This is a genomic window from Streptomyces sp. NPDC107550, assembly GCF_055639095.1.
On record NZ_JBVKBC010000002.1, the window covers coordinates 1 to 100,102 of the forward strand.

Here is a 100,102-nt window from a genome sequence, read left to right on the forward strand (position 1 = left end):
ATGCGGCCGGGGCCCGAAAAGGGGGCTCCGCTCGCGGGCCCTCGGACGGTCCCGGGGCGGGCTGACCAGCAAGATCCACCTGGCCGTCGACGGCCAGGGCCGCCCTTTGGCCTTCACCCTGACCGGCGGAAACACGAACGACTGCACCCAGTTCACCGCAATCCTGGACGCGATCCACGTGCCCCGCCCGGCCGGCGGCCGGCCCCGCGGGCGCCCGGATAGGGTCGTCGCCGACAAGGCCTACAGTTCGCGGGCCATCCGGCACTGGCTGCGCCGGCACCACGTCGCCTGCACCATTCCCGAACGCGTTGACCAGCAAGCCGGCCGGCGCCGCCGGGGCAGCGACGGCGGCCGGCCTCCTCGCTTCGATACCGGGCTGTATGCCCGACGCAATGTCGTGGAGCGCTGCTTCAACCAGCTCAAACAATGGCGCGGCCTGGCCACCCGATACGACAAGACCGCCGAGTCATACGCCGCCGCCCTCACCCTGGCCTCACTCCTCATGTGGACGTGACACTTTGACGACAGGCCCTAGGGGCGCGGGGAACTGCGCACGACGGTCACTGCAAGGGGCCCGCGCTGGAGAACCCCCGGCGGGGAGAGCCACTCGAATGGGGGGTTGCGTGAGGTGCGGGGCGCCCGCCTGACGGACGGTGGACGCATGACTCGTAAAGACCTCGGCCTCCTCACCCTCCGCCTGGGCACAGGCACCGTCCTGGCCGCCCACGGCGCACAAAAACTCCTCGGCTGGTTCGGCGGCGGCGGCCTCACCGGCACGACGGCCGCCATGGACTCCATGGGCTACACCCCGGCCAGGGCCAGCGCCCTCGCCGCCGGCCTCGGCGAAGCAGGCGGCGGCACCCTCCTCGCCCTGGGCCTCGCCACCCCCGTCGCAGGCGCCGCGGCCGCCGGCACGATGGCGGGCGCCGCCGCCGTCCACGCCCCGAACGGCTTCTTCGCCATGGGCGGCGGCTACGAGTACCCCGCGTTCCTCGGCTTCGTCGCCGCCGGCCTCGCCCTCACCGGCGCCGGCCGCTACTCCCTCGACCACGCGCTGGGCCACGCCCTGGACCGGCACTGGATGGTCCCCGCCGCCCTGGTCGGCTCCGGCGCCGCCGCACTCGCGGTCATCGCCACCCGTACCAAGCGCGTACAGGAGTCCGACACCCCCGCGTGATGCGCCTACGCTCGTCGCCGTGACGAAGACGAACGACGACACCGCCACCGACGACACGGCCACTGACGACACGGCCGCTCACGACACCCCCGCCGACGACACCGCCCTCTGGGAGACCATCGACGGCCTGCGGGCCCGCCTCGACGCCGCGCACACCTCGCCGCCCCGCGAGTCCCTGCTGCTGCGGATGCTGAAGCTGTCGGAGGAGGTCGGCGAGGTCGCCGAGGCGGTCATCGGGGCCACCGGGCACAACCCGCGCAAGGGCTTCAGCCACTCCTGGCAGGACGTCGAGGCGGAGCTGTGCGATGTCGTCGTCACGGCGCTCCTCGCGCTCGGCACGCTCACCCCGGACCCCCGAGGCGCCCTGCACGCACATGTACGGAAGGTCGCCGCACGCCCGCTGACCTCCACCGCCCCGGGCGCCACGGACACCCCGGCCGCCCCGGACGACGCCCCGCCCCCGCTCAGCCCGCGCTGAGCAGACCCGCCGTACGGAGCAGGGGCAGGACCTGGCCCCGGACGGCGGGGGCGAGTTCGAGGGCGGGGTCGTGGCCGTCGGTCCAGCGCAGCGCGGCCAGTTCGGCGGCCGGCGCGGGCGTGCCGTCGAGGGTCGCCGTGAAGACCGTCATCCGCATGGGCACACCCTCCAGCGCGGCGACGTCCTCGACGACGCCGAGGGGTTCGAGGCCGGCGGGCCGGACGCCGAGTTCCTCGTCCAGCTCGCGCAGCAGGGTCTCGCGCTCGCTCTCCCCCGGCTCCGGCTTCCCGCCGGGCAGGTAGAAGACCTCGGGCGCGGCGCGCTTGCTGACGACGAGCAGCCGCCCGTCCGTGACGACGGCCGCGGCGACGACCCGCATGACTTCCTGGTGCATACACACGATTGTCCCCCGGGCTACGCTGCCCACGGACAAGGGGTCCGACCGGAGGGGGTCACGCACGATGAGCACGGACGCGTACGCCGGAGGCGTCGTCACCGCCGTCAGCAGCAACGGCACGTACAGCTTCACCAAGCCGAACCGGGACAGCGTGACGCTGGTCGCGGGCCTCGGCGTCGAGGGCGATGTGCACGCCGGGGTCACCGTCAAGCACCGCTCGCGCGTCCGGCAGGACCCGACGCAGCCGAACCTGCGCCAAGTGCACCTGATGCACGAGGAGTTGTTCGACGAGGTCGGCGCGCTCGGCTTCACCGTACGGCCCGGCGAGCTGGGCGAGAACATCACGACGCGCGGCCTGGACCTGCTGGCGCTGCCGACCGGCACCCTGCTCGGCTTCGGCTCGGGCGGCGCCGTCGTCGAGGTCACCGGCCTGCGCAATCCGTGCGCCCAGATCGACGGCTTCCAGGACGGCCTGCTCAAGCAGGTGGTGGGCCGGGACCCCGACACGGGCGAGATCGTGCGCAAGGCCGGGATCATGAGCGTGGTCCGCGAGGGCGGTGCCGTACGCCCCGGCGACACGATCCACGTCCAGCTCCCGGCGGCCCCGCACCGCCCGCTGGTCAAGGTCTGACCGCGCGTCCAGGAGGACCCGCCATGCCCGAAACCCCGTCCGACGACCGGGCCCGCCCCCATGTCGTCCCGCACGACCCGGCCTGGGCAGCGGCGGGCGCCCGCCTGACCGCCGAGCTGGCCCGCGCGCTCGGCCCGACCGCGCTGCACGTGGACCACATCGGTTCCACGGCGGTGCCGGGCATGGCCGCGAAGGAGATCTACGACGTCCAGGTCAGCGTCGCCGAACTCAGCGCGGCCGAGCGGGAGTTCGCGGAGCCGCTGGCCGCGCTGGGGTTCGTGGCCGTGCCGCATCTGCGGGACCACGTACCGGCGGGGCGGGAGGAGAGCGAGGACCCCGGGGACTGGGCGAAGCTGTTCTGGTCGCGCCGGACGGCGGACGCCCCGCGCGTCAACCTCCATGTGCGCAGGGCGGGTTCACCGAACGAGCGGCTGGCGCTGCTGTTCCGGGACTGGCTGCGGGCGACCCCCGAGGCCGTGCCCGCCTACGCCCGCTTCAAGTACGTCCTGGCCGAGGCGGTCGCCGACACCGGCACGTACGCCGACGTCAAGGACCCGGTCGTCGATCTGATCGCGGTCGTCGCGGAGCGCTGGGCAGCCGGAACCGGCTGGGAGCCGCACGCCTGACCCGCCCTCCCCCCGGAACTCCGCAGCCCTCCCGGCCAGGAAGGCTGCGGAGCACTGGAGTTGACGCATGGTCAGCTCGCCTGGCGGCGACGGACGGCGTAGACCACGGCGTTCACGGACCGCCCCTCCGCCGCACCCTGACCCGACGGCCCTCACGGAGGTCTACGGCCACCCGGTGGAGGTCCTGCCGCACCCGGGGACGGGGGCGCGGCTGGTGGTTCCCGTACGGGGGTGAGGAGTTGCGGGGACGATGAATCGGCGGGGGAAGGTGGTTCGCCGTGGGGCGGACCAGTCTTTGACGGCTTCTTCATCGGTTCTTCATGGTCCCCGCCCTACCGTCGTCGCGCCCGGCCCTGAAGCGGGCCGGCGGGACCGGGTGGGAGGAGCGGCGGGATGAGCGCACGGGGGTTCGGGGGCCGGCTGTGGCTGGCGGGGGCGGTGTCGGCACTGGCGTTCGCCGTGGCCGGGTGCGGGGGCGGCGGCGGTGACGGGGGTGAGGTCGCCTCCGCCGGCCACGGCAAGGGCGGCACGGCGACCGCCTCGCGGGGGACTTCGAGCGAGGTGACCGACTATGTGGAGGCCCAGCGCAAGTGGGTGCGGTGCCTGCGCGGCGCCGGGCTCGACGCGCCCGACCCGGACGCCGAGGGCAAGGTCGATCTCGGCGATCAGGCCAAGTGGAAGCGGGACCCCAAGGCGCTGCGGGCGCAGGAGAAGTGCGCCGATCTGAGCGTGCCGGTGCCGGACAGCGTGGAGAAGGCGCAGCAGCCCGAGCTGTCCAAGGCCGAGATCGCCAAGAACAAGCGGTACGCGACGTGCATGCAGGACAACGGGCGGCCGACTTCCCCGACACCGACGCCACCGGCCACTTCCAGGACGTCCCCTGGGACTCGACGTCCGCCGCCGCCAAGCGCGCGACCCGCAAGTGCGCGCCCATCGTGGGGATTCCGGGCGACGCCCCCACTCCCAAGGGCTGAGGGCCGGGCGGCGTGGACGTCATGAGGGAGCCGGGAAAGCGGACGGCGGAGGAGGAGGCGGCCGGCGGTGAGGTCGCGTACGGCGGGCCCGCGCGGCGGCGCCGTCGGGGGCCTCTGCTGATCGTCGCCGGGTTCGCGCTGGTCGCCGTGGTGAGCACGGTGGGCGCGCTGGGGCTCGGCGGCGGTTCCGGCGAGGACGGCGGGGAGCCCGCGCGCAGCGGTCAGACGGTACGGGTGACGCGGCAGACGCTGACGGACCAGACCGAGGTCGACGGGCGGCTCGGCCACGGCGTCGAAGTCCCCTTCCCCGTGAAGGCGCAGGGCACGATCACCTGGCTGCCCGCGCAGGGGACGACGGTGCGGCGCGGCGGGACCGTGCTGCGCGTCGACGACCGGCCGGTGGTGCTGATGTACGGGAGCCTGCCCATGTACCGGCGTCTCGGGCTGCGCCCGGCGGCGGCTTCCGGCACGGCCACCCCACCAGGCACCGGCGACACGTCCACCGCACGCGGCACGTCTGACACACACGGCGCGTCTGACACCCCCGGCGCTCCCAGTACCCACGGCAAATCCGACGCCTCCAGCACCACCGGCACCTCCGGCACCTCCGGCCCGACCGGCACCCGGGGCACGTCCAGCACCCCAGGCACCCCCGACACCCCCCGCACCGAGGACCCCGCCGCCTCCCGCCCCCTGCACGGCATGGACGTCAAGCAGTTCGAGACCAACCTCGCCGCCCTCGGCTACTCCGGCTTCACCGTCGACGAGTCGTACACCGCGTCCACGGCGGCCGCGGTCAGGCGGTGGCAGCGGCACCTCGGCCTGCCCGCGACCGGCGCGGTCGGCATCGGTGACGTGCTCTACGCGCCCGGAGCCGTCCGGATCGCGGGCACGAACGCCCAGGTCGGCGCCGCCGCGAGCGGCACTCCTGTCACGTACACCACCACGGACCGGATGGTCACCGTCGACGCCGCCGCCGACGAGGTGGGGTGGGCGGTGCGCGGCAGCACCGTACGCGTGGACCTCCCCGACGGCCGTTCGGTGAAGGGGACGGTGGCCCGCGTCGGACGGGACGCCTCCCCCGGCGGGACGGGCGGCGCCGGGAGCGGCGAGGGCGCCTCGGACGGCGGCACGGACGGGGGCACGGACGGGGGCACGGGCGGCGGCGGAGGAGGCGGGGGCGGCGACGGCAAGGCGGCCACCGTCGCCGTCGTGATCACCTTCGCCGACCAGCGCGCGCTGGGCAGATTGCAGAGCGGTCCGGCGACCGTGCGGTACGTGGCCAAGCAGCGCAGGAACGTTCTGGCGGTGCCGGTCGCGGCACTGGTGGCGCTCGCCGAGGGCGGTTACGGCATCGAGCCCGCGAGCACCGCGAGCAGCGGCGGCGAGCGGTCCGGCCGCTTCGTCCCCGTGCGGACCGGGCTGTTCGCGGACGGCAAGGTCGAGATCAGCGGCGATCAGGTGCGCGCGGGCATGGCCGTGAGGATCCCCCGGTGAGCGCGGCGCGCACCGCGCCCCCGGCTCCGGCGCCGCTCGTCGATTTCGCCGCGGTGTCGAAGACGTACCCGGGGAACGTCACGGCGGTCAGCTCAGTCGATCTCACCATCTCCCCGGGCGAGTTCGTCTGTGTCGTGGGTCCTTCGGGTTCGGGCAAGTCGACCGTGCTGCATCTCATGGGCACCCTCGACCGGCCCTCCGCCGGGCGGGTCACGATCGGGGGGTACGACATCGCGCGGCTGTCCGACCGCGAGGTCTCGGCGCTGCGCGCGCAGCGCGTCGGGTTCGTCTTCCAGCAGTTCCATCTGGCGGTCGGCGTACCGGTGTTGGACACGGTCGCGGACGGTCTGCTGTACGCGGGCGTGCCCTTGCGGGAGCGGCGGCGGCGCGCGGCGCGGGCCCTGGCCCGCGTGGGGCTCAGCCACCGGCTCGGCCATCTGCCGCACCAGTTGTCGGGCGGCGAGCGTCAACGTGCCGCTGTGGCACGGGCGGTGGTCGGCGAGCCCGCGCTGCTGCTTGCCGACGAGCCCACCGGCAACCTCGACTCGGCGTCCGGTGCCGCCGTCCTTCAACTGCTGCGCGATCTGCATGCCGCCGGCACCACCGTCGTCGTGATCACGCACGACCGGGAGATGGCGGAGACCTTCGAGCGGAAGGTGGAGATGCGGGACGGCCGCGTCGTCGCCGACAGCGCGGCGAACCCAACCCCCGTACAACACGACAGAATTGACGGTCCGTGAGCAGACAGTCCGCGTCCGCGCTGCGGCCCGCCCGGTTGCGGCCCGCCGACTTCGTCCGCCTGGGCGGCACCGGGCTGCGTACCCGGCCGCTGCGCGTGTTCCTGTCGGCCCTCGGGATCGCCATCGGGGTGGCGGCGATGGTGGCCGTGGTCGGGATCTCCAGTTCCGGGCGCGCCGAGGTCGACCGCGAGCTGGACCGGCTCGGCACCAACATGCTGCGGGTCGCACCCGGCCGGGCCCCGGACGGTACGACGACCCGGCTGCCGCGCGAGGCGACGGCGATGATCCGGCGGATCGGGCCGGTGCGCCAGGTGGCGGCGACCGGCGAGGTCAGGGGCGCCGCCGTCTACCGTAACGAGCACATCCCCGCGGGCCGCACGAGCAGCGTCGAGGTGGCCGCCGCCGACACCGGGCTGCTGCCCGCCGTGGGCGCCGAGATGCGCGTCGGCCGCTGGCTCGGCGAGGCCACCGAGGAGTACCCGGCGGTCGTCCTCGGCGCGCGGGCCGCCCGCCGCCTCGACGTATACACACCGGGCACCCGCCTGTGGCTCGGCGGTACGTGGTTCTCGCTGGTCGGCGTGTTGCGGCCGGCGCCGCTCGCGCCGGAGATCGACGGCTCGGCGCTCGTCGGCCGGCAGGCCGCCCGTACCTATTTGGGCTTCGACGGACACCCCTCCACCGTGTACGTGCGGGCCCGCGACGACCGGGTCGCCGCCGTGCGTGCCGTACTGGCCGCGACCGCCAACCCCGAGAAGCCGAGCGGGGTCCTGGTCTCCCGGCCGTCCGACGCGCTGGCCGCCCGCGAGGCCACCGAGTCGGCGCTGACCGGGCTGCTGCTCGGGCTCGGCGGTGTCGCGCTCCTCGTGGGCGGTGTCGGCGTCGGCAACACCATGGTGATCTCGGTGCTCGAACGCCGCCCGGAGATCGGGCTGCGCCGCGCGCTCGGCGCGACCAGCGGGCAGATCCGCGGCCAGTTCGTGGCGGAGTCCCTGCTGCTGTCGGCGCTGGGCGGGCTCGGCGGCACGGTCCTCGGCACGGCGATCACCGGCGGGTACGCGTACGTACGGGGCTGGCCGGTGACAGTGCCGGTGTGGGCGGCGGGCGCGGGGGTCGCCGTCACGCTGGTGATCGGGGCGCTCGCGGGCCTGTATCCGGCGGTACGGGCGGGCAGGCTGGCGCCGACGCAGGCGCTCGCGGGGAGCTGACGGCCGCCGGGGCTCGCGGGGAGCCGGTGTTCCGTCGCGGACGGCCGTCGCCTCGCGGGAAGTTGAGGTTCCGTCACGGCCGGGCGGCGGGCAGCGTCAGGGTGAACGTCGTGCCCGCGCCGACCTCGCTGGTGACCGTGATCGTGCCCTGGTGGTCGAGGACGATCTGCCGGGCGATGGCGAGGCCGAGGCCGCTGCCTCCGGTGGCGCGGCCGCGGGCGGGGTCCGCGCGCCAGAAGCGGTCGAAGAGGTGGGGCAGGTGCGCGGCCGGTATCCCCGTACCGGTGTCGTGGATCTCGACGACGGCCTGGGCGCCGCTCAGGCGGGCGGTGAGGGTGACGGTGCCGCCGGGCGGGGTGGCGCGTACGGCGTTGCCGACGACGTTGCCGGCTACCTGCCGCAGCCGGTCGGGGTCCCCCTCCACCGGCACCGGCTCCGACGCCGCCAACTCCAGGCGAACGCCCGCCTGTTGGGCTTGCGCATAGTGGGCGGTGCGGGTCTGGTCGAGGAGGTCGCGCAGGTCCACGAGGGTGCGGTGGTAGGTCAGGGCTCCGGCCTCGGCGAGCGCGATGTCCTGGAGGTCGTCGACGATGCGCTGCTGGAGCAGGGTCTCCTCGTGCAGGGAGGCGAGCAGTTCGGGGGTGGGGGCGACGATCCCGTCCTGGAGGGCTTCCAGGTAGCCGCGCAGGTTGGCGAGCGGGGTGCGCAGTTCGTGGGCGATGTCGCCGGTCATGCGGCGCTGGCGTTCCTCGGCGGCCTGGAGGGAGTCGGCCATCTTGTTGAAGGTGCGGCCCAGTTCGGCGATCTCGTCGCGGCCCGAGGCGGGCACCCGGCGCTCCAGGTCGCCCGCGCCGAGGCCCCGGGCGGCGTCGGTCAGGGCGCGCACGGGGCGCAGTACGGCACGGCTGAGCAGCAGCGCGGCGAGGACGGCGGCGAGGGCGACCGCCGTGGCGACGGCGGCGGTGGGGGCGACGGGCAGTCCGGCCGGCTGCTCGTCGCGGGCGCCGAGGGTGACTTGGAGGCGGGGCGGGGCGACGCCGGCGGTGCGTTCGTCGAAGACGCGTTGCAGGCAGGCGGCGACGCGGGGGGCCGGCTCGCAGCGGGCGGCGGCGGTGGCGTCCCGGGCGCGGGCCGCGTCGTCCGCGTCGGCGCTCCGCCGGGTGCAGGCGGCGACCGGGTGCGGGGTGCTGACGCGGGGCACGCCCACGGGGTCGGCGCGGGCGGTGACGGGGGCGCCGGCGCGGGTCAGGCAGGCGGCGTACGCGGCGGCGGCCCGGTAGTCGGCGATGGCCGGCACGGTCCGCTTCACGGAGGCCCGGGGCACTTTCTTCGCGGGGAGGCGCAGCCGGGGGCGGGGGTCGGCCAGGACGGGCGGCTGGCCGCTGGCCTCGCGCGGTGTCCGGCCGGCGAGGGCGTCGGAGTCGGCGAGCAGGACGTCGGCCTCCGTGGTGACGCGGATGCGCTGCCCGGTGTCGGCGGCCAGGGCGCGTACAACGGGTTTCACGCCGTCCCAGGTGCCGTGCGTGAACCCGTACGCGGCGAGCCGGTCGGTGATCCGGGAGACGTCCCGGCGGTCCGCTTTGGCGGATTCCTCGACCTGGCTGTTGGCTTGACGCAGCGTCAGCCAGGCGGTCGCCGCCGTGGCGGCCAGGGCGACGAGCATCAGCAGGGCCAGGACGCGGACCCGGAAGCTCACCGGGCGGCCCGGCCGTCGGGCACGAGCCGGTAGCCGCGCCCGTAGACGGTCTCGACGTAGGCGGCGCCCCGGCCCTCGCCGCCGACCGCCTCCAACTTCCTTCGCAGCTTCATGACATGGGCGTCCACCGTGCGTTCCAGGATGTTCTGGTCGAAGCCGAAGACGCGGTCGATGATCTGCGCCCGGGTGAACACCCGGCCGGGCGCCCCCGCGAGTACGCGCAGGATCTCGAACTCCTTGCTGGTCAGCACCACGGGCCGGCCCGCGACCCGGACCTCGAACCGGGCGGCGTCGACCTCCAGGTCCCCCACGGCCACGACGGCGGGCCCCTCCTCGCCCGCCGTCGCCTTCGCGCGGCGCAGCAGGGCGCGGGCGCGGGCGGTCAACTCCCGTGGGCTGTACGGCTTCGTCATGTAGTCGTCGGCGCCGAGGTCGAGGCCGAGGAGCATGTCGTCCTCGGTGGCGCGGGCGGTCAGCAGCAGGATCGGCACCTGTGACTCGGCCCGCAGGACGCGGCACACGTCGAGGCCGTCGACGTTCGGCATCATCACGTCGAGGACGATCAGGTCGGGGCGGGTGGCGCGGGCCCGGTCGATCGCGGAACGCCCGTCGAAGACGGTCTGTACGTCGTTCCCCTCGCGCTCCAGATAGATCTTGATGAGCCGCGCCTGTTTCTCGTCATCCTCCGCGACCAATATACGTGCGCTCAACTCGCCCCCCGCTCCTCCGGTTTCCCGGTCCACCTTATGAACCGGGGTCCGAAAACTCCAGAGCACCCCGGCATGCGGAACAGAACCATCCGTGGAAGAGGTAATTCCAGCGGCGCACTGGATCACGCTTCCGCAGGTCACAGCTCCGGCCATGCTGTCGTAAAACGCCCTGGAGGTTCACCGCCACTGGCCCGATTCCGTCCGCGCTCTTTCTGGCCCGGATCGGAGCACAATTGGCCATCCCGGGGCGGAGCCCTTTCTTCACCCCGCACTCCTCGAAATCGTACGTGGACCGCTCGCGCCGCATTCCGTGCGGGCGGCCACCGCTCACCGACGAGTTACCCGGGCGGTGTTCCGACAGGACGACAACACGAGGGGTTTCCATGAAACGCCGTATCGCAGTTGTACTGCCGACGCTCGCGGCCGTGGCCGCCAGCATCCCGCTCGTCCTCTCCACCACGCCGGCGTCGGCCTCCGCCGCCTGCGGCAAGACGGCCGCCGACAAGGACAGCAGCTCCTGGAACGCGACGGCCGACGGCGCGAATGAGCGCAGCGGTTCGAGCACGGGCTGTGCCATCACCGGCATCGCGTACGCCGGCCACCGCCTCGACTACCACTGCTACACGGTGGCCGGGAACTACACGTGGACGTACCTCAGAAACGACTCCACGGGCACGTACGGCTGGGTCCGCGACGACCTGCTGAGCGACTACGGCAGCGGCGTCCCCTGCGGCTTCTGACAACGGGCCGACCGCTGACCGAGGGCCGGCGCCTGCCACCGCCCACCCATCACCCGGGGTGACCCCCACCGGGGGCGGCCCACCCGGCCGCCCCCGGCTCCGCCCCGGGCCAGGCCGCCGGGCCCGCCTGGGTCTCGCCGTTGAACAGGCAGACCTGCTCCGGGGCGCCGTCACCCGTGTCGAAGAGGCAGCACACCGCTCCGCCGGCGGCGGTGAGGTCGGTGAACGCCTTCCTGATGGCCGCCGACCGGGCGAACAGGCGGCTCATCTCGGAGGTCGCCGCCCAGCACTCGACCGCCGCGTAACCGGGGTGCGGGAGGGACGCGAACCGGACCGTCGCGTAGACGTACCCGATCCGCACACGTCCGTCGGCCTCGATCTCCAGGCCGTTCGTCCGCGCGTAGGCGCGCACCGCGTCGTCGGCGCCGAACATGAGGGACATGTCAAGCCCGAACGTCCGCGCCGTGGAGGCGTCCACCGGCTCGCTCCGGAAACCGGAAGTGAACGGGAGGGTGAGGCTTTCGCCGCCGGGAAGACTGACCCGGAGCGGCGGCACGTCCCGGTCCGGGGCCGCCAGAGCGGCCAGCCCGGCCAGCACACGGCCCACGTCCCGGGGACGCGCATAGATGTCGTACCCATAACTCAGCCCCACACGTCCCCCTACCCCGGAAGGCCCCCCGGAAGGCGAGCGGCAGACGAGTCGGGCTGTACGCCGGGTTCTGTGCCCCGGGACCTCGCGGTCGTCGGGGTCTGCCGTCCGTGATGCGGTTTGGGCCCTTGACCTGGTTCCTTGCACTTCCTGTTGCTTCTCTCGACTTCCCGTGACTTTAGTTTCTCGCTCTCCCCAGGCGCTCCCCACGTCCCCGTCGCTCCCCAGTTTCTCCCCGGGTGGGACGCAGGCTGGCTGCTGTTGTCGCTGGTTGGGGACGTGTCGTCTCATGGGGGGCCTGGGTTGTACGGGGTGCCGTGAGCGCGGGCGGCGCGCTCCTTCTCCGCTTCGAGTTCGAGGACGCAGTGCTCGCAGGCGCGGATTTCTTCTTCGCCGCCGGCGCTGGGGTGGAGGGTCTTGATGTGGGCGGTGGGCTGTTTGCCTTTGGCGGGGTGGCGGAAGCAGATGCCCGGCGCCCAGGTGTAGAGGTCGAGGATCTGCTTGGGGTTCATGGTGTTCTCCTGTGGGTCCTGTGGGTTCGTGTAGCGCAGGTTCCCGGTTGGGGGTGTGGGATGCCCTGGTCAGGGGGCGGTTCACTCTTTCGAGCGAACGTGTGTTCGAGTGGTTGAAACTACCTTGAGCCCTGCGGCATATGCCAGTTAGCCGCAGGGCTGCGTAGTGTGCGCACCCCTCCTTCCATGATCACAGAATGCCTGGTTTACCAGGCTGACTTATGATCATGCAGGTCAGAGCGTTTATCGGGTGTCCGCCCCCACCGATGATGACGACTGGCTGCTTGCCGAGCGGCGCGCTATCGGCGACCGTATTCGGGCGGTACGTCTAGACCGCAACCTGACCCAGGAGCAGGTGCTCCTCGCGGTCCCGTTGAGCCGGAGCGTCTATCAGGAGATCGAATCCGGCCAGGGCAACCCGACGATCAGCACACTGCTGCGGATCGCCCGCGTGCTTAAGGTCCACGTCACAGACTTCCTCCGTTAGCACGGCCGAGCCGCGGCGCCGTGGCGGGGCGGCTGAAAGCTGAGACTAGTTCACCACTGAACGGCCTGGGCGGGAAGCGCGCATCGGGCACGAGCTTCCGTGCGCGGTTCACACCCCGTGCGTTCGCCGCGCCGGCGGGGGTTCGGGGTAGAAGCCTGAGGGGGCACTGTCCTGTCGGGCCGGGCAAGGGTGGTGGACAGGGTGTGCGGGCTCGGGGCCTGACTGCCTGAACAGCTGCCGTACCACGGTCTCATCCGCCGGCATGGGGTTGCCGCACCGATTGCAGCGGGCGACGTCGGCACTCACGGGTGGATGCCGGGGGTGGTGCAGTCCGCCGGTGCGAGGGCTTCGTCGGCGTACACCGCGAGGGCGTGGAGGGTGCGGGCGAGGCTGGCGAGGGTGAGGCAGGCGGCGAGGGGGCTGGGGCTGAGTCCTTCGGCGAGTGCGTGGCGCGCTTCGTGGAGGGCTGTGTCGCGCATGTACCAGGCGCGGGTGCTGCGGCTGAGTGTGTTGGCTTGGGCTGTGACGGCGGGGGTGAGGCGGCGGAGTTCGGCGCGTAGCTGGTGGTCGAGTTGGGTGCGCTGGTTTTGGTCGGGGCTTGTGCGGGGTGCGGCGATGGCTTGGTCGATGAGTTCGTCGAGGGCGGGTTTGGTGGGGTTCGGGTTCGGGGTGGGGTGGTTACCCTCGTGCATGTCGACTCCATCCGGTCGGCCATGCCCCCGGGCCGGTTGGACGGTCGCGGGGGTCTTTGTGTCTGGGATGGTACGCCGACTTGGTACGTGTTAGGTCGTGTTGGGTCGTCCTCGGTCGGCCTATCAGGATCTATGCCCGCTTGGCATGTCCTTTTACGGTCCTAGCATGATCGAGTTGGATCGGGATGGGATGACGCCGTTGTACGTGCAGCTGGCGGATGTGCTGCGGGAGCGGATCAGTGCTGGTGTGGTTCCGGTCGGGCGGCGGCTTCCGTCGCAGTCGGAGCTGGAGGAGGAGACGGGTGGCACGGTGTCGCGTCGGACGATCAAGGCGGCGCTGGAGGTGCTGGCTGCGGAGGGGCTGGTGCAGGGCGTTCGGGGGAAGGGTGTGTTTGTGATCGCGCACCCGGACGGCCGGGCGCCGGGCGCTTGAGCGCATATGCCGTCTTCGGTTGGGTGTGGCTCGTTGTCAGTGGCTGTCCGTAGACTCGTGGCCATGATCCCGATTCGGCCTGCGTGTGGTTCCGTGCGCTCTGCTGAGGAGTTGAACGAGGAGATCCGTTGCCTGATGGCGCGGACTGGTGGGCGGCTGTCCGCGTCGCAGCGTGCCGAGTATGAGGTGCTGGTCGTGGAGTGGGCGGCGGCGGTACGCGGGGAGATCGTGGAGGCGGCGTAGCATCCGCTTTGTGAGTGATGAGCCGACCTCGAACATGATTGACCTGCGGCGTGCTGCGGATGAGGCGCATGCCCGTGTCCGTGAGGTGCAGGAACGATTCGGTCCGCCGACTGTCGAGGGCGGCTGGAGCGCAGAGCAGCACACGGAGTGGCAGGCCGCCTGGGACGCATGGACGGCGGCTGCGATGGCCGCGCAGGTGGCGATCCCGCCAGCGCTGGAGATGACAGTGAAGAAGATCGTGCGGCACCTAGAAACGGAAGCCGAGGCGGCTTGATCACGTTGCGGGTAGCCGCTGAGTGACCCTCTGACCTGCGGCTACGGCCGCCACTCCTCGCGGTAGCCAGGCCGGGCTTCGTACACGGACGCGAAACTCTTCAGCACCGGCTCCAGCACCGCTAGGGCCACCCGCGCCGGGCCACGCAGGAGGTAGTCGGAAGACGCTGCCTCCTCGATGCGCTCGCGCGCCATCGTGAGCACCTGCCGCTTGGCGTCGATCTCGCGCAGCACCCGCGCCGGATCATGCGCGGCAATGTACACGTGCGGCGCATGCGCCTCCTCAACAACGTCCGCGCCCGTGTCGCTGCGCACGGACTCCATGGCCGGGTCGACCGCCCAAGCAGTCCCGTACTGTTCAGCCGCCGCCCGCGCGATCCGCTCGTCCTCGTCGAGCTGGGCGCCAAGCCATTGCACGAGATCGTCCATAGGCCCCTCCAGGTGTGTGCCCTGCTCCCCCGTCGCTGTACAGGGGAGCAGGGCTGAGTGCAGCAAGCACTGACAGGGGTCAGGGTATCGGTGGGGGCTGACAGTCAGGGTTGTTGCGGCCACTCCTGCAAGGTTTCACCGGTCTCGGTGTCGGTGAGGGTGATGTGGGCGTCGGGCTTGCCGTAGTCGCCGATCCAGGTGCGGTATTTGCGGTCTGCGGTTGCGTGCAGGTGCCACCAGCCGGTCATGACGGTGTGGTCGGCGATGGTGAGGGTGAGTTGGTAGCGGCCTGCCCCGGTGGGTGTGTTCACACCCACCATCCTAGAATCGAACTTGTGAACGATCTGCCGCGCGACCTGCCACGCCTCCTCACCCTGAGGACATGGCACGCCATGTGGCTCGACCGCATCGACCAAGCCATCGCCGCCGCCCGGAAACGGGAAGCCGAACAGAAGCAGGCCACCGCCACCCGGCCGCCCGAACCGGACTGGCTGATCGAGCGCGGACTCCAGGGCCGCCACGCCGTGTACGTGCACGTTGGCGGCTGCCACATGGCAGGCAAACGCTCCCGCCCCGCCACCGCCGGCCAGGCGCGGCAGGCGCTCGTCGGCGGGGTCGACGCGTGCACGCACTGCCGCCCCGACACCCCGCTCGGATTGCTGGAGTAGGGTCACGTGGCGAAGCCCCGGCCACTTCACTTGGTCGGGGCTCCGCGCACCTAGCGGCGGATTGCTTCGAGGCAGCCCTGGCACCAGCGCTCGTCCGGCTTGTTGAGGGTCAGTGGAACCTCCTGCTTCGGCGGCGGGAAGACGATGCCCTCAGTGTCGGAGCAGGCGATCGCCTGGAACTCCTCGATCACACGACCGACGGGCTTGTGCCAGACGAGCGATTCCTCGAAGACGGTGGCGCCGTGTACGCGCTCGGGCGTGGCCAGCATGGTCGGTGTCCTCACTTCTCGGCGGTGGCGTAGGAACGGAATCCGATCCGCTCCGCCTCAGCGGCCAGCGTCTCGCGCCATCCGTCCGGCGGCGGGTGCTCCTCGTCCTCACCGTTCCTCGTGTAGAACAGCCACGGCTCCGAGTCGGGGCCGACGGCGATGAACTCGATACCGAGCCGCTCGGCGTCAGCCATCAGGGTGTCCAGGGCGACAGACAGACCACTGCGGATCTTCGCGTCACGTACCGGGTAGCGGGTGTAGAGAGTCCCCTCCGTTGACACTCGTCCGATGTCGGGGTCGTTGTCGGTGAACCCGTCGTCGCGGTAGTCGAGCTTGGCGTGCCAGCCACCGTAGGGCACGCCGTTGATGCGCTCCGCGAATGGTGCCCAGGTGACGGTGATGCCAGTGGACCAGTAGCGGCCCGTCTTGCTGATCATGAGTCTGCCTTCTTGTCGTGGTACTTGCGGATGTGGTTGCGGACGCTTGCCGGGGCCCCGGCGTACTCGCAGTGGGGGCAGATCTTCCAGCTGCCACTGTCCACGGCGGCGTCGAGCACAGACCGGTCGGGGCCGTACCCGTGGTGGTGCAGGAGGCGGGCCACGGAGCTGCCGTAGCGGACGGCAAGGAGCGCGGCTTCGGCGGACTTGTCGTGGCCCCGCGCGAAGAACCTGCCGATCCCCGCAGTGGCCCCGCACCCACACCAGCAGGTGCCGGTCGGGAGGAGGCGTTCGGGTGTCTCTTCTGTCATGCCTTCAAGATAGGCGTTCAAGAACGCCGTTCAAGAAGAACTAGAAAAGATACGCACGCAGCAGCAGGCGGATCAGCGCCGCCCCGGACCGGGCCAGCGTGCGCCGCCGACCGCAATCCCGCAGGCTAGCCGTATGACCAGTGCACCCATAGTCGTGCACCCGCCGCTCGGGACGGGCGGCCGGCGGGTCACCGCGCGCGGGCAGATCCTCGGCCTCGCCCACAGCGACGCGGACGTGATCGAGTTCCTGCGCCGGGCCGGGCTTGAGGACGCGGAGGCGCTGCTGGACGACCCGGCCTGGGTGAAATGGCGGGGCGGGCGCGCACACCACTACGAGGCGGCGTGAGCCGGCCGCGACCACAGGAGCGCGCGGTTACGGTGCCCCGGTCTCAGCGGCGCCACACGTTGACCTTCTCCGTGGCCAACAGCGGGGCACCATCTGGCCCCTTCACATAGGCGGGGATCCACTGCCGCCGCCGAAGCGTGCGGCCCGGACCGTGGGCCTGATCCCGCCAGTGACCGGACACGACCCATCGGTGCCGGTAGTGGCGGCCGTCTCCGCCGGCATCCGGGTCGCGGTCCTGTGGGGCGTACTGGCGGCGCAGGGAGACCAGGGTGACGCCGGAGTCCGGCATGTCGCCGCGGCGGAGCGCGCGGGCCTCGGCCCGGTCTGGCTGCTGGTGGGTGCGGTCGACGAGCTGTGGCTGCTGCATGAGGTGCCAGGCCGCGGCGAGCGCGCCGACGATGGTGCGGGAGGGCTTCATCCCCTCCCGGGTGGGGATGCCGTCGAGCGGGACCGGTTCGGCTGTGACGGGGAGGCGCGCCTCGCGGACTGCGAGGAGGCGGGGCACGCGGGCCGGGTCTGCCCCGGGGACGGCGGCGAATAGTTCCGCGCCGTCCAGGAGGTGCCACACGATGAGCGTGCCGTCCGGTCCGGGCCCCCAGGCGAGCGCCTGCACGGGCGCGGTGAGACCGGGGCCGACGTCGACTTGGCCGAGCCCGCCCTCGAACGTGATGAGCCCGATCGGGGAGGGGCGGTCGGCGGTGGCCCAGCGGGCGGCTGCGAGGCTGCCGCCGGCGTGGGTGGCCAGGGCGGTCATGTCGGCGCTGGCCCAGTACAGGTCGGCGGCCCGCAGGTGGCTGGTGTACAGGTCTGCGACATCGTCGTCGCTGGGCAGCGTGAAGGGGCTGTGGCGGACGTCGAGCGCGTCGAGGCGGCGGAGTGTCTGCGCGCGCAGCTTGGGCAGCGCCCTGGCGTGGAAGGTCACCGGCGGCCGTCGCGGATCTGGTAGATGCGCTCCCTGGACATGCTGGCGGCCTCGGCGATGGCGGTCACGGGCGCCTTCTTGCTGGCGACCGCCGCCCGGATCGTCGCGTTGAACGTCTCGTCGGCCTCCGTCTTGATCCGGTCGCGTTCGGCTCGTGCGTCCCGGATCTCGTCGAGCATGTTCTGGCCGCTGGTGGAGGAGGGCTCGTCGGGGGTCTCGTTGTTGAGCTGGTCGGCGAGAATCTCCCACTGGTCGTCCAGCGGGTAGTTGTCGTCGTCGGTGTCGACGCTGGAGGCGAGGGCGCCGAGGTCGTCCTTCGTGATGGGCGTGAAGTGGTCGCCGCGGTCGATGGTGGCGTTGGGGTTGGGGTCGTCCCAGAGGGCGCGGATCTGGTCGATGGTGACGGTCGCCATGGCGGTGCCTCTCACTCGGCACTACGTGTGTAGCGCGCTTGACACTCACTATGAGCGCCGTGCGCCCGAGCGTCAAGCGCGCTACACATTCGCCGTTGAGCGGCCTCCGGCTCATCCCCGCGACGGAACCCGCGCGGCGAGGTTCGCCAGCAGGTACCTCGCCGTCTCCCGGTCCGGTGCGCGCCCGTCGCGCACGTCGGCGAGCAGCGCCATCAGCTCGTGCGCGTCGTCGAGCGTGAGCGTGGGGAGCAGCGCCGCCGGAGGGTCCGTGGCGGTGGTGTCGTCGTCGAGGTCCATGGCCCGGGTAACGCGGTCAGGGGCGCGCGGGATACGCCCGGCCTACCTGTGGACCCAACAGCTGGTGTGGTTGGTAGCAGGCCCGCCGCCTGAGCGTCTGGTCGTGTCTACGCTGCGGGCATGGCTGTGGATGATCTGGATGATGCTGAGGTGTGGCCGATCCCGCCCGCGTGGCTGGCAGGGTGCGCGACGTGCGTGGCCCTATACGAGCGGATGATCGGTGTTCGGGACGCGGTTGCGGAAGCATCGCTGACCACGAGCGGACTGGATGTCGACCCGTTCGACTCCGTGCTGGTCACGCAGATGCAGCTCGCGCAGCACATGGCCGGCGCGCACGCCGAGCGACTGCCCGCCCTCGATACTGGCTGCCCGAAGTGCGCGGAGCACGAACGGGCCCTCGGGCGGCCGTCGACGTCGGAGGGGGCGCGGGTGCATGGGGCGCGGGCGGCGGCCGAGCATCAGGCCCGCCACCTGATCGTGCCCCGCGCGATGACAGACACCCTGTAGCCGTACTGGGGCACTGGCTAGGCGCTGCGCGTCTTCCCGCTGGTCTTCTTCGCGGGCTTCTTGCTCGCGGTCGTCTTCTTCGAGGCGGGCTTCTTCGCCGTGGTCTTCTTGGCGGCGGTCTTCTTCGCGGTCTTCGGCTTCAGCTCGTGGACGTCCGCGTCGCCGCCGTCACCGCGGGATGCCTTGGCTTTCTGCACGGACTGTTCCAGGGCGGCCATCAGGTCGACGACCGTCCCCGTCGGCGCTTCCTCCGTGTCCGCCTGTGGGGGTTTCTCTCCGGCGGCTTTGGCGTGGATGACGTCTTCGAGGGCGGTCGTGTACCGGTCGGTGGCCCAGTCTGCGTCGGTGATGGGGGCGTCGTGGGTCATGGAGTCGATGAGGGTGATCGCCTCGTCGATCTCCTTGTCGGTGATGTCGACGGGCTTGGGTGCCAGGGTTTCGGGGGGGCGGATCTCGTCGGGCCATTTCATGGCGTGGAGGGCGATCACGTCATCGACGACGCGAAGCAGGCCCAAACGTTCACGGCCGTGCCACGCAAACTTGGCGATGGCCGCCTTGCTGTTCCGCTCCAGGGCCTTCCTGAGCAGGGCATATGGCTTGTTGGCGACCTGACCATCCGCTTCGAGGTAGTAGCCTTCGCCGATGCGGATGGGGTCGATGCTCTCGTAGGGGACGAATGCGACGATCTCGACAGCCTTGGCGGTGGGCAGGGGCATGTCGCGCAGCTCGTCATCCGTCACAGCAACGAGCTGGTCCTTGCTGACTTCGTAGCCCTTGCCGATCTCAGCGTTGCTGACCTCGCGGTCTTCGATCTCGCACACCTTGCGGGTGCGGACACGGCCCATGTCCTCCAGGTGGTACTGGTGGAACCGGATCGAGTGATCCTCTGTGGCAGTCGTGACCTTGATCGGGATCGTGACCAGGCCAAACGAGATAGCACCGGACCAGACAGGACGGGGCATCGCGCGCACCTTCCATCGACAGCCCCGAGAAGGCCAGCCTATGGGCGGCAGCAGTGCTGCGCATGACGGCGGGCTGGAGAGCGCCAGCGATACCCCCAGCGGGCCGCTACTACATCGCCGCCGATCCGAACCGCTGGCAATCTGCCAGCGCTCTGTGCGAGAAGCGGCCGCAGTCGCGCTGTCGGTGCGAAACAGGCGCACGCTAGAGATGGAGATACGAGCCACTGGGAGGCTGCCATGAGTGCGGAAGTTCCCTGGACAGCGGTCATGACCGTGGCCATCGGATCAGCTTCTCTTGCCGCCACTCTGGTCTCGTTCGCTTGGCAGACCGCGATCTGGAAGTGGAGCGGCTCGAAGCCGAGGGTGTCAGCCAGTTCGGGTGCGATCGTCGGGCCCTTCTCAGGGACCCGCTTGGTGGTCCTGCTTGAGGCCCGCAACTCAGGGCGCGGGCCATGCCAGATCACACAAGTCTTCTTCGCAACTTCGAACGAGATGAAGATCGTCGGCCTGCGCCTGGTTGATGGCAGCGACGCCCTGCCAATGACGCTAGAGGGGCAGCATGCTGCCCGATGGATCTTTGATGCCGGTCAGGTTCGAACCACAGCTCAGCAGTTGGGAGCTACCAAGATCTGCCCCGTGGTGGTGAAGGGCTCAGGAAAGCTATGCCGCGGGAAGTGGAGCAGTCTGGACAAGTTGGCACGCTCGAGCGAGTGATCTCACAACCCGATGTCCTCGCTTGCTGCGTCGGTCCACTTGTCGGCTTCGCGAATGTAGCCCCAGAAGGCGGGGCTGTTGTCCGCATGTCCGGACTGGGCACGGATCTTCTCTTCGCGCTTCCCGGCTCGTCGGCTGGTGGTGATGAAGCCGGCTCGCATGCTGTGGCCGGTGAGTCGGACGGCGATGCCTGCGCGTTCGGCGTTGCGGGCGATGATCTCGCGGACGGCTTCCGGGGAGAGTGCGCGGTTGCCGAGGTGCCCCCAGACGTCGATGGGCAGGAAGGCTGGCCCAGCGGAGATGCCTGCCGTGGCGCGCCAGGTGAGCCAGGCGCGGACGGGGCAGGTGTCGGCGTTCTTGCCGTAGTGGACGACGACGTCGCGGGGCGGTCGGCCCTTGACAGCGGGGACGTGGACTTCGAGGCCCTGGCTGACGTGGGCGATGGACTCTGCGCGGAGTTCGGCGACTTCGGCGGAACGCCCGGCGATAGCGAAGGCCATGAGCCACAGTGCGCGATCGCGGAGCCCGGCGAGTCCGTCGGCGACGGCTGCGTTCATCTGCCGTAGCTGATCAGGGGTGACGGCGGCGGCCTTCCCCCGGCCGCGCGCCATGCGTTCGGGGTCGTTCTTCATCGGCTTGAGCGCCTGCCGGGCGGCGACCGTCGCCGCCTTCGGTACCTCGACGCCGAGCCCGCGCGCCGTGACGGTGACCCCGGTGATCCGCCGGTCGATACTTGTCGGCGCGGCAAGCTTGATCGTGTCGAGCCAGACGACGAACCCGACGAGGGTGCCCTTGGTGACGTCGGTCAGCGCGAGCCGGTGGCCGGTCTGTTGGGCGAGCCAGTCGTGGAACTCGGTCCAGAGGTTCCAGTCGTTGGCGTAGCCGCGTTTCGTGTTGTTGGGGCGGATGGCGTCGAGGTGTTGTTCGGCGGCCTGCTCCATCGCGGCGAGGACGGCGAGCGTCGCGGCGTCACGGACGGCGGGGGCGGCCCCCGACCGCTCCGGCGAGAGTGCTGTCATGCGGCCTGCCCTGTCCAGGGCAACGCAAGCCCGTCACCCTCACGCCTCGGCACGATGTGTACGTGCAGATGGAAAACGGTCTGCGTCGCCACCTTGCCGCGCGAGGTGATGACGTTGCACCACTGGGTGGCGGACAGTTGGGCGGCGCGCTTCATCACGGCGGCACTGACGTAAGGATCGTGCCCGAAGTCAGCGACGTGCATCTTCGGCATGACGAGCAGGTGCCCCGCGGTGACGGGGTTCAGTGGGACGATGGCGAGGGCGTCATCCCACTCATGGAAGATCTCGGCGGGGGCGCGCCCGGCGATGATGTCGCAGAAGGCGCACGGCGCGAGCGAGAGGGGCGGCAGCGGCTGTCCGAACTCAGTTTCAGGCATAGCTAATTGTACCGTTCTGTCGCCCGCGATATTGCATGTTATCGAGAGTGCTTCATGGTCAACTCGCGGCGCTTGAGTGACCGTTGTGCGCTACCACTTTGTTCGGATCGGTTAGCCAGCCCCCGCTCGAACAACTTCGGGGCTAGCCTCTCGCCATGGCAGAGCGAGCACCTTTCCACCCCGGCGACGGCCGGCAGCGATACGTCGGCCCCGCGACCGTTGCCCTTCCGGACGGACGGGAGGCTGCGGTCACCGCGTCTCTGGTGCTCCGCTACGACCCGACTCGGACGGACAACCGGGAGTCCGACAAGGACAGCACGTGGGCTGGCAGCATCACGCTCTCCGATCCGTCCAGTGATGTCGACCTGTTCGATGCTGCACCTGGAGTGCTCCGCATGCCGAACGGTCGAGAGAGCGAGTTCATGGCGACCAGCGGCAGCGTTGAAGTCGGCCTCGCAGGCCTGGGACCCGCACCCTTCGTCGAGTCGTGAGCGGAGGGCCGGTGCCCGTCGGCTCCGGCCCTCCTGTCCACTAGCCGCCCTCACGCTCCAGACGGTGGACGCGTCCGACGCGTGGGCTTTACAGGCCGAGCGGCTGCAGTCCAGGGTATCCGCCGCTCCCCTATATACGATCCTGCCGCGGCCTGGTAACGAGCCTGTGACGGTAGTTCACGTTTCCACCACATGCGTCGTACCGTGTTCCGGTAGTTCAATCCTGGGGGGATTCATGCGCGTTCGCGCTACGGCGGCTACGGCTGCCCTGCTACTGGCCGCACTCACCGCATGCGGTGGCGGTGGCGACAACAAGACCGAAGCGAAGCCGGCCGCGAAGGCGTCGGCAGGCAAGGCGTCAGAGAAGAAGGTCGACTGCAACGACGAGAGTCTGTCGCAGGGCGAGTGGATGGAGTCGTGCTCCGACGAGGCAGGCGGCGCCTCCGCCGGCCCCGAGGATGGCTCGGGTACGGGTGGGGACGGGAAGTCGAGCGGGTTCAAGTTCGGCGACACGTTCACCTGGCCCGACGGGGTGAAGGTCACGGTGGTCGAGGCCAAGGTGTTCAAGGACTGGTCGCAGGAGGATCTCGAGACGCCCAATCCGTCGCTGACGGAGTTCCGGCTGAAGCTCAAGTTCACGAACGGCAGCGGCCAGTCGGTGAAGCTGGACGACTTCTCGACGATCGTGGAGGGCGCGGTGAACGGAGGTCAGGCTGCGATAACGGAGTTCTCCCGTGGTGCGGAGCCGTTGGAGGGCCGGCTGGGCGCGGGCGTGTCCGTGACGAAGACGGATGACAACGCGCTCGGCAAGAAGTATGGCCGCAAGATCGTGGTCACCGTGCAGCGTTCCAGCGACAGCTCAGACGAGAATGCGTTCCCTGAGTTCGAGGGCGAGGTCGTCGACTGACGGGCCTGCGTCAGCGTTCCATGATGGTGAGGTAGATGGAGCGTTCGTCGGTGAGGCCGTTGCTGGTGGTGATCTGGCAGGTCATGCGGAGGTTATCGCCTGCTTCGCCGCCCGTGACATGTTGCGTGACGGTGGTGTCGGTGACGAGTGGTTGGCCGATGGCGGTAAGTCCGGGGGCTAGGTGGATGGTGGCGTTGGTGATGGTGTCTCCGGCGAGCCAGGGGGTCCAGTCCCAGGTGTAGTCGAGGAGCGCGCTGGGGTCTTTGGTGAAGGTCACGGCTACCTCACTGTGTGCGTGCGCGGTTCGGCGGGCACGGTGATGCGGCGGATGTCGACACCGATCCGCGCGGTCCGTTCGGGGTTGGGTTTGTGCGTGACGGGTCGGGCGAGCGGGCGGGCCGTGCAGGCGGCTATGGCGGGTGTCAGGACTGTGGTCTTGATGCCCGCCATCGGCCGAGCGGTACCCATGGCTGTGACGGTCGGCAAGGTGCTGGCGGTAGTGAGCGCCTGCACCATCTCGGTGCTGCCGGCCGCGGCGATGACGCCCGCCTTCGCCCCAAGGAGCGCTGTGGCGGTGGCGGTGTCGGCGGCCACCTGGAGGAGCGTCGTCTTCGTCCCGATGACGGACGTCCCCGCCTCGTTGCTGTACGCGGGCGACGGTGTGGCGGTCTTGGCGCCGGCGGCTGCTTGGGCTGTGTCCGTTTCCGTGGCGGCGGCGACCACCGCGGTCTTCTCGCCAGTGGCTTGCTTCCCGGCGGACGACTCCCCCGCCACGGTGATCGGCGTGGTCTTCGCGCCGCCGAGCGTGCGGGATGTCGTTGTGGCGAGGGCGGGGGTGAGGGGTATGACGGTTGCTGTGGTGGCGTCTCCGGCCGCGAAGTCGTCGATGCGGATGCCGTTGACGGCCATGACGCGGAGTCCGACGTTGACGCCTGTGGTGACGCTGGTGTCGGTGATGGTGACGCGTTCGATGCCGTTGACGTAGCCCTTGATGGTCGAGCCGACGGCTTGGATTTTGGCGGTGTCTCCGGGGGTGAGGGGTGCCGGGTAGGTGCCGATGCTGGTGAAGCTGCCGCCGACGACTGCGAAGAGATCCCACGACGAGCCGTTGGTGCGCCAGAGGTAGCCGCTGGTGAGGGTGGTGTTTCCTCGGCACCAGACGCCTTGGCTCGCTGCGATGCTGGTGACGATGGTGGCCTGGGCGTAGTTGTCGTTGCTGTCCATGGCGGTGGCGGCGCGGAGGATGGTGTTGCCGCTGGACGTGTCGGGGGCGAGTTGATGGTTGGTGATGGTCCAGTCGCCGGAGACTTCGACCCAGCCGGGTCCGAGGTCGGTGGTGTCGGGCCGGTTGAAGTCGTCGGTGAAGGTGGCCACGTCAGGCGGCAGAGGTGATGCGGGCGATGTCGGCGACGGTGAGGGTGAACGTGGTTCCGTCGGGTGTCATCGTCACGTCGTGCTTGGTGAGCGGGATGATCGCTGTGTCTGCTGAGCTGGTGTCGGGTTTGTAGCAGATGATGATGGCGCCGATGGCGGGGCCGCTGGTGGTGGGCCAGGTGATGTCGTCGCTGTCGATGGCGACACGGTCGTTGGTGTTGTCGACGGTGACGGTGACGTTGGTGAGGGTTTTGCGGCCGAGGGCCGTCTGTTCGGTCGCTCCGGCCTTCACTGCTGCGAGGGTGGTGTAGTCGCGCATCGTGGCGTCGGTGGGGAGTCCGGCGGCGGCGAGGGGGACGGCGATGAGGGAGTCGGCTGCGGCGGGGAGGTCGCCGTACTGGGCGAGGCGTCCGAGCGCGATGTTGAAGACGATGGCGGCCATGGTTCACTCCGGTTCTTGCTGGTCGTGGACGTGGGCAGCGGTGCCGTGCGGCGTGGGGGTGTCAGGTGTTGCTGTGCTGGTCTCGCTGTGCGCGCAGCAGGAGCCGCGTGCGTTGGATCATGATCGTGGCGATGGCGAGGACGGTGAGGGTGCGGATGCCGCGGAGGACGATGGCGAAGCAGCCGTCAGGGAACAGGCTGACGAGGACGGTGTAGGCGCCGAGGAGTCCGACGGCGGCGGCGAACGCCATGAGGTTGCGGCCGATGTCGGATCGCCACCAGGGGGCCTTCGCGTGGTAGGTGGCCATGAATGTGAGGCAGGCGATAACGGCGAACGTCGACGCTGCCATGTTGATCCACTGGTCGACGCTGATGTCTCTCATGACGGTGCTCCTCGAAATGCCTGCTCTATGCGTTCACGCAGGTGGTTCTCTTGGCGGGCTCGCCGGAGGGGGGCGACGGCCGCGTCGACGCTGGGCTGGCGGGCTTCTGCTGCTCGGCGACCGGTCCGAGACCGTTCGAGGGCGGCCTCGGAGACTCGCAGGTCGGGCTTGTCATGGCCGGTTAGGAGACGCCGGATCCAGGCGATCACCGGGGTTCACCTCCTCCCGGGCTGCTGACGGCGGTGGGGGGAGCGCCGTGAGGAGGTTGCCGCCGAGCTTGGCCATCTCAAGAAGTTCGCCGGTCTGCTCGTGCTCGACCTTGCGGGCGGCCTCGGATTCGAGGAATGCGGCCCGCCAGTTGTCGCGGTCGGCTATCAGATCCTCGTGAGTGCGTCTCGGGATGAGGCGGCCGGTGAGGATGAACAGGACGACGAGGGTAAGGAGTGCGACGGCTCCAGCGTCGGTGGGGTTGACGCCGAATATTTCGCTCACCGGAGCCTCCGCTCGGGGGTGTCAGGCCGCGGTCTTCAGGGGGCTGGACTGTTCGAGCGGCGTCGTCGCCAGTGGCGGGGTGACGATGAACCGTTCGACGACGGCGAGGAGGGCGGCGATGGAGCTCATCCAGAGGGCCTGGCGGTCGGCGGTCCAGTCGAGGCCGAGACCGACGAACAGTGCCATGACGGCCTGGGCGGTCTGGAGGATGGCGGCGGCCCAGGCGCCGTTGTGGGCCATGACAGCGAGGATGAGGCCGACGATCGCGGCGGCGATGGTGTTGATGGCGGTCTGTACGCCGGCAGTGACGTTGAACTCGTAGCCGAGGAGCTTCACGGCGGCGGCGACGAGTCCGAGGATGAGTGCCGGTTCACGGCCGAGGATCTTCACGGGATTCTCCTGTTCAGTGTGCGCGGGCGGGGGCGCTGGCCGGGCGTGTGGTCAGGCGTTCTTCTTCAGTTCGGCGACTGCCTTGGTGAGGGCGTCGACCTGGGCGGAGAGCTTGGAGAGCCTGTCGACGATCTCGGGCAGGTAGCTGGAGGCCTTCCATGTGGGGTTCGTCTTGTGCGTGCTTACCGTCGTCGGGGACGGGATCGCGTCGCGGTTCCACACGGCGTCGTGTACGGCCTTGGCGTCCATGTCGAGTCCTCCGGTCGAGGGGGCGGGCTTCGAGGGCGGCGGGGTGCTGGCGGTTCCGGGGCCGGCGGCGAGGGTCTTCTTCACGTCGGCGCGCACGTCGGGCATGGCCATGATTCGGCCGGGGGCGTATCCGGGGTCCCACTTGTCGCTCGACCATTCGCCGTGTCCGATGACGGACTTCTCGGTCCAGCCGTGGAAGTCGCAGATGGCGGCGGAGAGGGCGAGGCCGGCCTTGTATTGGGCGTCGGTCATCTTGTGGCTGCCGCTGTACTGGATCTCGACGCCGTAGAAGTGGGCGTTGCCGTCGATGCCGTTGCTGTTGCCGCGGGTCGGGTGGAGTTGGCCGGTGTAGTCCTCGTTGATGACGTGCTGGAGGACGGTGGGGTCGCCGCCGCCTGCGTGGTTGGCGCGGCCCCAGCCGACGAGGTAGACGGTGCCGTCGGTGCCGACGCTGAAGTGGCAGAGCGGGCCGGGGAGCGTGGGCAGGCCCTTGTAGAGGGTGCTGACGGCGTAGGTTTTGGCGTCCTTCACGTCGGCGCCGGTGTGGTGCCAGATGAAGCCGTTCATGCCGCCCCAGGGACCACGGCTGTTGCGGTTGTTGGTGGTCCAGCCGGGGATCTCGACGTACTTGATGCGCCACTTCTTGAGCTGCGCGACTGCCTGCGCGGCGGCCATCGGTGTGGCCATGGGCTGCCTCCCGAGGGGGGGACTGGTGCGGCAGTTTCCTTTCCCTGCACAGCACTTGACTTTCGAATCATAGGCCAATACCCGCAACAAGCCTACGATTCATAGGTGCTGGCGTATGCTGCGAGGTGTGGAGGCGGACCGGTCCTACGTCTCCCCTTTGCGGCGGGCCCGGTCGTGCGGGCCCGGCCCGCCGCCCTTCCCCGCACAGCAGCCCGCACCTCGACCGCACCCGGAGGCCCCGCATGCACGATCCGCTGACTGTCGCGTTCGAACTGCGTCGCCCTTGGCCCGAGCGCTCCACCCTCCCCGCCGCAGGTGACCGGTCCGTGCGCTGGCGGATACGCCTCCACCACGACTGCGGGTCCTGGTGTGCCGACGACCCCGCCCACGACGAGGCCGCGTTCCCCTGGTGGAAGCCGGGGAGCTACAGCGCGTTCTGGCGCCTCAACGGGCGGGACTACTACTTCCCATCGCTCGTCACTGTGTGGCACCGCGAGCCTGAGGAGCGGGACAGCCTGACCGTCTGCCAGAAGCGCACCCAGCGCCGAGACGGGACCTGGCGCTACTCAGGGACGTGGCGTTGGCACATCCACCACTGGCGCATCCAGTTCCGCACGTACCAGCGACTGCGGCGCCGCTTCCTCACCCGGTGCGCTTGGTGCGGTGGTCGCGACCGCAAGGGCGACCACGTCAACGTCTCCCACTCGTGGGACAGATCCCGTGCGCCCTGGTGGCAGGGGGAGCCTGGCCTGTTCCACAGGGACTGCTCTTCGATCGAGAACGCTCACTCCACCTGCGCCTGCGCCTGCGAGGAGCCAACCCTGAACAGGCGAGCCTACGGGCAGTGCTCGACCTGTGGCCGGTTCCGTCCCTACGGCTTCACCGACGCCAATCGGGAGCGGGTGAGCAGGTTGCAGAACATCCCGCATGGCGGACGGACTTCCACAAGCCGGGAGGTCACCGATGCTTGATCCGTTCGGTCAGGAGGCGGCGGTCGCCCGCAATGTGAAGGCGGCCAGGAAGTATCACGGGGTCTCGCAGAAGCAGTTGTCGGTGCGCATGGCGGAGGTGGGTTGCCCGATGAGTGAGGCGACGCTCTACCAGTTGGAGAACGGGAAGCGGCGTATCGCAGTCGATGAACTCGCTGCGCTCGCCCATGCCTTCGACATACCGCTGCCGGTGATGCTGGTGGAGCCGTTCATGCCGCGCCCCGCCGAGGTGGCGCGCACTCTCATCGTGGGCCTGGCCGACGAGACGGTTAAGAACGTGCAGGCAACAACCGTGGACACGCGGGACGGCTGGCTGTGGCTGCGGCAGGGGCCCCGCACGGTGTTCGGTGCGCCGCAGGCCGCGGTGAAGTTTGTGGAGGGCGTCGATGAGTGAGGGCCAGAAGGTAGGTCAGCTTCTCGACGCGCTCGGCGTGACGGTCGACCTGGATGACGGCGATATGCCGGTCGATGCGCACGTCCTCATCAAGGTCGTGAAGGCCGACGGCAGTGTCAGTCTCGTGAAGGGGCGCAGCGAATCCCTGGATTGGATCAGCAGTCTCGGCATGCTCACCGCCGCACTCCACATCGAGAACAACGGCTACGTCGACGCCAGCGAAGAGGACGACTGAGACCTTACGGGGAGGGTGACCGTGGACGGCGGTATCGGGGTCGGTGACCTGGTGTGGGTGGAATACGGCGAGGGCGGTGAGAGGCGCCGGTTCACCGCCACCGTCTCCAGGATCACCGAGGACGGGTTCGTCGTCAGCGACCCGACACCCGGCTGGGACAGGCTTCACGGCGAGCCAGCCCCTGCCAACTGGATGCTGAGGCTGATGAATCTGGCCTCGGAGCACGGCGCCGTGAAGCCCAGCTAGGCGCGCACCGCCACGCCCAACTGGGCCCCGTAGGCGACCCGATATTGGTCGGGTGTCCATGAGCGGCCCGCCGCCAGGAAGACGGGGTCGAGGCGTGCGCCGCCCGCCTCGCTGCGGTCGGCGATCAGCACCCAGCCCACCACCACTCCCCCGCCCGGCACATCACCGACCTCACACCCGGCCGGGGCCGTGATCTCCGCGCGCAGCCGCTCGTAGGCGGGCAGCACGCCGCGGATGCTGCCCACCATGGGGGTGGGGGTTTGGATGGGCATCAGCTTGTGAGGAGGGGCAGGATGACGTTGGCCATGGCGGTGAAGCCTGCGTCGGAGAGGTGGACGCTGTCGGTGCCCGCCGCGCCTGTGCCTGCCGATGTGCCCCAGTAGCCGAGGCTGTTCCAGTACTGCCAGGAGTTGCGGCCGATGGCCCACCAGTCGACGAACGCGCACCCGAACGCCTCCGCGAGCGCTCGGCCACGGATCGCGTAGTCCTGGTACTTGTAGTTGGTGACGTCGTGGGTGCCGAGGTGTGGAAGCGCGAGGATGATGTCGCAGTCCCCGACCGCGCTGCCGGTGTCCTTGACGGCCTTCAGCCACTTCGTGACGTTGACGGCCCAGTCGTCACCGGTCGTGTTCGCCGCGGCATCGTTGGGGCCCGCCGTGTAGATCACGAGATCGCCCGGAAAGCTGACACCGCCGTTCCATACGGCGTTGAGGCTGGCCGGCGTCGGGTCCCCGAACGTGGAGGACTTGGCGCCGGCGAGGGCACAGTTGTGGACGACGACGCCGGTCGCGTTCTCGCCGGACACACCGCACACGGACAGGTACTGGCCGGTCGTCGCGGTGCCGACCTTGACGACGACGGTGTGGGTGGTGTTGGACAAGCCGGTGATGGTGGTCGTCTGGATGGCGGCCGTGCCGGACGGCTGTGCGACGGACACGTCGGCGCCACCGTCGATGGAGTACAGCATCGCCGGCCGGGTCCCCGACCCGGTCACTGTGAAGATCTTGACGGTGGTGCCGCGGGCTTTGAACGTGAGTGTGTTGCCGGTGACGTCGCTGTAGAGGTAGTTGGCGCCGGGCCCGTATTTGGAGCCGCCCTGTAGCCAGGTGCCGGTTTGGGTGACGATGGCGCCCGCGGTGGTCCAGGCGGCGAGTGCGGGTGCGTCGCCGGAGGAGAGGATCGCGGACGATAGGGACGTCTGCTGGAGGCCGCTGCCGCCGTCGCCGTACAGGCCCTGGAGGGCGGTGGCGAGTTGGCCGGGCCAGGACTTGGTGCGGGGGTTGGAGGCGTAGAAGCCTTGGGTGGCGCTGCCGCCGAGGGTGACGATGCGGGCGGGGCTTGTGCTTGCTGCGTCGCGCTTCGCTCGCCAGAAGGATCCCCAGCCTGAGGGGACGTAGATGCCGAGGTCGCTGCGGCCGACCTTGAGGTTGTCGCGGGCCATCCTCACGTTCGATACGTCGGACAAATTGCTCGTCTTCTGCATGGCGCCGACGGGCGAGTACAGGGCGTCGGCGGCGGGCTTAGTCAGGAGGGAGCCGCCGCCCGCGACAGTGAGGGCACCGCCCACGGACACGTCACCGGTGACGTTGAGCGGGCCGGTGATGGTGCCGCCGGAGGTGTCGAGCTTGTTGTCGAGGCTGGCGCCGATGTCGGTGGCGGTCATGGCGTAGCGGCGCCCGTACCCGAAATCGACGTACAGCGACGTGGCGCCGTCTGGGCCTATGAAGGCGACGGCGCCGTCTGAGTCAGCGGTGATCTGGGTGATGGGGCTGCCGGTGGTGTCGGTGAGATCGGTGATCTGGGTGCCGCCGGTGGGGGCGGTCCAGACGGTGCCGACCGCGCCGGGGCGGACCAGGAGTTGGTTGCCGACGCGTTCCATGGCGTAGTCGGCGGGGCTGGAGCCGAAGGGGTGTCTCACGGGGCCACCTTTCTGATGAGGCTCAGGCGAGCCAGTAGGAGCCGTCGATGGTGAGGATGTCTCCGGCGCGGAGGTCGAACGGCTTGTTGGTGAGGAGGTTGTACGAGTTGGGTCGGCCGTTGACGTTGTTGCCGTCGGAGGTGGCGTAGCGGAGGCGGCTGATCTTCCCGGTGCCGGAGTCGCTGGTCGGGAACGTCATGGCGTGCCCGACCGCGGAGCCTTCGTCGTTCGCCGAGGTGAAGTTCCACGTGAACAGGGAGCGGTGGGTGATGGTGCAGGGCAGGCCGGGCGGGAGGGTGACCTGGATGGGGTCGACGTAGGCGGGCGGGTTGCCTGCGATCTGCAGTTGGATGGTGAGGTCGACGCGGCGGCCGACGGCCTGGTAGCGGCCGAAGTTGATGGAGCCGCTGCCCCAGTTGATGGTGGTTGTGCCTGCCGTCCACACGGGCGTGTAGGTGGAGTCGTCGACGCCTTGCGTGCCGAGCCACCGCCAGCCCGCACCGTCTCCGACGTACAGCTTGCCTGCCTCGACCAGGAGCTGGCCCTTGGTGGAGGGCGGGCGCGCGTTGGGGCCGGCGGAGGGGATCGCACCGCGGTCGGTGAACCAGCGCTTGTCGATGATGTTGGCGGCGGTGACGACGGATGATCCGGCGGCGACGGTGCACTGAGCGAGGGGGATTTCCCAGGTGCCGTCTTCAACCTGCGTCAGTGACGGGGCCGCTGTACCGCCGGTCTTGTACACGGCCGTGACTTTCTTGGCGGTGGGGTCGGCGCGGAGTATGACGAGGTCAACGCGCGCCGTGCCGCCGGCATTCGCCGGGACCGACAGGTTCTTCGTGGCGTCGTTGAAGTAGTAGTAGCCGGCGACGAACGCCCGGCCGGGGGCGACGGCGACGGTGGTGGTGCCGGAGCCGGTGACGGCGAGGGTGGTGGCGGTGGGGTCGGTGGTGTGGACGCCGTCGAGTCCCCAGCGGCGGGCCATGGCGGACCACTGGGCTTGGGTGGTGATGGGCGCGTTGTCGAACGGCGCGCTGAACTCGGCCATCAGGCGGCCTTCCTTGTCTTGAGGCGCCCGACGTCTTTCTTGACTTGGGCGATGTACGAGTAGATGCGGGCGACGGCTCCGGTGGCGCTGCTGTTGCCGACGGTGGCCTTGGTCGTGGACTCGCTGGCGCTGGAGGTGAGGGTGACTTCCTGGACGACGTCCGTGTACCAGGTCCCGCCGCGAAGCTGTGCGGCGACGGTGTCGCCGACGTTGTAGTCACGGCCGTAGCGGAGCAGCGGCAGGTCGATCGGCGCGATCGACAGTGAGCCCTGCCCTGCGCCGTTGGTGAGGGCTTCGGCTCCGGCTTGGTCCATCTGTGCGGTGAGGTCGACGGATGCGGTGTCGACGGAGGTCTGGTCGACGAACTGCTCGAGGACGAGTCCGGGGAACAGGGGGTCGGTGCGGTCGTAGGTCTTGCAGACGCGCGGGCTGGGTGAGCCTCCGGCGACGACGATCGCCCGGGTGCAGGTGGGCGGCGTCGTCGTGTAGGAGGCGTCGGTGAGGTTGCCGAGGCCAAAGGAGAAGCGGGCGGTGCCGGAGCGGTCGACGGGCTGGAACACCTGGAACTGGAGCGCGGAGCCGACTTGGATGACGCGGAAGCCGAGGCCTGCTGCGGCGGCGATGTCCTGCAGCACGGTGAGGAGGTTGTCGAACTGGTTGACCTCACGGGTCACGGCGGCGCCGCGGACGCCGTTGGTGGCGAGGGTGAGGAGCGGGTGTTTGCGGCTCGCTTGGGCGCCGGGTCCGGCGTTGAGGTTGACGAGGTCGCGCATGCCGGTTTCGGCAGCAGCCGTGTTGATCTTGTAGACGGAGGATCCTTGGGAGCCGATGGCGGCCGTGGGGATGGGCCAGCACGTGTACCGGGCGAGGATCTCGTCGTCGGAGACGGCGCCGATGGTGAGTTTCCCGGTGCCGCCGTCGCTGGCGGAGCGCTGCCAGTCGGGTGTGCGGATCGGCCCGGACAGCACCGTGTCCCCCACCGGGGTTTTGACGATCAGCCCGTTACCTTCGACGAGGAGGGGAGCTGAGGGCGAGTCGGCGGAGATCGTCATCGTCAGGGCGCCGATGGCGTTGTAGCGGGGTACGACGGTGAGGTCGGTGTAGTCGGCGACTTGGCCGAGCCGTTTGAGGTTGGCGTCGCGGACGTAGACGCGGAGCGCGTTGGATGCCATGCGGGTCTCCCTCAGGCGGCCAGGTAGCGGGGCTGGTAGGTCATGGACACCTGCGTGGCCGTGGTCGCTCCGGTGACGGCGAGGTTGAGGGCGTTGTTGCCTTCGACGAGGGGCCAGAGCTCGGAGGCGGTCGACAGGTCTGGCCACAGGTTGGTGATGCCGTTGAGGAGGGCGGTCTGCTGGCGCTGCCGGGTGTCGATGACGACGGTGTCCGACGCGGTCAGTGTGCGTGTGAGAGCGAAGGCTTGGCCGGTCGTGCTGTTGGTCAGGGTGATGGTGGTGGCCGGGCCCTTGATCGTCCAGAGGAGGTAGGCGTCGTCGTCGCCGTCGTTGGTGACGGTGACCTGTCCGAGCACCTGGGAGTCGCCGACGATGAGCGGCAGCACCGGGAAGAACGTGGCGGTGTTTCCCGTCTTCCAGGACAGGGTGACTGGGTCGCCGATCCAGTACGGGGACGGGCAGGCGAACGTGATCGCGTTGATGCACCACCGCTCCCCTGCCGCGTCCAGCGACTCGTCGCCCTCCATCCCGGACGCGTAGTAGGCGCCGATGCTCCGCTGGTCGCCGTCCGGCTGCGTCAGCGTGAGCGTGCCCAAGCCGCGCTTGGGGTTGAGGGAGTGGATGAACGCGCGCCGGCGCTTCAGGTACGCGGCACGCGAGTCGTTGGCCCAGAACGCCAACGGCAGGACGATCTCCTTGCCTTGGGCACGGATGTCGCGGACTGCGTAGCCGTCGATGCCGGGACTCTCGTCCTGCTGGAAGGCGTAGCCGGGCATGTCGAGGCCCTTGGCGCCGGGCTGGAGGAGCCAGCCGTTCTCCCAGTCGGAGAGTGGGGTGGTGATGCCGCGCGCGTCGGTGAACGCGAGCTGCGGCATTTGGTTGATGAGGGCGGGCCACGGTACGCCTACCCAGGGCGGCTGCTCGGGGTCGACGACTCCGGTCGGAGGTACGAGGAGCGGCATGTCAGGTCACCACCGTCCGGTTGAGCATGTCGTCGATTGCGAGGGCGTCGAGGATCGCCTGTCGGGAGGCGACCTCGCGTGTGGTGGCGTAGTGGTTGAGGACGCGCTGGCCGCCTTGGCGGATGTTGGTCTGCTGCTGTACGCGGGTTGTTGTGGTGGCGGCGGTGGCGCGGACGGTGCGGGCCATGGCGAGGACGGCGGCGGATGCCTGTGGGGTGGCTTCGGTGACGCCCTGCGCGAAGCCCTGCGCGGTGAAGGCGCCGATCTCGGCGAACACCCGGCTCGGGCTCTTGATCTTCAGGGCTTTCTTGATGGCCTTCTGGATGGCCTTCGCCAAGGCGCTCATCTTGTCCTCGATCGTCTTCTGCTGGGCCGTGAGGCCCGTGAGGAAGCCCGTGCCTGCCATAGCACCGGAGTCGTACATGGCGTCGGCGGCGTCCTGGCCGAACGACTTCGTCATGGAGGCGATGGATGCCTGGGCCGCGTTGATGTCCTTGAATTCCGTGGGTGTGGCGTCGACGAGGGCCTTGGCGTATGCGGCGCCCTGCTCGGGTCCCATGCTGATGATCTGTTGCAGGAGTTGTTTGTTGAGGCCGCGTGTGGCGAGGGCTTTGAGGTTGGTGCCGAACGTCTTGAGCTGCGCGATCCGTGTCTGCAGTCCTGTGAGGATGCCTGCCGCGCCAAACTGGTTGCCGCCGTTGGGCAGGGAGGCGAGGGAGGTGAACTGGACGGCCTGGGCGGTGGTTTCGGTGGCGAGTTGTTTCGCGGCGCTGATCTTCGCGGCGATCGCGTCGCGCTGCTTGGCGAGGGCCTGGAGCGCCTTGTTCTGGGTGGTGACCTGCTTGAGGAGTTTGTCGTCGAGGGTCGTCTTGACGCCCTTGAACGCGTTCTTGATCGCGGTAGCGACCTTCGTCATCGCAGCATCGATCGCTGCCGCTGTGCCGGTGAGCTGCTTGAGGAAGTCACCGCCGATGCTCGCGGCGATCGGACCGGTGTCGATCTTCTTGCCGCCGACCTTGATGACGCCACCCTTGGCGTATCCGCCCGGCAGACCACGGTGAACCCGCAGCCCGCCGCCCACGATGCCGCCAAGGGCATAGCCGCCCGGACGGTTGTACGCCCGCGACAGCGACCCGTACCTGCTGAGCGCGTACCGCATGGAGGCGTAGATGTTCGCCATGGGGTCGACGGAGACGCCGTACAGGAACGGGCCGGTGCGCTTGTACTTCCCGGCGTATGCCTGGAACGTGCCGCGGATCACCTGCATCAGCCCGACCGACGGGTGGCCGAGCGCCCAGTTGATGTCGTTGGTGTTGACCGCCCTGGGGTTGCCGCCGGACTCCTGGTTCATGCGGCGCAGCGTCAGCGTCACGTTGGACAGGGATTGGTGGACCTCCCCCAGCGCCTGGACGACAACGCCACGCCACCGGCTAACACCCTTGCCGCCGACGTCCGGCGAGTGCAGGTACGGCATCGGGTCGACCGGAGTGCCCTTCTTGCGGGCCTCCAGGTGGAGGTGCGGGCCGGTCACATTGCCGGTCGCGCCGACGGCTCCGACCTTGTCGCCGCGGTTGATGACGTCGCCGGCTTTGGCGACCATGCGGGACATGTGGGCGTAGAGGGAGGCGAGGCCGGCGCCGTGGTTGATGAGGACGTGGTTGCCGTAGGGGCCGCCGCTGGTGGCGGAGGTGACGGTGCCGTTGTCGACGGCGACGACGCGGGTGCCTGTGGCGGCGGGGAAGTCGAGTCCGGTGTGTCGTCCGGATGCCCACATGGGGCCTCTGGTGCCGAAGCGGGTACCGAACGCGGCGTTGACGGGCTTCATCCACCGGCCGGTGCCGCCTGCCTCCGCCTCCTTGCCGCGGATGAAGCCGATGGCCTTGTCGATGAGCGTGTTGGGCAGGCCTGCGACGAGGCCGGGCCACGTCTTCTGATCACTGCCGAGGGCCTTCTTGATGCCGGTCTTGACGGGCTTGAATGCGGTTTCGGCGAGGTCGGCGAGGCCGCCGCGTACTGCGTCGGCGCCGCCTGAGAACGCGGATTTGATGCCGCTGGTGATGTCGCCGACGATGCCGCCTTCGGCGAACCCACGGAATGGGGCGAGGCTGCGGCCTTGCATGGCGGCTTGGTTGACAGCGTGGAGACGGGCGCGTTCGTAGGGGTCCTGCATGGCTTCGGAGACGTAGACGCCTTCGCCGCGGCGCATGGGGACGAGCTGGTCGTCGCCGTCGCGCCATGTGGACCAGCCGGGGAGGATGCCGCCGCGGGCGAAGCCCTTGGGCATGGCCATGGGCTTGAGGTCGGGTACGCCGGGGAGGTGGCCTGCGGTTTTGTTCCAGACGGAGACGATGCCTCGGTTGTAGACGGTGGCGATCCAGAACTTGATGGGTGAGGCGACCTTTTGTTTGATGCCGTCCCAGATGTCGCCGATGCGGTCGCGCATGTCGCGGAAGGCGTCTTTGAGGCCGTTTTTGAAGCGGTCGAAGCCGTCGCGGACTTTGCCCCAGGCGTCGGTGGCGGTGGAGCGGATGCGGCCCCAGAAGCGGTCCCAGATGCGGGAGGCGGCTTCTTTCAGGTTGGTGAAGATGGTGACTGTGCGGTGCCACATGTCGGTGAACCAGCGGGTGGCGCCGCGCACGATGTCGGGGATCGTGGAGTGTCCGAGGAGCTTGTCGTACAGCCAGGAGAAGAACCCGCTGATCTTCTCGACGACCCACTTGACGGCGTCGACGGCGGGCTGGAGTTTCTGCCTCAGGCGGGTCATGAAGTCGACGAGGGCGGTCAGAGCGGGGATCACGACTGCTGTGATCACTGCGGTGGCGAACCGCATGAACAGCAGCTGCAGCTTGAGGATCGGCCCGAGCAGCGGCAGGACGGCGGGGAGAAGCTGCGTGATCAACTGGGTCGACAGCGTCAAGATCTGCGGCAGGAGCGGGGTGAGGGCGACGAGGATTTGAGCGATGGAGTCCGCGAGCTGCACGATCACGGGGATGAGCTGCGGGACGACCGGCATGAGCTGCCGGATCATGTCCATGAACGCGCGGCCCATCTGCGCGCCGACCTCCACCAGCACGCCGACCAGGGCGTCGAGAACAGGCTTGAGGGCGACACCGAGAGTCGTCGCCATCAAGGTGATGAGCGGCGACAGTTCAACGATGCTCGCCACCCACTGATCGAACAGCGGCTGCAACAACGGCAGCGCCTGCGCCACCAGATCACCGATGATCGTCAACAGTGGTGCGAACGCCGTAACCAGCTTCCCGATAGCGATCGCCGCCGTCGTCAACAGCGGGCCCAGAGCTTTAGCGATGGGGGTGAGTGCTGTCCCGAGGGTGTGGAGCAGGTCGTTGATGACGGGGCCGAGGATCTGCGTCAGCCGGATCACGATGGGCGCGAGTGCGGCGAGGACGGGCATGACCGCACGGATCGCCGCGCCGAGCGTACCTGCGAGGAGCCCCGCGACAGCAGAGATCGCCTTGAAGATCTGCGTGAGCGCCTTCTGCACTTCGGGCATGTCGATGACCCGGTGCAGTTCGGCGAGGGCTGAGCCGATGACGCCGAAGAAGTCGCCGCCGCCTGCTGCTGCCGCGCGGAAGATGCCGGTGATGATGCCGCCGAGGTCGGCGAGTGTGTGCCCGAACTTGACGGCGACGTCGAGGGCCGTGTTGATGCTGTCGGTCAAGGTTCCGGTCTGCAGGCTCTTGGCGAGCTTGGCCATGATGCGGTCCATGGCGGAGGCGGCGCCGCTGGTCATGCGGTCGAACGCGGGCTGCGCGGCGATGGAGAGCTGGGCGAGGCCGGTGACGATCTGGGCGGGGATCCGGGCAAGGGTGGTGAGGCTGCCGCGGATGACGTCGAAGACGGTGCCGAGTTGCCCGGTGTGTTCTAGCGCTGCTACGGCCGCGAGCGCGTTCTTGGCCATGAGGTTGAGGGCGCCGGCTGTGCCCACCAGGCCGGCGCGGACGGTCGGCAGTATCTGCGCGCCGACAGTTTGGAGGCGGGCTCCGAGTCCCGCGAACAGCCGGTCCTGCACGTCCAGCCGCATGGCGCGCCAGGCTGGCGCCATCGTTTGAAGTGTGGCTACGAAGACGCGGGCGTTTGGGGAGAGTTTGGCGAGGGCGTTGTCGAGCTTGCTGGTTTGGGTGGTGGCGGTCTGCTGTGCTGCGGCGACGTTGCGGGCGGCGTCAGCGACGGCTTCCTGGGCGTCGCGAACCTGCCGCGCACCTTCGACCTGTGCCTGCACGACACCGCGTTGTGCTTCGGCGAGGGCGCGCTGTCGGTCGGCGACCTGCTGGTCCGCCTGCGACACCTGCTTCTTCGCGTCGAGGACGGTCTTGGAGCCTTCGACGCCCGCTTTGTTGGCGGCGGCGGTGTCCTTGGCCAGCCGCCCCAGCTCGGTGCGCTGCTCGGACAGGGACTGGACGGCGCGGTCGCGGGCGAGTTCGGCCTGCTGGATCTGCAGCTGGGTGGCGGCCGGGTCGTTGCGGGTGCGGGCGAGGTCTTCCTCCGCCTGCTGTACGGCGAGGGTGGCCTCCCGTTCCCCGAGGCGGCCGTCGATGAGCCGGTTGTTCATGTCCTGCAGCTCACGCACGGCCTCGCGGCGGGCCGCTGTCAGGTCCTGTTGTGCTTGGCGTGCGTCGCGCTGGGCGGCGGTGAGGTCGCGTTCGGCGGTGCCGACGGCGCGCTGCGCCTGCCGTACACGGTCCGCGGCCTGCACCTGTGCTTCCTGGAGCGACCGCTGCGCCCGCGCCAGGGACCGCTGTGCGCTCTCCACGCCCTTGGTCGCGGTTGCCGCGGCCTTGGCCTCTCCGGCGGCAGGCTTGAAGGCCTCCTTGATGGCGGCGCCGATACCGATGGTGCCGATCTTGATGGCGGCGAACGCGCCGACCAGCGTGAGGACAGCGGGTGCGGCCGTCGCGGCGAGGGGGCCCAGTTGTGCGAGGGCGCTGCCGAGTGAGCCGATGGCGGGGAGGACGCCGATGATGGCGGAGCCGATGAGGACGATTCGGTTCGAGAAGATGCCGAGTCCGCCGCTGGCGCCGCTGCTGCTCCCGCCGATGCTGCCGAGGGAGCCGGTGAGGGCTGTGAGGCCGCTCGCGCGGACGCGGACGGTGGTGGTGCGGTCTCGGGTCAGGTAGGTGAGGGCCGTGTTCGCGGCCGTGGTGTCGGCGCGCGCCTGCACCGTCATCTGGCGGCGGCGGGTGAGGTTCGCTAGGGAGTCGGCGGCGACACGGGTGTCGACGTCGATGCCGATGCGGACGGTGCGCCGCTGGGTGAGGTTGCGGATCTCGTTCGCGCCGACCCTGGTGTCGACGTTGGCGCGGATCTGTACGACGCGGTCCTTGCACAGCTTGTCGAGCTGCCGTTCAGCGGTCCTGTATGCGCCCTGTTGGATCTTGGGGAGGATGTCGACGGTGCGCTGGCCGAGGAGCTTGCCGAGTTTGGTCTTGGCGCTTGTTTCGTTGACGTCGACTTTGACCTTGACGGTGCGGTCGCGGCTGACGCGGTCTATTGCCTGACCGGCTCTGGAGGTGTCGGCGTCGGCGCGGACCTTTACCTTGCGGTCGCGTGTGAGTTGGTCGAGTTTCTGCTTGGTGTTGGCCCCGTCGACGTCGACTCGGACTTTGATCTTGCGGTCGCGGGTGAGTCGGGTGATGGCGCGGGTTGCTGTTGTGTCGTCGAGCTGGGCTGTGATCTTGACTTTGCGGTCGCGGGTGAGTTTCGTCAGGCCCGCCGTGGCGGCCTTCGCGTCCAGGTCAGCGGTGACCTTCACCCGGCGGGGCGCGGTGAGCTTGTCGAGCCTCGTCTTGGCGCTGGCGACGTCAAGGTCGATCTTGACCTTGACGGTCGGCTTCATCGAGTTGAGGCGGCGTTGGATGGTGTCGCCGATGGTGTCGGCGGCCTTCACGGCGCCGGGGCGTACAGCCTTGGGGAGTTCGGCGAGCATGGTCGGGCCGAAGCGGGACGTGTCCGGGATGAGTGAGACCCGGGTGCGTCCGACCGTGGTGGCTTCGGCCATGCCGCCTCCCCTCCTAGCTGCCTTGTGTTTCGAGCTCTTGGATCCGCTGCTCCCACTCGGCGATCTCGTCCGGATCGGCGGCGGGCTGCTGTGGGCTGTACTGGTTGAGGACGTGCTCGCTGATCGCGGCAGCCGCCTCGTCCTCGGTCGCGTCCGCGGCGAGCGAGGGTGGGCTGATCGCCTTCACGTCCGGGGGCTGCCCCTTGAGGTGCGCGGTCCAGAGGATCCGCACCAGGACGAGCAGGGCGTTGTAGGTGGCGGCTTGCAGGAACGTCTGGCTGTTCCAGCGTTGTTCTTCCTGTTCGCCGCCTGCCGTGGCCGCCTTCGTCGCGGAGTCCTCGGGGAGCGCCATGACCAGGTCGCGGAGCTCGGCCCAGTTCATGGAGCCCTCCCCCCAGGACATGGCCCAGAACTCTTCTAGGCGGCGGCCGGGGTAGTAGCGCTGGATGTCGGCGCGGACGGCCCCTGCATGCTCTTCGAGGAGCTGGAGGAGCCACGCTCTTCCCCCTCGCTGGTGCCGGCCTCATCGGACAACTGCTCGACCAGGTCCTTGAGTTCGCCGACGGTGAGCTGGGCGACGGTCACGAGTTCCTTGAACGCCTCGGGCGGGCTGGCGACGCGCTCCAGGAGTTCGAACTGGTCGGACTCGTTGGAGTCCTGGACGGCGCGGACGAGTTCGACGGGCCAGTAGTCCTGCACGAGGAAGGAGCACGTCTTCTCGACGACGGTGCCGGGGGCCTCGCCGGGGGCTTCGTAGACGACGTCGACCCACTTGATGCCTGCGGCTTGGGCCTGCTGGGCGCGCATCTGCTGGAGGCGGATGATCTTGCGGTTGGGCTTGGACATGGCTGGGGTTCCTTCTGGGCGGGGGTCGGGGGCGGGGGCTTGCAGGTGGTCTGTCGTGCCGCCCCCGCCCGGGGATGTGAGCGCGACAGACCACCAGTCGGGGGTTAGGGGGTGGGGAGTTCGACGTCCGTGATCATGTGCTGGACGGACTGGGCGCCGCCCGGGGCGGCGAGCGCGGTGAAGGTCAAGCCGAAGTTGGAGGAGTCTTCGCTGTTGTGCTTGATGGCTTCGCGGTCGGTGACACCGGCGCGGGCGATCATGATGCGGTGGCGCTTGCCCGACATGATCACGTCGAGGCCGAGGGCGACCTCGACCGTGTCCGACAGCGAGCCACTACCGAAGCTGAGGAACTGCTTCTTCGCAACCGGCGTGGTGACTGCGGCCGTGGACGTCATGGTGGCGACCGCTACCTGGTAGTACAGGGACAGCAGCGGAGCCGACGTCTCGCGGAACGTCAGCTTGAACGTCTGCGTGCGCTTCTTGGCGAGGTCGATGACGGGGGCGTCCTCGCCCCACGCGTCGAGCTGCGTCCGATCCTCCGCCAGCGCCTCTTCGAGGCCGTCGGGGGTCACGAACCCCATGTCGGTGAACGCCGACCCCCAGACCTCTTCGGGGCCGGTGGGAAACGTGGAGCCGACGGGTGCGGTGTACGCCTTGCCACGAATACCAACAATGATCTTGGATGCGTCGCCCACGATGGGCCTCCTAGCTGGTCATCTGGGGTGGGCTGACGCTCATCCCCAAGGTCATGCCGACGCGGGCGACACCCGTGTTCGGTTCTTCGGGTCGGTCTTGCGGGCCGGTCTCCTGACTGATCCCGGAGACGAGCCCCTCGGCGGTGGCCTGACCGGGCAGCAGCTCCCACTCAGCACACACCCGGCGCGCAAGCTGAAGCGCCTCGTGGTCCGAGGGCGCGTAGCAGTCGACGGAGAACCGCGGGTTGTCCCTCACCGCCGGGCCGGCCCAGCCGCGCACGTCCGCGACCCCGCCGATGCGCAGCACCCGCACCACCGGCAGCGCCGCCGTGAAGGCTGCGCCCTCGGGCAGGCGGCCGGTGACGAGGACTTCGGGCATGGCGGCAGCGAGCAGCTGGATGGCGATCTGCTTGCCGTCGGGGAGGACAACCGGTGTGGTCATGGCTAGGCCGTCGCGCCTGCGGTCGTCTTCGCCACGTAGTCCTGCAGCTCCGGCTTGGTCGCCTTGTCGGCCTTCGTCTTGTCCATGCCGAGCTGGATCGCGTGGGCCCGCCAGTCGGCGGTCGGCGCGGACTGGGCCGGTGTTCCGTCTGGGCCCGGCCGGTCAGCGGGGTCCGTGTCCTCGACGGGTACGGCGAAGCCTTCCCAGCGGCGGACCTCGTCGGCCGGGACGTCAACGATGTCGCCGGGGACCTTGCCGTCGCGCCAGAACGTGAGTCGCATCTTCACGGTGTCGCCGTCAGCCATGGCGTCTCCTTGGTTAGTGGTCGCCGCTGGCGGCGTCGAGGGCGGTTGAGAGGGTGTAGCGGGGTGGGTGGATGGAGCGGCCGTGGCGGTCGGTCTGCCGGGTGCCGTGCTCCACGTAGATCGCGTAGTGGGTGTTCGCCTCGACGTGCACGGCGCCGTCGGGGTCGGTGTCGGTGATGCGGGAGATCCGGGACCGGTACAGGCCCGTGTCCACCGGGGCGATGGCCTTGGCGAGGTCGACGACGCGCTCCATGCGCACCTTCAGATCCGCCTGGACGTCGTCCGTGTGCGGCAGCTCGAACTGGATTGCCTCGTCGTCGACTTCGACGTCGATGTGCACGCGCGACGGCATCAGCCAGCCACCTCCCGCAGATCCACGACCTGACCCGACAGGGGCCCCGCCTGCTCGGGGTCGGCAGGCACGCCGTCGACTTCCCAGGTACGGCCCTGCCAGACGACGCGCATCCACTCCGTCACCCGTGGGGCGCGCGGGGGCAGGAACAGGCGGGCCAGGGTGACGGTCTGGTCGCCTGCGTTCTGCGTCTCCGTCGCCCCCGTGATGTCGACAGTGCAGCGGCCCACCATGGTGGGTACGGCATGTGCCCAGTCGCGGGTCTGCTCGTTGTACGGGCCAGCTACGAGGGGTGCTTCGAGGACGGTGACGGTCTGGCGTCCGATGTGGCCCGGCATCAGTCCTCCACCCACACGAACGCCTTGAACAGTCCACTGACCTTCAAGACGTCCGCAGCAGAGGAAGCGAGGCGCAGTGTGGCGCCGGCGCCCTGGCCGACCGTGCGGCGCGTGAACGACCGCTGACCCGTCGACATCGACTGGAGATCGTCCTGGGCGCCGGTCTCGTCGTCGCGGTCGATCAGCCACTGCACCTGCTGCACGCACGCGTTCCGCAGCGTCTCGACGACGTCGGGGTCGTCGGGGTCGTATGCGAGTCCGTACAGGGCCCTGTCGATCGCCGTGGACGCCCGCGTGAGGAGGCGCACAGCGTGCACAGGCGCGGGCTCGGGGGCGAGCCACGCCTCGAGGTCGCTGACGGTCGCATACGGCATCGGCTACTCCCCCACGCCCTGCGAACCCTCGGCGACCTCAACCCACTCCTGCAGGTCGGCCTTCGTCGACGCCTGCGCCTCGTCCTCGGGCATGCCAAGGGAGACGGCGTAGGCGCGCCAGTCGTCGACCCGCGAGTTGGCGTTCGGCCGCTTCACCTCATCCCCGTCGGGTGACCCGGCCGGGTCACCGGCCAGCGGCTCGATGGCACCGTGGTCGGCGGGCTCCTGGGTGTCGTCGACGGACTTGTTCTCGGGGGTGTCGTCCGGGACGGGTACGAGGTGGCCCTTGCTGATCTGCTCGGCGATCTGCGGGGAGTACGGCTCGTCGAGGTGGAGGCGCAGGCCGCCCGCGCCCTGGAACTCGCGGCTCATCAGAGGCCCGCCTTCGGCAGCTTGAGGACGGTGATGGTGCCGGTGAACCCGGACTCGAAGTCGACGTACATCGACGAGCCGCGCTGCTGGAAGCGGGCGCTGGTGAACGGGCCGAGGAACTCGTTGCCCGTGTTCGCGCCGACGGACTGGACGTAGTCGCCGGCCCCGGCGAGCCAGGACTGGCGGCCCGCCCCGGCCTTCACCGTGACGTTCTTCGCTCCGGCCGCCGAGTTGGTGACGCGGAGGACGGTGCGCTCGGGGTCGACACCGTTGATGACGACGCCGTTCGTGACGAGCGTCGCGTCGATCGTGGTCCCGGCCGGGCTGGTGAGATGCCCGTTGGCGACGAGCGGGCTGTACGCAACAGCGGTACGAGGCATGGAAGCTCCCAGGTCAGATAGGGCGAGGGTGACGGATCACGGGGTGACGAAGGCGACCGCGATACCGGTCGGGCGCAGGAGCTTCGCGCCGTACACGTGCAGGCCACGGATGGCGTCGGCGATCGTGTTCTGCAGGCGCAGGGCCTCGGTCTCGAGGATCTGCTCGGCGTAGGTGATCGCACCCGGGTAGCCGGCCTGGATGACCTGCACGCTGCCGGTCGGGTTGGGGGTGTTGTTCGACTCGAGGATGTCGAAGCCGGCGGCGCGGCCGACGATGCCGTTGCGGAGGCCCTGGTCGCTGCCGGAGGCGTCGACGCGGACGAACCGGTCGTCCTTCAGGAGCTGCCCGGTGAACTCGGGGCTGCCGACGATGTAGCGGCCCTGCGTGGGCACGTTGCTGCGGTTGAGCTTGGTGCGCAGCGGCACGAGGACCTTGTCGTAGGCGTCGGCCGCGGTGGTCAGGGACTGTGGGGCGCCGGTGGAGCCGACGGTGTTGCTGGCGGCGACGCCGGTGTACAGGTTGGCGACGAAGCTGTCGGCCTTGTCGCGGAGCCCGTAGGCGGCGTTCTGGGCCATCTTCATCATGGGGTTGAGGAGGGCCTGTGCCTTGTCGACGTCGTCGAGGCGGAACGCGAACGCCTTGGCCTGGTCGATGATCAGGTCGGTTCCGGCGGTCTCGACTTCCTCGTAGTTGAGGGACGACGTCTTGTCGTAGTCGAAGATCGTCGGGTCGCCGATGGTCGTGATGTGGACCGACTGGCCCTGAGTGGAGATCTCGCCCTCGTAGTCGCGGTTGACCAGCGCGGGCTGGGCGTAGACGAGCGAGTTCTCCAGGGCGTCGAGAAGCTGGGCGGACCAGATCTCGGGCTTGAAGTTGTTGATCGACAACGGAGGCTCCTAAAGGGGCGTCAGCCGCTGCCGAGGTAGGCGTTGAGCCTGCCCTCCTGAACGGCCTTGGTGATCTCTGCGGGGGTCATGCGCGCCACGTCCGCCGCGCCCAGTTGCCGCTTGCCTCCCGAAGTCCCGCCCATGTCCGCGCCACCTGCCGGCGCCGTCGGCTTCTCCGGCTCGGGCTTGCGGGCCGCGAGCTTCGAGTTGCCTTCGACCGCCGCCTTCACGGCCTTGCCGACGGCCTCGTCGAAGTCGCCCGCGGTCGGGTCGAGCTTGGAGATGGCGTTGGCGAAGCTGCGTGAGTCGAGGAGTGCGTCGGGGTCACCGCCGTGCCTGGATGCCGTCTTGTAGACGGCGAGTTCGACCTGTGTCTGGCGGGCCTGCGCGCGGGACTCCTTGGTCTCTCCGCGGGCCTCTTCCAGCTGCTTGGCCAACTCTTCGGGGGTGGGCGGCTTCGCTTCGTCGGTCTCCAGCCCGAACGCCGTGGCGACCCGCTTCATGAGGTCGTTCTGGTCGTCCTTGGCCTTCTGTTCCAGGGCTTCGCGCTTGGCCTTCTCGGCTGCGACGTCACCGCGGAGGTTCTCGACGAGGCGCTCGAACTTCGCCGGGTCGAACTCGCCCTCGAACTTCGGGGTCTTCCCCTTGTGTTCGTCGGCCTTCGGCTCGGTCGGTTCGGTGGGCTTGGGGGTTTCGGGTGCGGCCGGCTCTGGCGGAGTCGGTGTGGGTGCCGTCGTGTCGGTCGGGTTGGCCGGCTGGGTGCCGGGGTCCGGGGCCGGGTTGTCGGCGGGGGCGGGGGTCGTCATCGGGAGCCTCCTTGGGCGGCCTGCGCGGGGTGGCGATGCCTTGATCGCTTCGCGTTGGCGTTGATGTTAACCCTGAACCCACTTCAATACTGCACAATCAAAGGCAACAAGGCAAGATTACCTTGGATTCGAAACCGAGAGGGGGGTGTGTGGACAGCAGCCGAATAGCCGACAAGGCACAGCAGCAGCCCGACCGGCTCCGAACCCTCGAACACCGGGCCATCGCCGACGCCACCCGGCCCCTCGCCGCAGCACTCGCCAACGCCCAGACCGCAGCCCTCACCCGGTGGACCCGCGAAACCAGCCGCCAACAGCTCCCCCACCAGCTCGACGCGTTCGTGGACTGGGCGCGATCCCTGATCCGGGACGCGTTCGAGGGCAAGGGCAGGCAGGCGCGCTCTGCTGCCGAGCGGGCCGCCCTGACGGCCGCACAGCAGGGCATCCAGCACGCCTCCCAACTCGCCGCCGCCGCACGCCGACAGCCCGCCCCCGACGTGAAGCCGGAACCCGGCACACAAGCGGATACCGCCGCCGAAGCGATCCCAGGCGCCGTCGACGAAGACCAGGCGCATGCGCTCGCGCTCCTCACTACGGCGACACTCACCGCCACCGGGCTCGCCGGGCTCAACTCCGTGTTCAAACGGGCTCGCCGTGCCGTCGGCCGGATTGCGCGCGGCCTGGCCGTCGCTGTCACTGCGGCTGCCGCGAACGGTGCCCGCCTCGTCGCCCGCGCATTGGGCACGGATGTCCGCCTGCTGTGGGTGGCCGAGGCTGGCGCGTGCCCTGCCTGCCGCGCCTACGCCGGACTCACGGTGAAACCCGGCCGCCTGTTCCCCGCCAGCCTCTCCGTCGACCCTCGAGGCACTGTGTTCCCGACGCCGATCCCGGGCCCGCCTCGCCACCCGCACTGCCGGTGCGCGGTCATCCCCTGGTCGGCGTCATGGCCGGTCGACGGCACCCCGCTCCCAGCCCTGCTGCGCGCCCGCGCCCGCACCCACCGGAGGCCGTAATGGTCGACACCCCCCGCACGAACCGCCACGAACTCATGGGCGAAGCCCGCTGGGACGAACTCCGGCGACTCCACGCCGAAGGCAAGGGCCGCAACCAGATCGCCCGCGAAATGGGCATACAAGGCAGCTGCGTCTCCCGCACCGCCGCCCACCTCGGGCTGACGTTCGACCGCAGCCGGATCGAAGCCGCCACCCGGGCGCGCCTCGCCGACCTCGCCGAGCGCCGCAGCCTCCTCGCCGAAGCACTCCAAAGCGACGCAGAGAAACTCCGCCAGCAGATGTGGGAACCCACCCTCGTCTACGCCTTCGGCGGCAAAGAGAACACCTTCGCCTCCGAACTCCTCAACGAAGCACCCGCAGCCGAGAAGCGCGCCCTCATGGGCACCGCCGGCATGGCCATCGACCGTTCACTCAAGCTCGCCCCCGTCGAAGCCAGCAGCGGCGCAGACGACGCCAAGTCGATGCTCGGCAAGCTCGCCGAAGGCATCGCTGCCATCGTCAACGCGGATGATGCGGCCACCACGTCAGTCCCGCTGGACGAGTGACGCATGCTGAGTGGCGCCGAGTTGGGGATGTCCCGGAAGCAGTTGGACTTCGTTGCGAACAGCACGGCGCGAATCAACATCGCTTCGGGATCGATCCGGGCGGGGAAGACGATCAGCACCCTGCTGCGGTGGCTTATGTATGTGGCCACCGCCCCGATGGGTGGCGAGCTGGCCGTCGTGGCGAAGACGACGAACACGGCTGCCTCGAACGTGTTCATCCCGCTGCAGGACCCCAACTTGTTTGGCCCGCTCGCGCAGCACGTCCACTACACCCGCGGCGCCCCCACGGCCACGATCCTCGGCCGCCCGGTCCGCGTCATCGGCGCCAACGACAGTCGAGCCGAGGAACGCCTGCGTGGCATGACCTGCGCGGGCGCCCTCGTCGATGAGGCGACGCTCGTGCCCCAGGAGTTCTGGACCCAGCTCCTCGGCCGCATGAGCGTTCCTGACGCCAAGCTCTTCGCCTCGACAAACCCCGGCTCGCCGGCGCACTGGTTGAAGCGGGACTTCATCGACCGGCGGGACGAGCTCGGGATCCGCTACTGGCACTACGTCCTCGACGACAATCCGTCCCTCGGAGACGATTACAAGAACGCGATCAAGGCCGAGTTCATTGGTCTCTGGTTCCGTCGCTTCGTGCTCGGTGAGTGGATCGCCGCCGAGGGATCCATCTTCGACATGTGGGACGAGGAGCGTCATGTCGTCGACACGCTCCCCGACATCGCCCGATGGATCGGCGTCGGCGTCGACTACGGGCAGACGAACCCGTTCCACGCCACGCTCCTCGGCCTGGGCCGTGACCGACGCCTCTACCTCGCGTCGGAATGGCGGTACGACGGCCGGCAGCAGCGAAGGCAGCTCACGGACCTGGAGTACTCCGAGCGGATGCGCGCCTGGCTCTCGGACGTGCCGGGGCTGGGTGCGGTCCGTCCGTCGTTCGTGACCGTCGACCCCTCCGCTGCGAGCTTCATCGCCCAGTTGAAGCGGGACAAGCTGACGCCGACGCCGGCGAACAACGCGGTGCTCGACGGTGTGCGCACCATGTCGAGCCTTCTCTCGGCGGGGAAGCTGCGCGTGCATTCCTCGTGCAAGTCGCTGATCGCCGAGATGCCGGGTTACGCGTGGGATGACAAGGCGGCGGAGAAGGGCGAGGACAAGCCCATCAAGGTCGCAGACCACGGCATCGACTCCGCCCGCTATGCCCTGTACACGACTCGTCCCTTGTGGCAGCGCCAGCTCGCCATGGCCGCTTAATCGAGAGAGGACACCCCTCATGCCGCTGCCGACCGTGAACACGCCGTGGCCGCCGCTGGAGTTGGCGATCCCGCATGCCGATATGGACATGTGGCGGGCCTGGTATTCCGGCAACACGGATCATCTGGCGGCGGTGTATGGCGGGGTGGCGAACTACCGCAACAACGGCATCGCGCGCCGCTTCTTCGAGGTCGACCAGCGGCGTGCTGCGAGCGGGGAGCTGCGCACGTTCTGGGGCCAGCAGCCCACCCCCGGCCAGCAGTCCGCGAAGCTGCATGTTCCGATCGCCGCGGACATTGCGGAGATGTCAGCGAACCTGCTGTGGGCGGACGTCCCGCAGGTGACCGTCGACGGCAACTCCACGAACCTGGTGGAGACGACGCAGGCGCAGATCGGCCGCTACCTCGATGACCGCGGGCACGCGAAACTCCGTGAGGCGGCGGAGCTGACGGCCGGCCTGTCCAACTCCTATCTGCGTGTCGTGTGGGACACACGCCTGCGCCCGCGGCCGTGGACGGATGTGCTGGCGGCGGAGGCGGTGGTGCCGACGTGGCGGTGGGGTGCTCTGGCGGAGGCCATCGTGTGGCGGGAGCTGACGCCGTTGGACGACGAGGGCAAGGTGTGGAGGCTGCTGGAGCATCACACGCCGGGCGTCATCGAGTACGGCCTGTACGAGGGAGGTGTCGGCAATCTGGGGATGCGTGCCGACAGTCTCGCCACCCACCCGGACACCGAGTATCTGGCTGCGCGCACCGATGATCAGGGTCGCCAGGATACGGGCATCCCCCGCCTGTTGATCACGCATGTGCCGAACGTGTTGCCGAACCGGGTGTGGGATGGGATTCCGAACACGGCGCCGCTCGGCCGTAGCGACCTATCCGGTGTGGAGCCGTTCATGGACGCCCTCGACGAAACCTGGACGTCTTGGATGCGGGACCTGCGCCTCGGTAAGGCGCGGATCCTGTTGCCCCAGTCGATGCTCGACACCGACGGGCCGGGAACGGGCGGATCCTTCAACCTGGAGAAGGAAGTCAGCGTCGCCCTGAACATGCTCGACGAGGGCGGCAAGGACTCCATCAGCGAGGTGCAGTTCGCTATCCGGGTCGACGAGCACGAGCGGACGACGAAGGCGCTCCGCAAGCAGATCCTGAGCAGCGCCGGCTACAGCGCTCAGTCGTTCGGCGAGGAGGGCACCGTGGCGGTGACGGCGACGGAGGTCGCGGCTCGCAAGGAGGAGTCCCTCGCCACTCGCGGTACGAAGATCCTGTATCAGCGGCCCGCGCTCCTCGACCACCTGACGACGATGATGATGGTCGACGTCGCGCACTGTGGGGCGAAGGGTGTCGACCCTGCCGCCGAGCTGACCGCGTCCTGGCCGCAGGCCGTACAGCCCGACCCAGAGGCGACCGCGCGCACACTCCAACTCCTCGACTCGGCGGGCGCCATCAGCGACTTCATGAAGGTCAAGTGGCGGTCGCCCGAGCTCGACGACGAAGAGGTTGCGGCGGAGGTGCGGCGTATCCGCGACGACCAGCGGGCCGACAGCATCCCGGCCGGCGACCCGTACAACACGGGCGGGGGCATCGACCCGAATGTTGACCAGGCGGCTGGTGACCCGGCGGCGGAGGCTGGCGCGGACGAGGGCCTCGACCAGACAGGTGAGGAAGTGGGCGGGGGCTCGCGCGGTCTGGCGGTCGCCTAGCGGCGGCGGACGCCCTTACGCGCGGGGAGGGTTCGGTAGTCGGTCTTCTTGCCGTAGGTCCGCTTGCGGGCTCGGGCCCAACGGTGGGAGAAGCGCTGCTTGGTGGCGAACATCCACCTCCCATTCGACGCCGGACACGACGCCTGTCTGTGCGCTTGCTGCGAGCGTGGGCGCCCACCCGGCATTCACGAACCGCAGAGCCGACTCGTAGGACGGCCTGTCGTCGCTGCTCTTCACCGCGCCCCAGGCGTAGGCCGGAGAGGCCATCCAGTCGGCGAGTGCTTCTGGGGAGTCGAAGACCGGGCTGATCGGTGATCCCTCCGACACGGTCTCCCACAACTGCCAGCCCTCACCCTTCGGCGGGTCGGTGGGCTCCCATGCTTCGGCCTCGGCCCGCTGCCCTTCGTACTTTTCGGTGCTGCCGTGGCCTTGGCAGGTGGTGCAGGTGTCGGAGACTCCCTCTCGCGCGCACCGGGCCTGGATGACGACGTGGGCGTTGATCGAGTCGTGGCCGAAGCCGCGCAGCGACCACTCGTTGACCTCGACGGCAAAAGGCGTGACCGACGGCTCCTTCGGCTGCCAGCCGTGCTCGCGGCTCCAGGTGTGCGTGAAGTCGTACAGCCGCCCTCCGGCAACGAGCGCGTCGACGTCTTCCTGCGACAGGTGGTGGGACCAGCCCTGGTTGAACAGCTCGGCCAGCCTCCGCGCCTCTCGAACGGTGGCCGCTTCGCCGGTGCCGTAGTACTCGGGCGCGTTGCTGATGTTGCGTTCGGCGAAGGCGCGCACGGCCGGGCTGTCGTGCCGCCAGGGTGTTGATCCGGTGCTGGCGGGGTCGAACGGAACGTGGCCGTACCAGAGGTCGTAGAGGTTCTCGGCGTGTGCCGAGTAGCCCTTCTTGCAGTCCGGGCACGGCTCTTCGTCGAACCGGTCGGGGCTGAGGAAGCCCGCCCACACCTTGTTCAGCGGCCAGTCGAAGTCGACGGGTACACGGCGTACTTCACGTCCCATGGTCAGTTCTCCTTGTTCTGGTCAGCGTGTGCGCGCCGGATCCACGATGCGATGACGGCGACGGTCGACCAGCTCCAGTTGGCGAGCCAGGCGGCGATGCGTTCGTCGTAGTCGCCGAGTTCGACACCGGCTGCGTGGAGGGTGTCGTGAAGGATGGCGAGCTGCTCGTCATCGGGCACGAACCCGCGGGGCGGGGTGCTGATCGGGCCGTCGGGGATACCGAACGGGGTGGTGGTCACGAGTCCTCGCCTCGGTTGATCTTCGGGTTGTGTTCGGAGCAGCGCACGCCAGCGTTCGGAAGCAGTCGCGCGAGACGCGGCCAGCGGGTGAAACGCGTGGCGCACCGGCAGCAGGTGAACACCCAGAAGGAGCGGGCGGGCAACGGCGAGTCCACGACGATGCCGTGGCAAGCCGGGCAGCGGTGAGGCTTGTCAAAGTTCCACCGGACAACCTTCATGGTCAGTCCTCGTCTCGGTTGTTGCACCAGGTGTCCCGGATGGCGATGACTTCGAGCTTCTTGTCGCTGGGGAGTTGATCGAAGAAGCGGGCGTCACCGTAGGCGGCCTTCTTGGCTTCGATGGCGTCTGCCTCGCTGGCGGCGGTGAAGGCGACCCACGCGGCGGTGCACCACGGCTGATCGTTCTTGGGGAATCGGTGCATGGTGCCGTGGTCGAAGCACCAGGCGAAGGTCAGGGCGGTCACGTGGTCTCCTTGCCGGTAGCCCGCCGCTGCCATGTTCCGAGTGCGGCGACGGCGGCTTTCTCGCGGGTAGGTTCGGGCCGGCCGGCCCATGAGGCGTTGTCGGTGAGCCGCCACCGCCAGCCGTTGCGGGCGCCTCCCCGGTAGGCGGGTTCGATGACGGCGAGCAGTGTGCCGCCGGAGATGACATACCAGCGGTGGGTGTCGCGGTGGTCGGGGGCTTTCTCCAGGACGGCGGCGTCGAGGATGGCGCGGGCCCGGGCGGCCGACAGGGGGCGGCGGGTCACGTCTCGTCCCCGATCCTGATCGCCTTGCGGTGGATGGCCTCGTTGAAGGCAGTGAAGGTCACGCCGATGACCAACGCCACGATGATCGTTGTGCGGCTTGCCGGGTCCGAGTCGCCGCCCTGCCAGGTGAGGCAGGCGATGGCGAAGCAGGTCAGGATTCCGGCGGCGAGTATCCCGTCGGTGATGGCGGCGGCGTTTGCCCAGCCCGGCCGGGCTTCGAAGTGAACCTGTCCGTCGATGGCTTCGCGGACGGAGTCGGTCATTGTCTGCTTGTGGACGAGCCGGTAGGTGGCGACGGACAGCAGGGCTGTGACGAGGAAGATGAGCAGCAGGTACGGCTTGTCGATGGAGGCGGCTGCGACGAACGCGAGTCCTCCGATCGCGGCAATACCGTGCAGGGGTCGGCAGAGGCGGTGCGGGCAGGCGCGGGTGGGCTCGTGCGTGGTCATGAGTCCTCGTCCCGGTTCATGGCGGCGTGCTCGATGCCGAGTCGTGCGGCGGTTTCGGCGGGGAAGCCGTAGACAAACTCGCCCGCCTTGACCGTGATGCCGCCCGGTGCTGCGGACGTGATTTCGTACAGGCGGGTGCGGTTCGCAGGGAGCGTGGCGCGCGGGAACTGGACAGAGTCCCCCGCATCGAAACACGTGCCGTCGATCTCCATCACAGGTCAGTCCTCGTCTCGGTCGAAGTAGGCGCGGTCTATCCGCCCGCTCTCGCGGGGGTCGTCTTCCCACCAGCCATACGGCCGGCCAGGCTCAACCAGCTCGGCGGTGGGCGGGGGCGGGGTGCTCATCACGGGCGGCCAGTGCGGGTGTGCTGGCCGGGGGTGGGTTCCTGCGGTTCGGCGTCGGTAGGGACTCGGACGGTGCAGGGGCAGGGCGGCTGGCACACCTCGTTATGGGGCTTCCACTCGTCTCGTGTGCCCGGCAGGATCATGAACGCGACCGTGATCGGCAGCGCGTAGGGGGCGTCGTGGGCGACGGGCCCGAACCACAGGTCGTCTTCATCGACTGAGCAGTCACACCATTCCTCGGTGCAGTCGTCGTCGGGGTTGTGCTCGGCGAGCCTGAGCCACAGGTGCTGCAGCGAGCCCGGCATCACTTCGAGTGGACAGTCTGGAGTCCAGCCGGCGACCGTCTTGTTGAACGTTTCGGCGTGGACATGTCCGGGGTGCATGGCGAGGTCGCTGTCCGCGCAGTACGCCCGAATCGGCTGCTCAGCGAACGCCTCGCCGAGGGCCAGGTAGGTCATGGTGATCTCCAGCGGTGTAGTGGGGTTCAGGGTGGTGGGCGCCTGACGGCGACCGTGTTGAACGCCGCCGCTATCCCCTCTCGTAGCGTTCGGGCATGTTGGTCCAGTCGCGCACGAGGCGCGGGTTGCGGGCGGCGAGCCGCTTGTTGACGGCGGCGATCTGCTGGGCGAGCAGCCAGCGGGCCTCGACGTACTGCCCGCCGGCCAGGTTGTCGCTCGTGTAGCGGCGGCAGGCGTCCCCGGCCATGGTCACGTCAGCGCGCTGCTGGTCGGTCCACTGGCGGGCGGAGAACGAGGCGACCGCGTCAGGGATCGGGACGCTGGTGCGCGGGGCAGAGATCACGACGGGTCCTCGGCGATGCGCTCGGCGTTGGCCATGTCCGTATCGGTCTGCGGGGTACCGCCTCCGTTGACGAGCAGGTAAATCGCGGCCTCTTCCTGCACTGTCGCCACGCGGGCGGTCGCGACAGTCAGGTGGGCGCGGTTCGCGAAGTGCCGCTGCCTGATCAAGGTCAGGCCGCCCCATCGGACGTAAGGCCCGTCGTCGGTGTCTTCGGTGAGGAGCACGTCGGCCGGGTCGAACCAGGAAGCAGGGACTGCCAGGTCGCCGTTGAACCAGGCTCGCGCGGCGCTGATGCGCTGCTGGCCGTCGATGCACGCGTAGATCGGCTCGGCACACTCGGGGGTGGAGCGGTCGTTGAAGATGACGACGCCGGTGGGCGTGCCGGTAAGCCACGATCGGATCAGCGCGATCTGTTGGTCCAGGGTCCAGACCTGGCCGCGCTGGTAGGGCGGGTTGAGGTCGAGACCGAACGACTCGCTGAACGACCGCACGATCTCTCGGGCCTGACGGTCGGCCGTGTTGAGACTGAGGTGTTCCAGCGGGGCGGAAGTCTGGCGAGTCATGAGCTGCTCCTTGCGGCGGGCGGGCGGTTGGCTGTGCGGTGGTTCGACGGGCCCGACTGAGGAGGCCGGGCCTGGGCGGATCAGGCGTCGAGGCGGGCGGCGAGGGCGCGCAGGTCGCCCAGCGTGAGGCCGGTACGGATGCCGTCGCCGTAGATGCCGTTGGTGGCCTCCAGGACCATGCGGTCGTCGGGGGTGTCGGCGTACACCTTCAGCACGTGCGCGAGCGCATCCACGGGAGTGGTGGGCGCGGCGCCGTACTGCTCCATCGCCTCACGGCGGATGCGATCCATGCTTCGAGACATTGCGGTTCTCCTTATGCGGCGAGGGCGAGTTTGGCGGCGGCGAGCTTGTAGGCGGGCTTCCGGGGCCGGTACAGGGCGGCGATGCGGGCGACGGCGGCGCGGGTGTAGCGGACGCAGGCGCGCAGTGCACCCTTTCGGAACGTGCAGCCGGCGATCCCGGTGATTCCGGCCTTGGCGGCGTTCTTGCGGAGGCTGGCGGCGACGGTGCGCGCTTCACGCGGGGCGAGGCCGGCGGCGAGCGCGTGCGTGGCGAGGGTGGCGGGGCCGCGCCGGATGCGGGCCTGCGCGGCGGACTGGATACGGCGGGCCTTCACGGCGGCGCGGCGGATGCGGTTCGAGCTGATCATGCGGGTCCCCCTGGGTGCGAATGTGCTGGAGCGGTGGGCCCGGCCTCCCCCGGTCGGGCCCTGGAATGGGTCAGATGAGGGCGGGGTCGATGTCCTGGTCGTGGGCGTAGGCGGTGGCCTTGGCGACCATGTCGGCGACGCTGCTGTGGTCGTCGGTGTGCCAGCCGGCGAGCGGGGTCCACACGAGGGGCGCGTTGCCGTCGGCGTGGGCGGGGTCGGTGGTGTCGGGGGTGGGGATGCGGAACGTTTCGACGTAGTAGCGGGCCCACCGGTCGTTGGGGTTGTCGGTGGCGACGATGAACAGGTCGCGGACTCGGCGGACGTCGATGAGGCGGGTGCCGGTCGGGATGCCGCCGACCGTGGAGGCGAGGGCCGTGCGGGCGATCGACTCACGGAGCTGGGCGATACGGGCGATGCGGTTCATGACGGTCCCCTCATCAACATGGATAGCAACTGACTAGCGATCACTAGTAGCGCTGGCAACACCTCAGACAGTACCCATGAGGCATCGTGACCGCAACCCGCTTGCGCTACATTGATGTCATGACGTCGACCCCGCCCTCCCTCGAAGACATCACCGCAGCCGGCAACCGCCGACTCCGCGACGCCGACCGCCTGAAGAAGTCCAGCGACGAACTCAAGGAACTGGTCCTCGCCGCACTACGCGACGGAGCCCACCGCCCCACCGAGGTCGCCAAGGCCAGCGGCTGGACAGGCGCCCACGTCCGGAAGATGGCCCGCGACGCCGGCATCGAGCCCGATGAGCGCTACCGCGAGCGCGCCGAGCGCCTCAAGAAGGCGCAGGAGCCGTCTGATGGATGACCTCATGCGGTGGCTGCGCGCCCAGCTCGACGAGGAGCAGGCATGAAGAGCATCGACGAGGTCGACGCGCTCGCGGCCGAAGCCCACGCCGGTCAGGTCGACAAGGTCGGCGTGCCCTACATCGAGCACGTTCGTGCGGTCGCTGCCGGGCTCGCGCCGTTCGGCGACGAACTGGTGATGGCCGGCCTGCTCCACGACATCATCGAAGACACCGACTGGACCGCCGAGCAGTTGCGCGCGGAGGGCGTCGCCGACAGCGTGGTCGCACTCGTAGAGGCAGTCACGAATCAGCGGGGCGTGCCCTACGAGGAGAAAGTGGCCCGTATCACCGGGCAGGGACGCGACGCGGTGCTGCTCAAAATCTCCGACAACGCCCACAACTCCCGCCCTGACCGGGCCGCTCAGCTTCCCGAGGAGAAGCGGACCCGGCTCGCCGCGAAGTATCGGGCTGCCCGCGACATCCTGTGGCCCGCCGTCATCGACCAGGACATCGAAGCGATCATCACGATCGTCAACCCGTCGCTCCTCGACGAGCTTCGAGAGCGGCAAGCCGCGCCCTAGCCAATCCCCCGGTTCCCGCCCCGCTCCCCCATGCGGGGCGTCACACTCGGGTTATGGATGAGGTGGTGTTCATGGTGCGGGCGGCGACGGAGTCGGTGTGCCGGGAGCAGCTCACGCTGATGTGCGAGCGGCTGCGGTTGCAGCCCGCCACGCTGCCCATGGATGCGGCAGGCCGGTGGGTCGCCCGCGCTGTACCCGTGCGCGAACCGGCAGACAGGGAGCGCCCGTGACCCTGCCGCCCACGGCCCGCGGATGCGGACACTAGACACACGATGAAGGCCCCGGCCATGCGGCCGGGGCCTTCTCGTATGGCTGACGGTTGCCGTTGGTTGCGGCGGTCGGCAGACGGGGCGGCTAGTCAGTGTTGGTGGTGCTTCGGCCGCCCCACTTGTTGACGGTCTCGACACGGACCTGCTTCATCTCGACGGGGCCCTGGTAGTGGTGGTGGACTTCCGGCGGGGCGACAGCAGTGACGCGTCTGACGAGGTAGCCGAGTGCTGCGATCAACGCGGTCAGACTCCCGATGCCGCCCGCACACCAGGCGATGACATCAGGGTTGGCGTGCTCCGTGGCGACCATGAACACGGCACCGGCAAGGATCGGCATGCTCACCCCGGCGCCGATGTAGATGGCGACTTTGCCGACCTGTGTCTCGCCTGCGCTCATGGCCGGGGTGCCGGGTTGCTCAACGGGCGGTGGCGGGGTCCGTGGCGCGGGCGGTTGCGTGAGAGGGACGGGCTTGGGGATCGCCTCTTCGACGGCGGCAATGAGCTGGTCGGCGATCTCCTGCGCGGTGGGTTCGCGCCGCCCGTCCGTGATGGTCGGGCGCGGCTCGGGCGCGGGCATGCGGTCTCCTAGGCGGTGTAGATCCAGCGGTCGCCATGGCGGCGGATCGTGAAGTCCGGGCCGGCCAGCTTGAAGGGGCCTTGCGTGCGCACGATTCCGACGCCGAGGGCCTCGATCTTGTTGAGCAGGTCGTTGATCTGTGCGCCGCACTCCTTCGCTTGCGCCATGGCCTTGCGGTACTCCGCGGGGGTTCCGGTGAACATCACTGGCCCTCCGATCCGTTGAAGTCGGCGGCGAGGGCGTCAACGGTGCGCTTGTCGTTGATGCGCTCCACGACCGGGGTGAGGTCGAGTCGGAGGGTCAGGCTGATGGGCGTCTCGCGCTCGCGCTGCATCAGGCTCTGGGAGCCGGGCGCGAGGCTGGCCATGTGAGCGCTGATCATGTCCTTGGCTGCGTCCAGGAACTCGTGGGCCTCGCGGACCGTGGTCGCGGACCACTCGTAGTTCGGGGGGTTGAACTGCACGGCAATTCCTCCGGTATCTGATGGTTTGCGCCAACTGACAGGCAGATTGGTGTCAGGCGGGGGTGTCAGATCGCGCGCGCACGCGCATTGACCTAAGGCGGGGCAGGGTGTCAGCGGTTCTGACACCCCCGCTGACACCCCGATCGAGTGTCAGAGGATGTCAGTGCAGGTCAAGAGGGTGTCAGGAGGCGTTCGTCATCGCCGGGTACAGGAGCTTGTACGTCCCCGGCTCCTCCAACTCCTGCAGGTGCACCCCCTCGTCAGCAAGGTCGGTGAGCTTCGCCGACAGCCAGCTACGAGCGCGCCCATAGCGTCCCGACCTCCCGTGAGGCTGGAAGTGACGAGGACCGACCTCGGTCAGCCCCTGCTGCCGGAACTCATCCAGCATGATGAGCAGTTCAGCCTCGGCTTCAGCCTGGCTCTTCTCCTGGGGCTGCTCCGGCTTGGCGAACCGCCAGACCTGGCCCTGCGGAACAGGAGCGATCTCCAGGTCGGGGTCGACGTCAGGCTCATCACCGTCCGCACCGCCGGGCACGTACTCGTCAACGTCGCGCAGCACCTGTCGGTCGAGGATGGCCTCCTCCTCTCGCTGCTCGTGTTCCTTACTCATCACGGTCTCCTTGGAGTCGATGCTGGTCAGGGCCTGACCGGGCATGTAGATCTTGCGGTTTGCGTATGCCTCGCCAGCGGCGTTCGTGGTGGTGGGACCAGCGGCCGTGGGCACGTAGTGCTGCTCAAGGACGGCCCGAATCTCGTCGTCGGGGATTGGCGACCAGGTACGCGCCTTCATCGCGTAGCGCTCTTCGTCGATGCCGGGAGCGACGAGGTAGTTGTAGCCAGGCTTGCGGTTCTCCCAGGCTTCCGGGCGCGCGCCGGCGTCGCGGACGTCATCGGGGAGTGCCATGTCGGCGGTGGTGGAGCCCTTGACGCCGAATACGAAGGCGCCGCCGAGCTGTTCGCGCACGTCTGTGGGCATGGAGGTGGCGGAGGGGCGCTGCTGGGAGACGATGATGCTGCCGCCTGCGGAGCGCAGTGCCTCGACAACGGCCTCCATCTCGGCGCCGTCACGGAAGAAGCTGGCGGATTCCTCGACCCAGACGATCAGGTACGGCATGCCCAGCTTGTCGAACGCTTCAGGCGTCCAGTTCTTGAACCCGTGACGGCCGAGTTCGTCGGCGCGCGCCTTGATGACCTGCGGCAGTGCATCGATCATCGCGTGGCCGCCCGGCCGGTTCATCTCGGCCCAGTCCAGGTAGGGCAGGAGCGGGCCGAGGGTCTGCATGCCCTTCACTGCGTCGATCGCCCACACGATGCAGTCGCGCCTGGTCAGTGCTTCGATGATGGCCCAGGTCATGCCCGTGGACTTGGCGGAGCCGTTCATGCCGGCGACCAAGAAGTGGGTGGCGTTACGGCGCTGCTTCTCCGAGGCGGGGAACCAGAACTGTTCGATGTCGCCGTCCTCGTAGATGCCAACCTGGACCGGTTCGATGATCGATGCTCCGGGGGCGGACGGGCCGGGGTAGGGGGCGCCGTCGACGAGCATGTCCTTGGGGACGAACACGAACTCGCCTGCGGAGGCGTCCTCCGGGTCGGGCACGATCCGGATGCTGTTGGGGGAAATCCCCAGCTCACTGGCAATGTTGTTGATCCGGTTGCCCAGGTCAGCGTTGGTGAGTTCACCACCTGCCAGCTTGTAGGGGGCGGTGACCTTGTTCGGCTCGACCTTCGGTTCGCCGCGCAGGGCGGCCTTGGCCTTGCCGAGCGACTTCACCAGCAGCCCCGTTTCAGCGGCCCCCTGCTCGCCAGTCTTGGCATCGGGGTTGACGCGCAGGGCCTGCCGGATGTTCCAGCCGCCAGCCGCGACCATCCCGCCAATGGCCCAGGTGGAGGCGAGGAACGGGCTGAAGGGATCGGTCACGGTGGCGATGACCAGGTAGGAGGTGCCGGCGGCGGTCGAGAGGGTGGCGTGGAGACGGCGGGGCTTCGTTGTGCCATCGCCTGCCCACCAGGTGGTGGCGGTCAACGCCACTGAGGCGATCGCAAGCCCGGCGCCGGCACCAGCGGACTGGCCCCACAAGGCGTGCATGCCGATACTGGCGGGCATGGTGGCGGCCATGCCGTACCAGGGCCGGAGGCGGGGATGCTTAGCCGCCTTCCAGAGGTCGGTTTTGAGGGTGTCAGCCACGGTGTCAGCTCCGGGTGTCAGCGAGTGTCAGTGCAGGTGAGAGGGGTGTCAGCGGTTCGCGGCTATCGCCAGGTAGATCAGGAAGAGGACGGCTGCCGCTGCTAGGCCGTCCCGCACGAGGACGGCGTACTGGCGGTTCAGCCACAGCGCGAACACGCACGCTGCGGCTGCCGCTACCAGCAGATCGATCACAGACCGTTCTTCCAGACCTTGTACTGCCGACCCCGCGGCGGGGTGCGCGGGGTGCCGTGCGGTCGGCCGCTGCTGATCTGCGCCAGCTCGGCCTCGAACTCGCGGGTGAAGGAGGCGTACAGGGCTGCTGCCTGCTTGGCGATCAGCTTCTCTGCGGCGGCGATCCGCCTCAGGTGCCGGGCAACCTTCCGTGCGCGCCCCCGCGATCCGGACATCGATCCGTGCACGTCGGGGATGTTCCGGAGGGTGGACTCCAGCACTTCGGCGTCCAGGGCCCGCTCGACAGCCTTCGGGCGGGCGTCCTTGCGCAGGTGCTCGCAGTAGGCGCGAATGTCCTCGTCGCTGGTGAACCCGGACCCTGGTGTCCCGTGCCGGCTTGCTGCGCCCCCTCCGCTGCCGCCTTGCACGACGGTCGTCTTGCTGTAGCTGAAGGAGAGCGGGGGCAGTGACGGCATGTCGGGCACGAGGGACAGCTTGTTGATGTTGACCTTGCCGGAGAACTTGTTGCTGCTGCCGTTGGCAGGGGCGGGGGCCGCGTTCGACGGCGGGTAGTTCGGCGGGGGCGGAACGCGGTTCCCGGTGTGCTGGGCACCGTTGATGCGGGTGCTGTTCCGCCGGTTGATTGATCCGACGTCGGCCATGTGGTCGCCTCCTGGGCGTTCGTGCGGCATGAGCCGCGAGTGGGTCAGGATCCGGTGAGCGGGGTGATGTTGTCGGAGCCGAGCGCAGCGAGGTGCGGCTCCTTCTGTTCGATCTCGCCGCGGAGCTTGTTGGCGTACTGGCGGGAGTCGTACTTGGAGTTGATCCGCTTGAGTTCGGCGGTGAGTTCGCCTTCGAGGGGACGCCGGCCGAGGCTGTCGTATAGCGCCCTGAGGGCGTCCCTGGCTTCGGCGCGGGTGGCGCCCTCGGGGCGCTTCTTGTTGGCTTTCTTGGGGCGCCCTGTGGCGGGGTGCTTGCTCGCCTTCGTGGCGCTTTCCTGGGCGCTCTCGTGGCGGCCAAGGGCGTCACTCGGTGGCGTCTTCGTGGCGGGTCCAGGGCGCTTTTCGTGGCGCATGGCCGGGCGCTCTGTGGCGGCTGCCGTGGCGCCTTGCGTGGCGGCAATCTGCGCACGTCGCAGCGCCTCCTGAAACGCCACGCCGGTGTCGTACAGGTCGAGCGGCATCAGCTCGATCTCCGTCGCCAACTGCTTCCATCCGGAGCTCTTGCGGGTGCGGGCCCGACGGGTCTTGTACTTCGCCTGGAGCTGGCGGATGTAGACGAGCCGCTGGCCTTCGTCCTCGATCGCCTGGTTCAGATCGCGGACCGTCCATACGTGCTGGCGTCGCCACAGCCGGGACGTCGACCGGAATGCCAGCGCCCAACGGATCAGCTTCGGTGTCTGCGTGTGCTCCTTCGCCTCGATCTCCGCGAGACGGCCGATCGCGTGCCGGGCGGCCTCGACGACGATGACGAAGAGGACAGGCATTGCCATGTGGAGGCCGACACCGATCGGGTCGGGCCACGACGCGGCGGCGTTGAACCACACAGTGGCGCCGGTGAGAATCCACGCGGCGTGACGCAGCATCGGCAGCGGCATCCGCAGATACGTCATGAGGAGGTCGAGGGCGAGGAGCACCCCGATGCCTGCATCGACTCCGATGGGCAGCACGTCGGCGAAGTCACCGAAGCCCTTGGCGCGGGCGAGATCCCGGACCGCACCGTAGGAGCCGGTGAAGCCGATCGCGGCGATGACCGCCGCACCAAGAATGATCAGGACGATGAGGGCTCGGTGCGTCACGCTCAGCCTCACCGCATTCGGCTTCGCAGGCCGCGCCTGCTTGCGGGCCTGCTTCGCCTCAGCCTTCAGCTTCCGGCGGTGCAGCTTCCTGGCCGTGCGCGTCGATGCGTCGGCGAGTGTCTGCTCCGCGGCGGCGCGCAACTCGGCAGCCGCCGACTTCAACACCTCTCCTTCCTCGCGGAACTGGCGGCCGGCAGCAACATCGGTGACGGCCTGCTGCTGCAGCTCCTTCGCGTTCGCCGTGGCCTGCTCGATGCGGGCCTCCGCGTACCGGTTCGCGTCCGCCGTGAGCCGGGCGGCAGCCTGCCGGGCGGCGTCGAGTAGACGCTCGGCCTCGTCCTTGGCCTGCTGAAGGATGCGGCCCGACTCGGCGAGGCTCTTGTCGATCGTCTGCGTGTACCGAGTGTGGGCTTCGTTGGCTACCCGCTGAGCGTCGGCGACAGCCTGCTCACGAATCTCCTCGGCTCGCGCCTGGGCGGCCTTCTCGGTACGCTGCGCGGCCAGTTCGGCCTGTGCCTGACGGTCGACGGCGTGCCCTTCAGCGTCCGCGCGCAACCGTTCGGCCGCCGCTCGGGCGGAGACGGTGATCTGCTCCGCCTCGTCGGCCGCCTCGCGGCGCAGCTGCTCAGCCGCACGCTCGGCTCTGGCACGGAACTCGTCGCCCTGCTCGTTGGCTTCGCGGGCCTTGTCGGACGCGTCTGCGAGCGCTGCAGCGATGATGGAGTCTGCCTTGGCTCGCGCATCAGCGAGCAGCGCCTCCGCCGCGGCTGCGGCGGCCTGTGCTTGGACGGGCGCAACGGTCGTATTGCCGGGGCCAGGGTTGGTTGTGGCCGCCGCGGGGGTGCGGCGGGGTTGCTGGTTCTTGCGGCGAGCGGCCACAGCGGTGTCCTTCCGAGGGTTAGCGGTAGGCGCGGACGAGGTAGCTAGTCCGCGCGCAGTGGAGGAGCGACACGAGCAGGCCGGCCCCGAGCACCACCGAGCCCGCAGGAGCGGTGAGCAGCCAGCCCAGCGCCGACAGCATCGTGGTGACGAGTTCGGGGCGGGCGAGCGTGAACAGGACGGCGAAGATCAGCGCGACCAAGGTCGAGGGACGAAGGCGACCCATCACCGAGCCTCCTCGGCCGGGCTGGGCATGGCCATGCAGGTGCGGGCATGGCTGGCGGCTGCGTCAAGGGCGCTATCGCGGAACGTCCGTGGCTCCTCAGCGACCTGCCTTCCGCACGGGCCACAGACCGCTCGGGACATGCAGCCACCATCAACGGTGATCTCGTCGATCACATCGACCGAGGCGCGCAGGTCGTTGAAGCGCACCCCGTAGGCGGTCACGATCCGAGCCGTCACGCCCGCGGGGAGCGGGCCGGCAGGAATGAGAGCTGTCGACTGAGTGGCGGTAGCGATGTCGGCGAGCGCAGTGGCGATGGCTGCCAGCGAGTAGGAGTCGGCCTCTTCGCGGTGGCAGGGCGACGTGTCACCGAGCGCGCCCCTCTTCAGGAGGTGCTCGGCGGACTGGATGTGTTCGGCGGCGGTCATCAGGCGGCGCCCCGGGTGACGGCGACGTGGAGGTCGAGGCAGTCGGCCGCCCAGTCCAGGTGGATCGGGCACGTGAGTCGCTGATCGGCCGGGACCGCGTACCGGTCTTCCCGGTACAGGGCCCGCGTCAACGGGTCACCGAACAGGTCGGAGGCGTCGATCACAGTCGACTCGCGGGCCACACGACCCAGCTCGGTACGGGACAGGTCGGCATCGAACACGAACGGAGACATAGCAGTGCCCTTTCAGCGGTGAGTGGGGTCAAGCAATGGGGCGATTGGCGGGGAGCCGCCCAACGGCAGGGGGGAACCGTTGGGCGACTTCCGACCAACCGGGGCCCGAGTAGGGATTCCGGTCAGCCACCGGCAGAACCGGAGACTGGTGTGGGAAGTCGCGGGCGGGGAGGCCGTGGGGGAACGTCAACTCCCCACCCGCGACGCCTAAGGGATGGCACTAAGCCGGCGCCACCGTGGGGGCCTGGAGCGCCTTGTCGAGGGCCGGCCACAGGCGATCGTTACGGCCCGACACGTGATCGACGATCGCCAACTGCCAGCAGTCCACAACCTCCGCCATCGCCGCCGAGCCGATCCCCCGCCACGTCCACCTACGGTCACGCGGCGACAACTCACGCCCAAACGACGTCACGACCACACCGTCCCGGAACGTTGCCGGAGTGTCATGCGTCCACAACCCCAACCGCGGATGCACACACATCGCCTCCAGGCCCACAGCACGGGCGGCAGCACGAATCCGGAACAACAGCCCCTCGTCCCCGATGAGCCCGGCAACAGCAGCCCGCTGCACCCAGCGCGCCCCATCGAACCCAACCTCGTCACAGCCCGGCTGCGAATCCGTCGTCACAAACCCCGCACGATTCAAGCGAGCCAACAACGGGACCAAGTCCGCCGTCTCCTCGTCCGGCCCGCACCCCGGCATGTAACCCGGCCACAAGGACAGGTCACCCTCCAACCAGAGAGCCATCAGGCCACCCAGATCAGACAGAGACTGAGCGGCAGCCCAGCGCCGACGGTCCGCGCGAATCCGGCGGAAACGAGACCACCTCACAACGCCACCGCCGACCGCACCACAACCCGACCACGGACATGAGACGCAGCCTCATGCCCAGCCCGGTCAGCCGACGACATCGACAACGCCGCCTCAACACGAGCCAACGCATCCACCGCGACAGACGGAAGGGGGAAAGTCGGGAGCTCCGACGGGAGCGGGACGGACTTCGGGGCGGGGGTGGGGGTTGCCGTGGCCATCAGGCCACCTCCTCTTCGAGGGCGAGCAGCGCCTCGACGGCACTCCTCGGGATTCGGATCGCTCCCCCACGCCGGCTGTCGCCTTCGGCTCGCGGCTGCCCGTACCGAATCGCCGGGAGGTCACCGTTGGAGATCCAGCGGTAGACCGTCGGCTCGGAGACCCGCAGCTCAAATGCGGTCTCCTTCACGGTCAGCAGCTTCTGAGCCGCAGGCAGCATCGGGCTCTCCAATCCAGGAGTCGGGGGCGGGAACACCAACGACTGTGACAGGTCTATTGAGACCTTGCAAGGTTCTCACTTGAACGGGTCGCTCTCGACAGCCCCACCAGCCCGGCTGACGTGGGCTTATGGTGGGAGAAATTGCTGAAGGACTCTTGAGAAGTTGCGCGGGAGAGGAGTGGAGATGACCCAGGACCGGTGGATCGGCTCATCGGCGCCATACATCGCCGGCAGCCAGGGAGACACGTGGGCTAAAGAGGCCGCCACCCGAGGACAGTCGGGGACGCATCGCATCCTGGGCGCCGGCCGGGAGCCCGCTCCACGTGCCGTAGCCGAGAACCTGAACCTGGCACCCGGGGAACAGGTCGCCGCCCGCCACCGGCTCGTACTGCTCGACGGGCAGCCGATCCAGTACGAGACCTCGTACTGGCCTGCCGACATCGGGGGCGACACCCCCCTAGAGAGGCCCAGCAAGATCAAAGGCGGCGCCGTCGGACTACTGGCCGAGCTCGGCTACACGCCGCACCAGGTCGACGAGGACGTACAGACCCGGCGGCCGACAAGGGACGAGGCCGAGGCGCTCCAGCTCGCCGACAACAGCGAGTGGATTCTGACCCTCACCCGCACGATCACCAACAGCAGCGGGCGCCCCTACGAGGTGTCCGTCATGGTCAGCCCCGGCCGCATTGGGCGGCACCACTACTCAATGAAGGTCGACTGACATGACAGACAGCCCGGACGAGAAAGAGAAGCCGATCTGGCCCGTACAGGACCAGATCGCCGCCTACCTGCGTGACGGCATCCTGGACGGCGACTTCCCCCCAGGCGAGCCACTCCCCTCCAGCCGGAAGATCACCGAACAGTTCGGCGCCGCCGCCCAGACCATCAAGAACGCCATGGCGATCCTGGAACGCGAGGGCCTCGTCTACACCCGCCGCGGCGCTGGGATCTACGCCCGCGAGCACCGGCAGCGCACCATGACGCCCGCCGAGTACAAGAACCCGCCCGCCGACGGCGGGAAGTACCAGTGGATCAGCTCCGCCGAACGCAAGGGTCTCGCCGGCCGGTCCGAGCTCCTTAACGTCGAGGAGGTTGTCCCGCCGTTCCTGGTGCGCGAGGCATTCGGCCTTGAGCCCGAGGGCAAGGCGCAGCTTCGCCGCCAGGTGCTCTATCTCGACGATGAGCCTTGCGAGTTGGTCGAGGTCTACTTCCCGCTTGAGCTCGCCCAGGGCACGCCGATCGCCGAGAAGCGCCGCATCAAGGGCGGCGCCGGCCGAGTCCTCACGGAGGCGGGCTGGCCGCCACTTCGCTGCGTGGACAAGGTGGCGGCGCGGTGGCCGACCCCGCAGCAGCAGGAGGCGCTGCAGATGCCGACGAAGCTGCCGGTGCTGCGCCAGTTCCGGGTGACGTACAGCGTGGATGACCGGCCGATCCAAGCAGAGTTCATGATCAAGGCGGGGCACCTGTACGAGCTTGAGTACGAGTTCTGACCTGCGAATCAGATAGGGCCCCGGCGCTCTCGCGTCGGGCCCCTATCTGATTCGCAGCCAACGAGAGCGTTGCCAACTACTCAACAAACCTCTTACAGTCGTTCCCGATGGTGGCTGACGCCACACGCACCGTTAGGAGCGGCATGCTCGTACCCAATGACCGCACCGCGCTTGATCACCCTCATGATGGGGCCGCCCGCTGCGGCACCCACCTGCAATACGAGATGGAATGCGCCGAGTTCGAAGCGCTACGCGCCAGATCCGCCGGCCACTGCGAAGTGTGCGGCGTCGACGCCGCAGAGACCGCCCTTGGGCGGCTCATCATCGACCACGACCATCGCTACGGGAACGCCGCCGTTCGCGGCCTGATCTGCTCATCCTGCAACTCCCTGCTCGGCGCACTGGAGACAGGACCATCCGTTGCCAGCCCTGCCGAGCGACAGCGCTTCAACACCTACTTGCGCCGCGCATGGTTCTTGCAGGTCGCACGCTGGGGGCGCATGCACAGCCCTCACGTGGCAATCGAAGCCGAGGAGCGAACCCTTCTCGGCGCCGTCCTACGCTCGGGCTTCGTGCGCGCTCTAACAGCAGCGACCGAACAGCAGCCATCGGTGGACCTAGCCCCCGTCCTGGCGCCAGGCCCGATACGTCACCGGGCACGCGTGACACACACGATCGCCGAGACGGAGGATTTCCACGTGGAACTGCGGCTCCTCTGCACCAAGCAGAGGCGGATCGACTTCCAGGCGGTGGCGTGCCACAGCAACGGCCGCCCCTTCCACTTCGAGTCCGCAGCCAAGGCAGCTACTCATGTGCGAGCGGTGCGTCAAGGACTGCACCAGACCCGACGGGGCACCCCGTGACCGTCTTCGCTCCACGCCTGCTGCACGTGATCGACTCTCGGCTTCTTCGGCTGACCTGCTGCGTTACGGCCGGTGGCCTCTTCGATGCCGCGGCCGCGAGGTCCGCGCAGCCCCGAGTCGGCCGGATCACGGAACGTCGACTTCTCGGCGCGACCCCAAAGACCGTCACTGCGCGCCACCTTCGAAGCGCCATCGCAACACCGTTTACTTCCGGCCAGGTTGTCGGCATCCCCCATCAGGGCCTCTGGCTACAAGATCGGCCCTAGGTGCATCCCGCCGGGAGGGAAAACCGAGGTCCGAGGATTGTGACTTAGCAGGTCACGGCCTAGGCCAGTTGGTTTTCTTCCCTGCCTCGCAAGTACCGGATCCGATCGCAAGCGTTGTGTCTCATAGGCGCCACCCCGGTAGGTTCCACGGCAAGCGAAGGCCCGGTGCGCGAACACCGGGCCAGTTTGACCAGGAGCGCGAACCCGCTGGTCACAGATCCATCCACCCTGCGAAGAGATGAGGTATCTGAATGTCTGCCACTCTAACGCATCACGAGTTGTGCGTTCCTGGGCCCGAGCCCCGCTCGTGGTCGTTTGTCGACCGGGGCACGGGCGAGCGGCAGCAGTACACGTGCATGTCGGGATGCGCCCTTGACCACAGCGGCGACATGGCGTCGCCGACGGCGCGTGAGGACATCTGGTGCTGGCTCTGGGATGACGCGTTGACTCTGCCGGTGAATGAGGACGGCCGGGCTGAGGAGTTGCGGGTCCTATCCACGGTGATCAAGGTGGAGCCGTGGTCGCCGAAGATCGCGGAGCGGCTGCCGTATGCGGTGGTCGAGCTGGTCGACGACCACTACATCGACGGCCTCGACCCGGACGGCCTGGAGACGGTCATCAACACACTGGCCGACCGCGTGGAGCAGCTGCGGGAGACTCAGCGCCGACTTGCTGCGGTGCGGGCGGAGTGGATGGCGCGGGCGGTTAGCGGCCCGGAGGGGGGCGCCTGATGCCCGCGCGCGTGAATCTGGATGCTGCTCGCCGAGTCTGCGAGTCGGTCGATGGCGGCTTGCAGGCGGGTTCTTCGGTGGTGGAGGTGCGGGTTCGCGGTGTGCGGGCTGCACTGTCGGTTCGGTTGAACGCAGCAGAGGTCGAGCGCCGTGCCCGGCAGCGTGTGTCTCCTGTGTTGGATGTGTCGGTGCTGGATCGTCTGATGCGGTTGCCTGCCGGTCTGCCCGTGCCTGTGGCGTCGTTGACGTTGATGGAGCGGCGGCTGCTGCGGCGCTGTCCGTCGGGCGTGGTGGAGTGGTCGGGTGGCTGTGTGACGCGCCGCTTGGTGCGTCCGCTGACGGTGGATCTGTCTGTGGTGCGGATGTTGCGGCCGGCTCGTGGCGGGCTTGTTCGGGCGGGCCGGTTTGGCGCGTATTGCCGGTCGGTGGTGTGGCTGGATGGCGTGGCCGGGGGTTCGGAGGTGCTGGTGATGGAGGCTGCTGTGTACGGCTTGGGTGTTGTGCAGGCGTCTGGTGGCGGGGGCCCGGTTGTGTTGGTGGCGCCTCGGTCTGGGGCGCGGTTCGGGCACACGCCTGCGGGTTGGCGGTTCGCCGAGCAGGTGTACGCGGAGTTGGCTGACCCTACGAGGGCGCTCGCAGCCGCCGCCTAGCCCCCACGCTTCTGCGTCAACGCCCCCGCGCCCTGTATGGGCTGCGGGGGCGTTGTCATGCTTCGAAGTAGGCGACGGTGACGATGGTGCGGCGGACGGTCATGGTGTAGATGATCCGCACTGTGGTTCCTGGCGCCCGGTATTCCCACATGATGCCGCCGTGCTCGGGTTTGATTCGCATGATGCCGATGGTGGGGTCGGCTGCGATGGCGGAGAGGGCGCGGTCTACGTCGATGACTTCGACGGGGGTGAATTGGCGGGCCTGCCGGGCGGCGACGTCACTGTAGATGATGCGGGTGCCTGGGCTGCGGTGCTTCGCCATGGTCTGGGATTATGCCGCGCTGTGCCCGACGTCGATGCCGTGTTTGGCGTACAGGTCGACGCGGAGGTTTTCCCAGTCGGTGACGGGGGTGCTGCCGTCGCGGATGCCGGTCCAGTAGTCGACGAGGTCCTGGTTACCGTTTTCGAGGGCAGCCTGAATGGTCTCGTTGAGGTCGGCGAGCTCGTCGTCGGTCCATCGCTGGTTGCTCATCGTGCCTCCGCTGATCACAGGCTGACTCTGGCAGCGTAACGGGTATCAAGTCGGTATCAGAACCCTTCCCGGCCAGCCGCGGTGTCTAGGTCCGTGACCCCGGCCCCGGCCTGCCGTTACCCCGGCATGAACGTCGACGATGACACGACCGCCGTGGACCCGCCGGCCCCGCTCCTCCCGCTGCTGTCCCTCCCGGAGGCGCAGGCCCTGCTGCCGTTGTTGGCGGCGGTGCGGGATGGCGGCCAGCCGGATCGGGCGACGGCACGCTGGCTGCTGGGGAACCTGGCTGCCCGCGTGCCGTCGCGGGGAGGGTGAGGCGCCCCGACCGCGTGGTCGGGGCGCTGTCGCGCGTTACTTGCGGGTGAGGGCGGCGAGGAGGGCCGCGATGGCTGCGATCCAGTCGGGGCTCGCTCCGGCGCACGCGAGCACGATCACGGTGATCGTGACGGTGATGACGATGACGTGCCACTCGTTCGCGCCGTGTGCCTGGCCGTCGTTGGGGGCATGCACACATGGAGGTACGGTCACGTACTTCTCCTTCCAGGGTTCCTGGTGGGTTGGCCCCTGGTGCAGGCAGGTTGGGAAGCCGGTAGTCCTGCACCGGGGGCCTCGGCGTGTTGCCGTGGAGTGTCCATACCCAGACTGGCGTCACGGAGCCGTGACCTAACCCACGGTGCAGTGGCATGGGGGGCGCACGGATTTACGGCGCCTGCCGATGTACCGGTGTCGTGCGCCGGTTCGTGCGAATTGCCGGGGTGTCCTTGAGTTGGCCGGCGCGTTGGGCGACGGCGTGTTGGGCGTTAGCGGCTTTGCAGGCGCCGCAGGCTGGTTCGTGGCGGCGGAGGTGGCGGAGGTAGGCGGCCCGCGTTCCGCAGTCGGGGTGGGTGCCGATGAGGCCGCGGGTAGTCGCTACGTGTACGGCGTGGGTGATGGAGCGGGCTTCTAGCTTGCGTGCTGCGCGTAGTGCCATCTTGCTGATGCTCTTCTCCTGGTAGCCGAGGAGGCGGGCTGTGTGTGCGTAGGTGTAGCCGTGGGCGGAGTGCCGGAGGACGGCGAGTTCGGCGGTGGTGAGGGGGCGGCCGGCGAGGTTGAGGGTCATCGTGTCCTCCGTTCGGCTGCGGTTCGGATGCGGCCTCGGTGGTCGACGATGCCGTCGGCTTGGGCGAGGAGTTCGAGGGCGCGGCGGAGGACGCTGTCGCGGGGTTCGCGTTGGGCGGTGAACGCGGCGAGGATGCGGGCGGAGCGTTCGTCGGGCTGCCAGCGGATCGGCGGGCGGGTCATGACGGGACGCCGTTGATCGCTCGGGCGACGGCGAGGGCGTGGGGGAAGTTCTCGCAGGCGACCGTCGATCCGTCGCCGGTCTGCGCGGCCACATCGTCGGCGTGCAGGCGGGCTTCCTCATCCAGCCAGGTGGCCAGCGGCTCGCGTGCAGCCACAAGTCCGGCCACGGCGGGCGTCATTGTCACGGCGCCGGAAAGGCGGGCGGTGCGCAGGTTGTCGGCTGCGGCAGTGATCTCTTCGGCGGGTGTCATAGGTATTCCTCGCTGGGGTGGATGGTTTCGATGCGGGCGTTGTCCGGGACGCGTTGGCCGAGGGGGTCGGGATGCCCCCACAGGCTGAAGTCGCTGGGCTCCCAGCCGGGATCGCAGTCGGACGGCCAGCGTGACGGCGGGCGGTCGCTCATGACGCCTTCGGCCGGTCGCGCCATGCGGCGGGGTCGTGCTTGTGGTCGCGGTCGGGTACGACGATGTGGTCGCCGCGCAGGTCGTAGCCGATGACTTGCCCGGGGCGAAGGTGCGGGTTGCCTGCGGAGGTGCCCGTGCAGTCGTCTGCGGGGCCGCAGGGGTCGCCTTGGTGGCGGCCGTGCTGGCAGCGGTCGAGGTCGGCGAGGATCGCGGCGAGCTTCTCGGAGTCCTGGCCGCCAACCACGGCGGACTCAGTTCGCGTCAGGGCGTGTTCAATGCCCTGGATTGCGGTGGTGACCTTGGCGTGCAGCGGCGAGTAGAACACCTCGCTGGCACAGTGGAGTGCGGCATTCATCTGGGCGTGGGCGGACAGGTGGGACTGGGCGTCGATGAGGGCGAGGCGGGCCTTCTCCAGCTCGCGCCGCAGGTCGGTGACGGTGGGGTCGTTCATGGTGTGTCTCCTTGCGGTGGGGTGGGGCGGCGGGCGACACCGCCGCCCCCGGGGCGGGCTAGAGGTTCTGTGAGATCACGCGCGCCAGCTGCACGACCCAGCGGTCACGGTCTTCCTGTGTGGCATTCGGGCTGAAGGCGAAATGCAGCCGCACGAACGGCTCTTCGGGGTCGCCCGGACCTGTCCCCTGCGCGCCGAGCTGGAAGGTGTGCTCGGTCGGCTCCAGCCCGTCGGCGCCGAGGTTCACGGCCCAGTCGGACAGCTCAGCGGCGCCCTGGATCAGGCTGTGGATCTTCCTCTGCGCTTCGCCGAATTGCTCCCGGTCGAGGGCTTCATCCCATGTGGAGCCGGAGTCCTCGATGCCGTCGGGGTCGTTGTCGTCGGTCGAGTCGATGAAGGTGTATTCCATCTGCTCGCCGACGCCCATGAAGTCGGGGTCGTCGGTGAGGACGCTGTGCTGGCGGGCCGCCTCGGCGCGGAGGTCTTCGTCGGTGTACGGGCGTTCGGGCATGTGGTGCTCCTTCGTGGTGTGGAGTGGGCGGCCGTGCTCGTGGTCACGAGGTCGGGCGGGTGCACGCGTCGTGTCGGTGGCAGCGGCACTTGCCGCAGGCCGCGCACAGCTCGATGGCCTCGGTGTCGCAGTGGCCGCAGCCGCCGGTGAGGGCGATCTCAAGGCTGTCGACGAACGCGGCTCGCTGCGCCTCCACGGCGGTCAGGCGGGCGGGGCAGAATTGGGCGCCCTTGCCGCCTTTGGTGAGGCCGAGGTACAGGAAGTCGCCGCAGGTCATGTCCTTGCTGGTCCGGAAGAAGCAGTCCGCCAGCTCCGGGCGGCCGAGGTCTTCAAGGACGGGCTTCAGGTGCGGGATGGCGTGCCGGGCCACGGTGCGCGCGGCCTCGGTCGGGTCGGCCCAGTCGACGGTGAGGGGCGGTACCGGGTAGTGGTCGCCGACCTTGCCGAACTCGATGCGGTAGGAGGTCATCGCCGCGCCTCCTCGGCCTCGGCGCGGGACGCGTCGGCGATCACCTGCAACTGGGCGATCAGCCGCTGGAGGTCGTCGACCGGCAGGCTGGATCCGTTGTGGTCGGTGCGGAAGTAGATGCCGGGCTTGTTGCCCGCGAGCAGGGCGGTTGCGATCAGCAGCCGGTCCCCGTCCTCGTCGGTGTGAGCGAACCGGGACTCGTGGGCCGGGACGCCAGCGGGCGCCAGGATGGTGACGATGTCGGTGGCCGGACGGTCGGTCATTAGAGGCTCCAAAGGGTGGGTTGGTGTTCGGTCAGGGGCAGTTCGGTCTGCCCTGGAATGACGGCGACGGGATAGCTGCTCGCCGTTCCTGGTGTGGGGTGGTTCGGGGTGGGGGTGAGGCGCTTCTCGCAGACCGGGCCGAGACCCGACGGCGTGGGGTGTTTCAGCCGGCGGCGGCAGGCGGCACAGCGTGGGGTCATGTGCGGCTCCAGGCAGTCGAGTTGAGGACTGGGAGCCCGAGAAGCCGTAGACGGCCGCCAGGAGGCCCGGGAGGGCCCGGGTGAACCTGGGAGGCGGCGGGCGCCCGCGAGGCCGTCAGACGCCCACACAGGCCCCCGCACGGGCCAGGCGGGCGCGACCCACCCAACCACCGGTCACCCGCAAACCCAGCACGGCACATCACGCGGCCTCCTCGGACCGGCCCACCTGGCGCGGCAGTTGGATGACGGCGGCTTCCTCGCACTGGGGGCAGGTGCAGCGGCCGTGGGTGGGCGTGGGCCCGGTGGCGGCGGTGCCGATGGGCCAGCCCCCTTTGTGGGCGATGCGGTACGCGGGGGCAGCCGGCTCGGCGGCGGGCTCGGCTTGGGGCTTGGGGGCCCGGCCGGTGAGGGACAGGAGGTAGGCGGCGAGGTCGCCTTGTTCGCGGAGCGCCGTGATGTCGGCGATGTCGATGCTCATCAGGCGGCTGCCATGTCGATGAAGCGGGCGTAGTGGAGTTGCGCGGCGGCGGTGACGGTGGCGGTGGGCCCGTTGCGGTGCTTGCCGACGATCAGGTCGGCTTCGCCGGCGCGCGCGGATTCCTTGTCGTAGGCGTCTTCGCGGTGGAGCAGGATGACGATGTCGGCGTCCTGCTCGATCGCCCCGGACTCACGGAGGTCGGAGACTTGGGGTTTCTTTTCGACACGCTGCTCGGGGCCCCGGTTGAGCTGGCAGAGGACGACGACGGCGATGTTGAAGTCTTTGGCGAGGAGCTTGAGGCCGCGGGAGAGGTCGGCGACAGCTTGCTGCCGGTTGTCTGCGCGGCCGACTTGCATGAGCTGCAGGTAGTCGATGATCACGAGTCGGAGGTTCTGGGTGCGGACGAGGTTCCGGACTCGGGCTCGGAGGGTGGCGAGTGTGAGGAGGGCGCTGTCGTTGATGAAGAGCGGCGCGCTGGCGATGGCTTGTTGGACGCGGGTGGCGCCGCGGGCGAGGTCGGTGTCGGAGACGATGCCTTGCCGCAGGTGGTGGAGGGGGATGCGGGCTTCGGCGCACAGGATCCGGTCGGACAGGTCGGCTTTGCTCATTTCGAGGGATTCGATGAGCGTCGTGATGTTGTTCTTGATGGCGGCGCCGCGGGCGAAGTCCTGGGCGAGCGTGGATTTGCCCATGGCGGGCCGGGCGCCGATGACGATCATCTGGCCTTGGGTGAAGCCGCCGGACAGGAGTGCGTCGAGGTCAATGAAGCCGGTGGGGATGCGGTCTTCGTTGCTGGGCGGGGTGACGGCGCGGACGAGGCTGTCGCCGACGAGGTCGCCGATCGGCGACAGGTCGGTGTCGTCGGTGGGGCGGACGACGCCGTCGAGGTCGGCCTGGAGTTGGGCGATGTCGGCGGTTTCGTCGAAGGCGGGCGAGCTGCCCTTCAGCACTGCCGTGTGGCCGAGGGCGACGACGCGCGCGGCGACGGCCTTCTTGGTGACGCGTCGGGCGTACCAGGCGGCGCCTCCGGGGTGGGCTTCGTTGGTGAGTTGCATGAGCGCGTCGGGGGTGGGGACACGGCTGGGCATGCGGCCGTCGGCATGCCAGGTTTCGAGCTGCCGGTGGACGGCGAGGTGCTTCAACTCTCCGTCGCGGAAGTGAGTGCGGAGCTCTTCGACGGCGTACCAGGTCCAGCGGAGCCAGTCGATGGTGATGTCGGCGGGGTCGAAGCCTTCGCCAGCGAGGTCGTCGATGCAGTCGGGCTGCATGATCGCGGTCGCGGCGAGGACGCGTTCGGCTTCGAGATCACAGGGCCGCTCGGGCATACCCGGCTCCGTGGCCGGCGTGGCTTCGTCGGGGGCCCAGAGGTCGGTGGTGGTCACGCGGCGGTCCTCCGGCGGTCGTCGCCCTTGATAGCGATGCGCTGGCACATTTCGCGGAGTCGGGAGGTGACGCGGCCACCGAGGCGCTCGCGGAGCTGTGCGGCATCCGCGTTGGACGTGAGGAGGGTTGGCAGGTGGTGTTCGTACCGGTGGTTGATGAGCCGGAAGTTGACTTCTTCGGTGAACTCGGTGGGCTTCCGTTCGGCGCCGAGGTCGTCGACGAGGAGGAGCGGGGCGTCGCGGTACTTGCGGAACTCGGCTTCGCTGTCGATGCCGTGGCGGGGGCGGAGCGCGGCGTACAGGTCGGCGGCGGTGGTGACCTGCCAGCGGGCCACGGCGCCGGACACGGCGAGGGCTCGGGCGGCACCGAACGCCTCGTAGGTCTTCCCGGTGCCGGTCGGGCCGAGGAGGAGCAGGGACGGGCCGTTGGCGACGGTGGCGATCGGGGCGTCGCGCTCGGTCTGTGCCTGGCGGGCGCCGGCGACGAGCTGGTCGATCCACTGGTGGAGTTCCGGCAGGGTGGGGATGGCGTTCCGGAAGTGGAACGGCACGATGGCGGCGACGTCCAGGTACGTGTTCCGGGCGACGTTCGCGGTGGAGTGCGCGTCGAAGTCGTTGGTGTTGAACCACTCCTGCTCGAGGCCGCGGGCGGCGAGGAGCGGGGCGAGGTCGTGGCCGCGGAGGTTGTTCGGCGGGATGTACTGCATCAGAGATCCTCGTCGTAGACGGATTGGTCGGTGGGGTTGCGGTAGGGCTGGAAGCCCCCGGCGACGGCGCGGAGTTGGGGCCGCGCAGTGTTGGCGGCGGGGATGGGCGGGAGTTCGCCCCAGCCCTTGAGGAAGTAGTTGGCGGACTCAACGTCGGTGCGTGAGGCGGCCTTGAGGGCGTGGTCGACCATGGCGGGGACACCGCTCTTACTGATCATGGCGAGCACGGGGAACCAGGCGTTGCCCTTGAAGGGCCAGCGGACGTAGACGCCGGCGGCGGTGATGGCGTCGACGAGGGGGCGCGCGGCTTCGGGGATGCCGTCGCTGGTGGGGGGCTGCTGCGTCCGCTCCCTCTTGCTTGCTAGAGGGGTAGTAGTTGAGGGGTTAGTAGGGGTAGGGGTCCCGGATTCCCTGACACTGACGTCCCGGATTCCCTGACACTGAGACGGGTCAGTGTCCGCGTTTTCCTGACACTGAGGCTCGGGGTCAGTGTCAGGAGTTTCGGGACGCTGACGGGCGTCAGTGTCAGGAGTTCCGGGACTCTGAGGCGGGGCGTCAGTGTCTGGGATTCCCTGACACTGAGACTCGGGGAACTTGGCGATCTTGTACTTGGCGGTGCCGTTCTTCTGGCCGGCCGTCAGCTTCTCGAGCACACCCTTGGCGGTCAGTGACTTGAGGACCGCGTACAGCTGGGAGCGGCTGACCTTGGCGCCTCGGAGCACCTCAGGCCGCTCGACGCTGTTCCACGTGATGCGGGTGTCCTCGTTGGCGTCCTCGGCCAGGACGACGAGGAGGAGCTTCTCCCTGTGCGTCAGGGCCTCGGGTGCGCTGTTGAGCACCTCGACGATCAGGCGGATTCCCACGGCTGTCTTCTCTCATCGGGCTTGCTGAAAGGGCTGGCGCGTTGGCGGGGCGACCTTCCGGTGCCATACTACTTTAAAGATTGGCAAGAATGGAAAGGTTGACCATGACTTACACTCTCGACATGGCCGCTGAACTGGAACCCCGCATCGCCGAGGACGGCGTCCAGGAAGTGCCGCTCACGAAGGCCCGCGCTCTGCTCACTCGTCTGATCGAGCAGGTGCGGGAAGACGGGCTGGTCAGCGCGCTGACCGTCCGCAACCGGCGCAAGGTCGTCCTCGTCACGCCGGACACCTACGAGACCGCCAAGTCCGACCGCCGCATGGTCGAGGCGTTCCACCTCACGGCCGGCGCTCGGCCTCAGCCCGAGACCACGAAGCAGTTCCTCGAGCAGATGGCGAAGGCGCTCATGGAGATCGAGGAGCGCGACGCCGCCGCGGCCAAGCGGTTCCAGGACTACGAGCCGTAGTTCTCGCATCTCCTTCTCCCCTCCCGGGCCCCGCTTGCGGGGCCCCTTGTCGTGTGCGGCTATGGCTTGCTGGTGAGGTGCCATCCGCGGCAGGCGGGGCATTGGTAGGCGCGGGTTTCTCGGCGTCTCCAGCTGGTGCGTTCTTTGAGGACGGCGAGGGCGAGCTGGGCGCCGATGCGGTCTCGGTAGCGGCGTTTCCCGGTGAGGCAGACTCGGGAGCGATGCCCGGTCACGCTGCGACCGCGAGTTCGGGGCCGGGTTCGGTGTGGCGGTCGATCTCTTCGCCGGTGATGGCTTCGACGAGGGCGCAGACGAGGATCTCTGCGGCGTTGGGGGTGACGGCGTTGCCGTACTGACGGACCTTCTCGCGCTTGTTACCGAGGACGATGTAGTCGTCGCCGAAGCTCATGGCCCGCCCGATCTCGTGCGGCTCGAGCATCCTGAACAGGACGTCGTTGATGTCGATGTCGCCCTTGACGAGCGCGTACCGGTCGCGGGTGGTGAGGGCGCCGATCGGGTCGTTGACCGACCTGGGGGCGCCGTTGCCGTAGTACGGGACGAGCATGTGCTCCCAGGTGAGGAGCGACTGGTGTCCGGCCGTCGTCATCGTGCGGAACGGCTCGGCCGGCGTCGTGCAGTGCTCGCCGCCGTCGCCCTTGCTGCCGTTGTTCCGCATCACCATCGCGGGCATGACGAGGCCGTGGTGGTTTCCGGAGGCGGTGACGGTCGCGAGGGACTCTGACACGGAGCGGGCGACGCTGCCGCCGCCACGGAGTTCGGCGATGAACGGCAGCCACGCGAGTCCGGTTTCATTGCGGGTGGTCATGGTCCGCAGCGGGCCGAGAGCGGAGGCAGCGTCCTTCCCGTCGCGTCCTTCGACCGGGACCATGAGCGGCGGGACCATGAGGGCGTCGTTCTCGCGGGTGGTGCGGGCGGGCATCGGCTCGGCGATGCTGACGGCCGAGTCGCGCCAGGTGCCGCCGGCGGGGACCATCATCGGGACGGGGCGGGAGAACTTCTTGAGTCCGGCCTCGATGCGCTTGATGGTCTTGTCGGCGAGCGGCTTGGCCCGGTCGCCGATGCGCTGGCCGGGGATGGACCAGTCGATCGCCGCGGCGGCGGGCAGTGCCTCGGGTTCGACGATCTGGTTCCGGCAGGTCGTGTTCGGGCACCGGTACACGTACTGCTGGCGGTAGCGGCCCATGTCGCGGCCGGGCTGCTTGAACACCTGCATGGCCTGGACATACTTGTCGCAGCCGGAGCACCAGGCGCGGGGCCGCAGCCACTTGTCCCAGTCCGGGGTGCGGCCGAGCGACTTGTGCCAGTAGGCGACGTAGAGGCGGTCGCGGGATTGCGGCGCGGCGTGGACGGCCCGCGGGTTGGCGTGCATGGAGTTGAGGGCGATGATCCGCGTCCAGTAGTCCATCTTGTGGATCTCGCCGATCCAGCGGTCCCACTGGTCCCAGGCGCGGACGTCGACGACGTTCTCGACGATGCCCGCCTTGACGAGCTGGCCACGTTCCATGACGCCGCGCAGGTACAGGGGCACCTCCTCCATGAGCGCGCGGGACTCTTCCTCTGCGGTCGGCTCGTCGTCCTCTTCGTCGAGGCCGGCGAGGAGGTCGAGGAGGCTGCCCTGCATGGCGTTCTGGAAGTCACGCTTCCTACCCTTGGCGACGGACCAGTTGGTGCACTCCGGGGAGGCCCAGAAGATGTCGGTGACGGGCCAGTCCCAGACGGGGGCCTTGCGGATGTCGCCCTGGTAGTGCGACGTCTCGGGGAAGTTCTCGGCGTGGGAGGCGATGGCGAGCTTCCAGTGGTTCGCCGCGCGCTCGACCCGGACGCCGGGGACGGCGTGCACGCCCTGGCTGCTTCCGCCGGCGCCGCAGAACCAATCCATCACGGAGAGCGCGTCGTTGTCGTTGCGGTACATCAGGCGGCTTCCTTCACGGTGGTGGGGTCGGGGTGGCGGACGAGGACCTGCTGGAGGTGTTGCTTGGTGACGCGAAGGCGCTCGGCGGTCTGGGTGACGTCAAGGCCGGAGACGCGCATGAGTTCGCGGGCGTCGGTGGCGAGGTCGGCTTCGCGGCGGGAGGCGGCGGAGCGGGCGGCGAGCTGGAGGCGTGCGCGCTCCTGGCCGTCAAGGTTGGCGTGGGCGGCCATCCACTCGTCGTGGGCCGCCTGACAGCGGGCGCAGATCGCGATCCGCTGCTGCCGGTGGAGCCAGAAGCCGTGGTCCGTACCGCAGTGACCAGTCCAGTCGGGGACACAGTTGGGGTCATCGATGTCGTCCCAGGCCCCGAGCGGCGCCCACCCCATCTGCAAGGCACGACGACGGGCGGCCACGCTGGGCCCCTGGCCAGCTCGTCGCGTGAGTTCGGTGACGGCTTTCCGGATCGCCTCGTCGGTGCGGGCGCAGGCGGTGGGGTACTTACCGCCCGCGAAGTCCGTGATGAGCGCCTCGCTGAGCTTCGCGATGGAGGTGATGGCCTGCGGCCCGTAGCCGGCCAGGTAAAGGCCGCGGATTCGGCGGACAGTGCCCGTCGCGGGACGGTCCGCACGGTCGTCGAAGTCTCCGACCCGCACGGCGAGGATGCGTTCGCCTTGCGCTCGGAGCACACCGGCCCCGACGTTCCTGGTGATTCGACTGATCGTGGACTGTGCGACGTTGGCCCGGCGGGCGATGTTGTTCTGGCTCATGCCTGCCTGCTGGCACTTCGCGACGTGCGCAACGACTCGGTCCATCTCCTCTGCGGTGAGGGTCGGCGGCTTGCCCGCAAGGCGCAGAAGCTGACGACGCTGGCCGGCCTTCGTCCACCCGCGAACGCAGGCCTTGCACCGGCAGGGCTGGCGTGTCTTCGTCCCCTTGTAGCGGCCCTCGCTTCCGTGGGGCGGCAGCGGTTTGGTGGTGGTCATGGCTTCTCCTTCCGGGGCTGGATGTCGGCGATGGTTTGGTTGGCGCGGGTGAACGACTGGGTGATGGCGTGTGTGGCGCGGCGGAGGACCGCGAGGGCGGCCCAGGCGAGGAGGCCGGTGAGGGCGATCGCGGAGCTGATCCACAGCCAGGTGGCGATGTCGAGGAGGGTGGCGACGCGGGCGTTGAGGTTGAGGAGGTCGTCCTTCATGCGGCGGCCCTCCTTGCGGCGGCGGTGCCTTTCCAGGTGCGGACTCCGCTGTGGTGGGTGGTGGGTCGGTTGGAGCAGGCCCAGCCGGCGGTGCGGATGTAGCCCTCGTCGCGGAGGAGGGTCATGAGTCGGCCCCAGTGGGCTTGGGGGTTGGGGGGTGCGGGGAGGTCGTGGGCGTCGGCGATCTCGTAGGTGGTGAAGGTGTGGCCGGTCGCGGCGGCGGCTATGAACTTGGGCCAGACTTCGTCGAGCCAGGTTTCGTAGTCGTCGGCCTGCCGGTGCACGCGGGTCGTGCGCGGGGTGGGGATGCTGCCGTCGAGGGCGGGCTGCACAGTCGCGGTCATGGCGTGCTCCCTGCTGGGTGTGGTGTGCTGAGGTTCCGAGCCGCCCCGCCTTGCCCGCGGGGCGGCTCATGCGTGTGCGGGTCAGGCGACGAGTTCGCCTTCGATGGGGGCTTCGTCGTCGGGGTCGTAGTCGTCGAGGGCGTTGGCGGTGGGCGGGAGCGGCGGGGCGTCGGCGAGGCTGGGGGTCTCGGCGGAGACTTCGGCCTGGGCGCGGAGCTGCTCACGCATGTACTCGGCGGAGGTCGGCACCCACTTGGCGAGCTGCCGGACTGCGGACTTGAGCCACATGGATTCCTCGTTGGTGTTCCACGGGCTGTACTCGGAGTTCTTGGAGTCCGACTTGGCGCGGATCTCCATGACGCGCGCCTTGTTGAGGACGACGACCTTGGAGACGGCGCCGTCCTTCATGACGGCGTAGGCGTACACGCCGACGAGGGGGCCGCGGTCGGCGCCGAACCAGTCGATTTCGTGGACGGGCTTGGCGTCGCGACCGGGCACGTAGCGGAAGACGTCGTTGGCGCGGACGGATTCGACGATGACGGTGGAGGCGGCGCCGGCGCGGTAGATGAGTTCGACGATGCCCTGGTAGCCGACGATCCCCTGGATGACCTTGCGGCCGCCCTTCTTGCGGGGGGTGAGGTAGAACTGCTCGGTTCCGGGTTCGAGTCCGAGGCGGGCGGCGGTCTTGAGTTCGCGGAGGAAGACGCCGACGTCGTTGGCTGCAGCCTGTTCGAGGTCGCGGTTGCCGCGGATGGCGCCGACGGCGAGACGGATCCACTGGTCGGCGTTGACGTGGGAGGGGACGAGGGCGGCGTATTCGCTGCGGTAGGTCTCGATCTGGGCGGCGGGGCCCTGGTCGCGGGTGGCGATGGCGTTGCTGATCTGGCTCACTTGAATTCTCCGAGGTGGGTGCGGGCGAGGTCGTGGGCGTGCTCGATGAGGGCTTCGGACGCTCCGGTCTCCTTGATGGATCCGGCGCGGGCGACCGCTCGACCGCACGTCTCGACGAAGTAGGCGAGGACGCGGACGACTTCGGCTGGCAGCTGGACCGGCTTCTGGAGCTGCTCGGCGATCTCGGCCTGTTTGTTCAGGTCGGCTGCTGTGATCAGGAGTTGCTCGGCTTCCGTCATGAGACGGCTGCCTTCTGCTTGTACGGGTTGAGCGACTTGGTGGTGCCGTCGGGCTTGGCGATGCGGTAGGCGATGCGCTGCTCGCCGACGACGGCGCGCCGGCCGGTTCCGATGTGGTCGAGGACGATGCCCTTGGCGGCGGTGAGTTCGGCGTCGGCGGCCTTGGCGGCGTCTTGCGCGGCCTGGTAGCGGGCTGCGTCTCCGGCGGGGATCTGTACGTCGATGTCGTCGAAGTGGTCGGGCTGGACACGGATGGTCTTGTAGGTGTCGTCGGCGCCGTCAATGGGTGGGCGGATGCCGTCCGTGACTTCGGTGAGGAAGTGGGCGGCGGCGTCGCGGAGGAGGTTCGCTTCGGCCTCGTCGTAGTCGACGACGTATTCGCGGTAGTCCCAGCCGCCGATGAGGACGGCGATGTGACAGCGGGAGAGGCCCAACGTGTCTAGCTGCCACTGGACTTGGCACCGGTAGTGGATGGGGATCTCGTCGGAGTTTGCCGGTCCCCACTCGTCTCCGAACGGGGAGGTCTTCACCTCGAGGAGCGCGTCGGCCTTGTGGGGGATCTCAAATTCGTTGGCGGGCTGCTGGTAGACGAGCCGGTCGGGGGTGGCGCGCTGCCATTCCCGGTCGCGGTGTCGCCAGGTTCCGGCGGGCGCGGCGAGGAATCCCGGGTGCTCTTCCTCCCACTTGAGGGCGACGGGGTCCTCAAGGCGGTTGCCCCACTCGATCGCGGGGGTCATCTCGAAGGGCGGGGTGTCGAGTCCGGCCTTCTTGTGCCAGAGGGTGAAGCGGCTCATCCACGGGGAGAGGCCGACAACTGCGGCGATCTCGGTGGCGGTGATGGTGAGTCCGCCACGGGCCTCGTTCCATCCGGCGGTGCCCGGCGTGAAGCGGCCCAGTAGCACGCCGCCGGGCGCGGTAGTCGTGCGTTCTGTGGTGCTTTCGGTGCTCATGCGATCTCCATGAAGGTGTGCTGAGGGAGGGGCCAGGCCCCGGAAGGGGGGTGGGGGCCTGGCCCCGGAGGTGCCGCGGAGCGTGGGGGTGGGCTCGACGCGGCGGGTCTTCGGCTGCGGGGTGATCAGCGGGTGATGAGGAGTCCGCTGGTCGCCTCAGCGAGGCGGTCGTAGTAGGCGCTGAGGTTGAAGTCCGGGTCGCTGCGGAGGTCTTCGGCGCTGCGGGTCCAGTCGGCGAAGCCGGCGACTTCGTGGGCAGCGTTGACGGCTTCGTCTTGGGTGGTGAAGGCGGCCATGGCGAGCCCGGAGTGGTGGCCGAGCCGCCAGGGGTGGGTGTCGTCGTCGCCGTGGCCGCGGAGCTCTTCGGGCTGCTCGTACACGTGCAGTCCGGGGATGGGCTCGACTGCGAGGACGAGGACGGGTGTGGCCGCCTGGCGGACCTTCACCTCGTAGGTGGCTGCGTTCACGGGGTCTCCCTGTGGGATGCTGTTCGCGGATCCCAGGTCGTTAGTGGCGGCCTGGGGTTCTTGTTTTGGCCGCCGCCCCTGCCGGCCGGTGGCATCCGGTGGGGCGGCAGAGTCAGGCGGCGGGGCGGTGGTGGGGGTTGGCGGTGGCGCCGCTCGTGTTGATGCGGGTCACACTGCTGAGGAGTCCGAGGTTGGCGGCGTCGCGGAGGGTGCGGACGTTGGTGCCTGCGGGTGCGGTGGCCTGGTCTTCGATGGCGGTGGTGTCGCGTTCCATCGGCGGGACGGTGACCGCGTTGGCGTTGGCTTCGGCCGCCCGGTGTGGGGCGAGTTCGGCGTGCAGGGCGCGGACTTCCGAGGCGAGCTGGTCGCGTTCCTCCGTCAGCTCGTCCTTGTCGGCCTGCAACTGCACGACCAACTCCTCAGCCGCCCCTTGGCTGGTGCGGGCGACGGTGAGGTCGTTGCGGAGGAGGGCGATCTCGTCTCCGGCACGGTGGTAGTCGGTGAGCAGGCGTCGGTTCTCGTCGCGGAGTTCAGCGACCTTGTCGACCGCGCGCCGGGTGCCGGTCCCGCGGAGGTTGAGGATGCTCACGGCTGCTCCTGCATGAGGTCGTCGGGGATGTCGATGAGTCCGGCGAGGATCGAGGCGATGAAGTCGGGGTCGGTGGCCCAGCGGGGCGGGGCCGGCTTCGGGACGAGGTTGAGGGCGCGCAGGAGGGCGGGGGCGACGACTACGGGCTGGTTGGGGATCAGGCTCATCACGCCACCTCGGGGAGGTGTGCGAGGCGGGCGTGGCGGATCTTGTCGTCGCGGATGCGGGCCAGGGCTTCGATGATTTCGTCGATGCGGTCGGTGGGGGTTTCGGTGAGGCTGATGTACAGCTCGTGGCCGGTGTAGTCGCCGAGGATGAGGGCTTGGCTGGGTTCGCCGGTGTGGGGGGCGCGGGCGAAGTGGGCTCGGACTGGCCCGTCGTTGAGGGTGAAGGTGATCCCTCCGAGGATCCGCGCGCTCACGAGGCGGCTCCGGTTTCACGCTCAGCCTTGAGGCGGGCGATCTCGGCGCGGGCCTCAGCAAGCTCGTCAGCTGCGGTGCGCTGCTCGTCGGCTCGCGCCGCGATCTCGTCACGCCAGGCAGCCACTGCCTTGGCGAACCGGTCAGCGACCTTCAGCTGCTCGTCGACACGGAGCTTCGCGTCGAGCTGGAAGGTGACGTACCCGGACCGGTGCTGGCCTTCAGGCTCGACATAGAGCACCGGGTGCACGGCCGCGTTGCCATGGACGTGGGTTGTCTTGCCCAGGAAGAACGTGGCGGTGTAGGCGCTCATCGGGTGCCTCCGGGGGTCCAGTCGGGGTAGGTGTCGGCGGTGGAGATCGGGGCGTCAGGGTGGGTGATCAGCCACTCGTCGAGGTGGTAGGCGAGCGCGTCGGACGGCGAGTGCGTGCGGGCGGCGGCCTCCAGGAGGATCGCGGCCGGCTCCACAACAGCGAGCGGTACGTCCAGGGCGGCGATCGAGCGGGGACGGGCCGGGGCGGTCATGATGCGGCTCCCGCCAGCGAGGCGAGGGCGTCAGCCCAGGCAGCGTCATCGCCGAGTCCTACGTACCGGACCTCAACGCGGGCTCCGAAGTCGGTGAGCGCCTTCCTTGCCTCGAACGAACCGGCGGGCGCATAGGCGTTGGCCTGGCTGTCGTCTCGAACAGAGGCGCGGGTGATGTAGCTGATTGCGCCTGCTGCGCTCGTCGACGAGTTGTACTCGCCTGCCTCGACCCACTCGCCAGGGTTGGAGCGGCACTCGGCCGCGACAGCGAAGTGGTCGACACGGTTTGCGCGCATCACGACGCACCGCCGGGGAGCTGCTCGTCAGAGGTGATGTTGCGGATCGACTGGATGTCGGACTCGTTGGCGTACATGACGAGCGTCCAGCGGCCGTCGATCTCGGCGTGGAACATGACGCGCGTGGTGCGGGTCAGGAAGTTCGGCACGATCACCTGGTGTGCGGCGATCTGCTCCACGTGACCGGACTTCCACGTGACCTCGTACAGGTCAGGCGCGCCACGGTCGGTTGAGGTCTGAGAGGATTGAGGCACGTGCTGCCCCTTTCGTTTCGTGTTTCGGGTGGGGTGGTGCGTTGAGGTCGCTGTCGGCGGCCTCGCAAGGCCCTGCTGCCGGTGTGTGAGAGCCCGGCAGTGGGGCCGTTTTGCTGCCGTCAGGCAGCGCGGCTGGTGCGGGGGGTGCGCGGCTCAGCGGGGCGCATCTCGGCGACGTTGTCGTCGGGGGCCAGCTCGCTGTCGATGTGGGCCTTGATCTCATCGATCTTGTAGATGAGGCGGCCTCGGTAGCGGGTGGGCTTGGGGCCCTTGTTGTTGTGGTGGTAGTTCCACAGGGTTTTGCGCTGGATGCTCATGAGGGCGGCGGCTTCGTCGCTCCACACGTAGCCGGGCGGGGGCGGCGGTGGGGCGGTGGCGGTGCGGGGCATCGCTCTCCTTAGGGCGGGTTGCTTTCGTTGTCGGGTTGTCCCTTTTTCGGGGACGAGGGGGGTGCGAAGAGGACGAGGATGGCGACGCCGAGGGCGTCGGCCATGTGGTGCGCTTCGCGCATGTCGAGGGTTTCGCGTTGTCCGGCGATGAGTCGCCCGATTTGGGAGCGGGATATGCCGGTTTCGTCGGCGAGGGTGCGGATGGTGTAGGACTGGCCGCGACCTGGGGCTTTCATGATTTTCTTGAGGAGTTCGGGGTCCCTCAGGGTGTAGCGCACGCTCAACTGGATCCCCCTGTCGCAAGGTGCCTTCCACTGCCCTCAAGTTAATCTCAGAGGGTCAGTCTGTCAACAGAAAAGGGACAGCAGGGCGTCGCGTATCGGCAAAGGTTCTGGCTGGATAGCATCGATCTGTAGACGGTTCGTCCCCGAGCGCGGATGGTTGTAGGGACTGACCTGCTACTTTCCTCAGGCCATGCGCAACTCACAGAGACAGTCGGTGGAGAAGTGAACCGAGAGGAAGACGAGATGACGACTGCGGCCTCGGCAGAAGCTGACGCGGCCGAGTCCCGGATGGGCGCACTGTCTCAGCTCATCGCGGAAGCCAACGAAGGCGGCATCACGTACCAGCAGATGTCCGACGCCGGCATCGACGAAGCAACCGGCCAGCACCTGCCAAGGCAGTACTTCCAGAAGCTCGTGAAGACCCCGCAGGCGAAGGCACCGACGATGACCCAGCTGAAAGCGATCGCTGAGGCCATCAACGTCCCCCTACTCCGCGTGAAGCAGGCTGCCGCGTCACAGTGGCTGGAATACGAGGCCACCGAGCTCTCCGGCTACGACGAAGAGGTGCGCATCATCGTCGGCCATCTGGCGGGCAAGTCGAAGGCTGACCTGCTGCGGTGGCGGTTGATGATCGAAGCGGAGGAGCGGGCTCGCCGCCAGAGCGAGCAGTAGCGGTCTGCTGCGGGGTGCGCAGCGGCTGTCTGTAAATGTCTCTTAGTGGACATTCTTTGAACTCATTGTCGATGCCTACGGGTAGTCGTACTCTTCCACGACGGTGCACTTTCGTCCGCTCTTGCCCAAGTGCACCATCAGCGGGGAGGTATGAGTGCTGACCGTCATCTATGAACTGGTTGAGTCCACTGCCACGGGCAGGCTGGCGCACTATCGGGAAGACCGGGGCCAGGTCCGCGTCGCGGTCGCCGATGGGTATCGCGCTCCCGATCTCATCGGCGATCTCAACCAGGGTATGCAGGACTTCCTCGACCGGTCCGAGTGGTTCCAGCTGTGGGGGCAGGGCATCATCGGCCGCACGGGTGGGGGTATCTCTCTCGACGTTCGGTTCGAGCTTGCCGACCTGGAGCCGGGTGACTACGTACAGATCAACGAGTCCAAGGGGCTCGTCCGGATCGAAGTCGAACGCACCGCCACCACAGAGCAGTTGGTGTTGGCGATCAACCCGGCGATCGTGCGGTTCCTCTCCGGCGGCCAGTGGTTCCAGTTGTTCGGCGGGGAGATAGTCGACATGAGCCCCCCGGATAGCATGAGCACAGTCTGAGTCGATCTCTTCGGGGGCACTGATGGCGGGCTACATCGAGGACCGTTGGTACACGAAGAAGCCCGACCCGGAGACGGGGAAGCGCCGTAAGACGGCCCGCTACGGCCAGGGGAAAAGGTGGCGGGTCGCTGGCGTGCCTGGCGTGCGTGACCGGTCGTTCACGCGTGAGGCGGACGCGAAGACGTGGTTGAAGGAGTCGGCGACCGACTCCTCCCGCGGCACGTTCTACGACCCGAGACTCGGCGAGATGACTCTGCGGGAGTACGTGGAGGAGCACTATTGGCCGAACCTGCGTAAGCCGCCCGGCACGAAGCAGTCGATGAAGCCGAGGATCTTCAATCACATTCTTCCCCACGCGGGGCACCTGCCGCTGAACCGGATCGGCAGCGACGAGGTCCTCGCGTGGCAGACGAAGGCTGAGCAGAGCCTCGAAGTCTCCACGTTGGCGACGACGTGGAGGCACTTCTCGTCCATCATGCAGGCCGCTCACAAGGCCAAGCGGATCCCAGCGAATCCGTTCCGCGACGAGGACCTGAAGGCGCCGACGGTGCCCAAGTCGAAGGCCAAGGCTTGGACGCCTGAGACGGTCATCGCTGTACGCGCCGAGCTCCCGGACCGCTACCGGATCCTCCTGGACCTCGGCCTCGCGGCCGGCCTGCGGCAGGGCGAAGCATTTGGGTTCTCTCCGGACGACATTGACGGCGACGAGATCAGCGTGGTGCGGCAGGTGGTCCGCATCCACTCCCGGCTCGGGTTCGCGCCGCCGAAGGGCAACAAGGAGCGAACGGCGCCGTGCCCGCCGGCACTGGCCCGGGCGGTGAAGGAGTACGCGAACCTGTTCCCGACGGTGGAGGTGACGTTGCCCTGGGTGGATCCTGATCGGCCCAACGTGGCGTGGGAGGACCGGCCGCTCAAGACGGTGCGACTGCTGGTCACAACGATCCGCACCTCGGGTAAGAGCGGTGGAGCGATGAACCGCACTTACTTCGATGACCGCATCTGGAAGCCGGCGCTGGCCGCTGCAGGCGTGATCCCTCAGCCTGAGGTGGAAGTCGTCGGGCGGCGGCCGGGTAAGGGTCCGGTGAAGCGGGTGAAGTGGGCGATGCCGCGCGAGGAGGGGTTCCACGTCACCCGTCATACGTTCGCGTCGATCGTGTTGCAGGCCGGTGAGACGATTACGCAGTTGGCGGCGTGGTTGGGGCACAGTGATCCGGCGTTCACGCTGCGGACCTATGTGCACTTCATGCCGAAGTCGGGGAGCAGGGGCCTGTCTGCGCTCGGTGAGTGGGTGACTCCGGGCGGGGAGCTCTCTGCGGCTGCTGGATCTCCCCAGATTCTCCCCGGCGCAAGATCATCCGAGGATGTTGGGGCTGTCACAGCAGGTCAGTAGCCTGGGCGGCAGACGAGTCGGGCTGTACGCCGGGTTCTGTGCCCCGGGACCTCGCGGTCGTCGGGGTGACGGCCATCCATCTAGGGCCGGCGTTGCCGCCGGCCTCGTGCGGTCTACCCGCGGACTCGGGCGGGCAGCCCTCGAACGTCCGCGCAGGGCACCCGTGAGGGCGCCCCTCTTGACCTTGCTCCAGGTGGGGTTTACCTAGCCGCCTGAGTCACCTCAGGCGCTGGTGGTCTCTTACACCACCGTTTCACCCTTACCGAGGGCCTTGCGGTCCCCGGCGGTCTGTTTTCTGTGGCACTGTCCCGCGGGTCACCCCGGGTGGCCGTTAGCCACCACCTTGCCCTGTGGAGCCCGGACGTTCCTCGGGAGCGCCCCGAAGGGTGCCCACGCGGCCGTCCGCCCGGCTCGTCTGCCGTACGGCCATCCTACCGGTCCGCGCGGACGGCGGACGCCGCCACCAGCTGGGCCTGCTCCGGGCGCCCGCGCGGCCCGCCGAGGCGTACCGGGAGCACGATGTGCGGCCCCCGGCCGGATCCGGCGACTGACCGAGCTGGGCCTCGACCTGCACGCGGCGGCGACCGCGCGGCCGCATCTTGTGACGGGGAGTGTGCTGCGGGTGCGGTACGGGGTGCGGGTGGACCTGGGGATTCCGTTGGAGCGGATCGCGGTGGTGCGGCGCGAGGAGCGGTACACGCATGCCCCGGCCGACGGCGAACTCCCGCTGGACGTCGGCGCACAGACCAGCCTGACCGTCGAACTGACCGCGCCCGTACGGTACTTGCCGCTGCTCGGGACGCCCCGCGAGATACGGCTCGTACGGCTGTACGCGCAGGACCCGGACGGGCTGGCGGAGTTGCTCCGGGAGCGGGTCAGGCGGGCGCGAAGCGGACCTGCGGCTGTGCCGGGTCCGCCTGCGTGAGCCGTACCCGCAGCCGCTCGCCGAGGGGCAGCGGGCCGGGGCCGCCCTCGATCCGGGCGACGACGGCGGGGTCGGTCAACTGCACGGTTCCGGAGCTCTGTTGGTTCTCCTTGACGTCCACCACGACCGCGTCGAAGAGGTCGCCGACGCGGTGCTGGAGCAGGGCCGCCTCGACGGTGTCGACGCAGGCGCGCTCGACGGTGTTGGCGCGGCGGGTCCCCTCGGCCATCTCGCCGGGCAGGGCGTCGAGCGCGTCCAGGACCCACGCGGGCGGGGTCTGTCCTGCGCACGCGGCGAGGCACAGTTCGGAGGCGTAGCGGTCGACGAGGCGGCGCAGCGGGGCCGTGCAGTGGGTGTAGGGGGCGGCGACGGCGGCGTGCGTGGCCGGGTCGGGGCGGTGGCCGCCGGTGAAGACGGTGTACCCGGCGCCGCGCAGCAGGGTCGTGCACTCCTGGAGGAACGCGGCATGGTGCGGGAGCGCCGGGTCGAGGGAGCGGACGAGCGCGGAGTAGGACTGGTGGGGCGGCCAGTCGATGCGCAGGGCATGCGCGGTGCGGCGCAGCCGGCCGACCGCGCCGTCGGGGGCTGTGGGCAGCGTGCGCAGCACTCCCGTACCGGCTGTGAGCATGAGGTCGGCGGCGGCCATGCCGGTGAGCAGGCTGATCTGGGCGTTCCAGGAGTCGGCGGGCAGCGGGGCGCGGTAGCGCAGGGCGTAGCGGCCGTCGTCGGCGACGATCTCCTGCTCGGGCACGTCGAGGGAGATACCGCCGCGCGCGGCTTCGAGCGCTTCGCGCAGCCGGCCGATCTCGGCGAGCAGGGCGACGGGCTCCTCGGCGGTGCCGGAGTCGATGGCGTGCTGGACGCCCGCGTAGTCGAGCTTGGCGCGGCTGCGGACCAGGGCGCGGACGGCCTCGGTGGTCTCGGCGCGGCCCTCGGCGTCGAGGTCGACGGTCCAGACGACGGCCGGGCGGTCCTCGCCGGGGAGCAGGCTCGCGGCGCCCTCGCTGAGGACGGTCGGGTGCAGGGGCACCTTCTCGTCGGGGAAGTAGAGGGTGGTGACGCGGCGGTGGGCCTCGGTGTCGAGCGGGCCGCCGGGGGTGACGAACGCGGCGACGTCGGCGATGGCGTACCGCACGCGGTAGCCGCCGCCCGGGCGGCGCGCGAGGTGCATGGCCTGGTCGAGATCGGTGGAGGTGGGCGGGTCCACGGTGAAGAAGGGGACGTCACGGGCGTCGCGGCCGGGCAGCCGGGGCGAGGCGGCGGCGACCCGCTCGGCCTCGGCGAGCACGGCGTCGGGGAACGGTCCCGGCACGCCGAGCCGGGTCCGCAGGTCGCGCAGCACGGCGCCGAGCGGGGCCTGTGCTGCGCCGGTCACGCGCAGGTGGCGGCGGGGCATGCGTCGAGCGTAGGGCGCGGGCGCGGTGTCGGCACGCCGTACGCTGGTGCGTCGATCAGCCTGTTGTGCCGTACGTGTGTGAGGAGCTTCCCGTGCTTGTGCTGTTGCCGCCGTCGGAGGGTAAGGCCGCTTCCGGGCGCGGGGCGCCGCTGAAGCCCGAGGGGCTGTCGCTGCCGGGGCTCGCGGGGGCGCGGGCGGCGGTCCTCGACGAGCTGGTCGAGCTGTGCGCGGCGGACGAGGAGAAGGCGCGCGAGGTACTGGGGCTGAGCGAGGGGCTGCGCGGCGAGGTCGCCAAGAACGCGGAGCTGCGCACGGCGGGGGCCCGGCCGGCCGGGGAGATCTATACGGGGGTGCTGTACGACGCGCTGGACCTCGGGTCGCTGGACGCGGCGGCGAAACGGCGGGCGGCACGGTCGCTGCTGGTGTTCTCGGGGCTGTGGGGCGCGGTGCGGGTCACGGACCGCATCCCGTCGTACCGCTGCTCGATGGGCGTGAAGCTGCCGGGGCTCGGGGCGCTGGGGGCGTTCTGGCGGGGGCCGATGGCGGAGGTCATGCCGGAGGTCGCCGACGGGGGGCTGGTGCTTGATCTGCGGTCGGCGGCGTATGCGGGGGCGTGGAAGCCGGTGGGGGAGGTCGCGGAGCGGACGGCGACGGTACGGGTGTTGCACGCGCCTACGCGGAAGGTCGTGTCGCACTTCAACAAGGCGACCAAGGGGCGGATCGTGCGGGCCCTGCTTGATTCGGGGGCGGGGCCGTCTACTCCGGGGGAGTTGGTGGGGGTGCTGCGGGAACTCGGGTACGTGGTGGAGTCCACGCCCCCTACGAAGCGGGGTCGCCCCCACGCCCTGGACATCCTGGTGACCGAGGTCCACTGACCCCTCCTCAATCGCCGGAGGGGCTTGATCTACCGGCGCTGAGCCCAGCCCCTCCAGGGGCGCGGGGAACTGCGCGACCAGCCACGACGCACCCGGCACTCTGGGGCTCCGCCCCAGCCCCCGCTCCTCAATCGCCGGAGGGGCTGGATGTTTGGCGCTGAGGCCAGCCCCCCAGGGGCGCGGGGAACTGCGCGATCAGCCACGACGCACCCCGCACTCCACACTCAGCCATTGCAGACCATGCAACGCCCTTTGCGCATGATGGACCTGCCGGAGAATATAGACGCATGCCCTCCACTGAATCCGTGTTGGATCTCGCCCCCGTCATCCCCGTCGTGGTCATCGAGCACGCCCAGGACGCCGTCCCCCTCGCCCGAGCCCTGGTCACCGGCGGCCTCCCCGCCATCGAGGTCACCTTGCGCACCGACGCCGCGCTCGACGCGATCCGCGCCATCGCGGCCGAGGTCCCGGAGGCCGTCGTCGGCGCCGGCACCCTCCTCTCCCCCGCCCACGTCACCGCCGCCGTCAACGCCGGCGCCCGCTTCCTCGTGAGCCCCGGCTGGACGGACACGCTGCTCACGGCGATGCGGGAGTCGGGCGTGCCGTTCCTGCCCGGGGTCTCGACGACGTCGGAGGTCGTGGCGCTGCTGGAGCGAGGCGTGCGCGAGATGAAGTTCTTCCCGGCGCAGGCCGCGGGCGGCACCGCCTACCTGAAGTCGCTGGCCGGCCCGCTCCCCCAGGCCCGTTTCTGCCCGACGGGCGGCATCTCGCTCGCGTCGGCACCGGAGTACCTGGCACTGAAGAACGTCGGCTGCGTCGGCGGCAGTTGGATGCTCCCGGCGGACGCGATCGCCGCCCGCGACTGGACCCGCGTGGAGTCCCTGGCCCGCGAAGCGGCGACCCTGGCGGGCTGAAAGCCAGCCCCACATCAGCACACCAGCCCCCGCCCCCACCCCCGCCGGCAGCGGCCCTCAGCGCAGATGAGCCGTCTCGTTGAGGAAGCGGAGCGTCGCGTTCCCGTCGGCGTAGTACGCCACGGCCGACAGCGACGCCGCCGCCAGGTCCATCTGGAACAGCGCCCGCGGCGGCGCCCCGAGCGCCAGCCGTACCAGCGTCTTGATCGGCGTGACATGGCTGACCAGCAGCACCGTACGGCCGCGATACGCGGCGGTGAGCCGGTCGCGCGCGGCGGCGACCCGCTCGGCGACCGCCGCGAAGCTCTCGCCGCCGCCGGTGGGGGCGGCCTCGTGGTCGGCGAGCCAGGCGTTCATGTCGTCGGGGTGGCGGTCCCGTACCTCCTTGAAGGTCAGGCCCTCCCACGCGCCGAAGTCCGTCTCGCGCAGCCCGTCGTCCACCGCGACGCCGAGGCCGAGGCGGGCGGCGACGGTGTCGGCGGTGGCGCGGCAGCGGCGCAGCGGTGAGGTGACGACCGCCTCGACCGTGCCGAGCGCGGCCAGCGCCTCGGCGGCCCGGGCGGCCTGCCACCGCCCGCGCTCGGACAGCTCGGGGTCGCCGCCGCCGCTCCCGGAGAACCGGCGTTCGGGCGTCAGCGCGGTCTCCCCGTGCCGCAGCAGCACGAAGGCCGCCGGGGCGGAGAGGTCCGGCGGCGGCGCGGTGTCCGCCCGCGTAGCGGCGGAGGGCGCCACCGTACCGGCCCCGCCTACAGCCCGGACTCGGCGGTGCGCACGAGGATGCGGCGGCAGTTCTCGCAGCGCACGACGGTGTCGGGGGCGGCGGAGCGGATCTCGTTCAGCTCGGTGATGGCGAGCTCCTGGCGGCAGCCGTCGCAGCGGCGCTGGTACAGCTTGGCCGCGCCGATGCCGCCCTGCTGCGCGCGCAGCTTGTCGTACAGCTTGAGCAGGTCGGCGGGGAGGGTCCCGGCGACGACCTCGCGCTCCTTGGTGACGGAGGCGGCCTCGGCGTCGAGCGTGCCGGCCGCCTCGTCGCGGCGCGCGGTCGCGTCGTCGATCTTGGCCTGGACGGAGGCGAGGCGCTCGGCCAGCTCACCGACGCGCTCCTGGGCGGACTCGCGGCGCTCCATGACCTCGAGGACGACGTCTTCGAGGTCGCCCTGGCGCTTGGCGAGGGAGGCGATCTCCTTCTGAAGGTTCTCCAGGTCCTTGGGCGAGGTGACCGCGCCGGAGTCCAGGCGCTGCTGGTCGCGGGCGGCGCGCTGGCGGACCTGGTCGACGTCCTGCTCGGCCTTGGTCTGCTCGCGGGCGCAGTCGCTCTCCTCGGTGGTCGCGGCGACGTGCAGGTCGCGGAGCTGCGTGAGGTCCTTGGTCAGCGACTCGATCTCGGCGTGCTCGGGCAGCGACTTCTTCTTGTGCGCGAGCTGCTGGAGGCGTACGTCCAGGTCCTGGACGTCGAGAAGACGGATCTGGTCGGCGGGCGCGGCGTTCAGTTGGGGGCTCCAAAAGTAGACATGGGTGCGGGGGCGGACGCCGCGTGGGCGGTCCAGGGGTCGGTGACCGTACGGGAGACGTGGACCCGCAGGTCCCATCCCTCGCGGTCGGAGATCTCGTCGAGCTGGGCGGCCGCCAGCTCGCACCAGGGCCATTCGGTGGCCCAGTGTGCGGCGTCGAGGAGGGCGAGCGGGCTCTGTTCGGTGGCCTCGCTCGCCGGGTGGTGCCGCAGGTCGGCGGTGAGGAACGCGTCGACGCCGGCCGCGCGGACGTCCGCGAAGAGGCTGTCGCCGCTGCCGCCGGAGACGGCGAGGGTGCGGACGGTCGCGTCGAGGTCGCCGGCCACGCGGATGCCCTGCGCGGTGGCGGGCAGCCGCTGGGCGGCGCGGTCGGCGAGGTCGCGCAGGGTCAGCGGGTGCTCCAGCTCGCAGATCCGGCCGAGGCCGCGCCGCCCGGCCGGGTCGCTCGCGTCCGGTACGAGGGGGCGTACGACGCGGACGCCGAGGGCGCCGGCGAGGGCGTCGGAGACACCGGGGTCGGCCTTGTCGGCGTTGGTGTGGGCGACGTGCAGCGCGATGTCGTTCTTGATGAGCGTGTGCACGGCGCGGCCCTTGAAGGTGGAGGCCGCGACGGTCGTCGTCCCGCGCAGATAGAGCGGGTGGTGGGTGACGAGCAGGTCGGCGCCGATCCGGACCGCCTCGTCGACGATCTCCTGGACCGGGTCGACAGCGAACAGAACCCGGCCGACCTCGGCGTCCGGGTCCCCGGCGACCGTGCCGACCGCGTCCCAGCCCTCGGCGAGGGAGGGCGGCCAGAGGGCGTCGAGCGCGGCGGTGACTTCAGACAGGCGGGGCACGCAGACAGGTTACCTGCGTGCGGGCCCCCGCCCCCAAGCCCGGGTGGGCCAGGAAGCGGGGGCGGGTGTCACTTGGTGAGGTCGGCGCGCAGATCGTGCAGGACCTCGTTCGCGGCGGTGACGCCGAGGCCGAGGTACCAGGTCTCGTCGGGGACGTCCTTGGCGTGCCCGTCCTTGACGGCGCGCAGCTTCTTCCACAGCGGGTTGCTCTCGGCGCCGGCGCGCTGGGTCTTCTTGGCGTCGCCGTAGACGCCGGTGAAGATCCAGTCGGCGTCGGCGGCGTCGATCTTCTCCGGGCTGATCTCGGTGGCGAGGTCGTCGACCTGCTGGTTCTTGGGGCGCGGGATGCGGGCGTCGTCGAGGATGGTGCCGATGAAGGACGCCTTCGCGTACAGGCGGATGCGGTCGGGCAGGTAGCGGAGCATGGTGACGGTGGGGGCCTTGCCGCCGTGGGCCTTCTTCACGTCGGCGCCGAGCTGCTTGACGTCCTTCTCGTACGCGGCGAGCTTCGCCTTCGCCTCGGCGCTCTTGTCGAGGGCGGAGGCGTTGAGCAGGTAGTTCTCCTTCCACGTGAAGCCGGGGCGGATGGAGAAGACGGTGGGGGCGATCTTGGAGAGCTGCGGGTAGAGCTTGGCCGCGCGCAGCTCGCTGCCGAGGATGAGGTCGGGGTGGAGGTTCGCGATGGCCTCCATGTTGAGGGCGTTGATCGTGCCCACGTTCTTCGGGTGGCCCGCGTCCTTCTTCAGGTACGAGGGCAGCGACTCGTCGCCCTCGGTGGGGGCCCAGCCGACGGGCTTGACGCCGAGGGAGACGACGTTGTCCAGCTCGCCGACGTCGAGAACGACGACGCGCTGCGGCTTCTTCGGCAGCTTGGTGGTGCCCATGGCGTGCGTGATGGTGCGCGGGAAGGTGCCGTCGGCGGCCTTCGTGCCCATCTTCGCCGTCTCCTCGGCGGCCTTGGAGAAGTCGTCGCCGCCCTGGGCGACGGACTTGGAGCCGGTGCCGTTGTCGGTCTTGGCGCCGCCGCCCGCGTCGCCCGACCCCGAGCCGCAGGCGGTGAGGGCGAGGGCGGCGGCCACCGTGGTGGCGGCGGCCGCGAGGCGGGTGCGGTGGCGTGGCGACATCGGCGGGCTCCAGCTTCGGTACGCGCGGGCGGGCACACCGGGGTGGTGTGACAGCCGGCACACAAGGATTGGTTAGGCAAACCTAACATCACAGGGCGACTCCCCCGCCGACGGGCCTCTCCCGTCACGTCCGCCCCAGCGGCACTCCCCCGCCCCTCGCCGCCTCGGCAGCACACCCGACACGTTCCGCTCAGCGCTTTCCGGCCACGGCCACCCTTTGGTGTGAAGCGGGGGGCGGGCTGTGCCACGGAGGTACGTGCGAAAACTAGCTTCGGGGGGACAGAAGCGGAGGTGGAAGATCCCCATGACGGCCTTGGCCACCGAGCCCGCCGCTGCGGCGCGGCCCGAAGAACCGCCGTTGCCCGCCTGTGTGATCACGGCGGACGCGTCCTACGCGGCGCGCCTCGCGCACGACGGGTCGGACCCCGGGTCCTGGTACCCCGAGCGCTGGACGCTGGACGGACCCGAGCCGTACGCGGTGCCGCTCCCCGCCCACCAGCCCGAGGAGCCCGGTACGCCGGTGCTGCCGCTGTCCGACGGGCGGGTCCTGGTGCGGCGCCGCGCGGACGGGCGGCACCTGTTCGCGCTGCTGTACCCGACCGGCCCCGACACGGGCGAGGTCCCGCTGGGCGCCGTGGAGTGCGGTGAGCTGACACTGCTGCCGCCCGCGCCGGACGGCCGCAGCGCGTACGCGCTCGCCCCGGGCGACACGTCGACGGGCGTATGGCGGGTGGCGGGCGGCTCGTGCGGCCCCGAGCATGTGGCGCAGGTGCCGGGGCGCTGCTCGGGCGGGGTCTGGCTGGACGGCGCGGGGCGGCTGCTCGCCCTGGACCGGGCGCCCGCGGGCGGCGGACCGGTGAAGACCGTGGTGGTCGATCTCGGCCGGGGCGGCGCGGTCTCGCCGCTGTTGCAGATCACGGAGGAGAGCGAGGACCGGCTGCTTCTCGCGGACCGGGACAGCGGCCTGATCCTGGTCGCGTCCGACGCGCCGAGCCCGGGTGAACCGCGCCTCGGCTGGGGCGTGCTCGACAGTACGCTGCCGCTCCGCTTCCCGCAGGCGCTGCGGCTCGCGGGGTGCGCGCTGACGCCGTTCGCCGTGCAGCCGGGGCAGACGCTGATGCCGGAGAGCTGCGCGGTGGCGCTGCGGGTGCGGAGCGCGACGGGCGGGGCGTCGTGGGTCGGGCTGTGGCGCCCTTCGGAGGGGCGGCTGCATCAACTGCCCGCGCCCGCCGGGTGGTTGGAGGGGGCCGGGTTCTGGTCGCGGGACGGGGTGCTGGCACTGCCCTGTGTGACCCCGCAGACACCGTGCGCGCTCGCCCGGGTGGCCGCGCCCGAGCCGGCGGAGCCCGCTCCGAAGCCGCCCGCCGAGCCGGAGGCGCCGGCCGCGCCGCGCCCGGTGCCGCTGGGGCAGGCACCCCTCGGCGGGCGCGGGGCGGGCCGTTAGACTCGCCCGGCGAAAGAGAAGGATCATGTACGTGTTTACGGGGTGAGTTTTCCGATGACGGGAAGCAACGGGACGAACGGCGGCACGGACACGGCGGAGCGCGAGCGCGCTGCCGCCGGTCACGGGCGGCACAGGGGCGCGGTGGTCGTGGCCAGCGCGCCGGAGGAGCAGCGGGAGCCGCGCGGCCGGCACCGTGGGCCTCGCGCCGAGGAGCAGTAGGCACCTCTCTGGCGTGAACAGCCAAAAGGACCCGGCGACTTGGGGTTTCCCCCGGTCGCCGGGTCCTTCTGTGTTCGCCCACCAACCGGGCGTCTGTGGGTCAGGCTCCGTCGTGCTTGAGCCCGAGGATCTCCGCCGCCGCGAACGTCTCGTGCGCGGGACGGCCCTTGTAGTGCGGGGTAAGAAGCTCGTCGAGTTCATCGTACGTGAAATGGTCCTTGGATGTGTCGAACTTCGCCTGAATTCGCGGACGTTCGACGATGGCGACCATGCCGCCGTGGACGACGAGGAGCTGTCCGTTGATGTGCGCCGCCGCCGGGGAGGCCAGATAGCCGACAAGCGGGGCGACGTGTTCCGGGGAGAGCGGGTCGAGTCCTTCGTCCGGCTGGGCGAACCCGGCGAACACGTCCTCCGTCATCCGGGTACGGGCCCGGGGGCAGATGACGTTGGCGGTGACGCCGTACTTGGCGAGGGCCAGCGCGGTGGAGGTGGTGAGGCCGACGATGCCGCCCTTCGCCGCCGCGTAGTTGGGCTGGCCGGCCGAGCCCGCGAGGAACGCCTCGGAGGACGTGTTGACGATCCGTCCGTAGACGGGGGTGCCGCTCGCCTTCGCGCGTTCGCGCCAGTGGCGGGCCGCGCAGTGCGTGGTGTTGAAGTGGCCCTTGAGGTGGACGCGGATGACGGAGTCCCACTCGTCCTCCGTCATGGAGAAGATCATGCGGTCGCGCAGGATGCCGGCGTTGTTGACGAGGACGTCGAGCCCGCCGTACGTGTCTGTCGCCAGGGCGATCAACTGCTCGGCCTGCGCGTGGTCGGCTACGTCGCCGGTGTGGGCGGTGGCGGTGCCGCCTGCCTCCCTGATCTCCTCGGCGACCTGTTCGGCGGGGGTGGTGTCGGCTGCGCCGGTGCCGTCTCGGGTGGGCTGGCCGTAGTCGTTGACGATGACGTTCGCGCCGAGGCGGGCCAGTTCCAGGGCTTCGGCCCGGCCCAGCCCTCGTCCGGCGCCGGTCACGACTGCCGTCCGGCCCTTGAGCGGCTTCTCCTCCATAGGGGGCTCCTTCCATCGGGGGGTTGGTTTTCAGGGGGTGTGCCGGGTGCGGGTCTCGTCGTGGCCGCTCGCGCAGTTCCCCGCGCCCCTTACGGGGCTGCTAACCCCGGCACTTCTCAGGCGCCCCGCCGCCTTGGGCAGTCTGCCGCCTGGGGCGGCACGGGTGGGCAAGGCGGCACCCCAGCGCCGGGTGCGTGAACGTTGTGCTTCGGGTGCAGCCCCGGTGGGGCTTCTCGCGCAGTTCCCCGCGCCCCTCAGGGGGCTGGCCTCACCGCCAACATCCAGCCCCTCCGGCGATTGAGGAGCGGTGGTGTCATAGTTCGACGCAGGTTCTCAGGGCCGCGCCCGACCTCATCTGGGCCAGCGCCTCGTTGATGTCGGCCAAAGACACCCGGTGCGTGATGAGCGACGCCAGATCGATCCGCCCCGCCCGCCAGAGCGCGATCGCCCGCTCATACGACCGCAGCACATCCCCACCCCCGTACATGGACGGAAGAATCCGCTTCTCGTCGAAGAACAGCTCGAACATGTTGAGCTGGAGGAAGTCGTCCAGCGCCCCCGCCCCGACGACGACAAGCGTCCCCCCGCGCCGGGTCGTCTCGTACGCCGTACGCGCCGTACCGGACTTCCCGACGACCTCGAAGACGTAGTCGAACCCCTCACCGGAGGTGACCCGCTGCTTGGCGTCGGCGAGCCCGTCGGGCCCCACCGCCTCCGTCGCCCCGAACCGCAGCGCCGCCTCCCGCCGCGAGGCGACCGGATCCACGGCGACGATCTGCGCCGCCCCCTTGAGCCGCGCGCCCTGGATCGCGGAGATGCCGACCCCACCGCACCCGATGACCGCGACCGACGAACCCGCTTGCACATCCGCTGTGTTGATGGCCGCGCCGAGCCCGGTCGTGACGCCGCAGCCGATGAGCGCGGCGATGTCGAAGGGCACGTCGTCGGGGATCGGCACCGCGCACCCGGCGTCCACCACGACCTCCTCGGTGAACGTACCGGTGCCCGCGAAGCCGAAGACGTCACCGCCGGGCCGCTTGAAGTTGGGCGTGCCCGCGTTCATGAACCCGGCGAGGCAGAGCTGGGTCTGCCCGCGCTTGCAGGCGGCGCAGGTCCCGCAGGCGGGCAGCCAGCACACGAGCACGCGCTGACCGACCGTCAGGCCCGTGAC

The 100,102-nt window shown here is 69.5% G+C and carries 150 protein-coding genes, 1 other RNA gene and 1 pseudogene (1 of these 152 cut by a window edge); 46 read left to right on the forward strand and 106 right to left on the reverse strand.

What is annotated here, in order from left to right:
- The 3 genes from ACZ7LY_RS02535 to ACZ7LY_RS02545 form a co-directional block, all read left to right on the forward strand.
- On the forward strand, positions 1–514 hold a 514-nt coding region (locus ACZ7LY_RS02535; protein ID WP_471622633.1), incomplete at its 5' end, for an IS5 family transposase.
- Positions 515–661: 147 nt separating this feature from the next.
- Positions 662–1,177, forward strand: coding sequence for a DoxX family protein (locus ACZ7LY_RS02540; protein ID WP_471622634.1), 516 nt, complete (start codon positions 662–664; stop codon positions 1,175–1,177).
- Between the two features lie 19 nt (positions 1,178–1,196).
- Complete coding sequence (locus tag ACZ7LY_RS02545; protein WP_471622635.1) at positions 1,197–1,655, forward strand: MazG-like family protein; 459 nt, start codon at positions 1,197–1,199, stop codon at positions 1,653–1,655.
- Here the strand turns inward: ACZ7LY_RS02545 and ACZ7LY_RS02550 are convergent.
- Positions 1,642–2,049 carry an NUDIX hydrolase gene (locus tag ACZ7LY_RS02550; protein WP_471622636.1) on the reverse strand — a complete coding sequence of 136 codons (408 nt, stop codon included), beginning with the start codon at positions 2,047–2,049 and terminating at the stop codon, positions 1,642–1,644. The genes ACZ7LY_RS02545 and ACZ7LY_RS02550 overlap by 14 nt on opposite strands.
- Positions 2,050–2,116: 67 nt before the next feature.
- Between ACZ7LY_RS02550 and ACZ7LY_RS02555 the strand changes: the two genes are divergently transcribed.
- From ACZ7LY_RS02555 to ACZ7LY_RS02580, 6 genes are all read left to right on the forward strand, one after another.
- Positions 2,117–2,683, forward strand: coding sequence for an MOSC domain-containing protein (locus ACZ7LY_RS02555; protein WP_471622637.1), 567 nt, complete (start codon positions 2,117–2,119; stop codon positions 2,681–2,683).
- A gap of 23 nt (positions 2,684–2,706) precedes the next feature.
- Positions 2,707–3,309 carry a GrpB family protein gene (locus ACZ7LY_RS02560; RefSeq protein ID WP_471622638.1) on the forward strand — a complete coding sequence of 201 codons (603 nt, stop codon included), beginning with the start codon at positions 2,707–2,709 and terminating at the stop codon, positions 3,307–3,309.
- Between the two features lie 393 nt (positions 3,310–3,702).
- A complete protein-coding gene (locus tag ACZ7LY_RS02565) occupies positions 3,703–4,308 on the forward strand; it encodes a hypothetical protein (RefSeq protein WP_471622639.1) in 606 nt (201 codons plus the stop codon).
- Positions 4,305–5,780, forward strand: coding sequence for a peptidoglycan-binding protein (locus tag ACZ7LY_RS02570; protein ID WP_471622640.1), 1,476 nt, complete (start codon positions 4,305–4,307; stop codon positions 5,778–5,780). Before ACZ7LY_RS02565 ends, ACZ7LY_RS02570 begins: the two co-directional genes overlap by 4 nt.
- Complete coding sequence (locus tag ACZ7LY_RS02575) at positions 5,777–6,520, forward strand: ABC transporter ATP-binding protein (RefSeq protein ID WP_471622641.1); 744 nt, start codon at positions 5,777–5,779, stop codon at positions 6,518–6,520. The genes ACZ7LY_RS02570 and ACZ7LY_RS02575 overlap by 4 nt, the downstream gene beginning before the upstream one ends.
- Positions 6,517–7,725: an ABC transporter permease gene (locus tag ACZ7LY_RS02580; RefSeq protein WP_471622642.1), complete on the forward strand. Its 1,209-nt coding sequence runs from the start codon at positions 6,517–6,519 to the stop codon at positions 7,723–7,725. The genes ACZ7LY_RS02575 and ACZ7LY_RS02580 overlap by 4 nt, the downstream gene beginning before the upstream one ends.
- A gap of 73 nt (positions 7,726–7,798) precedes the next feature.
- On the opposite strand, the gene ACZ7LY_RS02585 is transcribed toward ACZ7LY_RS02580, so the two are convergent.
- Complete coding sequence (locus tag ACZ7LY_RS02585; RefSeq protein WP_471622643.1) at positions 7,799–9,421, reverse strand: sensor histidine kinase; 1,623 nt, start codon at positions 9,419–9,421, stop codon at positions 7,799–7,801.
- Positions 9,418–10,131 carry a response regulator transcription factor gene (locus ACZ7LY_RS02590; RefSeq protein ID WP_471622644.1) on the reverse strand — a complete coding sequence of 238 codons (714 nt, stop codon included), beginning with the start codon at positions 10,129–10,131 and terminating at the stop codon, positions 9,418–9,420. The genes ACZ7LY_RS02585 and ACZ7LY_RS02590 overlap by 4 nt, the downstream gene beginning before the upstream one ends.
- A 425-nt stretch (positions 10,132–10,556) precedes the next feature.
- Here ACZ7LY_RS02590 and ACZ7LY_RS02595 point away from each other — a divergent pair, with 425 nt between their 5' ends.
- Positions 10,557–10,871 carry an SH3 domain-containing protein gene (locus ACZ7LY_RS02595; protein ID WP_471622645.1) on the forward strand — a complete coding sequence of 105 codons (315 nt, stop codon included), beginning with the start codon at positions 10,557–10,559 and terminating at the stop codon, positions 10,869–10,871.
- A gap of 49 nt (positions 10,872–10,920) precedes the next feature.
- Here the strand turns inward: ACZ7LY_RS02595 and ACZ7LY_RS02600 are convergent, their stop codons facing one another.
- Positions 10,921–11,523: a hypothetical protein gene (locus tag ACZ7LY_RS02600; protein WP_471622646.1), complete on the reverse strand. Its 603-nt coding sequence runs from the start codon at positions 11,521–11,523 to the stop codon at positions 10,921–10,923.
- A gap of 284 nt (positions 11,524–11,807) precedes the next feature.
- Complete coding sequence (locus tag ACZ7LY_RS02605; protein WP_471622647.1) at positions 11,808–12,032, reverse strand: hypothetical protein; 225 nt, start codon at positions 12,030–12,032, stop codon at positions 11,808–11,810.
- Positions 12,033–12,282: 250 nt separating this feature from the next.
- On the opposite strand from ACZ7LY_RS02605, the gene ACZ7LY_RS02610 reads away from it, so the two are divergent.
- Positions 12,283–12,519, forward strand: coding sequence for a helix-turn-helix domain-containing protein (locus ACZ7LY_RS02610; protein ID WP_471622648.1), 237 nt, complete (start codon positions 12,283–12,285; stop codon positions 12,517–12,519).
- Between the two features lie 302 nt (positions 12,520–12,821).
- Here ACZ7LY_RS02610 and ACZ7LY_RS02615 read toward each other — a convergent pair whose 3' ends face one another.
- On the reverse strand, positions 12,822–13,211 hold the full coding sequence (locus ACZ7LY_RS02615) for a DUF6415 family natural product biosynthesis protein (RefSeq protein ID WP_471622649.1): 390 nt from the start codon (positions 13,209–13,211) through the stop codon (positions 12,822–12,824).
- 166 nt (positions 13,212–13,377) lie between these two features.
- Here ACZ7LY_RS02615 and ACZ7LY_RS02620 point away from each other — a divergent pair, with 166 nt between their 5' ends.
- From ACZ7LY_RS02620 to ACZ7LY_RS02630, 3 genes are all read left to right on the forward strand, one after another.
- Entirely contained in the window at positions 13,378–13,644 is a 267-nt protein-coding gene (locus tag ACZ7LY_RS02620; protein ID WP_471622650.1) for a GntR family transcriptional regulator, read from the forward strand.
- Positions 13,645–13,707: 63 nt separating this feature from the next.
- Entirely contained in the window at positions 13,708–13,887 is a 180-nt protein-coding gene (locus ACZ7LY_RS02625; RefSeq protein WP_471622651.1) for a hypothetical protein, read from the forward strand.
- Between the two features lie 10 nt (positions 13,888–13,897).
- Positions 13,898–14,161, forward strand: a complete 264-nt coding sequence (locus tag ACZ7LY_RS02630) for a hypothetical protein (protein WP_471622652.1) — start codon at positions 13,898–13,900, stop codon at positions 14,159–14,161.
- 41 nt (positions 14,162–14,202) lie between these two features.
- On the opposite strand, the gene ACZ7LY_RS02635 is transcribed toward ACZ7LY_RS02630, so the two are convergent.
- Both ACZ7LY_RS02635 and ACZ7LY_RS02640 read right to left on the reverse strand, forming a co-directional pair.
- On the reverse strand, positions 14,203–14,589 hold the full coding sequence (locus tag ACZ7LY_RS02635; RefSeq protein ID WP_471622653.1) for a DUF6221 family protein: 387 nt from the start codon (positions 14,587–14,589) through the stop codon (positions 14,203–14,205).
- 104 nt (positions 14,590–14,693) lie between these two features.
- Positions 14,694–14,900: a hypothetical protein gene (locus ACZ7LY_RS02640; protein WP_471622654.1), complete on the reverse strand. Its 207-nt coding sequence runs from the start codon at positions 14,898–14,900 to the stop codon at positions 14,694–14,696.
- Positions 14,901–14,924: 24 nt separating this feature from the next.
- Here ACZ7LY_RS02640 and ACZ7LY_RS02645 point away from each other — a divergent pair, with 24 nt between their 5' ends.
- The gene (locus tag ACZ7LY_RS02645) at positions 14,925–15,257 is read left to right on the forward strand and encodes a DUF6233 domain-containing protein (RefSeq protein ID WP_471622655.1); all 333 of its coding nucleotides are present in this window, start codon (positions 14,925–14,927) and stop codon (positions 15,255–15,257) included.
- 50 nt (positions 15,258–15,307) lie between these two features.
- On the opposite strand, the gene ACZ7LY_RS02650 is transcribed toward ACZ7LY_RS02645, so the two are convergent.
- Genes ACZ7LY_RS02650 through ACZ7LY_RS02660 form a run of 3 tightly spaced genes read right to left on the reverse strand, consistent with a single transcriptional unit; the run spans position 15,308 to position 16,274 of the window.
- Positions 15,308–15,541 carry a hypothetical protein gene (locus ACZ7LY_RS02650; RefSeq protein ID WP_471622656.1) on the reverse strand — a complete coding sequence of 78 codons (234 nt, stop codon included), beginning with the start codon at positions 15,539–15,541 and terminating at the stop codon, positions 15,308–15,310.
- Complete coding sequence (locus tag ACZ7LY_RS02655) at positions 15,538–15,963, reverse strand: hypothetical protein (protein WP_471622657.1); 426 nt, start codon at positions 15,961–15,963, stop codon at positions 15,538–15,540. The genes ACZ7LY_RS02650 and ACZ7LY_RS02655 overlap by 4 nt, the downstream gene beginning before the upstream one ends.
- Positions 15,960–16,274: a hypothetical protein gene (locus ACZ7LY_RS02660; RefSeq protein ID WP_471622658.1), complete on the reverse strand. Its 315-nt coding sequence runs from the start codon at positions 16,272–16,274 to the stop codon at positions 15,960–15,962. Before ACZ7LY_RS02660 ends, ACZ7LY_RS02655 begins: the two co-directional genes overlap by 4 nt.
- A gap of 133 nt (positions 16,275–16,407) precedes the next feature.
- On the opposite strand from ACZ7LY_RS02660, the gene ACZ7LY_RS02665 reads away from it, so the two are divergent.
- Entirely contained in the window at positions 16,408–16,620 is a 213-nt protein-coding gene (locus tag ACZ7LY_RS02665; RefSeq protein ID WP_471622659.1) for a hypothetical protein, read from the forward strand.
- Positions 16,621–16,663: 43 nt separating this feature from the next.
- Here ACZ7LY_RS02665 and ACZ7LY_RS02670 read toward each other — a convergent pair whose 3' ends face one another.
- The 3 genes from ACZ7LY_RS02670 to ACZ7LY_RS02680 all read right to left on the reverse strand — a co-directional run bounded on the left by ACZ7LY_RS02670 (position 16,664) and on the right by ACZ7LY_RS02680 (position 18,252).
- Complete coding sequence (locus ACZ7LY_RS02670) at positions 16,664–17,542, reverse strand: hypothetical protein (RefSeq protein ID WP_471622660.1); 879 nt, start codon at positions 17,540–17,542, stop codon at positions 16,664–16,666.
- Positions 17,539–17,955, reverse strand: a complete 417-nt coding sequence (locus tag ACZ7LY_RS02675) for a hypothetical protein (protein ID WP_471622661.1) — start codon at positions 17,953–17,955, stop codon at positions 17,539–17,541. Before ACZ7LY_RS02675 ends, ACZ7LY_RS02670 begins: the two co-directional genes overlap by 4 nt.
- Positions 17,956–18,066: 111 nt before the next feature.
- Positions 18,067–18,252 (reverse strand): hypothetical protein, encoded by a 186-nt coding sequence (locus ACZ7LY_RS02680; RefSeq protein ID WP_471622662.1) that lies wholly within the window; start codon positions 18,250–18,252, stop codon positions 18,067–18,069.
- A gap of 120 nt (positions 18,253–18,372) precedes the next feature.
- On the opposite strand from ACZ7LY_RS02680, the gene ACZ7LY_RS02685 reads away from it, so the two are divergent.
- On the forward strand, positions 18,373–18,759 hold the full coding sequence (locus ACZ7LY_RS02685; protein WP_471622663.1) for a hypothetical protein: 387 nt from the start codon (positions 18,373–18,375) through the stop codon (positions 18,757–18,759).
- Positions 18,760–18,776: 17 nt separating this feature from the next.
- On the opposite strand, the gene ku is transcribed toward ACZ7LY_RS02685, so the two are convergent.
- Positions 18,777–19,721 carry a non-homologous end joining protein Ku gene (gene ku, locus ACZ7LY_RS02690; protein WP_471622664.1) on the reverse strand — a complete coding sequence of 315 codons (945 nt, stop codon included), beginning with the start codon at positions 19,719–19,721 and terminating at the stop codon, positions 18,777–18,779.
- Positions 19,722–19,988: 267 nt separating this feature from the next.
- Here ku and ACZ7LY_RS02695 point away from each other — a divergent pair, with 267 nt between their 5' ends.
- Positions 19,989–20,435: a hypothetical protein gene (locus ACZ7LY_RS02695; protein WP_471622665.1), complete on the forward strand. Its 447-nt coding sequence runs from the start codon at positions 19,989–19,991 to the stop codon at positions 20,433–20,435.
- A gap of 2 nt (positions 20,436–20,437) precedes the next feature.
- On the opposite strand, the gene ACZ7LY_RS02700 is transcribed toward ACZ7LY_RS02695, so the two are convergent.
- Positions 20,438–21,454: a tyrosine-type recombinase/integrase gene (locus ACZ7LY_RS02700; RefSeq protein ID WP_471622666.1), complete on the reverse strand. Its 1,017-nt coding sequence runs from the start codon at positions 21,452–21,454 to the stop codon at positions 20,438–20,440.
- Positions 21,451–21,831, reverse strand: coding sequence for an HIT family protein (locus tag ACZ7LY_RS02705; protein ID WP_471622667.1), 381 nt, complete (start codon positions 21,829–21,831; stop codon positions 21,451–21,453). Before ACZ7LY_RS02705 ends, ACZ7LY_RS02700 begins: the two co-directional genes overlap by 4 nt.
- A gap of 155 nt (positions 21,832–21,986) precedes the next feature.
- Between ACZ7LY_RS02705 and ACZ7LY_RS02710 the strand changes: the two genes are divergently transcribed.
- Both ACZ7LY_RS02710 and ACZ7LY_RS02715 read left to right on the forward strand, forming a co-directional pair.
- Complete coding sequence (locus ACZ7LY_RS02710) at positions 21,987–22,322, forward strand: hypothetical protein (RefSeq protein ID WP_471622668.1); 336 nt, start codon at positions 21,987–21,989, stop codon at positions 22,320–22,322.
- Positions 22,323–22,557: 235 nt separating this feature from the next.
- Positions 22,558–23,229, forward strand: a complete 672-nt coding sequence (locus ACZ7LY_RS02715; RefSeq protein ID WP_471622669.1) for a hypothetical protein — start codon at positions 22,558–22,560, stop codon at positions 23,227–23,229.
- A gap of 10 nt (positions 23,230–23,239) precedes the next feature.
- Here ACZ7LY_RS02715 and ACZ7LY_RS02720 read toward each other — a convergent pair whose 3' ends face one another.
- The 8 genes from ACZ7LY_RS02720 to ACZ7LY_RS02755 form a co-directional block, all read right to left on the reverse strand.
- Positions 23,240–23,506: a phage fiber-tail adaptor protein gene (locus ACZ7LY_RS02720; RefSeq protein WP_471622670.1), complete on the reverse strand. Its 267-nt coding sequence runs from the start codon at positions 23,504–23,506 to the stop codon at positions 23,240–23,242.
- A 2-nt stretch (positions 23,507–23,508) separates the two neighbouring features.
- Positions 23,509–24,603, reverse strand: a complete 1,095-nt coding sequence (locus tag ACZ7LY_RS02725) for a hypothetical protein (RefSeq protein WP_471622671.1) — start codon at positions 24,601–24,603, stop codon at positions 23,509–23,511.
- Between the two features lies 1 nt (position 24,604).
- Positions 24,605–25,045, reverse strand: a complete 441-nt coding sequence (locus tag ACZ7LY_RS02730; protein ID WP_471622672.1) for a hypothetical protein — start codon at positions 25,043–25,045, stop codon at positions 24,605–24,607.
- A 61-nt stretch (positions 25,046–25,106) separates the two neighbouring features.
- Positions 25,107–25,427: a putative phage holin gene (locus ACZ7LY_RS02735; RefSeq protein ID WP_471622673.1), complete on the reverse strand. Its 321-nt coding sequence runs from the start codon at positions 25,425–25,427 to the stop codon at positions 25,107–25,109.
- Positions 25,424–25,636, reverse strand: a complete 213-nt coding sequence (locus ACZ7LY_RS02740; protein WP_471622674.1) for a DUF7620 family protein — start codon at positions 25,634–25,636, stop codon at positions 25,424–25,426. The genes ACZ7LY_RS02735 and ACZ7LY_RS02740 overlap by 4 nt, the downstream gene beginning before the upstream one ends.
- Complete coding sequence (locus ACZ7LY_RS02745) at positions 25,599–25,919, reverse strand: hypothetical protein (protein WP_471622675.1); 321 nt, start codon at positions 25,917–25,919, stop codon at positions 25,599–25,601. Before ACZ7LY_RS02745 ends, ACZ7LY_RS02740 begins: the two co-directional genes overlap by 38 nt.
- 21 nt (positions 25,920–25,940) lie before the next feature.
- Entirely contained in the window at positions 25,941–26,309 is a 369-nt protein-coding gene (locus ACZ7LY_RS02750; protein WP_471622676.1) for a hypothetical protein, read from the reverse strand.
- Positions 26,310–26,360: 51 nt separating this feature from the next.
- The gene (locus ACZ7LY_RS02755) at positions 26,361–27,245 is read right to left on the reverse strand and encodes a peptidoglycan recognition protein family protein (protein ID WP_471622677.1); all 885 of its coding nucleotides are present in this window, start codon (positions 27,243–27,245) and stop codon (positions 26,361–26,363) included.
- A gap of 242 nt (positions 27,246–27,487) precedes the next feature.
- Here ACZ7LY_RS02755 and ACZ7LY_RS02760 point away from each other — a divergent pair, with 242 nt between their 5' ends.
- The 4 genes from ACZ7LY_RS02760 to ACZ7LY_RS02775 are packed head-to-tail and all read left to right on the forward strand — an operon-like array spanning position 27,488 to position 29,109.
- The gene (locus ACZ7LY_RS02760; RefSeq protein ID WP_471622678.1) at positions 27,488–28,216 is read left to right on the forward strand and encodes a hypothetical protein; all 729 of its coding nucleotides are present in this window, start codon (positions 27,488–27,490) and stop codon (positions 28,214–28,216) included.
- Positions 28,209–28,628, forward strand: coding sequence for a helix-turn-helix domain-containing protein (locus ACZ7LY_RS02765; protein ID WP_471622679.1), 420 nt, complete (start codon positions 28,209–28,211; stop codon positions 28,626–28,628). The genes ACZ7LY_RS02760 and ACZ7LY_RS02765 overlap by 8 nt, the downstream gene beginning before the upstream one ends.
- Positions 28,621–28,863 carry a hypothetical protein gene (locus ACZ7LY_RS02770; protein WP_471622680.1) on the forward strand — a complete coding sequence of 81 codons (243 nt, stop codon included), beginning with the start codon at positions 28,621–28,623 and terminating at the stop codon, positions 28,861–28,863. The genes ACZ7LY_RS02765 and ACZ7LY_RS02770 overlap by 8 nt, the downstream gene beginning before the upstream one ends.
- Positions 28,864–28,884: 21 nt before the next feature.
- A complete protein-coding gene (locus tag ACZ7LY_RS02775) occupies positions 28,885–29,109 on the forward strand; it encodes a hypothetical protein (protein ID WP_471622681.1) in 225 nt (74 codons plus the stop codon).
- Here the strand turns inward: ACZ7LY_RS02775 and ACZ7LY_RS02780 are convergent.
- From ACZ7LY_RS02780 to ACZ7LY_RS02865, 18 genes are all read right to left on the reverse strand, one after another.
- Entirely contained in the window at positions 29,106–29,357 is a 252-nt protein-coding gene (locus ACZ7LY_RS02780) for a hypothetical protein (RefSeq protein WP_471622682.1), read from the reverse strand. The genes ACZ7LY_RS02775 and ACZ7LY_RS02780 overlap by 4 nt on opposite strands.
- 23 nt (positions 29,358–29,380) lie before the next feature.
- Positions 29,381–31,027: an SGNH/GDSL hydrolase family protein gene (locus ACZ7LY_RS02785; RefSeq protein WP_471622683.1), complete on the reverse strand. Its 1,647-nt coding sequence runs from the start codon at positions 31,025–31,027 to the stop codon at positions 29,381–29,383.
- A 22-nt stretch (positions 31,028–31,049) separates the two neighbouring features.
- Positions 31,050–32,072, reverse strand: a complete 1,023-nt coding sequence (locus tag ACZ7LY_RS02790; protein WP_471622684.1) for a hypothetical protein — start codon at positions 32,070–32,072, stop codon at positions 31,050–31,052.
- Positions 32,072–33,244 (reverse strand): siphovirus ReqiPepy6 Gp37-like family protein, encoded by a 1,173-nt coding sequence (locus tag ACZ7LY_RS02795; protein WP_471622685.1) that lies wholly within the window; start codon positions 33,242–33,244, stop codon positions 32,072–32,074. The genes ACZ7LY_RS02790 and ACZ7LY_RS02795 overlap by 1 nt, the downstream gene beginning before the upstream one ends.
- Positions 33,245–33,255: 11 nt before the next feature.
- The gene (locus tag ACZ7LY_RS02800) at positions 33,256–34,206 is read right to left on the reverse strand and encodes a phage distal tail protein (protein WP_471622686.1); all 951 of its coding nucleotides are present in this window, start codon (positions 34,204–34,206) and stop codon (positions 33,256–33,258) included.
- Position 34,207: 1 nt separating this feature from the next.
- Positions 34,208–40,225 (reverse strand): peptidoglycan DD-metalloendopeptidase family protein, encoded by a 6,018-nt coding sequence (locus ACZ7LY_RS02805; protein WP_471622687.1) that lies wholly within the window; start codon positions 40,223–40,225, stop codon positions 34,208–34,210.
- A gap of 13 nt (positions 40,226–40,238) precedes the next feature.
- Positions 40,239–40,607, reverse strand: a complete 369-nt coding sequence (locus ACZ7LY_RS02810) for a hypothetical protein (protein WP_471622688.1) — start codon at positions 40,605–40,607, stop codon at positions 40,239–40,241.
- 35 nt (positions 40,608–40,642) lie between these two features.
- A complete protein-coding gene (locus tag ACZ7LY_RS02815) occupies positions 40,643–41,071 on the reverse strand; it encodes a hypothetical protein (RefSeq protein ID WP_471622689.1) in 429 nt (142 codons plus the stop codon).
- 104 nt (positions 41,072–41,175) lie between these two features.
- Positions 41,176–41,766 carry a phage tail tube protein gene (locus ACZ7LY_RS02820; protein WP_471622690.1) on the reverse strand — a complete coding sequence of 197 codons (591 nt, stop codon included), beginning with the start codon at positions 41,764–41,766 and terminating at the stop codon, positions 41,176–41,178.
- Between the two features lie 10 nt (positions 41,767–41,776).
- The gene (locus tag ACZ7LY_RS02825) at positions 41,777–42,208 is read right to left on the reverse strand and encodes a hypothetical protein (RefSeq protein WP_471622691.1); all 432 of its coding nucleotides are present in this window, start codon (positions 42,206–42,208) and stop codon (positions 41,777–41,779) included.
- 2 nt (positions 42,209–42,210) lie between these two features.
- Positions 42,211–42,513 (reverse strand): hypothetical protein, encoded by a 303-nt coding sequence (locus ACZ7LY_RS02830; protein ID WP_471622692.1) that lies wholly within the window; start codon positions 42,511–42,513, stop codon positions 42,211–42,213.
- Between the two features lie 13 nt (positions 42,514–42,526).
- Complete coding sequence (locus ACZ7LY_RS02835) at positions 42,527–42,865, reverse strand: HK97 gp10 family phage protein (protein ID WP_471622693.1); 339 nt, start codon at positions 42,863–42,865, stop codon at positions 42,527–42,529.
- Positions 42,865–43,203: a hypothetical protein gene (locus tag ACZ7LY_RS02840; RefSeq protein ID WP_471622694.1), complete on the reverse strand. Its 339-nt coding sequence runs from the start codon at positions 43,201–43,203 to the stop codon at positions 42,865–42,867. The genes ACZ7LY_RS02835 and ACZ7LY_RS02840 overlap by 1 nt, the downstream gene beginning before the upstream one ends.
- Positions 43,203–43,577, reverse strand: coding sequence for a head-tail connector protein (locus tag ACZ7LY_RS02845; protein ID WP_471622695.1), 375 nt, complete (start codon positions 43,575–43,577; stop codon positions 43,203–43,205). The genes ACZ7LY_RS02840 and ACZ7LY_RS02845 overlap by 1 nt, the downstream gene beginning before the upstream one ends.
- Positions 43,578–43,580: 3 nt before the next feature.
- Positions 43,581–43,949 carry a hypothetical protein gene (locus ACZ7LY_RS02850; protein WP_471622696.1) on the reverse strand — a complete coding sequence of 123 codons (369 nt, stop codon included), beginning with the start codon at positions 43,947–43,949 and terminating at the stop codon, positions 43,581–43,583.
- Complete coding sequence (locus ACZ7LY_RS02855) at positions 43,949–44,329, reverse strand: hypothetical protein (RefSeq protein WP_471622697.1); 381 nt, start codon at positions 44,327–44,329, stop codon at positions 43,949–43,951. Before ACZ7LY_RS02855 ends, ACZ7LY_RS02850 begins: the two co-directional genes overlap by 1 nt.
- A gap of 36 nt (positions 44,330–44,365) precedes the next feature.
- Positions 44,366–45,217, reverse strand: coding sequence for a phage major capsid protein (locus ACZ7LY_RS02860; protein WP_471622698.1), 852 nt, complete (start codon positions 45,215–45,217; stop codon positions 44,366–44,368).
- Between the two features lie 20 nt (positions 45,218–45,237).
- On the reverse strand, positions 45,238–46,023 hold the full coding sequence (locus ACZ7LY_RS02865) for a hypothetical protein (protein ID WP_471622699.1): 786 nt from the start codon (positions 46,021–46,023) through the stop codon (positions 45,238–45,240).
- 149 nt (positions 46,024–46,172) lie between these two features.
- Between ACZ7LY_RS02865 and ACZ7LY_RS02870 the strand changes: the two genes are divergently transcribed.
- From ACZ7LY_RS02870 to ACZ7LY_RS02885, 4 genes are read left to right on the forward strand one after another with little or no spacing between them, the layout of a single operon-like run.
- Positions 46,173–47,033 carry a hypothetical protein gene (locus ACZ7LY_RS02870; protein WP_471622700.1) on the forward strand — a complete coding sequence of 287 codons (861 nt, stop codon included), beginning with the start codon at positions 46,173–46,175 and terminating at the stop codon, positions 47,031–47,033.
- Positions 47,033–47,578 (forward strand): hypothetical protein, encoded by a 546-nt coding sequence (locus ACZ7LY_RS02875; RefSeq protein WP_471622701.1) that lies wholly within the window; start codon positions 47,033–47,035, stop codon positions 47,576–47,578. Before ACZ7LY_RS02870 ends, ACZ7LY_RS02875 begins: the two co-directional genes overlap by 1 nt.
- A 3-nt stretch (positions 47,579–47,581) precedes the next feature.
- A complete protein-coding gene (locus ACZ7LY_RS02880) occupies positions 47,582–48,832 on the forward strand; it encodes a PBSX family phage terminase large subunit (RefSeq protein ID WP_471622702.1) in 1,251 nt (416 codons plus the stop codon).
- Positions 48,833–48,851: 19 nt separating this feature from the next.
- Entirely contained in the window at positions 48,852–50,534 is a 1,683-nt protein-coding gene (locus ACZ7LY_RS02885; RefSeq protein ID WP_471622703.1) for a hypothetical protein, read from the forward strand.
- Positions 50,535–50,549: 15 nt separating this feature from the next.
- Here ACZ7LY_RS02885 and ACZ7LY_RS02890 read toward each other — a convergent pair whose 3' ends face one another.
- The 12 genes from ACZ7LY_RS02890 to ACZ7LY_RS02945 all read right to left on the reverse strand — a co-directional run bounded on the left by ACZ7LY_RS02890 (position 50,550) and on the right by ACZ7LY_RS02945 (position 55,758).
- Positions 50,550–51,542 carry a hypothetical protein gene (locus ACZ7LY_RS02890; RefSeq protein WP_471622704.1) on the reverse strand — a complete coding sequence of 331 codons (993 nt, stop codon included), beginning with the start codon at positions 51,540–51,542 and terminating at the stop codon, positions 50,550–50,552.
- 2 nt (positions 51,543–51,544) lie between these two features.
- Positions 51,545–51,781, reverse strand: coding sequence for a hypothetical protein (locus ACZ7LY_RS02895; protein WP_471622705.1), 237 nt, complete (start codon positions 51,779–51,781; stop codon positions 51,545–51,547).
- Between the two features lie 220 nt (positions 51,782–52,001).
- Entirely contained in the window at positions 52,002–52,244 is a 243-nt protein-coding gene (locus ACZ7LY_RS02900) for a hypothetical protein (RefSeq protein ID WP_471622706.1), read from the reverse strand.
- Entirely contained in the window at positions 52,241–52,528 is a 288-nt protein-coding gene (locus ACZ7LY_RS02905) for a hypothetical protein (protein ID WP_471622707.1), read from the reverse strand. The genes ACZ7LY_RS02900 and ACZ7LY_RS02905 overlap by 4 nt, the downstream gene beginning before the upstream one ends.
- The gene (locus tag ACZ7LY_RS02910) at positions 52,525–52,977 is read right to left on the reverse strand and encodes a hypothetical protein (RefSeq protein ID WP_471622708.1); all 453 of its coding nucleotides are present in this window, start codon (positions 52,975–52,977) and stop codon (positions 52,525–52,527) included. The genes ACZ7LY_RS02905 and ACZ7LY_RS02910 overlap by 4 nt, the downstream gene beginning before the upstream one ends.
- Positions 52,974–53,189: a hypothetical protein gene (locus tag ACZ7LY_RS02915; protein ID WP_471622709.1), complete on the reverse strand. Its 216-nt coding sequence runs from the start codon at positions 53,187–53,189 to the stop codon at positions 52,974–52,976. The genes ACZ7LY_RS02910 and ACZ7LY_RS02915 overlap by 4 nt, the downstream gene beginning before the upstream one ends.
- Before the next feature lie 131 nt (positions 53,190–53,320).
- Entirely contained in the window at positions 53,321–53,779 is a 459-nt protein-coding gene (locus ACZ7LY_RS02920; RefSeq protein ID WP_471622710.1) for a hypothetical protein, read from the reverse strand.
- A 70-nt stretch (positions 53,780–53,849) separates the two neighbouring features.
- Positions 53,850–54,122: a hypothetical protein gene (locus ACZ7LY_RS02925; RefSeq protein WP_471622711.1), complete on the reverse strand. Its 273-nt coding sequence runs from the start codon at positions 54,120–54,122 to the stop codon at positions 53,850–53,852.
- The gene (locus tag ACZ7LY_RS02930) at positions 54,119–54,685 is read right to left on the reverse strand and encodes a DUF262 domain-containing protein (RefSeq protein WP_471622712.1); all 567 of its coding nucleotides are present in this window, start codon (positions 54,683–54,685) and stop codon (positions 54,119–54,121) included. The genes ACZ7LY_RS02925 and ACZ7LY_RS02930 overlap by 4 nt, the downstream gene beginning before the upstream one ends.
- An 80-nt stretch (positions 54,686–54,765) precedes the next feature.
- A complete protein-coding gene (locus ACZ7LY_RS02935) occupies positions 54,766–54,987 on the reverse strand; it encodes a hypothetical protein (protein ID WP_471622713.1) in 222 nt (73 codons plus the stop codon).
- An 11-nt stretch (positions 54,988–54,998) separates the two neighbouring features.
- Positions 54,999–55,334 carry a hypothetical protein gene (locus ACZ7LY_RS02940; RefSeq protein ID WP_471622714.1) on the reverse strand — a complete coding sequence of 112 codons (336 nt, stop codon included), beginning with the start codon at positions 55,332–55,334 and terminating at the stop codon, positions 54,999–55,001.
- Positions 55,335–55,404: 70 nt separating this feature from the next.
- Positions 55,405–55,758, reverse strand: coding sequence for a hypothetical protein (locus ACZ7LY_RS02945; RefSeq protein WP_471622715.1), 354 nt, complete (start codon positions 55,756–55,758; stop codon positions 55,405–55,407).
- Between the two features lie 119 nt (positions 55,759–55,877).
- Here ACZ7LY_RS02945 and ACZ7LY_RS02950 point away from each other — a divergent pair, with 119 nt between their 5' ends.
- The 3 genes from ACZ7LY_RS02950 to ACZ7LY_RS02960 are packed head-to-tail and all read left to right on the forward strand — an operon-like array spanning position 55,878 to position 56,947.
- Positions 55,878–56,156, forward strand: coding sequence for a hypothetical protein (locus ACZ7LY_RS02950; RefSeq protein ID WP_471622716.1), 279 nt, complete (start codon positions 55,878–55,880; stop codon positions 56,154–56,156).
- A 42-nt stretch (positions 56,157–56,198) separates the two neighbouring features.
- Positions 56,199–56,717, forward strand: coding sequence for an HD domain-containing protein (locus ACZ7LY_RS02955; RefSeq protein WP_471622717.1), 519 nt, complete (start codon positions 56,199–56,201; stop codon positions 56,715–56,717).
- A gap of 53 nt (positions 56,718–56,770) precedes the next feature.
- Positions 56,771–56,947, forward strand: coding sequence for a hypothetical protein (locus tag ACZ7LY_RS02960; protein WP_471622718.1), 177 nt, complete (start codon positions 56,771–56,773; stop codon positions 56,945–56,947).
- A gap of 124 nt (positions 56,948–57,071) precedes the next feature.
- On the opposite strand, the gene ACZ7LY_RS02965 is transcribed toward ACZ7LY_RS02960, so the two are convergent.
- The 12 genes from ACZ7LY_RS02965 to ACZ7LY_RS03020 form a co-directional block, all read right to left on the reverse strand.
- Positions 57,072–57,563, reverse strand: coding sequence for a hypothetical protein (locus ACZ7LY_RS02965; protein ID WP_471622719.1), 492 nt, complete (start codon positions 57,561–57,563; stop codon positions 57,072–57,074).
- Positions 57,564–57,571: 8 nt separating this feature from the next.
- Positions 57,572–57,766, reverse strand: a complete 195-nt coding sequence (locus ACZ7LY_RS02970) for a hypothetical protein (protein WP_471622720.1) — start codon at positions 57,764–57,766, stop codon at positions 57,572–57,574.
- Positions 57,766–58,026 (reverse strand): hypothetical protein, encoded by a 261-nt coding sequence (locus tag ACZ7LY_RS02975; RefSeq protein WP_471622721.1) that lies wholly within the window; start codon positions 58,024–58,026, stop codon positions 57,766–57,768. Before ACZ7LY_RS02975 ends, ACZ7LY_RS02970 begins: the two co-directional genes overlap by 1 nt.
- A gap of 181 nt (positions 58,027–58,207) precedes the next feature.
- Positions 58,208–60,211: a plasmid transfer protein TraB gene (locus tag ACZ7LY_RS02980; protein WP_471622722.1), complete on the reverse strand. Its 2,004-nt coding sequence runs from the start codon at positions 60,209–60,211 to the stop codon at positions 58,208–58,210.
- Positions 60,212–60,259: 48 nt separating this feature from the next.
- Positions 60,260–60,403, reverse strand: coding sequence for a hypothetical protein (locus ACZ7LY_RS02985; RefSeq protein ID WP_471622723.1), 144 nt, complete (start codon positions 60,401–60,403; stop codon positions 60,260–60,262).
- Entirely contained in the window at positions 60,400–61,044 is a 645-nt protein-coding gene (gene traA, locus ACZ7LY_RS02990; protein WP_471622724.1) for a plasmid transfer protein TraA, read from the reverse strand. The genes ACZ7LY_RS02985 and traA overlap by 4 nt, the downstream gene beginning before the upstream one ends.
- A gap of 44 nt (positions 61,045–61,088) precedes the next feature.
- A complete protein-coding gene (locus tag ACZ7LY_RS02995) occupies positions 61,089–63,059 on the reverse strand; it encodes a DUF2637 domain-containing protein (protein ID WP_471622725.1) in 1,971 nt (656 codons plus the stop codon).
- Positions 63,060–63,078: 19 nt separating this feature from the next.
- The gene (locus ACZ7LY_RS03000; RefSeq protein ID WP_471622726.1) at positions 63,079–63,285 is read right to left on the reverse strand and encodes a hypothetical protein; all 207 of its coding nucleotides are present in this window, start codon (positions 63,283–63,285) and stop codon (positions 63,079–63,081) included.
- A complete protein-coding gene (locus ACZ7LY_RS03005; protein WP_471622727.1) occupies positions 63,285–63,710 on the reverse strand; it encodes a hypothetical protein in 426 nt (141 codons plus the stop codon). The genes ACZ7LY_RS03000 and ACZ7LY_RS03005 overlap by 1 nt, the downstream gene beginning before the upstream one ends.
- Positions 63,710–63,943 (reverse strand): hypothetical protein, encoded by a 234-nt coding sequence (locus ACZ7LY_RS03010; protein ID WP_471622728.1) that lies wholly within the window; start codon positions 63,941–63,943, stop codon positions 63,710–63,712. The genes ACZ7LY_RS03005 and ACZ7LY_RS03010 overlap by 1 nt, the downstream gene beginning before the upstream one ends.
- 220 nt (positions 63,944–64,163) lie before the next feature.
- Positions 64,164–64,775 carry a DUF6919 domain-containing protein gene (locus ACZ7LY_RS03015; RefSeq protein WP_471622729.1) on the reverse strand — a complete coding sequence of 204 codons (612 nt, stop codon included), beginning with the start codon at positions 64,773–64,775 and terminating at the stop codon, positions 64,164–64,166.
- Positions 64,776–64,974: 199 nt separating this feature from the next.
- Positions 64,975–65,193: a helix-turn-helix domain-containing protein gene (locus ACZ7LY_RS03020; RefSeq protein ID WP_471622730.1), complete on the reverse strand. Its 219-nt coding sequence runs from the start codon at positions 65,191–65,193 to the stop codon at positions 64,975–64,977.
- Between the two features lie 184 nt (positions 65,194–65,377).
- Here ACZ7LY_RS03020 and ACZ7LY_RS03025 point away from each other — a divergent pair, with 184 nt between their 5' ends.
- The 5 genes from ACZ7LY_RS03025 (at position 65,378) to ACZ7LY_RS03045 (ending at position 69,193) form a co-directional block, all read left to right on the forward strand.
- The gene (locus tag ACZ7LY_RS03025; protein ID WP_471622731.1) at positions 65,378–65,914 is read left to right on the forward strand and encodes a GntR family transcriptional regulator; all 537 of its coding nucleotides are present in this window, start codon (positions 65,378–65,380) and stop codon (positions 65,912–65,914) included.
- Position 65,915: 1 nt separating this feature from the next.
- Positions 65,916–66,683, forward strand: a complete 768-nt coding sequence (locus tag ACZ7LY_RS03030; RefSeq protein ID WP_471622732.1) for a GntR family transcriptional regulator — start codon at positions 65,916–65,918, stop codon at positions 66,681–66,683.
- Positions 66,684–66,826: 143 nt separating this feature from the next.
- On the forward strand, positions 66,827–67,546 hold the full coding sequence (locus ACZ7LY_RS03035) for an endonuclease domain-containing protein (RefSeq protein ID WP_471622733.1): 720 nt from the start codon (positions 66,827–66,829) through the stop codon (positions 67,544–67,546).
- Positions 67,547–68,063: 517 nt separating this feature from the next.
- Positions 68,064–68,543: a DUF6907 domain-containing protein gene (locus ACZ7LY_RS03040; protein WP_471622734.1), complete on the forward strand. Its 480-nt coding sequence runs from the start codon at positions 68,064–68,066 to the stop codon at positions 68,541–68,543.
- Complete coding sequence (locus tag ACZ7LY_RS03045) at positions 68,543–69,193, forward strand: hypothetical protein (protein WP_471622735.1); 651 nt, start codon at positions 68,543–68,545, stop codon at positions 69,191–69,193. Before ACZ7LY_RS03040 ends, ACZ7LY_RS03045 begins: the two co-directional genes overlap by 1 nt.
- 55 nt (positions 69,194–69,248) lie before the next feature.
- Here ACZ7LY_RS03045 and ACZ7LY_RS03050 read toward each other — a convergent pair whose 3' ends face one another.
- The gene (locus ACZ7LY_RS03050) at positions 69,249–69,515 is read right to left on the reverse strand and encodes a hypothetical protein (RefSeq protein WP_471622736.1); all 267 of its coding nucleotides are present in this window, start codon (positions 69,513–69,515) and stop codon (positions 69,249–69,251) included.
- Between the two features lie 9 nt (positions 69,516–69,524).
- Positions 69,525–69,725 (reverse strand): hypothetical protein, encoded by a 201-nt coding sequence (locus ACZ7LY_RS03055; RefSeq protein WP_471622737.1) that lies wholly within the window; start codon positions 69,723–69,725, stop codon positions 69,525–69,527.
- A gap of 126 nt (positions 69,726–69,851) precedes the next feature.
- Between ACZ7LY_RS03055 and ACZ7LY_RS03060 the strand changes: the two genes are divergently transcribed.
- A complete protein-coding gene (locus tag ACZ7LY_RS03060) occupies positions 69,852–70,040 on the forward strand; it encodes a hypothetical protein (RefSeq protein WP_471622738.1) in 189 nt (62 codons plus the stop codon).
- Positions 70,041–70,076: 36 nt separating this feature from the next.
- Here the strand turns inward: ACZ7LY_RS03060 and ACZ7LY_RS03065 are convergent, their stop codons facing one another.
- The 12 genes from ACZ7LY_RS03065 to ACZ7LY_RS03120 form a co-directional block, all read right to left on the reverse strand.
- A complete protein-coding gene (locus ACZ7LY_RS03065; RefSeq protein WP_471622739.1) occupies positions 70,077–70,253 on the reverse strand; it encodes a hypothetical protein in 177 nt (58 codons plus the stop codon).
- 172 nt (positions 70,254–70,425) lie between these two features.
- The gene (locus tag ACZ7LY_RS03070; protein WP_471622740.1) at positions 70,426–70,824 is read right to left on the reverse strand and encodes a helix-turn-helix domain-containing protein; all 399 of its coding nucleotides are present in this window, start codon (positions 70,822–70,824) and stop codon (positions 70,426–70,428) included.
- Entirely contained in the window at positions 70,821–71,006 is a 186-nt protein-coding gene (locus ACZ7LY_RS03075; protein ID WP_471622741.1) for a hypothetical protein, read from the reverse strand. Before ACZ7LY_RS03075 ends, ACZ7LY_RS03070 begins: the two co-directional genes overlap by 4 nt.
- Positions 71,003–71,257 (reverse strand): hypothetical protein, encoded by a 255-nt coding sequence (locus ACZ7LY_RS03080; RefSeq protein WP_471622742.1) that lies wholly within the window; start codon positions 71,255–71,257, stop codon positions 71,003–71,005. Before ACZ7LY_RS03080 ends, ACZ7LY_RS03075 begins: the two co-directional genes overlap by 4 nt.
- 148 nt (positions 71,258–71,405) lie before the next feature.
- A complete protein-coding gene (locus ACZ7LY_RS03085; protein WP_471622743.1) occupies positions 71,406–71,861 on the reverse strand; it encodes a hypothetical protein in 456 nt (151 codons plus the stop codon).
- 58 nt (positions 71,862–71,919) lie between these two features.
- Positions 71,920–72,372, reverse strand: a complete 453-nt coding sequence (locus tag ACZ7LY_RS03090; RefSeq protein ID WP_471622744.1) for a hypothetical protein — start codon at positions 72,370–72,372, stop codon at positions 71,920–71,922.
- 43 nt (positions 72,373–72,415) lie between these two features.
- Positions 72,416–72,841, reverse strand: coding sequence for a hypothetical protein (locus ACZ7LY_RS03095; protein ID WP_471622745.1), 426 nt, complete (start codon positions 72,839–72,841; stop codon positions 72,416–72,418).
- The gene (locus tag ACZ7LY_RS03100) at positions 72,838–73,104 is read right to left on the reverse strand and encodes a hypothetical protein (RefSeq protein WP_471622746.1); all 267 of its coding nucleotides are present in this window, start codon (positions 73,102–73,104) and stop codon (positions 72,838–72,840) included. Before ACZ7LY_RS03100 ends, ACZ7LY_RS03095 begins: the two co-directional genes overlap by 4 nt.
- Positions 73,105–73,503: 399 nt before the next feature.
- Positions 73,504–73,782 (reverse strand): hypothetical protein, encoded by a 279-nt coding sequence (locus tag ACZ7LY_RS03105; protein ID WP_471622747.1) that lies wholly within the window; start codon positions 73,780–73,782, stop codon positions 73,504–73,506.
- A complete protein-coding gene (locus ACZ7LY_RS03110; RefSeq protein WP_471622748.1) occupies positions 73,782–75,164 on the reverse strand; it encodes a replicative DNA helicase in 1,383 nt (460 codons plus the stop codon). The genes ACZ7LY_RS03105 and ACZ7LY_RS03110 overlap by 1 nt, the downstream gene beginning before the upstream one ends.
- A complete protein-coding gene (locus tag ACZ7LY_RS03115; protein WP_471622749.1) occupies positions 75,161–75,871 on the reverse strand; it encodes an ATP-binding protein in 711 nt (236 codons plus the stop codon). The genes ACZ7LY_RS03110 and ACZ7LY_RS03115 overlap by 4 nt, the downstream gene beginning before the upstream one ends.
- Positions 75,871–76,734: a hypothetical protein gene (locus ACZ7LY_RS03120; protein WP_471622750.1), complete on the reverse strand. Its 864-nt coding sequence runs from the start codon at positions 76,732–76,734 to the stop codon at positions 75,871–75,873. Before ACZ7LY_RS03120 ends, ACZ7LY_RS03115 begins: the two co-directional genes overlap by 1 nt.
- A gap of 122 nt (positions 76,735–76,856) precedes the next feature.
- Here ACZ7LY_RS03120 and ACZ7LY_RS03125 point away from each other — a divergent pair, with 122 nt between their 5' ends.
- Entirely contained in the window at positions 76,857–77,201 is a 345-nt protein-coding gene (locus tag ACZ7LY_RS03125; protein WP_471622751.1) for a type II toxin-antitoxin system prevent-host-death family antitoxin, read from the forward strand.
- 229 nt (positions 77,202–77,430) lie between these two features.
- Here the strand turns inward: ACZ7LY_RS03125 and ACZ7LY_RS03130 are convergent, their stop codons facing one another.
- The 17 genes from ACZ7LY_RS03130 to ACZ7LY_RS03210 form a co-directional block, all read right to left on the reverse strand.
- Positions 77,431–79,134 carry a DNA cytosine methyltransferase gene (locus ACZ7LY_RS03130; protein WP_471622752.1) on the reverse strand — a complete coding sequence of 568 codons (1,704 nt, stop codon included), beginning with the start codon at positions 79,132–79,134 and terminating at the stop codon, positions 77,431–77,433.
- Positions 79,134–80,117, reverse strand: coding sequence for a hypothetical protein (locus tag ACZ7LY_RS03135; protein ID WP_471622753.1), 984 nt, complete (start codon positions 80,115–80,117; stop codon positions 79,134–79,136). Before ACZ7LY_RS03135 ends, ACZ7LY_RS03130 begins: the two co-directional genes overlap by 1 nt.
- On the reverse strand, positions 80,114–80,326 hold the full coding sequence (locus ACZ7LY_RS03140) for a hypothetical protein (protein ID WP_471622754.1): 213 nt from the start codon (positions 80,324–80,326) through the stop codon (positions 80,114–80,116). Before ACZ7LY_RS03140 ends, ACZ7LY_RS03135 begins: the two co-directional genes overlap by 4 nt.
- The gene (locus ACZ7LY_RS03145; RefSeq protein ID WP_471622755.1) at positions 80,323–80,670 is read right to left on the reverse strand and encodes a hypothetical protein; all 348 of its coding nucleotides are present in this window, start codon (positions 80,668–80,670) and stop codon (positions 80,323–80,325) included. Before ACZ7LY_RS03145 ends, ACZ7LY_RS03140 begins: the two co-directional genes overlap by 4 nt.
- 81 nt (positions 80,671–80,751) lie before the next feature.
- Complete coding sequence (locus ACZ7LY_RS03150) at positions 80,752–81,561, reverse strand: recombinase RecT (RefSeq protein WP_471622756.1); 810 nt, start codon at positions 81,559–81,561, stop codon at positions 80,752–80,754.
- Complete coding sequence (locus ACZ7LY_RS03155; RefSeq protein WP_471622757.1) at positions 81,558–81,800, reverse strand: hypothetical protein; 243 nt, start codon at positions 81,798–81,800, stop codon at positions 81,558–81,560. The genes ACZ7LY_RS03150 and ACZ7LY_RS03155 overlap by 4 nt, the downstream gene beginning before the upstream one ends.
- Positions 81,797–82,750 (reverse strand): YqaJ viral recombinase family nuclease, encoded by a 954-nt coding sequence (locus ACZ7LY_RS03160; protein ID WP_471622758.1) that lies wholly within the window; start codon positions 82,748–82,750, stop codon positions 81,797–81,799. Before ACZ7LY_RS03160 ends, ACZ7LY_RS03155 begins: the two co-directional genes overlap by 4 nt.
- Before the next feature lie 125 nt (positions 82,751–82,875).
- A complete protein-coding gene (locus tag ACZ7LY_RS03165; RefSeq protein WP_471622759.1) occupies positions 82,876–83,217 on the reverse strand; it encodes a hypothetical protein in 342 nt (113 codons plus the stop codon).
- Positions 83,218–83,329: 112 nt separating this feature from the next.
- Entirely contained in the window at positions 83,330–83,806 is a 477-nt protein-coding gene (locus ACZ7LY_RS03170; protein ID WP_471622760.1) for a hypothetical protein, read from the reverse strand.
- The gene (locus tag ACZ7LY_RS03175; protein ID WP_471622761.1) at positions 83,803–83,973 is read right to left on the reverse strand and encodes a hypothetical protein; all 171 of its coding nucleotides are present in this window, start codon (positions 83,971–83,973) and stop codon (positions 83,803–83,805) included. Before ACZ7LY_RS03175 ends, ACZ7LY_RS03170 begins: the two co-directional genes overlap by 4 nt.
- A complete protein-coding gene (locus ACZ7LY_RS03180; RefSeq protein ID WP_471622762.1) occupies positions 83,973–84,227 on the reverse strand; it encodes a hypothetical protein in 255 nt (84 codons plus the stop codon). The genes ACZ7LY_RS03175 and ACZ7LY_RS03180 overlap by 1 nt, the downstream gene beginning before the upstream one ends.
- A complete protein-coding gene (locus ACZ7LY_RS03185) occupies positions 84,224–84,538 on the reverse strand; it encodes a hypothetical protein (RefSeq protein WP_471622763.1) in 315 nt (104 codons plus the stop codon). The genes ACZ7LY_RS03180 and ACZ7LY_RS03185 overlap by 4 nt, the downstream gene beginning before the upstream one ends.
- Complete coding sequence (locus ACZ7LY_RS03190; protein WP_471622764.1) at positions 84,535–84,750, reverse strand: hypothetical protein; 216 nt, start codon at positions 84,748–84,750, stop codon at positions 84,535–84,537. The genes ACZ7LY_RS03185 and ACZ7LY_RS03190 overlap by 4 nt, the downstream gene beginning before the upstream one ends.
- Positions 84,747–85,046, reverse strand: a complete 300-nt coding sequence (locus tag ACZ7LY_RS03195; protein ID WP_471622765.1) for a hypothetical protein — start codon at positions 85,044–85,046, stop codon at positions 84,747–84,749. The genes ACZ7LY_RS03190 and ACZ7LY_RS03195 overlap by 4 nt, the downstream gene beginning before the upstream one ends.
- Complete coding sequence (locus ACZ7LY_RS03200) at positions 85,046–85,300, reverse strand: hypothetical protein (RefSeq protein ID WP_471622766.1); 255 nt, start codon at positions 85,298–85,300, stop codon at positions 85,046–85,048. The genes ACZ7LY_RS03195 and ACZ7LY_RS03200 overlap by 1 nt, the downstream gene beginning before the upstream one ends.
- Positions 85,301–85,419: 119 nt before the next feature.
- A complete protein-coding gene (locus tag ACZ7LY_RS03205; RefSeq protein WP_471622767.1) occupies positions 85,420–85,689 on the reverse strand; it encodes a hypothetical protein in 270 nt (89 codons plus the stop codon).
- Between the two features lie 8 nt (positions 85,690–85,697).
- Positions 85,698–85,967: a helix-turn-helix domain-containing protein gene (locus ACZ7LY_RS03210; protein WP_471622768.1), complete on the reverse strand. Its 270-nt coding sequence runs from the start codon at positions 85,965–85,967 to the stop codon at positions 85,698–85,700.
- A gap of 249 nt (positions 85,968–86,216) precedes the next feature.
- On the opposite strand from ACZ7LY_RS03210, the gene ACZ7LY_RS03215 reads away from it, so the two are divergent.
- The 3 genes from ACZ7LY_RS03215 (at position 86,217) to ACZ7LY_RS03225 (ending at position 88,639) form a co-directional block, all read left to right on the forward strand.
- Positions 86,217–86,645, forward strand: coding sequence for a hypothetical protein (locus ACZ7LY_RS03215; RefSeq protein ID WP_471622769.1), 429 nt, complete (start codon positions 86,217–86,219; stop codon positions 86,643–86,645).
- 154 nt (positions 86,646–86,799) lie between these two features.
- Positions 86,800–87,249: a hypothetical protein gene (locus tag ACZ7LY_RS03220; protein WP_471622770.1), complete on the forward strand. Its 450-nt coding sequence runs from the start codon at positions 86,800–86,802 to the stop codon at positions 87,247–87,249.
- A 22-nt stretch (positions 87,250–87,271) separates the two neighbouring features.
- Positions 87,272–88,639 (forward strand): tyrosine-type recombinase/integrase, encoded by a 1,368-nt coding sequence (locus ACZ7LY_RS03225; protein WP_471622771.1) that lies wholly within the window; start codon positions 87,272–87,274, stop codon positions 88,637–88,639.
- 9 nt (positions 88,640–88,648) lie between these two features.
- Here ACZ7LY_RS03225 and rnpB read toward each other — a convergent pair.
- Positions 88,649–89,053, reverse strand: an RNA gene (gene rnpB / locus ACZ7LY_RS03230) — RNase P RNA component class A.
- 226 nt (positions 89,054–89,279) lie between these two features.
- Here rnpB and ACZ7LY_RS03235 point away from each other — a divergent pair.
- A complete protein-coding gene (locus ACZ7LY_RS03235; protein WP_471622772.1) occupies positions 89,280–89,564 on the forward strand; it encodes a hypothetical protein in 285 nt (94 codons plus the stop codon).
- Here ACZ7LY_RS03235 and ACZ7LY_RS03240 read toward each other — a convergent pair.
- Positions 89,515–90,960, reverse strand: coding sequence for an RNB domain-containing ribonuclease (locus tag ACZ7LY_RS03240; RefSeq protein WP_471622773.1), 1,446 nt, complete (start codon positions 90,958–90,960; stop codon positions 89,515–89,517). The two genes, ACZ7LY_RS03235 and ACZ7LY_RS03240, sit on opposite strands and share 50 nt — an antisense overlap.
- 92 nt (positions 90,961–91,052) lie before the next feature.
- Between ACZ7LY_RS03240 and yaaA the strand changes: the two genes are divergently transcribed.
- Positions 91,053–91,835, forward strand: coding sequence for a peroxide stress protein YaaA (gene yaaA / locus ACZ7LY_RS03245; protein WP_471622774.1), 783 nt, complete (start codon positions 91,053–91,055; stop codon positions 91,833–91,835).
- 287 nt (positions 91,836–92,122) lie between these two features.
- Positions 92,123–92,749 (forward strand): bifunctional 4-hydroxy-2-oxoglutarate aldolase/2-dehydro-3-deoxy-phosphogluconate aldolase, encoded by a 627-nt coding sequence (locus tag ACZ7LY_RS03250; protein WP_471622775.1) that lies wholly within the window; start codon positions 92,123–92,125, stop codon positions 92,747–92,749.
- A 57-nt stretch (positions 92,750–92,806) separates the two neighbouring features.
- Here ACZ7LY_RS03250 and ACZ7LY_RS03255 read toward each other — a convergent pair.
- From ACZ7LY_RS03255 to ACZ7LY_RS03270, 4 genes and pseudogenes are all read right to left on the reverse strand, one after another.
- Positions 92,807–93,442: pseudogene (locus ACZ7LY_RS03255) on the reverse strand (histidine phosphatase family protein); the annotation flags it as partial.
- 53 nt (positions 93,443–93,495) lie between these two features.
- Entirely contained in the window at positions 93,496–94,239 is a 744-nt protein-coding gene (locus ACZ7LY_RS03260; RefSeq protein ID WP_471623121.1) for a zinc ribbon domain-containing protein, read from the reverse strand.
- Positions 94,236–95,096 (reverse strand): Nif3-like dinuclear metal center hexameric protein, encoded by an 861-nt coding sequence (locus ACZ7LY_RS03265; protein WP_471622776.1) that lies wholly within the window; start codon positions 95,094–95,096, stop codon positions 94,236–94,238. Before ACZ7LY_RS03265 ends, ACZ7LY_RS03260 begins: the two co-directional genes overlap by 4 nt.
- Positions 95,097–95,164: 68 nt before the next feature.
- Complete coding sequence (locus ACZ7LY_RS03270) at positions 95,165–96,220, reverse strand: ABC transporter substrate-binding protein (RefSeq protein WP_471622777.1); 1,056 nt, start codon at positions 96,218–96,220, stop codon at positions 95,165–95,167.
- A gap of 304 nt (positions 96,221–96,524) precedes the next feature.
- Here ACZ7LY_RS03270 and ACZ7LY_RS03275 point away from each other — a divergent pair, with 304 nt between their 5' ends.
- Both ACZ7LY_RS03275 and ACZ7LY_RS03280 read left to right on the forward strand, forming a co-directional pair.
- On the forward strand, positions 96,525–97,664 hold the full coding sequence (locus tag ACZ7LY_RS03275; protein WP_471622778.1) for a hypothetical protein: 1,140 nt from the start codon (positions 96,525–96,527) through the stop codon (positions 97,662–97,664).
- A gap of 54 nt (positions 97,665–97,718) precedes the next feature.
- Positions 97,719–97,883: a hypothetical protein gene (locus tag ACZ7LY_RS03280; RefSeq protein WP_471622779.1), complete on the forward strand. Its 165-nt coding sequence runs from the start codon at positions 97,719–97,721 to the stop codon at positions 97,881–97,883.
- A gap of 100 nt (positions 97,884–97,983) precedes the next feature.
- Here ACZ7LY_RS03280 and ACZ7LY_RS03285 read toward each other — a convergent pair whose 3' ends face one another.
- Positions 97,984–98,931: a 3-oxoacyl-ACP reductase gene (locus ACZ7LY_RS03285; protein WP_471622780.1), complete on the reverse strand. Its 948-nt coding sequence runs from the start codon at positions 98,929–98,931 to the stop codon at positions 97,984–97,986.
- 313 nt (positions 98,932–99,244) lie between these two features.
- Positions 99,245–100,102, reverse strand: the 3' portion of a protein-coding gene (locus ACZ7LY_RS03290; protein WP_471622781.1) for a Zn-dependent alcohol dehydrogenase. The gene runs 219 nt beyond the window's last position; the window shows 858 of its 1,077 coding nt (coding positions 220–1,077); its start codon lies off the right edge, out of view; its stop codon occupies positions 99,245–99,247.

What these genes read in the sequence shown, in the direction of transcription:
- ACZ7LY_RS02795 (WP_471622685.1), bottom strand. Translation starts at nt 33,244, where the DNA reads ATGGCATCCAACGCGCTCCGCGTCTACGTCCGCGACGCCAACCTCAAA.
- ACZ7LY_RS03105 (WP_471622747.1), bottom strand. Translation starts at nt 73,782, where the DNA reads ATGAGCATCGACATCGCCGACATCACGGCGCTCCGCGAACAAGGCGAC.
- ACZ7LY_RS02710 (WP_471622668.1), top strand. Translation starts at nt 21,987, where the DNA reads ATGGCAGAGCGAGCACCTTTCCACCCCGGCGACGGCCGGCAGCGATAC.
- ACZ7LY_RS03080 (WP_471622742.1), bottom strand. Translation starts at nt 71,257, where the DNA reads ATGACACCCGCCGAAGAGATCACTGCCGCAGCCGACAACCTGCGCACC.
- ACZ7LY_RS02605 (WP_471622647.1), bottom strand. Translation starts at nt 12,032, where the DNA reads ATGAACCCCAAGCAGATCCTCGACCTCTACACCTGGGCGCCGGGCATC.
- ACZ7LY_RS02765 (WP_471622679.1), top strand. Translation starts at nt 28,209, where the DNA reads ATGCTTGATCCGTTCGGTCAGGAGGCGGCGGTCGCCCGCAATGTGAAG.
- ACZ7LY_RS02865 (WP_471622699.1), bottom strand. Translation starts at nt 46,023, where the DNA reads ATGACGACCCCCGCCCCCGCCGACAACCCGGCCCCGGACCCCGGCACC.
- ACZ7LY_RS02915 (WP_471622709.1), bottom strand. Translation starts at nt 53,189, where the DNA reads ATGGAGATCGACGGCACGTGTTTCGATGCGGGGGACTCTGTCCAGTTC.
- ACZ7LY_RS03130 (WP_471622752.1), bottom strand. Translation starts at nt 79,134, where the DNA reads ATGTACCGCAACGACAACGACGCGCTCTCCGTGATGGATTGGTTCTGC.
- ACZ7LY_RS03115 (WP_471622749.1), bottom strand. Translation starts at nt 75,871, where the DNA reads ATGCAGTACATCCCGCCGAACAACCTCCGCGGCCACGACCTCGCCCCG.
- ACZ7LY_RS02790 (WP_471622684.1), bottom strand. Translation starts at nt 32,072, where the DNA reads ATGGCCGAGTTCAGCGCGCCGTTCGACAACGCGCCCATCACCACCCAA.
- ACZ7LY_RS02805 (WP_471622687.1), bottom strand. Translation starts at nt 40,225, where the DNA reads ATGGCCGAAGCCACCACGGTCGGACGCACCCGGGTCTCACTCATCCCG.
- ACZ7LY_RS03185 (WP_471622763.1), bottom strand. Translation starts at nt 84,538, where the DNA reads ATGAGCGCCTACACCGCCACGTTCTTCCTGGGCAAGACAACCCACGTC.
- ACZ7LY_RS02920 (WP_471622710.1), bottom strand. Translation starts at nt 53,779, where the DNA reads ATGACCTACCTGGCCCTCGGCGAGGCGTTCGCTGAGCAGCCGATTCGG.
- ACZ7LY_RS02945 (WP_471622715.1), bottom strand. Translation starts at nt 55,758, where the DNA reads ATGAACCGCATCGCCCGTATCGCCCAGCTCCGTGAGTCGATCGCCCGC.
- ACZ7LY_RS03250 (WP_471622775.1), top strand. Translation starts at nt 92,123, where the DNA reads ATGCCCTCCACTGAATCCGTGTTGGATCTCGCCCCCGTCATCCCCGTC.
- ACZ7LY_RS03135 (WP_471622753.1), bottom strand. Translation starts at nt 80,117, where the DNA reads ATGACCACCACCAAACCGCTGCCGCCCCACGGAAGCGAGGGCCGCTAC.
- ACZ7LY_RS03160 (WP_471622758.1), bottom strand. Translation starts at nt 82,750, where the DNA reads ATGAGCACCGAAAGCACCACAGAACGCACGACTACCGCGCCCGGCGGC.
- ACZ7LY_RS03050 (WP_471622736.1), bottom strand. Translation starts at nt 69,515, where the DNA reads ATGGCGAAGCACCGCAGCCCAGGCACCCGCATCATCTACAGTGACGTC.
- ACZ7LY_RS02910 (WP_471622708.1), bottom strand. Translation starts at nt 52,977, where the DNA reads ATGACCACGCACGAGCCCACCCGCGCCTGCCCGCACCGCCTCTGCCGA.
- ACZ7LY_RS03215 (WP_471622769.1), top strand. Translation starts at nt 86,217, where the DNA reads ATGACGACTGCGGCCTCGGCAGAAGCTGACGCGGCCGAGTCCCGGATG.
- ACZ7LY_RS03125 (WP_471622751.1), top strand. Translation starts at nt 76,857, where the DNA reads ATGGCCGCTGAACTGGAACCCCGCATCGCCGAGGACGGCGTCCAGGAA.
- ACZ7LY_RS02735 (WP_471622673.1), bottom strand. Translation starts at nt 25,427, where the DNA reads ATGAGAGACATCAGCGTCGACCAGTGGATCAACATGGCAGCGTCGACG.
- ACZ7LY_RS02855 (WP_471622697.1), bottom strand. Translation starts at nt 44,329, where the DNA reads ATGCCTCGTACCGCTGTTGCGTACAGCCCGCTCGTCGCCAACGGGCAT.
- ACZ7LY_RS02660 (WP_471622658.1), bottom strand. Translation starts at nt 16,274, where the DNA reads ATGACAGAAGAGACACCCGAACGCCTCCTCCCGACCGGCACCTGCTGG.
- ACZ7LY_RS02700 (WP_471622666.1), bottom strand. Translation starts at nt 21,454, where the DNA reads ATGACAGCACTCTCGCCGGAGCGGTCGGGGGCCGCCCCCGCCGTCCGT.
- ACZ7LY_RS02880 (WP_471622702.1), top strand. Translation starts at nt 47,582, where the DNA reads ATGCTGAGTGGCGCCGAGTTGGGGATGTCCCGGAAGCAGTTGGACTTC.
- ACZ7LY_RS02655 (WP_471622657.1), bottom strand. Translation starts at nt 15,963, where the DNA reads ATGATCAGCAAGACGGGCCGCTACTGGTCCACTGGCATCACCGTCACC.
- ACZ7LY_RS03175 (WP_471622761.1), bottom strand. Translation starts at nt 83,973, where the DNA reads ATGAGCCTGATCCCCAACCAGCCCGTAGTCGTCGCCCCCGCCCTCCTG.
- ACZ7LY_RS03030 (WP_471622732.1), top strand. Translation starts at nt 65,916, where the DNA reads ATGACAGACAGCCCGGACGAGAAAGAGAAGCCGATCTGGCCCGTACAG.
- ACZ7LY_RS03040 (WP_471622734.1), top strand. Translation starts at nt 68,064, where the DNA reads ATGTCTGCCACTCTAACGCATCACGAGTTGTGCGTTCCTGGGCCCGAG.
- ACZ7LY_RS02885 (WP_471622703.1), top strand. Translation starts at nt 48,852, where the DNA reads ATGCCGCTGCCGACCGTGAACACGCCGTGGCCGCCGCTGGAGTTGGCG.
- ACZ7LY_RS02695 (WP_471622665.1), top strand. Translation starts at nt 19,989, where the DNA reads ATGACCGTGGCCATCGGATCAGCTTCTCTTGCCGCCACTCTGGTCTCG.
- ACZ7LY_RS02755 (WP_471622677.1), bottom strand. Translation starts at nt 27,245, where the DNA reads ATGGCCACACCGATGGCCGCCGCGCAGGCAGTCGCGCAGCTCAAGAAG.
- ACZ7LY_RS03045 (WP_471622735.1), top strand. Translation starts at nt 68,543, where the DNA reads ATGCCCGCGCGCGTGAATCTGGATGCTGCTCGCCGAGTCTGCGAGTCG.
- ACZ7LY_RS03055 (WP_471622737.1), bottom strand. Translation starts at nt 69,725, where the DNA reads ATGAGCAACCAGCGATGGACCGACGACGAGCTCGCCGACCTCAACGAG.
- ACZ7LY_RS02875 (WP_471622701.1), top strand. Translation starts at nt 47,033, where the DNA reads ATGGTCGACACCCCCCGCACGAACCGCCACGAACTCATGGGCGAAGCC.
- ACZ7LY_RS03240 (WP_471622773.1), bottom strand. Translation starts at nt 90,960, where the DNA reads ATGCCCCGCCGCCACCTGCGCGTGACCGGCGCAGCACAGGCCCCGCTC.
- ACZ7LY_RS02810 (WP_471622688.1), bottom strand. Translation starts at nt 40,607, where the DNA reads ATGAACTGGGCCGAGCTCCGCGACCTGGTCATGGCGCTCCCCGAGGAC.
- ACZ7LY_RS02950 (WP_471622716.1), top strand. Translation starts at nt 55,878, where the DNA reads ATGACGTCGACCCCGCCCTCCCTCGAAGACATCACCGCAGCCGGCAAC.
- ACZ7LY_RS02555 (WP_471622637.1), top strand. Translation starts at nt 2,117, where the DNA reads ATGAGCACGGACGCGTACGCCGGAGGCGTCGTCACCGCCGTCAGCAGC.
- ACZ7LY_RS03270 (WP_471622777.1), bottom strand. Translation starts at nt 96,220, where the DNA reads ATGTCGCCACGCCACCGCACCCGCCTCGCGGCCGCCGCCACCACGGTG.
- ACZ7LY_RS02770 (WP_471622680.1), top strand. Translation starts at nt 28,621, where the DNA reads ATGAGTGAGGGCCAGAAGGTAGGTCAGCTTCTCGACGCGCTCGGCGTG.
- ACZ7LY_RS02550 (WP_471622636.1), bottom strand. Translation starts at nt 2,049, where the DNA reads ATGCACCAGGAAGTCATGCGGGTCGTCGCCGCGGCCGTCGTCACGGAC.
- ACZ7LY_RS02705 (WP_471622667.1), bottom strand. Translation starts at nt 21,831, where the DNA reads ATGCCTGAAACTGAGTTCGGACAGCCGCTGCCGCCCCTCTCGCTCGCG.
- ACZ7LY_RS03020 (WP_471622730.1), bottom strand. Translation starts at nt 65,193, where the DNA reads ATGCTGCCTGCGGCTCAGAAGCTGCTGACCGTGAAGGAGACCGCATTT.
- ACZ7LY_RS02560 (WP_471622638.1), top strand. Translation starts at nt 2,707, where the DNA reads ATGCCCGAAACCCCGTCCGACGACCGGGCCCGCCCCCATGTCGTCCCG.
- ACZ7LY_RS03000 (WP_471622726.1), bottom strand. Translation starts at nt 63,285, where the DNA reads ATGGGTCGCCTTCGTCCCTCGACCTTGGTCGCGCTGATCTTCGCCGTC.
- ACZ7LY_RS02615 (WP_471622649.1), bottom strand. Translation starts at nt 13,211, where the DNA reads ATGCACGAGGGTAACCACCCCACCCCGAACCCGAACCCCACCAAACCC.
- ACZ7LY_RS03155 (WP_471622757.1), bottom strand. Translation starts at nt 81,800, where the DNA reads ATGACGGAAGCCGAGCAACTCCTGATCACAGCAGCCGACCTGAACAAA.
- ACZ7LY_RS02955 (WP_471622717.1), top strand. Translation starts at nt 56,199, where the DNA reads ATGAAGAGCATCGACGAGGTCGACGCGCTCGCGGCCGAAGCCCACGCC.
- ACZ7LY_RS03090 (WP_471622744.1), bottom strand. Translation starts at nt 72,372, where the DNA reads ATGCCCGAACGCCCGTACACCGACGAAGACCTCCGCGCCGAGGCGGCC.
- ACZ7LY_RS02685 (WP_471622663.1), top strand. Translation starts at nt 18,373, where the DNA reads ATGGCTGTGGATGATCTGGATGATGCTGAGGTGTGGCCGATCCCGCCC.
- ACZ7LY_RS03025 (WP_471622731.1), top strand. Translation starts at nt 65,378, where the DNA reads ATGACCCAGGACCGGTGGATCGGCTCATCGGCGCCATACATCGCCGGC.
- ACZ7LY_RS02830 (WP_471622692.1), bottom strand. Translation starts at nt 42,513, where the DNA reads ATGGCTGACGGCGACACCGTGAAGATGCGACTCACGTTCTGGCGCGAC.
- ACZ7LY_RS03035 (WP_471622733.1), top strand. Translation starts at nt 66,827, where the DNA reads ATGCTCGTACCCAATGACCGCACCGCGCTTGATCACCCTCATGATGGG.
- ACZ7LY_RS03075 (WP_471622741.1), bottom strand. Translation starts at nt 71,006, where the DNA reads ATGACCCGCCCGCCGATCCGCTGGCAGCCCGACGAACGCTCCGCCCGC.
- ACZ7LY_RS03195 (WP_471622765.1), bottom strand. Translation starts at nt 85,046, where the DNA reads ATGCGCGCAAACCGTGTCGACCACTTCGCTGTCGCGGCCGAGTGCCGC.
- ACZ7LY_RS03005 (WP_471622727.1), bottom strand. Translation starts at nt 63,710, where the DNA reads ATGACCGCCGCCGAACACATCCAGTCCGCCGAGCACCTCCTGAAGAGG.
- ACZ7LY_RS03010 (WP_471622728.1), bottom strand. Translation starts at nt 63,943, where the DNA reads ATGTCTCCGTTCGTGTTCGATGCCGACCTGTCCCGTACCGAGCTGGGT.
- ACZ7LY_RS03225 (WP_471622771.1), top strand. Translation starts at nt 87,272, where the DNA reads ATGGCGGGCTACATCGAGGACCGTTGGTACACGAAGAAGCCCGACCCG.
- ACZ7LY_RS02940 (WP_471622714.1), bottom strand. Translation starts at nt 55,334, where the DNA reads ATGATCAGCTCGAACCGCATCCGCCGCGCCGCCGTGAAGGCCCGCCGT.
- ACZ7LY_RS03145 (WP_471622755.1), bottom strand. Translation starts at nt 80,670, where the DNA reads ATGACCGCGACTGTGCAGCCCGCCCTCGACGGCAGCATCCCCACCCCG.
- ACZ7LY_RS02620 (WP_471622650.1), top strand. Translation starts at nt 13,378, where the DNA reads ATGATCGAGTTGGATCGGGATGGGATGACGCCGTTGTACGTGCAGCTG.
- ACZ7LY_RS02540 (WP_471622634.1), top strand. Translation starts at nt 662, where the DNA reads ATGACTCGTAAAGACCTCGGCCTCCTCACCCTCCGCCTGGGCACAGGC.
- ACZ7LY_RS03280 (WP_471622779.1), top strand. Translation starts at nt 97,719, where the DNA reads ATGACGGGAAGCAACGGGACGAACGGCGGCACGGACACGGCGGAGCGC.
- ACZ7LY_RS03190 (WP_471622764.1), bottom strand. Translation starts at nt 84,750, where the DNA reads ATGACCGCCCCGGCCCGTCCCCGCTCGATCGCCGCCCTGGACGTACCG.
- ACZ7LY_RS03140 (WP_471622754.1), bottom strand. Translation starts at nt 80,326, where the DNA reads ATGAAGGACGACCTCCTCAACCTCAACGCCCGCGTCGCCACCCTCCTC.
- ACZ7LY_RS02800 (WP_471622686.1), bottom strand. Translation starts at nt 34,206, where the DNA reads ATGCCGCTCCTCGTACCTCCGACCGGAGTCGTCGACCCCGAGCAGCCG.
- ACZ7LY_RS02625 (WP_471622651.1), top strand. Translation starts at nt 13,708, where the DNA reads ATGATCCCGATTCGGCCTGCGTGTGGTTCCGTGCGCTCTGCTGAGGAG.
- ACZ7LY_RS03100 (WP_471622746.1), bottom strand. Translation starts at nt 73,104, where the DNA reads ATGACCGACCGTCCGGCCACCGACATCGTCACCATCCTGGCGCCCGCT.
- ACZ7LY_RS02715 (WP_471622669.1), top strand. Translation starts at nt 22,558, where the DNA reads ATGCGCGTTCGCGCTACGGCGGCTACGGCTGCCCTGCTACTGGCCGCA.
- ACZ7LY_RS02780 (WP_471622682.1), bottom strand. Translation starts at nt 29,357, where the DNA reads ATGGTGGGCAGCATCCGCGGCGTGCTGCCCGCCTACGAGCGGCTGCGC.
- ACZ7LY_RS02675 (WP_471622661.1), bottom strand. Translation starts at nt 17,955, where the DNA reads ATGGCGACCGTCACCATCGACCAGATCCGCGCCCTCTGGGACGACCCC.
- ACZ7LY_RS02935 (WP_471622713.1), bottom strand. Translation starts at nt 54,987, where the DNA reads ATGTCTCGAAGCATGGATCGCATCCGCCGTGAGGCGATGGAGCAGTAC.
- ACZ7LY_RS02635 (WP_471622653.1), bottom strand. Translation starts at nt 14,589, where the DNA reads ATGGACGATCTCGTGCAATGGCTTGGCGCCCAGCTCGACGAGGACGAG.
- ACZ7LY_RS02680 (WP_471622662.1), bottom strand. Translation starts at nt 18,252, where the DNA reads ATGGACCTCGACGACGACACCACCGCCACGGACCCTCCGGCGGCGCTG.
- ACZ7LY_RS03205 (WP_471622767.1), bottom strand. Translation starts at nt 85,689, where the DNA reads ATGCCCCGCACCGCCACCGCCCCACCGCCGCCCCCGCCCGGCTACGTG.
- ACZ7LY_RS03060 (WP_471622738.1), top strand. Translation starts at nt 69,852, where the DNA reads ATGAACGTCGACGATGACACGACCGCCGTGGACCCGCCGGCCCCGCTC.
- ACZ7LY_RS02965 (WP_471622719.1), bottom strand. Translation starts at nt 57,563, where the DNA reads ATGCCCGCGCCCGAGCCGCGCCCGACCATCACGGACGGGCGGCGCGAA.
- ACZ7LY_RS02890 (WP_471622704.1), bottom strand. Translation starts at nt 51,542, where the DNA reads ATGGGACGTGAAGTACGCCGTGTACCCGTCGACTTCGACTGGCCGCTG.
- ACZ7LY_RS03095 (WP_471622745.1), bottom strand. Translation starts at nt 72,841, where the DNA reads ATGACCTCCTACCGCATCGAGTTCGGCAAGGTCGGCGACCACTACCCG.
- ACZ7LY_RS03285 (WP_471622780.1), bottom strand. Translation starts at nt 98,931, where the DNA reads ATGGAGGAGAAGCCGCTCAAGGGCCGGACGGCAGTCGTGACCGGCGCC.
- ACZ7LY_RS02570 (WP_471622640.1), top strand. Translation starts at nt 4,305, where the DNA reads ATGAGGGAGCCGGGAAAGCGGACGGCGGAGGAGGAGGCGGCCGGCGGT.
- ACZ7LY_RS03275 (WP_471622778.1), top strand. Translation starts at nt 96,525, where the DNA reads ATGACGGCCTTGGCCACCGAGCCCGCCGCTGCGGCGCGGCCCGAAGAA.
- ACZ7LY_RS02835 (WP_471622693.1), bottom strand. Translation starts at nt 42,865, where the DNA reads ATGCCGTCGCGCGTGCACATCGACGTCGAAGTCGACGACGAGGCAATC.
- ku (WP_471622664.1), bottom strand. Translation starts at nt 19,721, where the DNA reads ATGCCCCGTCCTGTCTGGTCCGGTGCTATCTCGTTTGGCCTGGTCACG.
- ACZ7LY_RS02665 (WP_471622659.1), top strand. Translation starts at nt 16,408, where the DNA reads ATGACCAGTGCACCCATAGTCGTGCACCCGCCGCTCGGGACGGGCGGC.
- ACZ7LY_RS02815 (WP_471622689.1), bottom strand. Translation starts at nt 41,071, where the DNA reads ATGTCCAAGCCCAACCGCAAGATCATCCGCCTCCAGCAGATGCGCGCC.
- ACZ7LY_RS02970 (WP_471622720.1), bottom strand. Translation starts at nt 57,766, where the DNA reads ATGTTCACCGGAACCCCCGCGGAGTACCGCAAGGCCATGGCGCAAGCG.
- traA (WP_471622724.1), bottom strand. Translation starts at nt 61,044, where the DNA reads ATGGCCGACGTCGGATCAATCAACCGGCGGAACAGCACCCGCATCAAC.
- ACZ7LY_RS02845 (WP_471622695.1), bottom strand. Translation starts at nt 43,577, where the DNA reads ATGCCGTATGCGACCGTCAGCGACCTCGAGGCGTGGCTCGCCCCCGAG.
- ACZ7LY_RS02850 (WP_471622696.1), bottom strand. Translation starts at nt 43,949, where the DNA reads ATGAGCCGCGAGTTCCAGGGCGCGGGCGGCCTGCGCCTCCACCTCGAC.
- ACZ7LY_RS02840 (WP_471622694.1), bottom strand. Translation starts at nt 43,203, where the DNA reads ATGCCGGGCCACATCGGACGCCAGACCGTCACCGTCCTCGAAGCACCC.
- ACZ7LY_RS02760 (WP_471622678.1), top strand. Translation starts at nt 27,488, where the DNA reads ATGCACGATCCGCTGACTGTCGCGTTCGAACTGCGTCGCCCTTGGCCC.
- ACZ7LY_RS03085 (WP_471622743.1), bottom strand. Translation starts at nt 71,861, where the DNA reads ATGAACGACCCCACCGTCACCGACCTGCGGCGCGAGCTGGAGAAGGCC.
- ACZ7LY_RS02565 (WP_471622639.1), top strand. Translation starts at nt 3,703, where the DNA reads ATGAGCGCACGGGGGTTCGGGGGCCGGCTGTGGCTGGCGGGGGCGGTG.
- ACZ7LY_RS02825 (WP_471622691.1), bottom strand. Translation starts at nt 42,208, where the DNA reads ATGACCACACCGGTTGTCCTCCCCGACGGCAAGCAGATCGCCATCCAG.
- ACZ7LY_RS02930 (WP_471622712.1), bottom strand. Translation starts at nt 54,685, where the DNA reads ATGACTCGCCAGACTTCCGCCCCGCTGGAACACCTCAGTCTCAACACG.
- ACZ7LY_RS03070 (WP_471622740.1), bottom strand. Translation starts at nt 70,824, where the DNA reads ATGACCCTCAACCTCGCCGGCCGCCCCCTCACCACCGCCGAACTCGCC.
- ACZ7LY_RS02960 (WP_471622718.1), top strand. Translation starts at nt 56,771, where the DNA reads ATGGATGAGGTGGTGTTCATGGTGCGGGCGGCGACGGAGTCGGTGTGC.
- ACZ7LY_RS02730 (WP_471622672.1), bottom strand. Translation starts at nt 25,045, where the DNA reads ATGGCCGCCATCGTCTTCAACATCGCGCTCGGACGCCTCGCCCAGTAC.